The sequence below is a fragment of the Micromonospora pallida genome, assembly GCF_900090325.1.
Classification (GTDB): Bacteria; Actinomycetota; Actinomycetes; order Mycobacteriales; family Micromonosporaceae; genus Micromonospora; species Micromonospora pallida.
The window spans coordinates 689846-805188 of the sequence record NZ_FMHW01000002.1 but is presented as its reverse complement, the minus strand read 5'-3'; the positions used below and the strand labels follow the sequence as shown (position 1 = coordinate 805188).

The following is a 115343-nucleotide window of genomic DNA, read 5'->3' as shown; positions in this document are numbered from 1 at the left end:
GCAGAGCAGCAACATGCGACCGCAGATTCGCTACGGCGGAGGCCGGCGGACAGGCGGCCCAGACCATGTCGGCCATTCGCGGCAAGGAGACAGCCCGATTGGCCTCCAATGCCAGAGCGGCGAGGACGGCCCGGCGCTTCGCCGCACCCGGCGCGATGACCTTGTCGTCAACGCGCAGCTCCACGGTGCCCAGAAGCCGGATCTGTAGTTTCATCGTGCCGCTCCCCCGTTGGATCCCGAGCCAGGCTAAGTGGGCCGTTTCAGGCGCAACAAGGAAGAAAGCCGATATTTGATAGTGGCAAACGTCTATGAGAATGCGCGGCGTGTTGGTGTAACGAAAAGGGCCTGGGAAACGCTTCTAAAGACCATCACGTAGAGTCGCCGCCAGCGCCACGCCCCTGCCCGGCGCGACCGAACGGCGAAGTACCCCGATTTCGCCCACTGAAACGATGACTCAACGGGGGAAGTGATCCTGCGTCAGTCCACACCGCAGAGCCCAGTACGCCAAGCAGCCGGATGAGCAGGGAAAGACACCGTCCGGGCATGACGGTTCCGCCAGTCGGGTGACCATCCCCAGGCACCGCCCCTGGATGGCCGACTCGCACTGGGTCCATGGCCACCCCGGCTATCGCCGCCGCCACGGCGACACGAGCAGCCGCACCACATCCTCTCCCCGACCGAAGATCCGCGAAGACCATCTGCTCGACTGCATCCAGCACGACCGGTTGCTCGACCGCCACCATCCCGCGCTTCGCAGCCTTGACTCGGAGACCAAGGGCAGCACCTGGTCTGGAGCCATCGCTGGTGGTCATAGCGTCGATGGCCGCCATCTCCTCGCTTCCGAGGGCCAAGTCAAAGATGCAAGGTTCTCGTGAATGAGTGCCGAGAGCCCCTGACGACACGCCCCGCTTGATTCACATCGGGACACTGTCTGACCCTCCGCATAGCCTGCGGTCACCTCTAGTGATCCTTGACTCCGTGCTGGCTGAGAAGGACACCGGTGGCGCACACGGACCCGGAAGGCCCGGGTCTCCCCTCCGTCTCCGAGGAGTAGACGTGGGGCACATCCTGCTCAGGATCCTCGCTGGCGCGGCCCTCGTGTTGGCGCTCGTCGGCGTCGCTGGGGCTCCCGCCCATGCCGAAACCCCGGCCGTGACCGCGTCGTCGCCCTGCTACGAGCCCGCCTACGGCAACAGCTGGGTGTACTGGACGATCACCAACAACACGTCGACTGACATCGAAGCCGCCATCACCAACGACACCGCGTATCCATACCCCCCGGTGTTCACCGTTCCGGCGGGCGGCAGCGTCGTCCGGGAAACGCTCGGTGGCTACAGCGTCGACGTCACTGTCGGGGGCGTGGTTGTAGCCTCTGCCTCAGTCTCCCCCGAAGCGCTCAGGGCATGTGGCACCACGGCGACTACCTTCAACCTGATCGTGGACTGCCGTCCGAGCCCGTACCAGGTCACCCTTCGGATCAAGAACGCGACCGCCGAGGCCCGCCAGTACAAGCTGGTGAAACAGCGCGGCGAGGAGCTGACCGGAACCGCTCTCCCTGGGAACACCTTCATCACCGAGGACTGGGTGAAGCCGACCGACCGCTGGTCGCTGGAGATCGCAGGGTACAAATACGTCCGGCTGGTCAACGAGCCCCCGCTCTGCGACGCTCCCACGCCCACGCCGACGCCAACCCCCACGTCAACGCCCACGCCGACCAGCTCCAGCACGCCGAAGCCCACCTCCACGCCGACGCCGATGCCAACTTCGACGCTGCCGCCGACCGCCGTCCCAACCAGTCCCGCGCCGTCCCTCGCCCCCGCTTCCAACGTCTCCGGTCTCGACGCCGGGAACGGTGTGCTCAGTGGAGGACTCGCCGGCCTGCTGGTCGGCTCGGCGCTCGGGTTCGCCACCGCCATCCGGTTCCGTCGCCGGGCTGGCAGGGCAGAGTAGCGAAGCCAACCGCCGCCCCAGGCACACGACGACGCCCGGTTACATACCGGGCGTCGTTCCGCTACGGCCCTTGTCGGTCGACCTATCGAGCAGTTGCCCCGCTCGTTGCCCAGTTCATGCCAATCCGACGGGTCGCTGATCTGCTCCACCTCGCTCGCCTCGCTGCTCACCGGCCGATCTTCCGTGCGTCCACCGCCGCGACGGCTTTTCGTCCTTCTCCGGCACTTCGACCTTGTCCACCCGCAGGCCGGCATCGCGGCCCCGCATCCTCATCTTCGTGTCGTAGGTGACCAGGCGGATCGGCCGGCCGGCAAGAGTCTGGATTTCCACGGCGCGGGCCACAATCTCGGCGTCGTTGTGCGGTAGCCGCGTGTGCCCCGGCGGGTCGAGGACAACCTCCACGGTCACCTCACCGCGGGGTTGCCCGGTGTCGGAGAAGTCCACCGGTCGAATCACCCTGCCGGGCTGCGGCACGATCCGGTCGATGTACGAGACGGCGTATGCGGCCCGGTAGCCGCTCCCCGCCGCCGGCCGCCACTCCTGCTCGTCCGCATCACAGACGGCCAGTCGATCCCGCACGCTCACATGGGCCTCGTATACGGCGAGAGCACTGTGCCGCTGACTACCGACACCGCCGTGTCGGCCAGTCCACTGTGTAAAGCAGGCGGGAACGGGGCAGGGACTACCCGCGCGCGGAAGATGCGCCTTCACCAACACGCCTATGGTCACAAGCAGGCGATGTGAGCCGCGCGCTCTCGGCTGCCGGCGGCTACAGTCAGGCCGACGCCGTCGTGAACCCCTACGCAACGAGCGCGAACCACGTCGACGAGCCGGGAGAGCTTCGCGATGGCGAAGTACGAGCCCCTGACCGACTTCCTGAAGCGGCACGATCGAGGCGAGATCCGGATGTCGTTCCAGCGGCTTGAGGAAGTTCTCGGCGCGCGCCTGCCTGCGAGCGCCCGATACGACCGGACCTGGTGGGGCAACACTCCCCCGGACACGCGTCCTCGCCGGGCGGTCCGCAGGTCAGCGCCCGTCGCGGACAGCGGCGACGGCCTCGACCTCGACGAGCTGGTCGTCGTACCCGAGCACGGCCACCCCGAGCAGCGTGCTCGGCGGCTCGTGGTCACCGAACGCGTCCCGGACAACCTCCCAAACGGCCACCAGATCGGACCGGCAGGGCGACGCCACGTAGACGGTGGTCTTGACAACGTCAGTGAGCAGAGCGCCGGCCGCCGCGAGAGCGGTCTCCAGGTTCGCCATCACCTGCCGGGCCTGGCCAACCGGGTCACCCGGCGCAACGGTCCGCCCCTCCGCATCCAGCGGACAGGAACCGGCAGTGAAGACAAGCCGGACCGGCGGCTCAACCATGGCCGCATACGCGTACCCGGCGACGCCGCAAAGGGCAGGCTCCCGAATCAGTCGGGCAGGTGAGGTCACGGCGGCGACGCTACATCGTCGAGGTACAGGCCACCGCCGGACCGTCCGGGGTCGCCGGCCTGACCGTGGTCGCCGCGGTCGCCGGTACGGCCGCCCCGCAGCTCGACGCGGTGCCCGGCCGACACCCCTTGAAGATGTGGCGCACCGCATCGTTGATGCTACTTTCCGTGTTGTAGACTCATCGACAGTTGCCACGGGCCGCCGATCCGGACGGCCCGGCCGACCCGCCAGTCCAATGGGGGGATTCACGTGGATCGCAACCAGGCCCGATTGACGACCACCGCTCCGCTGGCCGATCTCCGACGCACTCCGCTCGGCAAGATCCCGCTCTCCCGTGCCCGTGCGGTGGCGCTGTCCGACACCCGCACCGTGGACCAGCCGGCCCGCGTCGATGTCGCAGCCTTCGGCTCTTCGATCTGACGCCGGTAAGCCCGCGCCGCCCGGCACCCTGAGCCAGTACGTTCTCAAGATCGTCAGTCGGTGTGACCTGTCCTGCGACCACTGCTACGTCTACGAGCACTCCGACCAGTCCTGGCGCCGTCAGCCGCACACCATGTCGCCGCAGACGGTGACGGCAGCCGCCCGGCGCATCGCGGAGCACGCCACCGCGCACCGGCTCGACGTCGTGCGGGTCGTGCTGCACGGCGGTGAGCCGCTGCTGGCCGGGGCGGTCGGGCTCGCCGCCGTGGCGAGCGAGCTGCGCCGCCGGCTCGATCCGGTGACCCGGCTGGACCTGCGGATGCAGTCCAACGGGGTGCTGCTCACCGAGGAGATCGCCGAGGTGCTGGTCACCCACGGCGTGGCGGTCGGCGTCTCGCTCGACGGTGACCGGGCCGCCAACGACCGGCACCGCCGCTACGCCAACGGCGCGAGCAGCCACGAGCGGGTGCTGCGGGCCCTCGCGTTGCTGCGCCGTCCGGAGTACCGGCCGAGCTTCGCCGGGCTGCTGTGCACCGTCGACCTCGCCAACGAACCGGTGCCGGTCTACCGGGCGCTGCTCGCCGAGGAACCGCCGCAGATCGACTTCCTGCTGCCGCATGCCAACTGGGATCGCCCACCGCCACGCCCGCCCGGCGCCGCGACCCCGTATGCCGACTGGCTGCTCGCGGTGCACCGGGCCTGGACGGCCGACGGGCGCCCGGTGCCGATCCGCCTGTTGGACTCGTTGCTCGCCACGGCGGCCGGCGGTACGACCCGTACCGAGGCGCTCGGGCTGGCCGCCGCCGACCTCGCGGTGATCGAGACCGACGGCAGCTACGAGCAGGTCGACTCGCTGAAGTCAGCGTACGATGGCGCGCCCGCCACCGGTCTGGACGTCTTCCGGCATCCGGTGGAGGCGGTCGCCGCGCACCCGATGATCGCGGTCCGGCAGGCCGGTCTGGGCGGCCTCTGCGCGGCCTGTCGGGCCTGCCCCGTGGTGCACCAGTGCGGCGGTGGGCTGTTCGCCCACCGCTTCCGCACCGGCAGCGGTTTCGCCAACCCGTCCGCCTACTGCGCCGACCTGCTGCACCTGATCCGCGGCGTGACGGGCGGCCTGGACGCGCCGGAGCTGGCGGGCCCAGACACCGCGATGCCGCCGGCATCGGCCCGTCCAGCCGGCCCGGTCACCGTCGTGCCGGCGGCATCGGCCGACCCCGAAAGCCCGGACCCCGCGCTGCCGGCATCCGGCCGGTCGGTCCGTGGCGCGCCGGTCGACGACGGTCCGGGACCGGACGCCCTGAACCCGGCGGTGCTCGACGACCTCGGCACCGGGTACGGCACCGAGACGTCCGTCCGTCAGCTCACCGAGGTGCACCTGGCCAAGACCCGTGCGCTGCTGGTCGCGCTCAGCCCGGCGACGAGCGGGCACCCGCTCGCCGGGCCTGCCTGGGACCGCCTGGTCGAGCTGGACGTCACCGTCCCGGCGGCGGTGATCGACGTGTTGGCCCACCCGTTCGTCCGCCGGTGGGCGCAACGCCGCATGCAGACGCCGGCGCTGGCTGACCTCGGCCGGCTCGCCGCGGTGGCCGCCGCAGCGGCGATCCGCGCCGGTGCCCCCGGCGACCTCGACGTACCGCTGCGCGACGGCGTGCTCAGCCTCCCCACCCTGGGCGCGCTCAGCTGGCCGGACGCGACCGGCCCGGTCACCGTCACGGCGGTGCCCGGCGGCTTCCGGGCCAGCGCTGGCGGCCGGACGGTCACCGTGCCGGTCGATGGCGTCCCGCTCCGACCGGAACCGGTCGGGGTCGCCGCCCCACCGGGTGGCCCGGTTCAGCTTCGGACAGAACCGGTCGGGTCCGGCGTGCCGCCGGGCGGGCGGATCGAGCCGGCCGGGTGGCGGCCGGCGCGTTGGGCCGAGGATCCGGCCGTGCTGATCGAGGACGTCGACCCTTACCGCGACAGCTACCAGGACCTGGTAGTGGCGCCCCGGCTCAGCTCGGCCGCCGCCGCCCGGTGGGCCGCTCAGCTCACCGCGGCGGTGCGGCGGATCGACACCACGGCCAATGGGTACGCCCCTGGCGTACGGGCGCTGCTGCGGGCCGTCGTGCCGTTGCGGCCGGACCGGCGGGGCCGGCAGCGCAGCGCCGCCGCCGCGTCCGCCTTCGGCGCGGTCGCCGTGACCCCGGTGCCCGACGATGCCGCCTTGGCCGTGCTGCTCGTGCACGAGGTGCAGCACCTCAAGCTCGACGGGGTGCTGGACGTGTGCGAGCTGGTCGACCAGGACGACGCTCGGCTGCTCACCGTGCCGTGGCGGGAAGACCCGCGCCCGGTCGAGGGGGTGCTGCACGGCACGTACGCCCACCTGGCGGTCGCCGATGTGTGGCGCCGACGCCCGGGCGCGGAGGCCGCAGCGCACCACCGCCGCTACCGCGACTGGACCGACGGCGCGCTCGACGCGCTGCTCGGCCTGGGGGTGTTGACCGCAGCCGGTGAGCGGTTCACCGCCCGGATGCGCGCCACGCTGGACAGCTGGTCATGACCGTCGGGCGTGAGACGCTGTGCGCGGGGTTGCTTGGCGTTGCGCACGGCCGACTCCATGATGGTGTGATGGACCGGTTCTGGCGTGGTGGCCTGGCAGCGGTATCGGCGATCGTCGCGATTTCAGGGGTCGCTCTCGTCCTGCTCGGGGAAGGACTGGATCGAGCAGAGAAGTGGGTGTCCATCGCCGGTGTCCTGCTCTCGGTCGTCTTCGGTGGGGCAGGTGCGGTGTTCGGCTTCCTGCACTGGCGACGCTCCGAGATCGCGAAGGAGGTGCCGACGTCTGCTGCTGGGGAGGGCGCGGACACCTCGGCCGTCGCCAGCTCGGCTGGCCCGGTGCCGAGCCCGGACCTGCGCCACGCGCAGGGCGTCCAAGTAGGGGACGGCAACATACAGGAGAACAGGTTCTTCTGACCGTGCAGCCGTCCATGATGCCCTCCGGCGCCGGCCGCTGCTGGTCAATGGTCGGATCTTCTCCTGGTCTCCGCTGGCAGTTCGTCGATCTCGCCGCGCCAGTAGGCCAGGTTGTTGCGCGCGTTGCGTGTGTCCGGGTGGTCGGGACCGAGTACACGTTCCCGATCGGTCACCAGTTGCCGGAACAGGTGCGCCGCTCCGGAACGATCACCTGCCTCACCGGTCCAGCGGGCAATCTGGTATCGGGTCGCCAGAGTGTACGGGTGGTCCGGTCCCAGCACGCGAGTACGGTCTTTGAGTAATTGCGCGAAGTCGGCGAGGGCACCTGCTATGTCTCCGGAGAAGCCGCGCCATCGGGCGAGGCTGTGCCGGAAGTGGAAGGTGTCCGGATGGTCGGGACCCAGCACCCGAATGCCGTCGACCACCAGCTCCCGGGTGGCCTCGGCGGCTCCCTGCGGGTCGCCGGCGATCGCCTGCCAGCGGGCCACCAGGTGCCGGGCCGCCAGAGTGTCGCGGTCGTCGGGGCCGATCAGACGCAAGCGGTCGGCGAGCAGCTCCCGGAACGCCGACACCGCCCCGGGCGCATCTCCACTCTCCCCGCGCACATATGCGAGCCGTGACCGTAGCCGCAGGGTGTCCACATGCTCGGGACCGATGACCCGATGGTAGTCGGGCAGCAGGCGCTCGAAGGCCTCAAGGGCGCCCTGCGCGTCGCCGGCCTCGCCGCGCCACAGCGCATGCTGGAAATGGGCCGCCAGGGTCTCGGGGTGGTCCGCGCCGAGGATGGCCTCCCGCTCTCGGGCGAGCTCTTCGAAGGCGCGGGCGGCCGCAGTGAACTCGCCAGATTCGCCACGCCAGTAAGCGATTTCGTGGCGGGTCTGCAACAAGGACGGGTGATCCTGTCCGAGCTGGGCGGTGGCCAACGCGCGGAGGCGTTCGAAGTAACGGACCGCCGCTTCGACGCGACCCGCACGTCCGAGGCTGGTGCCTGCGCGGAGCAGCAGGGGGTGCCCGCCAGTGCTGTCGTCGAGCAGGACTTGCCGGTGATGAGTCACACCGTGGGCCTCCACGCTCGCGGCGTTGGCCCGGAGGAGCTGAACAAGGTCATGGTCGCGTTCGTTGTAGGGCCATGCCTGGTACAGAGCATCCGCCGCGATACGGACCGTCTCATCGAGTTGCGCCCCGAGCTGTTCACGGGTAGCACGTTGGACCAGCGCGTGTACCCGGATGGGACGTGTCGTTCGGTAGGTGATCAGGCTGAGCCGATTCAGGGCGTGCAGCGCGTCCAGCACCATGTCGGCGTCTACGGCCTCCGAGCGAGCGGTGGAGAGGCTGTCGAGGACAGGTTCAGTGGTGAGCACAGCCACTGGTACACCGTTGGGATCCATCAGGCTGAGGATGTTGAGCACTAGGCCGGCCAGGCCCACAGGGCGCAGTTGATTCGCCAACTCCACGGATATGGACCAGGTCGTTGCGATGTTCATGGACTGGTCGTCGGGGAGCAGGTCGCTCTCGGGCGTCAGATCCATCAGCCGATGTTTGCGGTCGGCAAAACGCCGCCGGTAGGCGGCGCAATCGAGGCCGCGATCGATCATGAATGCGGCCGCCTGCGCGAGCGCCAGAGGAAGGTAGCCGACATCCTCTGCCAACCTACCTGCCGCCTCTTCGTCGGCGGCGAGTGAACCGAGCTTGCATTGCAGGTACTGCGTCGCCTCTGTGGGCGTAAAGAGCTCGACCATGATCATTTCTCGACTTCGTGAGGTCATCGCGGCGTCACGACGCCGGGTGGTAAACAGCACCCGCCCCACGGGCGACCTCGGCGGCCACCAGCCCCGCAGGTCACCTGGTGCGGCGATGTCGTCGAGCACGACCAACCATCGTCGGTCCGTACGCTGAAGCCAGGCGAGTAGCGCGATGGCCGCCCTCTCCCCTTCATCGCCCGCTGCTGCGCCAACCGCAGCGGCTGCCTGCACATAGGCAGCGACGACCGCGTCCCGAGTCGAGGCGGTCGCCCATAGCAGGAGATCAACCTCTTCCGCAGCCCACGCTTCGTTGGCCACCTTGGCCGCCAACTGCGTCTTGCCCACTCCGCCGAGTCCGGACAGGACGAGCGTTTGCGACGCCCCATTCAGGCCGTGGATCAGCCGGCGGGGCTGGTAGCAGTCGGCTTCAGGCGGCACCACTCCCACCTGCACCGGCCAGTTGACCGCGGGTGACCGGTGGTGGAAGTGGTTGTGCTGGACGTTGCCGGAGCCAACCTGCAGTCCCTGGCCACTGCCGAGCCGAACACCCGGGGCCGGCTGCTCAACCTCGGTCATGGCCACCGCCCAAGGGGGTCACCGCACCCGGCCCTACCGGTCCTGTCGTGTGGTGAGGTGGCGTCGAGCCGCGAGAGTGATGCGATGCGTCCTGGAGGGCGATCGTCACCGAACTAGATCGCCAAGCCGAACGGCGTACAGCCGATGCGCCGCCTTGGGTCAGCCGTTTCTGGCAGGCGAAACCAGGAACGTCCGGCCGATCTGCGGTGGCCGATCACGGCCCTCGTCAAGGGCGTGTCACGAGATCCGTCCAACTGCCCGTGCGCAACGCTCCGGGGGTCATTCATGCCACCGCGCACGACGACTCCTTCTCGTACACCGGACCGTTCAACTAATGGATATTTGGCAGGCGCCCAGGTCCCCGTGAACGCCGACAGCTTACCTTCGGTGATCTTAAGACTGCAAGAAGTCAGACCATTGTGGCAGGTGCAGCGCGCCGGTGCGCCTGAGGGTTGTGTGCCAAGGTGGTTGGGATGACAGAGCCGATCGACCGTGCTGGGCTGGCCGCCGAACTGCGGGCTGTTGGCCTGACCGAGGGCCGCTCCGTGTTGGTGCACGCGTCGCTGCGTCGGATGGGGCCGGTGGCGGGAGGTCCGGTGACGGTGCTCGCTGCGCTGCGTGACGTGCTGGGGGATGCCGGGACGGTCGTGGTGCCAGCGCAGACTGCGGGCAACTCGATCACCTCGCCGGCCTTCCGGGCCCACACCGCCGGCCTGAGCGCTCGCGAGGCGACCGAGGTCGAGGCGAGCATTCCGCCGTTCCGCCCCGAACACAGCCCGTCGGAGGGCATGGGCGCGCTGGCCGAGCACGTCCGCCGGCAACCGGGCGCGCTGCGCAGCCGGCATCCGCAGACGTCGTTCGCCGCACTCGGTCCGGACGCCGCGGAGTTGATTGGCGTACACGACCTGGAGTGCCACTTGGGCGAGCGGTCCCCGCTCGGCGCCCTGTACGCCGCTGACGCCCTCGTCCTGTTGCTCGGCGTCGGCTACGCCGCCTGCACGGCGTTTCACCTCGCTGAGTACCGGCTCGTCCGGCGGCCCGCGTGGCGCCCGTATCGCTGCTACACCCTCGACGATGCGGGCCGACGGGTCCGGCGCGACTTCCAAGGCCTGGACATGAACGACTCGGACTTTACGCGGATAGGCGTGGCGCTGGATGCCCTGCCATCAGTCCGACGCGGACCGGTCGGTGCCGGCACGGGGCGACTGTTCGAAATCCGGGTAGCGGTCGATTTCGCCGGCCGGTGGATGAGCGACCACCGGCACACAAGGTGATCATCTGTCGATCTGTGCCGCTGCCGCTACTGCCATGTAGCTAGGGCGTCCCGCACCGGACGGGTGCGATGTGTCGCGAGGACGTGTTTCGATGGACGCACATCGAGGAACTCGGCGAGCGGTTCGAGGGGGCCGGGAATGAGGTGGACTGACACTCCCCGCGCCGGCCGGGAGACGTACTTCTTCCTCAGCTACGCCCATTCGGTGCCGCTGTCGGCGGCGGCCCGACCGGACACCGACTTCTGGGTGGCCCGGTTCTTTCAGGACATCAACGCCGCCGTGCAGCGCGGCGCCCGCCAGGACGACCTGGACACCAGATTCATCGACGGGCTCGCGCCCGGGGCGACTCTGAAGCAGTCACTCACCGACGCACTGAGTGTGGTCCACGTGTTGGTCCCGCTCTACTCACCGAACTACTTCAGCAACGCCTGGGCGGTCGGCGAACGGGACGCGTTCGGATCCCGGCTCGAGCGGCTGTGCCCGGGCGACACCGACCGGCACGTCCTGCCGGTGCTGTGGATTCCCTTCCCGCCCTGGGACGACCGGCCGGAGATGGCGCAGGCGGTCGACGTGATCGGTGGCCCCGCCGAGTATGCGGAGCACGGGCTGCGGGCGCTGTGCAAGCTCACCGCCTACCGCCGGCAGTACGACCTGGTGCTCGGTGTCCTGGCCGAGCGGATCGTGGCGGTGGCCCAGACCGCACCGCTGCGCCCGTCGCGGGCCGCACCCGTCGGTGCCGGCCCGTCTCGACGACCCGGGCGACCCGGCGCTGGTGGTGACCGCCCTGGCCGGCTCCGCCGGGCGACGGTGGCGCCCGTTCGCCGGGCGGCACGCGCTGGCGATCGCCGACTGCCCGTTCTATCGCAGGACGGTCCGGGGACGCCCCGGCCGAGCCTGCGCCCGACGACCCACCGGACCAGCGGCGACGAGGGGACGATCGATGACGGACGAGCGCGACGGCCAGGTCGTCACCTTTTACTCGTACAAGGGCGGCACCGGGCGGACGATGGCGCTGGCCAACACGGCCTGGATCCTCGCCGCCAACGGCCAGCGGGTCCTCGTCGCCGACTGGGACCTGGAATCGCCGGGCCTGCACCGGTTCTACGCCCCCTTCCTCGACCCCGACCAGGTCGCCTCCACCGGTGGCGTGATGAACCTGATCCTCGAGTACGAGTCGGCGAACCTGAAGCGTCTTTGGGAAGCCGAGGACGCCGGGCGGCTCCGAGCGGTGGAGTTCCGGCCCGGCGACTGGCACCGGCATATGGCGAGCGCGCGGAAGTACGCCTTCTCGGTCGGCTGGGAGTTTCCCGGCGGCGGCAGCCTGGACCTGCTGCTCGCGGGCCGGCACAACCCGGACTACGCGACCAGCGTCACCGGCCTCGACTGGGACAACTTCTACAACCGGCTGGGCGGCGCGCTCTTCTTCGACTTCCTGCGGGAGGACATGAAGCGGCACTACGACTGGACGCTGATCGACAGTCGAACCGGGATCAGCGACATCGTCGATATCTGCACCATCCACCTGCCGGACGTGCTGGTCAACTGCTTCACTCTGAGCGACCAAGGCATCGACGGTGCCGCCACGGTCGCCGCCCGGGTCCGCTGCTACGAGGGCCGCCGGGCCCGGAGGGTGCTGCCGGTGCCGATGCGGGTGGAGGAGAGGGAGATGAGCAAGGCACAGGCCGGCCGGGCGGTGGCGATGCAGCGCTTCGCCGGCTTGCCGGGCGGGATGACCGACGCGGAGCGGCGAGAGTACTGGCACACCGTCGGGGTCCCCTACCGGGCCTACTACGCGTACGAGGAGACGCTGGCCACCTTCGGCGACCTACCGGGCGGCAGGACCACCCTGCTGTCCGCGTACGAGACGCTGACCAGTTACATCACCGGCGGGCGGATCAGGGCGCTGCCCCGGATGGACGAGGCGCTGCGCCGCCGCACGGTCGCCCGGTTCGAACGCAAGCCCGCCGTCGCCGACGAGCTCGTCGTGCTGCGGCACATCCCGAGGACACCGCCTGGGCTGAGTGGGTACAGCCCGTCCTGACCGGCGTCGAACTACGGGTGGTCGTCGCGGAGGTGGCCGAGCCGGCGCCGGTACGCCCGGGCACCGTGACCCGCGAGGTCACCCTGGTCTCCCGGGCCTACCGCATGGTCGACGGCGAGCTGACCGATCCGCGCCGGGCCGGCACCGGGTTGACCGTGTACGTGGACGACAGCCTGCCGTCGCCGGACGCACCGCCCGGCAGTTGGGTGTCGCTGCACGAGCTGGCCGCCGACGAGGCGGTCGAACGGCTGGTGCGGCTGCTCACCCACCATGAGGAACGCCCTCGAGGTGACCGGGCGGGACACAAAGGGGGGATGTTCCCGCCCGGTCACGAGGGCCACGCACTCCCGTAGTCCTCGTGACCGGGCGGGATCAGGGGGGTGGTGCCACCCAGCCAGAGGGCGTGGTCCTCACCCCACCGGCGGCGCCCTTCCCCCAGCGTTACATCACCAATCTGCCGTTCTGCCCTGTCGTCCATTGAGTGTCGGGCCCGAACGTCGGTGGCCTGCTGGTTGGGGCACCCCACCGCCCTCGGGTGTGGCCGGTGCCCGTCGGAGTGGCCTAGTTTCCGCTGAAGAACCCAAGCGGACGACTCGCCCGGTCGGGCTGCGTAGTCCGAGCGGAGGGTGTCCGCTTTGGAGACACCGTCGTGACCCCGCTCAGGAGCGGGTGCTGTTCGCCGGTCAGAGCACTCAGAGGACGTCTGATTCACGTACTTTGTGTGTTATGATGGTTTAACCATCTCGCCAGGTTGGGGTGGTTTCGGTGGTGAGGCGTTTGGCGAGGTTGTCGATCATGGCGATGGTGATCATGCTGGCCGAGTTGTCGGGTCGGGCTTCGTAGTCGCGGACGAGTCGGCGGTGATGCATGAGCCAGCCGAGGGTGCGTTCGACGACCCATCGCCGTTTGACCACGCTGAAGCCCTTGACCTGCGGGTCCTTGGTGACGATCTCGACGTCGACGCCGAGGTGGGCGCCGTGTTCGACGACGCGGTTCTTGAATCCGGCGTCGACCCAGGTCTTGGTCAGGGTGGGGTAGGTGGCGGTGGCCTGGTCGAGCAGGTTCATGCCGATGGTGTTGTCGCTGACGCTGGCGGCGGTGACGATGACGGCGAGGAGCAGGCCGAGGGTGTCGGTGATGATGCCGCGTTTGCGGCCGACGATCCTCTTGCCGGCGTCGGTGCCCTGGGTGGACAGTGGCACGTTGGTGGAGGTCTTCACGCTCTGGCTGTCCATGATGGCCGCTGTGGGTGCGATGGTGCGGCCGTGGTGGTCGCGGACGAGGCCGGTGAGCTGGTAGTTGAGCGTCCCAGGATCACGCCGACATCCCCTCGATCATCGACACCGGCCTGACGATTGCCCTCTACCTCGACAGCGACCGCGACCCGCCGATGCTGACGATCTCGCTCCCGCTCAGCGACGGAGATTTGGTTACATCGGCCGGCTGATCCGGCTGCACCGCGAAGGGTGACGAGCGCGACACCGCGGCTCAGGGCCGGGTGCGCGCCGGGCAGCATGGTCGCGACGAGGCAGAACTTCCCAACAACAGGAGCATGACGGCTGTCCTCGGCATTCAAGACCGGCACAACGGTTGGTGCCGGGGGGCAACTCAGGAGGGGCAGACGGCTGCACGTTGCTGGCCGGGCGGCAGGTACATCGCGTATTCGTGGTCGGTGAGGTCCCTGTTGGTGGCCTGGCAGATTTTGTTGATGGCAGCGGCAGGGTCTAGCAGTGTGACGCTCCACAAGCGCACCGCGCCGGTGAAGCCGCCGGTGGCGAGGGTCCGCCCGTCGGGGCTGAACGCCACCGACGTGGCGCGGTCTCCTGTGCCATCGGTGTCGACGGTCAGGGTGGCGCGGTTCAGGCTGGTGGCTACATCCCACAACCGCACCGTCCCGTCGAAGCTGCCGGTGGCGAGGGTCCGCCCGTCGGGGCTGAACGCCACTGCCACGACGCCGCCGGTGTGGCCGATCAGGGTGGTGCGGGTCCGGCCGGTGGCCACGTCCCACAACCGCACTGTGTCGTCTCCAATGGCGCTGTTGGTGACGAGGGTCCGCCCGTCGGGGCTAAACGCCACTGTTGGCACGTCGTCGGTGTGGACGGTCAGGGTGGCGCGTATCTGTCCGGTGGCCACGTCCCACAACAGCACCCTGCCGTCGAAGGTTCCGGTAGCGATGGTGCGTCCGTCGGGACCGAACGCTATCGACCTCAATTCGGTGTGGACGGTCAGGGTGGCGCGTATCTGTCCGGTGGCCACGTCCCACAACAGCACCCTGCCGTCGAAGGTTCCGGTAGCGATGGTGCGCCCGTCGGGACTGAACGCCACGAAGTCCGCGTCGGTCAGGGTGGTGCGGGTCTGGCCGGTGGCCACATCCAACAACGCCCCCCTCCCGTCTTCTTCGCTGATGACGGCGGTAGCGATGGTGCGCCCGTCGGAACTGAACACCACGAAGTGCGCGCCGGGCAGGGTGGTGCGGGTCTGGCCGGTGGCCACATCCCACAACCGCACCTCGACTTCGTACCCGGCGGTGCCGAGGGTATGTCCGTCGGGACTGAACGCCACAGACTCCACGTAGCCATGTCGGTCGGTCAGGGTGCGGGTCTGGCCGCTGGCCACATCCCACAACCCCACCGTGCCGTCGTGGCCGCCGGTGGCGAGGCTGCGCCCGTCGGGACTGAACACCACAGACGTAACACCCTGGGTGTGGCCGATCAGTGTGGCGCGGGTCTGGCCGCTGGCCACATCCCACAACCGCACGTTGGTGTCGCTCTTGCCGCCGTCGGTAGCCAGGGTGCGCCCGTCGGGACTGAACGCCATCGCGTAGAGGTTGTCGGTGGCGCCGGTCAGGGTGGTGCGGGTCTGCCCGGTGGCCACGTCCCACAACTCCACCCTGTCGTCCAGGCCGGCGGTGGCGAGGGTACGCACGTCGGGACTGAACGCCACCGAGAACACGGCGTCGATATGGCTGATTAAGGTGGTGTGGGTCTGTCCAGTGGCCACATCCAACAACCGGACCCCGCCGTTCTCGCTGACGGTGGCGAGAGTACGCCCGTCGGGACTGAACACCACCGATAAAACTTTGCTGGTGTGGCCAGTCATGGTGATAAGGGTCTGTCCGGTGGCCACGTCCCGCAATCGCACCTTGCCGTCGAAGCCGGCGGTGGCGAGGGTCCGCCCGTCGGGGCTGAACACCACCGATAGCACGTTGCTGGTGTCGGTCAGGGTGGTGCGGGTCTTTCCGGTGGCCACATCCAACAACCGGACCCCGCCGTTCTCGCTGACGGTGGCGAGAGTACGCCCGTCGGGACTGAACACCACCGATAGCACGTTGCTGGTGTCGGTCAGGGTGGTGCGGGTCTTTCCGGTGGCCACGTCCCACAACCGCACCCCGTCCTCGCCGCCGCTGGCCAGTGTCCTCCCGTCGGGACTGAACACCACCGATAACACTTTGCTGGGGTGGCCGGTCAGGCGGCGCTGAAGGGGGAGACCTGCGGCGTCGTAGAGGCTGGCAGTGGCTTCGGTGGTCGGGCTGGTCTGATAGGCCAGGACGGCCAGTAGGGAGGCCAGGTCGGGATCGACATCGATGAGGGTGGTGGACTGTGCGGCGAGCTGGCGGGACAGTGCCTCGCGTTGTGCGGCGACGGCGGTCTGCCGCTGCCACAGGGCCAGCCCAGCGGCAGTGAGGGCGACCACGAGCAGGGTGGCCAGGACCATGTTCAGGCGCCTGGCACGCCTGATTCCGGCCTGTTGGCGGTGATGGCTGGCGGCCAGAAAGGTGGTGGTGTCGTGGGGTAGTCGGCGCTGCTTTGCCCAGTCGAGTCCTTCGGCCAGGTCGGTGCCATGTAGTAGGTCGTCGGGATTCTGGTGGTTGGTCCAGCGGATGCCTTTGTCGTCGGCGCGGCGCAGCCAGTCGTGGAAGTTGTGGTCCTGGCTGACCCAGTCGCGGAGGGTGCCCCAGTCGCGGATCAGGGTGTCGTGGACCAGTTCAGCGACCGGAACGCCGGGGGCGTCTTGGGGTGGCCCGGGGGCGTGGACGGTGCGGGTTGTGACGATCCGTTGGCTGGTCAGTATGGCCAGGACCTCGTCGGCGCTTTGGCCGGTGGTCTGGTCCCCAGATGTCGGATCGCCCGTGTCGGCTAGGTCGCGTAGGACGTCAAGGGTTCGCTGTTGCCGGACGGCGGGAATGTGGTGGGCCTCGTCGGCAGGGCGGACCAGCGAAGTGAGGATCCGTTGCGCGGCAGACCGTTGGGTGGTGCTCAGCTGCTTGATCGCGGTATCGCATTTGGTGGCCAGACTGCCGCTGACCTCACCGACGCGCCGGTACTCCTCGTGCGTTAGGTAGCCATCGTGCCTGCGCTGCCACAACTGCTCCAGCGTCAGTTCCAGCAGGGGCAGAACGGTGATCGACGCGCGGGAGGTAGTCGCGTCGGGGTCGGCCCGCAGCACATCCTTGATGATCCGTTCGACGAGCCCGTCCTGGTAGCGAAGTCCTACAGCCGCAGCGGGTTTGGTGATGATGTCGTGTAGATCTTGCGTGCTCAGGGTGGAAGGCACGTCAACCTGGCCAGGTTTCAGCACCCGCAGAAGCTCGGGTGCCGTGGCTGCCAGCTGTGGGTAGAAGTCATTGCGCATTACCAGGACCACGCTCAGAGCGGCGGTCGAGTCGATCGCCTCATGCAGTTGATTAAGAACGTCGCGTACGGCATCGGCCCGCTGGGTGGCCGATAAGGTCAGCAGTTCCTCAAACTGGTCGATGACCAGCAGCAGCCGTGTAGCGGTGGGCTGGTCGGCCAGCCTGCGATCGACCGCCACGGCGATTGGCTCATCCGCGACGCCGGGCAAGCCGGCGCGGTCCAGCTCGGCTGCCAGGTCCTGCCCGGGGCGGGCAAGGACCGGGATCCACCGGTCACTGTGGGGCAGCCGACCAGCGGCCAGCGCCGGCAGCACGCCGGCTTGTACCAGGGACGACTTACCGGCGCCGGAGGGCCCCAACAGCAGTAACGCCCGTCGTGGCCCCTCCAGCACGTCCAGCACATGGCCCACCGCAGCCGTCCGGCCGTGGAACCACTCGGCGTGCTCGGCCGTGAACGCCTCCAGACCCCGGTACGGGCATACCTGCTGCTCGGTCAGTTCGGGCCATACCCGCCGTAGGGTCTGGGTTGGGGTGGCATAGGCGATGCCGATGCCGCGTTGATAGTCATCCGGCTTGCTGATCGAGGTGATCATGCCGATCACCAGACCGGTGACCTCATCGATTACCGGGCCGCCGCTGAACCCGGTCGTCACATCATTGACATCGGTCAACTGTAGTAGCTCACCAGCACCCCTATCCGACAGCAGGTCACCGGCCCTCCCATAGCCGTAATGGCCGCCGTGAGGGGCCTGGGTAGGGAACCCGAACGAGGACACTTGGTGCCCCCGACACCCCTGCGCGGTTCCCAATCCCAGCACTTGGGCGTCTGTCGGCACGGAGTCCAACCGCACAACCGCGACATCCTCAGCCTCTGGTGCCCGCCAAGACTGCGCCAACACCTGCCCGGCCACCTGCGGCGCACCATCCAGACAGGGGAAGGCCAGCCGCAGTCGCTTGCCTGGGCCGCCCCCGGCGTCTACCACCACGTGTGCGCAGGTGACCAGCAGCCCCGCCCCAACCAGGAACCCCGCCCCAGCCACCGTGCCCTCGGCGTCGAGGACTTGGGCGACCGCACCGGCGCGCCCCGAATCTGACCCGCTGGCGGGGGTTGCTTCTACCGTGTCCATAGCCGCCGCTCAGCGAGGGTTCTGGTCGGCCTCGTCGTTGTGCCAGGTCAGCCTCACCGTCAGATGACAGGCGGTCTCACTCATGGTGATCACTGCCCCGGTCTGCATAGCCAGGTTGACCCCGAACTCCACCTCAACCTCGGACGGGCCGGCCTTACGTAGCTGGTCCAATATGGTCCGGGCCGCGCCCGTCACCGGCGCCAACGCCGCCTGCAAACTAGTTGGCAACTCGCGGATCGCTTCGCCGATTCGTCCGGCCTTCACAGGCCCATCGGTTACCTCTGCTGCCTCCACCAGGATCCAGCCGCCATCTTCTAACCGAATCTGAGCCAGGCTCGCCACGAGACGCCCCCTTCTAATCTGTCCGCAATCAATGACTATATATCGATGCTAGTTGTAACTCATCCCTAGCCGCGTATGTCCATTAGGCGCGCCCTCGTCGAAGTTACGAAGTCGCCCCCCTCGGCCGCCCGTACGTGATCGCACTTGAGCTGGCCCAACAGGGCCCAAAGATGCGCTTCGGGGAGCGGCAAGCCCTCCAGAGCCGGCGTATCCCGCCCGGTAGTCAAGGCGTACTACTGACGGCTATCTGTCACTTGCATCAAGAAACGCAAACATGCGCGGCGCACTACCGGCAGCCGCCGGGCTCTCTCGCCAGCGGTGTTTCCGGCGACCCGGCCGCAGCTACCCGAAGGGCACCAACTCGTGAGGGGGTGGTTCGGAAGGGCATATCCGTTGTGGGTTTGGCCGCGGGGTAGAGGTCCTGCTCGTGGTGCTACGCGGATGGCGATGGCGATGCGAGGGTGAACAGGCCGGCCTCGGGTTCGGTCAGGATCTGGCGGGCGACGAGGCGTTTGAGCTTGGCGCGGAGATTCTCGGTGTCCTTGGCGGTGGTGCCGGTGCCGAGGGTGTGGCAGATGTCCTTGGCGCGCATCGGCGCGGTGCCGCCGTGGAACACGGCGAGGATCTGCTGGTATGCCGGGCTGGCGACGGTCGCGTCAGCGGGTGACGTCGGGTCGGCGTGGCCGATCAGGCTGAGCAGCGTCTTGCGGGTGATGGCGAGTTCGGTCAGCTCGGTCTCGGCTGCGGTGAGCTGGTCGGTGAGGGTGGCGATCTGCTCGCGGAGCCGATCGACGGTGATGCCGGCGGCGGTCTCGCGTTCGGTGAGCAGGTTCAGCAGCGTCGGCGGGGTCACCGCTGGTGGCCTGGGTCGCGCCAGGACGGCGTGGTGGTGCCGGTCAGCCGGCGGATGAGGTTCGCCGTCGAGGCCCACCAGGTGCGTGACACCGCCGAGGCGGGTCGGCTCGAGTACTCGCGCACCAGCCGGCGGTGCAGCATCAGCGTGCCGTTGGTCTGCTCCACCACCCACCGGCGGGCGATCGGCACGAACCCGGCCGTGGTGTCGAACCGTTTGACCTGCTCGACGTCGATACCGTTCACCGCGCCGTGAATCTGCACGTCGTCTTTGAACCCGGCGTCCACCCACGCCTTGGTCACCGTCGGGGTGTGCGCCACGACGTTGTCCAGCAGCTTCACGCCGATCGCGTTGTCGGTGACCGACGCGGCGGTGACCACGACCGCGATGATCAGCCCCAGGGCGTCCACCGCGAGGCCCCGTTTACGGCCCGGGACCTTCTTCGCGGCGTCCTTGCCGGTCGTCGCGGCCGGGACATGGTTGGCGGCCCGGATCGACTGGGTGTCCAACACCACCGCGGTCGGATCCTCCTGGCGGCCGGCCCTCTCCCGCGCCTGACAGCGCAGCAGATCATGAATCACCTGGTCGGTGCCATCATCACGCCACAGAGCGAAGTAGTAGTACGTGGCAGACTTCGGCGGCAGGTCGTGCGGCAGGTACGCCCACTGACAACCGGTCCGGTTCTGGTAGAAGATCGCGTTCACGATCTCCCGCAGCTCGTAACGGCCCTGATGCCCGGACACCGACGGGTGTCGGTCCTTCCACGCCTGCAGGAACGCTCCGACCACCGCCCACTGCTCATCGGTCAGGTCGCTCGGATACGCCGCCCGCTCACCCATGGACAGCCCAACGCCGCGATGGCCTCACCGGCTACGACCACGGCTCACATTCACATGCCATGCCAAACCCACAATGGACGAAAGCTACCGAACCGCCCTCTGACGGCTCCACCTCGTCCGGACGTCACTGCGGTACACCAACCGTAAGGACTGGCAGAAGATCACCCCCGCCCTGCGGGAGATCTACACCGCCCCCACGGTCGCGGCCCTTGCGGGGCCCACTCTGCGGCGTCGGCTCAGGGCAAAGAAGGGCTCGCCAGGTCAGTAAGATAGGTCTGGACCTTATCGCGAATCAGCTTGGCGTAGACGTAGCCCATGACCCGGCCCCCGCGATACGTGAAGACCTGACCGGTGTCCGCATCTACGGCGGCGGGCTGGGCCAGTGCGGCGAAGCCAGCGATGCCGAGGCGATAAGGCCGGTCCATCATGGCTGGTATCTCGCCTACGATTCCAGAAGCCACCAACACCGGCATCACCAGAACCCCCGACTGAAGTCCCCTCCGCAGGCCCATACCGTCGGCCGCCCTCAACACCTCGATGGTGAAATCACGGACATCCGCCTCGGTCACCGTCTGCCTGTTCGCGACAGCAACGAGCACATGGACCCGGGATAGCCATCTGAACTCAGACGTATAGCCAAACGTTACAGTCTCACCCTGAAACTGTTCCTTACTTACCTCGCAACCATCCTCGATCAGCCTGCCCTCGATTGCCTCACTGACACTGGCCTGCATTTACTCTCCCGACAGCCGACGATCCGGTTATCCAATAGGGTCCGAGTTCGAAACATCGCCCGAGTGGCCCGATTCAGCCAAGCCGCCATAACGACGGCGGCCTCGCAGTGCGGAAACCAACACGGCACCCGCTACTACCGCACCAATGACGGTCACCAGAGCCGAGACCGCGCGAAGTAGTCGCACACCGAGAGCGAGAGCAAAGTTTCCCGGCTGCGTGTACACGCACTTAGAAGGGCGGCTCTTCTGGCAGGACTCCACCATCGGCACATCGCGCTCGCCAGGACGGAGTGTCGACGCATCGGTCTCGATGTCGAGAACCCTTCCGTCGCTCATTCTCACCTGCGCAGCACAAGACCACCAATAGCCGAACCCATACGACGATATCGGACCCACATCCCAGCAGGATTTTGGAGTGGCGAGACCGCTCATCCGGTTCTCAGCGATCCCCAACCCGGTGCCGCTGTAGGAACTTCCGACCGTCCTAATCCCGAACGAAACTGTAGCAGCTGTGACTGCGATCAGCGCACTGATCGCGAGAATTTTGACAACACCGACGATGCGGGCGGAACGCCGGATAGCAGTCACAGCCGATCTCCACTTTAGACGAGGCCTGTTAGGAACGCGTTTATACCACCGTTGGCTCCCCCGAGCTCTGTGAAGCTGGACGGAAGAGCCGTACTGACTATTCCAGCACCTACCGCCCCCGGGAAGTTGTCGCGGGCGTTTTTAGCCCAGAACCCCTGCTTGGTCGGCGCCATAGTCCTCAGGGCTGAACGAGCTTGAGCAACTCCCCGGAATCCCTCCCTGGTAAACACGCCGATCTGAGCGCGCGGGGCCAGCTCCCCGAAAACGTCCTTAACACCCTTCCAGGATTCGTCGATCGCTTTACCAGCCCCACCACGTAGGTTCATTGCGCCGCGCGCGAGTCCGGTGCCGGCGGCCTTCCCAGCGACGCCACCAACCGCTCCGAACAATGCACCGGTCCCTGCCCCTAGGAGGACGTCACCGACGCCCCCTCCCTTCAGCCCTGCGGTCAAACCACCACCGACGGCGCCGCCGATCAATGCGCACCCCACGCTTCCTACGCCGAGCGTGAGGGCCGAGCACCCCACCGTCACGAGGATCGTTGCCCCCAATCCGACGATGTCGGCATTGTCCTTCGCCCAGTCCAGCGTGTCGGATGCTACTCCGGATGCGGCATCTTTGGTCCGGCACCAGAAGCTGGCCTGGCATTCCCGCTGCTTGCGCGCTGCTTCGGCACGCTGCTTGCGTGCTGCCTCCGCGCGTTCGTTGCTTGCCTGCCGGAACTCTTCGCGCTGCTGCTGACAGACGTATCCGCAAGCCGGGGGAACGTACTTCTTGACGATCTTAGTCTTCTTCTCTCCGGTGGAACTGGTGGTGACGTAGGCGCGGTCCCCGGTGTCCTCGCTGTTCTCGGTGAAGTACAGGCCGGTGGGGTCAGCGTTGTCGACGGGGTTGTTCCCGCCGTACTGGTAGGCGTTGTACTGGTCGGGGTCGTCCGCCTTGAGGACCGGGTCGACCGAGATGAACCGACCGAGGATCTGGTCGTACTGCCGGGCGCCGACGTTGGTCAGGCCGGTGGGGTCGATGTCGCCGCCGACGAACCCCTTGTTGTTGACCCAGGTGGGGTTCGATCCACGTGGTGCTCCGTACGGTGTCTGGCGCCGGATGGTGACGGCCTGGGTGCCGGCGTTGACGGCAATCTGTTGGGTGCCCTGGTGGTCGTCGTAGAGCCAGGTCAGGTCGGTGGTCGCGGAACTGCCCTTGCGGCTGGCGCAGACGTTGCCGGCGAAGCTGTAGTAGCGGGTGCCGGTGTTGACCGTGCCCTCCCGGCGGATCTCCTGTCCGGGCAGGTAGAGGGTCGTGCCGGTACTGTCACGGCGGATGATGCGGGTGCCGTCCGCGTCGTAGATGTTGGTCTCGACGGTCTGGCCGCCGGCCGAGACTGTGGCGAGCTTGCCCTCGGCGTCCCAGCCGAGGGTCTGGCTGTTGATGCCGGTGCCGCAGTTGTTCGCGGCGGCGCCGGTCGGCCGGCAGGTGGTGTTGCCTGCGGCGTCGTAGGCGTAGTTGGTGACGACGTTGCTCTGGCCGGGTGCCTGGGTGGTCATGGCCGTGACGGCGTGCGGTCGCACAACGCCTTGGCCGCCGGTGGGCACGGCGTACGTGCGGGTGGTGTCGCCGCCCGCGGTGTGGCTGGTCTCGGTGAGCCGCGAGGCGGTGCTGTTGAACGTCCAGTCGTGCCAGTACGGTGCCGGGCCGCCCAGGTTGGCGACCGTCGGGTCGGTCTGGCAGGTCACCCCGGCCTCGGGTGTCCAAGCGCTGGTGAGCCGGCCGAGGAGGTCCTGCCGGAAACACTGGATGTCGGCCTGGCCGACCTGAGGCTTCTCCTCGATCGAGGTGATGCCGCCGCTGTGGTCGTAGGTGTAGTTGCGGTCGGAGAGGGTGCCGGTGACGGTCTCCCGCTGCACGGTGGTGCGGGTGATACGGCGAGTCGCCTCGTCGCGGTAGACGGCGTCCTGGGTGTAGACCCCGCCGGGCATGCGGTAGATCGAGCCGCTGCGCTCGCCGTAGGCGGTGTAGGTGGCGGTGGCCATCGTGCCGGCGAAGCCGGTGAGGCTGGTGTCCAGCCGTACGGGCATGCCGGTGGTGGCGTCGTAGTCGGTGGTCAGTTCCTCGGTGACCAGGCCACCAGCCGCGGGGTACGAGATCGACGTGGGGGCGCCGGTCGCGGCCGAGTAGCCGTAGGTGTAGATGTAGGTGCCGTTCAGGCCGGTTTCGTTGGCGGGGATGACGTAGTTGACGCCCTTGGGCTGGTAGCGCTCGTCGAAGCTGCGCACCTGCCACCGGTACGCGTTGGTGGAGCCGGCCGGCTCGTAGCGGACAGCCTGGGTCAGGTGGCCCTGGAATCCGGTCTGGCCGGTGTAGAGGGTGTCGTACCTCCACTCCGTGCGCAGCGCACCGGTGGCCGAGTCGTCGCGCAGTTCCTTCTTCCGTCCGAGCACGTCGTAGCCGTGCCAAAGCACCTCGCCCCGCGCGTCGGCCGTGGTGACCAGCTCGTCGGCGTCGTTGAAGGTGCTGGTCGTCACGCCCTTGTCCGGGTCGGTGGCACGCCACAGCCGGCCCTTGGCGTCGTACTCCGCCCGCATATCGAGGACTGGTTCCTCGCCGCTGCCCTGGTTGACATCGCCGAGGGCGCGGGCCGGGACGAGGACGCCGCCGCGCTGCTGGCCGCCCGCATCGAGGCGGTACATCCCTACGGCACTCCGTCCTGCCGCCGCAACGTCGAACCGTCTAACTTGATCTTTAACCTCGTCGTCGGGGTCGAGGCTTGGCTGTTGTTGCGTTTTTCTTCGATGTGTTCGTGCTGGCTGCGGCCGTGACGATGTGGACGTCGTGGCGTGTGGCGGGTCGTTGGTTGCGTTGTCCGGCAGGGCGTCCGGGTCCTGGTCGGGTGGGTTTCGGTGCTGCTGCGGGGCAGACGGGAGCCTGTCGCACAGCTTTCGATCTTGAGTTGTCAAGCGGCCTTCGGTCTGGCGTCGTGACGAAAGATCTTGTTCAGGTTGTGCACGATGCCGAGCAGTTTGATCTCGGCGTCGACGTCGCTGGTGCCGCGGTGGTGCAGGCGGCGTCCGAACCGTTGGAAGAGTTGGGCGAAGCCGGGTTCGACGAGGGCGCCGCGGCGGGCGTAGAGCTGCTTGCCTTCGGTGGATGCCAGTCGGGCTGCCATGTCGCGGTGGCCGGCGGGGACGTCCTGGCTGCGTGGCGTGGTGGCCCTGGTCTGGTCGTACTCCTTGGTGAGCGACACGAGCAGCGGAAGGTCTGCCAGGGCGGTGAAGTTCGCGGTGCTGGCGTATCCGCTGTCGGCCAGCCACGCCTCGACATCGGCGGTGAGGCCTGCGGTCGCGCAGTTGTGCTGAGCGCGTCTGATGACCGGAACCAGGGCAGTGGTGTCGGACGGATTGTCGTGCAGCTCGATCGCGAGGAGGATCTGGTTGCGGGAGCAGGCGATCTGCACGTTGTAGCCCTGCACGTAGCCGCCGTGCTTGCCGAGCATGAGCCGCGACGCCGGATCGGTGAGTGATGCCCTGGCAGCCGCAGACGGGATTGGCCGAGGGTTGAGCGCATGGTGCAGCCCGGCCTGCGCCCTGGCCAGCCGGGCCTGCTGCCGGACGACCTTGGTCTTGGCCTCGATCGCAACTGGTGGGCGCCCGGTGGCGCGCCGCCGTCCCGCGGCCTGGTCCTGCAGGCTCCGGCGGGCGTAGTCGGCCAGCCGCTGCTGCTGGGCGGCGGTGACGTCGGCGAGGCGCTGGACGGCCCTGGCCACCATCCGCTCGGCGGCCTCGACCTTGATCCGGATCTCGCCGGCCGAGGGCAGCACGCGTTCATGCAGCTTGTCCCGGGCCATTCGGGCTCGCGCCAGGCGGTCGCCGAGTCGAGACAGCCGCCGCAGGCAGCTGCCGGCGGCGGTGTGCCAGGTGCTGTCTTCGGCGGCTGCTGGGGCGTCCATGTCACCCATCAACTGGTCAACCTCGGCTTCGCCATCGGCGATCATGGTCTCCAGCGCGTGGAGGCTGCGGTTGGTGGAGCGGGCGGCGGCGGCCTGCATCGGTGAACCGTCCACCGCCACCGCGGCCAGGTCCACCAGCCCACGCTGGGCGCAAAGCGCCAGGACCTGCACGAACAGCGCCTTCATACCGTCACGATGACGGCGCAGAAAACGCGCGACGGTGGCATGGTCGATGTGCTGGTTGCCGGTGATGATCCGGCAGCCCACATCGTCGAGGCACGCCGCCTCGATCCTGCGCGACGAGCGCACGCCCTTGCAGTAGCAGTACAACACCAAGGCCAGCAGCACCTGCGGTGGATACGCCGCCGCGCCCTGGCCATCGGCGCGGTAGCTCCGCAGGAACTCCGACAGGTCGAGCTCACCGACGACCTTCAGGACCTGCCAGCAAAGATGCTGCGGCGGCAGCCACCCGCGCAGGTCCTGCCGGGGCAAGAACGAGCCGTCCGAGCAGGAGATGAAGTTGTATGCCACGGCACGACATGATCGACCATCATGGACAAACCACAGCAACAACTCTTGACAACTCAAGATCGAAAGCTGTGCGACAGGCTCACGGTCTTCGTGCGTAGGTGCCGGAAGTCTCTGCGGATCCGGGCTGGGGTGAGTCGGTCAGGCGCGGCTGGTTTCTCCCAGGGGCGGCGCAGGTTGGCGGCGAGTGGGCGGGCGAGGCGGAGCTGGGTGTAGGCGGCGAGGATGAGCCAGGTCCACCGGTCGGCGGTGGCGGGGCTGCGGACTTTCGGGCAGGTCCAGCCGAGGGTCTGTTTGAGCATGCGGAAGGTGTGCTCGATGTCGAAGCGGCGCAGGAATGCCTGCCACAGCCGGTCGACGTCGGCCGGGCTGGTGGTGTCGGTGGCGTGGACGCCGGACCACCAGAGCCACACCGGTTTCGGGGTGGCGCCGGACCGGAGCTTGTCGACCTTCAGGTGGATGACGGTTCCAGCGATAATGGGCAGGTCACCGGATCCGGTCCAGGCGGCGCGGCGGGTCAACCGGGGATGGAGACGGTCCCAGGCTTTGACAGTGGCGGTGCCGTAGAGGCGGGTCTGGGTCGTGGTGGCCACGTCCGGGTCACCCCAACTGGTGGGGTCGGCGAAGAGGAACTCGCCGCCGTGACGCGGCGGCCGGCCGACGAAGTGGGAATCACGTGGTGGTGTCGCCCGTCGTAGGACCCGGTCCGAGCGCAGGCGGGTGAGCACCTGCACCGGCAGGTCGCGCAGGAGCCACGCCAGTCGGGGACCGTCGTAGCCGGCATCGGCAATCACCAGAATGTCCGGATGTCCTTGCTGCCACTGTCCGGCGGTGATGAGCCGGTCCAGAAGATGCCGGAGCTGGGTGGCGGTGACCGTGGCGGCGTCGTCGCCGGGGGCCAGGCGTTGGAAGTCCAACGGCGCGGTCCATGAACTGCGGCCGGGTTCCAGTGCGGCGATCATGGAGTAGGGCCAGCCAGGAATCATGATGGCCTGGCCTTTTTCCCGGCCGCGGGTGTGACACAGGATCCGCTCCGGCGACGTCTGTGCCTCCGGCCGCAGCCAGCATGTGATGTCGACGGCCAGGACCAACCGCCCGTCCGCCGCCCGCGGTAACGGGACCGTGGCCAGCGCGGTCCGGAGCCGTTTGACGTCGATCCGGCCGTCGACCACCGCCGCATACGACGAGCCGTGCCCACGGCGGTGCTCACCGACCAGTGAAAGCTCGGCCAGCGACCGGACGGGACCGTCGGCGCACAGGGCCGCGTCGGTCAGCTCGAACATGGCGTCGGCCCGCGAGATCAGGCAGGAGTAGAACTCTTGACGGAACTGCCGCAGGTCCCCGAACGCCCTGCCCCGAACCGGATCATGCACACTGACCACTAGACAGCCCTTGGTTGTTGATCTCTTCCCTAGACAAGAAGAATGATCAACCAAGGGCTGTCGTCATGACCGACCGGGACCACCAACCGAACCGCCGACGTTAAAGATCAAGTTACAGATCTTGAATGGCCAGGTTCGTCCGATGTGGTCTGGTGTGACGGGTGTGGGCTGGGGTAGATCGATGGGATGAGGTATCCCGATGGAGGTGGGTTGTCCGCGCGGGGGCGGGCGAAGCGTGAGGCGGTACGGCGGCAGGCGGCCGGGTGGTTTGCCCAGGATGTGTCGGTGCCGGAGATCGCGCGCAGGCTGCGGGTGTCGCAGACCGCGGTGTACGGATGGCGTAAACGTGGAAGGCCGGCGGTGAGCAGGCCCTGGCCTCGAAAGGGCCCGGCGGGTCTCGGTGCCGCCTGGATGAGGGCCGGCTGCGACGGCTGGCCGACGCCTCGGACGAGGGCCCGGCGGCACACGGGTTCGGTGCCGATCAGCGATGGACCCTGGCCCGAGTGTCGGACCTGATCGCCCGGAAGTTTCACACCCGGTACACGCTGCGCGGCACGGCGAACATCATGTACCGGCTGGGCTGGTCGGTGCAGGTCCCCAAGCATCGTGCGGTCGAGCGTGACGAAGCCGCGGTCACCACCTGGCGCAAGGAGACGTGGCCGGCGGGAAAACGGTAGCGGCGCAGCGGCAGGCGTGGCTGGTCTTCGAGGACGAGGCCGGTCAGACGCTGCGCCCACCGAAGGCACGCACCTGGGGACGACGCGGGCACACCCCCGTGGTCCCGATCTCGGGCAAGGGCTCCGGCCGCGTCTCGATCGCCGGGCTGACCTGTTACCGGCCCGGCGAACGATCCCGGCTGATCTACCGCACGATCACCCATCGCGGCCGCAAGAACGAACGACGCAGCTTCAGCGAACGCGACTACATCGCCCTGCTCGACGCCGCTCACCAGCAGCTCGGCGGACCGATCGTGTGCGTCTGGGACAACCTGAACACCCACGTCTCCGCCGCCATGCGGCAGATGATCGACGCCCGGGACTGGCTGACCGTCATCCGGCTACCGGCCTACGCCCCGGACCTGAACCCGACCGAGGCAGTGTGGTCCCACCTGAAACGCAGCATCGGCAACCTCGCCGTCACCGGCGTCGACCACCTTCTCGCGATCATCAAGAACCGACTCAAGAGCATCCAGTACCGCACCGACCTAATCGACAGCTTCCTCGCACATACCGGACTGACCCTCGAACCCGACACAACCTGACCATTCAAGATCTGTAGCTGTCCTCGTGGTCCCGTAGCTACCTGGCAACGTCGCTCATCACCTCTGAACAGATGGCAACAGCCCCTGCTGTCGTGCTGGCTGCGGTAACGATGAACCGCGAGAAGCACGCCGAGTGCGCCGGTGACGATGTGCGTTCTAGGGTGAGCGATCCGCCAAATGCGGATCTCGCTCCAATCGTTGAGGCGGACCCAGTCCCGCTTAGACCAGAGCCCGCCCCAATGCCCGTTATGTCAGTGGATGTGGCTCACCGGTGAGTGCCGCCAGCGCGGCGGCTACCTCGTGGACGGTTGCGCGGACGTAGGTGGCGGTGGTTCCGGCGTCGCCGCCGTTGCCTGAGTGACCGGCGTAGCCGCGGGCCACCGCGTAGCCGAAGTTCCGCTCCACCCACGTCAGCGTCGTGTGCCGTAGCCAGTGGGTGCTGATCTGCTGCGCGTACACCCACGGCAGGTGCTCACCGATACGAACCCACAGGTGGTCGTAGCGGCGGTACGTGATCGGCTGCCCGTTCCGGTACCGCAACAACTGGCCCGTTCCCGTGGCGTGCCGCTCCTCGGCATGCCGCTGCAGGTGTCTCATCAGTGTCGGTGACACCGGCTGCCACCGCACCGTGTCCCCCTTCTCCCGCAACAGAATCAGGCACTGGTCCGGATCGAGGTCGACCGGGCGCAACGCCAGCGCCCCGCCACGGCGGCACGCCGTCTCGGTGTGCAGCCGCAGCAACAGACTGTCCAACGCCGGGTCATCGCCCGTACTGGCAGCCACGGCGTTGATCTCCGCCAACCGGCTGTCCGCCACCGCCCGGCGGGTGCTCGGCAACCGCCCGCCTGTACAGGCACCGCAACGCCGCGATCAGATGCTCCGCCGCGCTACGCCCGCCACGGGCGTTGCGCCGGGCCACCACATGCGTCTTGACGTACTCCGCCAACTGCTCGATCTCTGACGGTGTCGGCTCGTCCAACCGTCGCTGTCCCCAGTGCTCCAGGACCCGATTCCAGTACGAGCCGTACGCCCGCCTCGTACCCGCGGTCACAGCCGCCGACACGACCGGCACGTACTCGGCGAACGTCGGCGCCGGTAGACACTCCGACGCCGCCTCCACAAGATCAGCCGGCGAGATCCCCATCCGCGCCAGCAACAACCGCGCGGCATCCAACTCCGCCCGCCCCGCCGGGGTGTCACTCATGTGCAATCACCGCCAAGGGCCGCAGCGTGGGCCCGGGCGATCATCGCGTCCAGCGCAGCCGGTGGATGCACCACGAGCCGGGAGGCGTCCGGCTCGGCCACCAGGAACACACGATCGCCGGCAGCGAGCCCACACCACTGCCGGACCACCGCCGGCAACCGCAGGTGCCCCTCCTTGGTCACGGCGAACACACCCTGCTGATCGGCGGCCACGATGATCAGCCCCGCGTGTTCCCGGATGTCGAGTCGACGGCCGGGAGCCCAACCGAGGGCCCCCATCGCGGTCCGATCGGCAACGCGTCCCCGGGAATCGAGGGTGGCCAGGCCGTAGACGGTGCTCGCCGCGCGACGGGCGGCAAGCCTCGCCAGCGGCAAGGGCGGTCGCTTCATCGCACCTACGGAGGACTGCCCGCGACCAGCGCTCAGCTGACCCGGCAGAACCACAGCCGGGATCACGGAGGAGACAGCACGGGTACTCATGATGCCCACCGCCCCGTGAGCGGGGCCGCCATGGGCTTACAGAGAGTAAAGGAGGGTGGTTGAAACCACTCAACCACCGGTCCGCAAAACGTCGCACGAATGCTACGCGGGAGTGTCCGAGGGGGGACTTGAACCCCCACGCCCTATACGGGCACTAGCACCTCAAGCTAGCGCGTCTGCCATTCCGCCACCCGGACTTGCTCATCCAGCCTACCCGACTGCCAGAGTGGCTTTTCACCACCCTCTGGCTGCCCCGGCGGGCCGCACGGGGCATTACTGTACACCGCCGAACTCGATCATGCACATCACCTTTCCCCCACCTTCCGGCAGACACGTTTCCCCAGCTCAGAGGCGTGAAGACCGGAATCGTCGATGGGAATCCCGCGTCGGCGGGAAATCCTCGGCATGCCGACGCACACCCGGGGTGGCGTTCCACGGTCGGCTACCGGCAGCATGACGGAGTGTCCCAGCCGTCTCCACTCTCCGCCGTCCGGAACCGGGCCCTTGCCCTGCGCGCCGGGGGCGACCTCGCCGGCGCCCGTCAGCTCCTCGCGGACACCGTCGAAGCGGCCCGCCCCCGTCTGGGTGAGGATCACCCGGACCTGCTGGGCACCGCCCACCTCCTCGCCGGGTTGCACCGGGAGGCCGACGACCCGACCGGCGCACGGCGGGTCCTCGAGGAGGCGTTCGCCGCGGGAGAGCGACGGTGGGGGCACGCCGACCCGCTGATGATGGCGATCGCGTTCGACCTCGCCGGCGTCGCAGAGGAACTCGGCAACCGCCACGAGGCTCGTCGCAACTACCAGCGCGTCGCCACGTCCGGCCCCGCTGTCCTCGGGGCCGACCATCCGGCGGTACGCGCGGCGCGTGCCTATCTCGGCCTGGCCCCGGCCGCTCCGGCTCCCGGAAACCCGGAGACGCCAACAGTCGCCATGCCTGCCGCTCCGGCTCCTGGGAATCCAGAAGCGCCAACAGTCGCCATGCCGGCCGTTCCGGCGCCCCGCCAGCCTGGCGCCGCCGCACCGGCTCCGGTGGGCGTCGGGCGCCCGCAACCTCCTCCCCCGGCACCTCGGCAGCCGCAACCGATGCCCCCGGCGAGTTGGGCGGAGCAGCCGCCCGCCTCGGTCACGCCCCCGCGCCAGGCGGCACCGCCGCTTCCGTCGCCGCCCGTACCGCCCGCTCCGGAACCCACCCGCCGGGCCGTACCGCAGCCCCGCAGCGCGCCGTCGGCTCCGGTCGCACCACCGGCCACGTCGGTGACGGCGCCTGCCGTCCCGCCCGGTCCACCGGTCCCGCCACAGACGGGTACGGAGGCCACGCCCGGTGGGGCATCGAACGCCACGTCGTCCGCCCGGACCGGGCCGTCCCGTACCTCATCGGGCCCAGTGCCGGGGCCGGGGAACGACACCACCCGCCCGGTGCCGGCGCAGGACTGGGACGAGCCGACCGTGCAGGTCCAGCAGATCAGCACCGCCGATCATGGGCCTCGGCCGGTGGGCGCACCGCACGGTGGGCCGCCGGCATCCGCACCCCCGGGGTACGCGGGCGGGGTCGCCCCGGTCAGCGCGCCCCCGGAACTCCCGGTCAGCGGTGCGCCGTTCGCGCCCTCGGTCAGCGGCCCGCCGTACCCGGGACCGGTCAGCGGTCCGCCGTACGCGGACCCGGTGAGCGCGCCGCCGCACCTGGCCGCTCCGGTCAGTGCGCCACCGTCCGATGTGCCCCCGCACGTCCCGGTCCCGCCGGGCGGGTCGTCGGCTGCCGCTGCCGCCGGACAGGTGAGCACCCCCGCGTGGGATCTCATCGCGCCGGCGGGAAGGCCCGCCCCGGCCCCGGCCCCGGCCCCGGCTCCGGCTCCGGCTCCGGCTCCGGCTCCACCCTCCCTGGCCCCACCCACTCCGGCTCCGCCCGCCCAGGCCCCACACGTCCCGACTCCACCCGCTCCGGCTCCACCTGCCCCGACAGGCCCGACCGGCCCACCGAGCTACCCGCCGGCCGAGGTGACCGCCCGGTTCGGGGCCGCCCCGTCGCCGGTCGTGAACCCACCGGCGGGTTATCCGTTCCACCCGCTGCGGCGCTCCGCAGCCGACGCGCTTGGGCAGTCCGGCCCCGGGTCGGCGGAGCCGGCCGGTGAGTTCTTCGCGCCGCTGCCGTCCCCACCGCCGCCGGACGAGCTCTCCCCCGCGTACCCGTCGGTGGAGCCGGACCGCCGCGGTGGTCGGCGGCTGCTGGTGGTCATGGTGGCGGTGGCCGTGGTGGTGGTCCTGGTGGTGCTGGCCGGCGCGGCGTTGCTGGTGGTCAACGTGTTGCAGGATCGGACGGCACCCAATCCGGCCGCGCCGTTGACGACCACCGCGCCCACCCCGGCGGAGACCTTCGAGCCGCCGGGTGACCTGCGGCTGCGGGACGACGGCACCAGCGTCACGTTGACCTGGACGGACCCGTCCGGCGGGGTGGTGCCGTTCGTGGTGGCGGGCGGCCAGGCCGGTCGGCAGTTGGGTGCGATGACCAGCCTCGACCCGGGACGGACGAGCTGGACGGTCAACGGGCTGAACCCGAGGCTGGACTACTGCTTCACCGTCCTGGCGGTCTACTCGACCGAGTCGTACGCCACGTCCGGCCAGGTCTGCACCACCCGCAAACCGGCCCCGACACCAAGCTGATTGGACATCCTCGCTGCGTACGGAGGGTGTCCGGAGGCGGACGGTGCGGGTTTCCCCCGTGTCGGCGGGGCCATATGATGGCACCCGGCTCACGGGCGGGCCGCCGGGAAACGGCGCGCCACCTGGCTCGATGCTCGGGCGAGTCCGATCACAGGGGGAGGCAGCCGGCTGTGGCCACCACCGACGACGCCAGCAGCGGATCCGGGACCACCAGACGTCGGTCGCGGATGCGCGGCGGTCTGGTCACCGTGGGCACGGTGACCGCGCTGCTGGCCGCCATGGGACTGACCGTGCTCAACCTGGGCTACGCCGACAACGCGGTGGCGAACTACGACGCCTCGTCGTGGCTGTGGAGCACGGCCCGTAGCGAGCTGGCCAGGGTCAACGGGATCACCGCCAAGGTGGACACCCGGGTGGAGGTGCCGCAGGCGAAGCGGCACCCGATGCAGGTCGCCCAGACCGACCGGCTGCTGGTCCTGCGGGACCTGAACACCGGCCAGGTCAGCTCGCTGGACCTGGCCACCCTACAGATCACCGCCACCACCCGGACCACCCCTGGCCTCGGCGTCAATGTGGCGCTGCACGAGGGCGCGGCGTTCGTGGTGGACGCCGTGCAGGGCATCGTGCGGCAGCTCGACCCGCGGTCGCTGGCGCCGGTCGGTGAGCCGGTGCGCTACCCGCCGGGCATCACCGGTGGGTCCTTCGACGGTAAGGGCCGGCTGTGGGTGGCGGTGCCGAGCGAGGGCACCGTCTCGGCGATCACCCCGGCGGAGCTGCCGGAGCAGCCGGCCACGACGGCCAGCGCCGGCGGCGGGTTGAGCCCGAAGCAGGTGAGCACCCACGCCGTCGCCGACGGCAGCCACGAGCTGGTGGTCTCCACGCTGGACGACGGGGTGGCGGTGCTCGACCGTACGGTCGGCGCGCTGGTGACGGTGCACGGTGACACGGTGCGCCGGGTGGCGCTGCCGGCGACCGGGCTGGGCACGTTGCCGACGCGGACCAGCGGCTCCCGGGTGCCGGTGACCGTGCCCGACGCGCGGACCGTCCACGTGGTCGGCGACGACGGACGGGTCCAGGATTTCACCGTGCCCGGCAGTGGGGACGGGCTACGCCCGGCGGTGGCGTGGGCGGGTCGGTTCTACTGTCCGGACTCCACCGGCGGGGTGATCTACACCTTCGACGCCGACGGGAAGCTGGTCGACACGATCTCCGGCCGGGGCACGCAGAGTCCGCTGGAGCTGGAAGTCCGCGAGAACCACCTGTTCATCAACGCGCCGGACTCCTCGACCGCCCGGGTGGTGAACGACAAGCACCAGGTCAGCATGGTCGACAAGTACGCCAACGACGTTCTCGGCGGGGATCCGCCGCCCGCTCCCCACCTCCTCCCCCAGCGAAGAAGCCGAAGGTCGGCAAACCGAGCGCGCCGCGCGGGGTGACCGCCGCCGCCGGTGACGCGTCGGCCCGGGTGAGCTGGCAGGCGGCCGCCGCCAACGGCGCCGCGATCGTCCGCTACGTGGTGGAGGGTGGCGGGCAGCGCGTCGAGGTCGGTGCCAACCAGCGCGCGGTGGAGGTCACCGGGCTGACCAACGGGGAGGCGTACCGGTTCCGGGTGCACGCGGTCAACGCCAAGGGCGCCGGACCGGCGCGGACGAGCAACCCGGTGGTGCCGACGGCGGAGGTGCCGGACGCCCCGGCGGGGGTGACCGCGAGGGAGCGTCCGGACGGCACGGTGCAGGTCCGGTGGACGGCTGCGAACGGCCAGGGCGCGAAGATCACCCGGTACGTGGTGACGGCCGCGTCGGCCGGGGCGAACGCGCCCGCCGGTGAGTCGAAGGGCACCGAGCTGGTGGTGCCGGCCGGTGAGCTGGAGTACGGCCGGCAGTATGCGTTCACCGTCGTCGCGGTCAACGACCGGGGCGCCGGGTCGAAGGCGTCCGGGGTGAGCAACACGGTGGTGCCGTTCACCGCGCCCGAGCGTCCGGGGCGGCTGCGGGCGGAGACGGTGCCGGACCGGCCGGGCACGATCGTGGCGGAGTGGGACCCGGCCGAGGCCAACGGCCGCCCGGTCACGGCGTACCAGGTCGAGGTCGGCGGGAAGCGCCGCGACGTGCCCGACACCCGGGTCACCGTCGACGGGCTCGGCGACGGGCAGCACGTGACGGTGACGGTGCGGGCGGTCAACGAGGCCGGACCGGGCGCGGAGGCGACCGCCACCGCGCAGACCGTGGCGCCGCCGAAGGTGACGGTCACCGGCGGGTCGGCCACGACCACCTCGGTGACGGTGAAGGTGACCGTGGACGCCGGGGGCGGGAAGGCCACCTGCACGGCCAGCGCGGGCGGGAAGACCTCTCCGGCGGGGGCGTGCGACACGTTGACGGTGAGCGGTCTGCTGGCGGGCACCTCGTACCCGGTGACGGTGACCGCGACCAACGCGGCCGGGAAGGTCACCGCCACCAGCACGCAGAAGACCGACCCGATGTACGGGATCGCGACCTGCAACAACGGCTCGGCCCCCGACCAGCAGACCTACTGCGACGCCGAGGTGGACGGCCGCAACGGCAACGAGGTGTTCGAGGTGCCCCGGCAGGACAACGGCCGGCAGGCCGGCTGGGCGAAGCCGGGCACCCGCTGGCAGGCCTACTGCAAGATCAAGGGTGAGCACGTCGACTCCTACGTCTACAACGACCAGAAGGCGAGCACCTGGTGGGTCCGGATCAACTACGGGGGCCGTAACTACATCCCCTGGGCCTGGCTGAACCTCGAAGGCGGCGACAAGATCGCTGCTCTCCCCGACTGCTGACCGCGCCCGCCGGCAAGGAGCACCCGGACCGTGAAGACCCACCAGCCGTTGACCCAGCAGGAGGTGCAGCGCTTCGCCGCGCTGGCCGCCCGGCTCGCCGAGAACGTCAACTCGGTGGTGCTGGGTAAGCCGCAGGTGGTGCGGTTGGCGTTGACCGCGCTGTTCGCCCAGGGGCACGTGCTGCTCGAGGACGTGCCCGGGGTGGGCAAGACCACCCTGGCCCGGGCGATCGCCGCGACCGTCACCGGCGAGTGGCGGCGCATCCAGTTCACCCCGGACCTGCTTCCCTCGGACGTCTCCGGGGTGACGATCTTCAACCAGGCGACTCGGGGTTTCGAGTTCCACCCCGGGCCGGTGTTCGCGAACATCGTCATCGCCGACGAGATCAACCGGGCGTCGCCGAAGACCCAGTCGGCGCTGCTGGAGGTGATGGAGGAACGCACCGTCACCGTGGACGGCGTCCGCCATCCGGTGCCGCAGCCGTTCCTGGTGGTGGCGACGCAGAACCCGGTGGAGATGGACGGCACGTACCGGCTGCCGGAGGCGCAACTGGACCGGTTCCTGGTGAAGCTGTCGGTCGGCTACCCGGACGAGGCGGTGGAGGTGGAGGTGCTGCGCGGGGCGACCCTCCGTTCGCCGGAGGCGCTTCCTGCGGTCACCGACACCGCCACGATCGCCGAGCTGATCGGCATGGCGCAGCGGGTGCACATCGCCGAACCGCTGTACGCGTACGCGGTCCGGCTCGCCGCAGCCACCCGGAACCACGCGCACGTACGGGTCGGGGTCAGTCCCCGTGGGGTGATCGCGCTGACCCGGGCGGCCTGCGCGTACGCGCTGATCGACGGGCGGGGCTGGATCATGCCGGAGGACCTGAAGACCCTGGCTGGCCCGGTCTTCGCCCACCGGCTGCTGCTCTCCTCCGACGCGCAGGTACGCGGCGTGAACGCCGCCGAGGTGCTGCGGCAGGCGATCGCCTCGGTGCCGGTGCCGCTGCCGTCCGGGCAGACCGTCCCGGCGCGGGCCTGACCTGTCGCGGATGGGGATCACCGCCCGGGGTGCCGGGTTGCTCGTCGCCGCCGTCGTGCTGCTGGCCGCCGGTTTCACCTTCGCGTACCCGGAGCTGACCGTGCTGGGCGCGGCGGCCGGCACCGCCGTCGGCTACGCCCTGGCCGTCGCCGCCCGGCGGCCGAGGTTGGCGGTGACCCGCCAGGCCGACCCGGACCGGGTGGGCCGGGGCGAGCCGGCCCGAATGACGTTGACCGTCCGCAACGCCGGGCGGCTGCGGGCGGCGAACCTGGTCGCCGAGGAACGCTGCGGGAACCGGACGGTCCCGGTGCCGTTGCTGCGGCTGCGCCCCGGCCGGGACGCGACGGTCAGCTACGACGTACCCACCACCCGGCGCGGCGTGGTGCCGGTCGGTCCACTGCGGATCACCCGCCGGGATCCGCTCGGCCTGGTCGCGCTGCCCCGCGCGTACGGCGACACCGTGCCGGTGTGGGTGCACCCGCGCGTCCATCCGGTGAGCGCGGTACCCACCGGGGCGGGACGCAGCCTGGACGGCCGGGTGGACGGGGTGCCGCACGGGTCGATCACCTTCGACTCCCTGCGCGAGTACGTGGTCGGTGACGAGTTGCGGCGGGTGCACTGGCGGACCAGCGCCCGGGTCGGGGAGCTGATGGTCCGGGAGAACGTGGACACCAGCCTGCCTCGGATCGTGGTGCTGTTGGACAACCGGGTCGACGCGCACCCGGACCGGGCCGACGGCACGGCGGAGAGCTTCGAGGTCGGCTGCGAGGCGGCGGCGTCCGTGGTGGCCGCCGCGCTCCGCGAGGACCTGCCGGTGACCCTGGTGACGGTGGTGCCCGACGACGACGCGGACGCGTACCCGATGGACCGGCTCACCACGGTCGGGCTCGGCGCGGGGTCGCTGTCGGAGGCGACCGCCCGGCTACGGCAGCAGCGGGCCGGGGACACCCTGGTCTTCCTCACCGGGCCGGGCGGGCGGGCCGGGTTGGGCCACGTGGGCGCGCTGCGCGGGGCGTACCCGTCGGTGGTGGTCGGGGTCCTCGGCGCGACGGACCCGACCCCGGCGGACGGGGCGGGCCTGGTGGTCATCGACGCGGCCGACGGGGCCGCGTTCGCCGCCGAGTGGGACGGGGTGCGCCGGTGGTGACCGCGCTGAGGGTGCTGCGGGCGCTGCCGGTGCCGCTGGTCCTGGTCGGGATGACCGGCCTGGCCGGGATCGCGCTGGGCCGGGTGTACGCCGGGGACCTGCTGACCCGGTTGCTGCTCGGCGCGGCGGTCGGGTCGGTGCTGGTCAGCGTCGCCGCCCGCCGGCTGCGGTCCTGGCTGGTCGCACCGCTGTCGGTGCTGGCCCTCGCCGGCTACACGGCGCTGGCGCTGCGGGTGGCGGCCCAGCGGGCCGACCTGCCGGGCGGTCTCGGACAGCTCGTGGTGGACGCCGCCGGCAACGGCGTCGCCCGGCTGCTGACCGCGATGATCCCGGTCGAACCGACCCCGGACACCGTGCTGGTGCCGCTGGTCGCCACCTGGCTGGCGGGGCTGGCCGGGGCGGAGGTGGCGCTGCGCGCCGGGCGGGTGCTGCTGGGCTTTCTGCCGCCGACGCTGCTCTACGCCGGTGCGGTCTACGTGGTGGGTCCGAACGCCGACCCGGTGCTCTGGCCGACGCTGGCGTTCGCCGGGCTGGCCGCGATCGGGCTGGCCGTCACGGGCGGGACCGCGCCGCCGGGAGCGGACGGTGACCTGACCACCGAGGCGCGAACGGCGCTGCGGACCACCCGGACGGTCACCACCGCCGCCGGGCTGGCCGTGGTGGTGGGACTGGTGGCTCTGCTGGCGCCGGTGGTAGCCGGGCAGGTCGACGGCCGCCCGGCGGATCCCCGCCGGTACGTGGAGCCGCCCCGGGTGGAGACGCTGGACGAGAACCCGCTGATCCGCATCTCCGGGTGGGCGCTGAACCCCGAGCGGAAGCTGCTCGACGTCGCGGTCGACGGCGCGTCCCCGACCGCCGCTCCCGCCGCGGATGCCGGGCCGCCGGAACCCGGGTCGGACGAGGTGCGGCTGCGGCTGGCGGTGCTCAGCGACTACGACGGGGTGACCTGGCGGGTCGGCGCGACCTACCGCAACGCCGGCCGGGTCCTGCCGGCCGTCGAGCCCGCTCCGGGCAGCCGGTTGGACACCGTCCGGCAGGAGATCACCGTGGCGGATCTCAGTGGACGGCTGCTGCCGGCCGTCGCCACTCCCCGGGAAGTCGACGGGGCGCGGGTGGCGTACGACCCGGCGACCGGGACGCTGATCCGCCCGGACGGGCTGACGCCGGGACTGCGGTACACGGTCACCTCGGTACGGGAACGCCCGGACCTGAACCTCATCGCCACCGCCGACGTACCCGCCGGCGATGCGGTCTCCCGGGAGCTGCGGGTCGCCGACGGGGTGCCGGACCCGATGCGCCGCCTCGCCGCCCAGCTCGCCGAGGAGAACGGCGCCCCGTACGCCCGGGCCGCCGCGATCGAGCAGTTCCTCGCCGAGCACTACCGGGTGGTGGCCGACGCGCCGAGCGGGCACGCGTACCCGAACCTGAACTTCTTCCTGTTCGGGCCGCGCAACGCCGGTGGGCAGCGGGGCACCTCCGAGCAGTTCGCGGCCGCGTTCGCGGTGCTCGGTCGGTTGACCGGGCTGCCCACCCGGGTGGTGGTCGGGTTCAGCACCTCCGGCAGCGGGCCGGTGCGGGCCGCCGACGCGTTCGCCTGGCCGGAGGTGCTTTTCGACGGGCTCGGTTGGGTCGCCTTCGACCCGCTGCCCCGGCCTGACGACGAGCCGCGCCCGGTGGAGGAGGACTTCCGGCCGACCCCGGAGGAGCCGCCCCCATCGGAGGTGCCGGAGCCGACCGTCGAGCCGACCGCCACTCCCCCGGCGGTGGCCGCCCCGCCGCGCCGGGAGTCGACGGGGACACCGGTGGCGGTGCTGGTGGGCGGCGGCTCCGCCGCGCTGCTGCTGCTCGTCGCGGCGGTACTGGCGGTGCTGGTCGCGGCCCGCCGGACGCTGACCCGACGGCGACTCGGTCGGGGTGACCCCGCGCAGCGCATCGCCGGCGCCTGGCGGGAGGTGACCGACGCGCTGCGGCTCGCCGGGCAGCCGGTCGGCGGAGACCTGGCCGCCACCGAGGTGGCCGCGCACGCCCGCCGGCTGGTGGTCGACGGCACCCCGGATCAAGACGAAACGACGACCCCGACGGCCGCGTCCCCGGTGGAGGAGTTGGCGGCGCTGGTCAACCGGGTCACGTTCGCCCCGGACGGGGCCGACGATGACGCGGCCACGCACGCCGGACGGATCGCCACCGACTACGGGCGTGAGCTGCGGTCGGCCCAGCCCCGCTGGCGGCGGGTGCTCTGGCCCGTCCACCCGGGCCCGCTGCGCTGGCGCCCCTGACCCGCCTGCGCAGGTCCGGCAGCGCCTGACCGAACTGGAGCGCCTCCTGAGCCAGGTCGGCTGAACCTCCTCCCCACCATCCGGGACAGGACGCCGAGCCGCCCGCCGTCGAGCCGTACGGCCGGCTGCTCATCCGACCAGCGGAGCCGGCGGCTCGTCAGAATGGCGGCGGCTCACGAGGTGTGGTGGGCGGTGAGCAGCCCCAGGCCGAAGAGGGTCCAGTCGCTGAGGACGTGCGCTCCCACAGAGGTCCACAGATTCTTGGTGATCAGATAGGGGATCAGCAGAACGACGCGGGCGGTGCCGATGATGAGCAGGCACTGGGCGATGTTCCAGTCGTAGGTCGGCAGGTGGATGGCCGCGAACAGCACCGCGCTGCCGATCACCGCCAGGACCACACCGGTGCGCCGCCCGGTGCCCAACGCCGTTGTGGCCAGGGTGAGGAACGCCAGGAACGGCAGGACGGTGAAGACCTCCTCGCCGATCAACTGGGGGATGGTGCTGGCGAAGTACGCCACCCGGCCGGCCGTGTCGAGCCCGGCCAACACCTCGTTGCTGGGGTTGCTGCTGACCTTCAGGAAGATGGAGACGACGAGCGCGATCACGTAGGACAGCACCAGATTGATCGCGGCGAAGGCGACCATGAGGCCCACGTGCTTCGGGCGCACCGGCTGGAACAGGTACGACAGCGTCCCCGGGGCCAGTCGGGAGAGCACGAGCAGCGGGATGCCGAAGAAGAGGACGCCGCGCACCGCGACGCTGAGCCAGGGCGGGCCGGGCAGGGCGACGATCAGGTCCGCGGCGGCGGCGACCACCACCGCGCCCATGAGCACGGCCCACCGCGCACCGTTCAGGCGCACCGGCCGCCCGTCGTAGAGGGGGAAGTCCGCACGGTCCGGCAGACGGTTCGGGCCACCACCGTGAAGAGGATCAGCGGGCGTGCTGGGCGGAACGGGCGTGGCACTCATGGCAACTCCTCGGCATGAGCCTACCGTCGTCGTTCCGTGACCCGCAGGTCATGGCCGAGATGTCGCCTGAGTGGTCAGACACCGCCCTGACCGCTGTCCGGTGGCGTCCCGCCCGGGCCCGTCAGGCGTCCGGGGCCGAGTCGGCTGACCAGGGCGGCCAGCGCCGGCGCGCCCCCGGCGGTCAGCTCCGGGGTGGGCAGCAGCGCCAGCACCGGCACGCCGACACCGGCCTCGACGTACCGGCGTACCCCGGCCCGGCACGCCTCGGGTGAGCCGTGCAGCACCAGTGCGTCGACCAGTTCGTCGGGCACCGCCGCGCCCGCGCCGCGTCGGTCCCCGGCCGCCCACGCCCGCCACATCCCGCCGAGCACCGGCTCCCGCCCCAGCCAGCGGTGGAACTCCGCGTACGCCGGCACGGTCAGGTAGCTGGTGATCAGCCGTCGGCCGACGGCACGGGCATGGTCGGCGTCCTCGGTCGGACACACGAAGATCCGGGCGGCCACCTCGAAGCCGGGCCGCCGGTCGCCGCAGGCCGCGACGACGGTGGGCACGTCCTCGGCGGCGAGCCAGTTGAGGACCACCCCGTCCGCCTCGGCGGCGGCCAGCCGGAGCATCCCCGGCCGCAGGGCGGCAAGCAGGATCGGCGGCGGCACGGCGGGCGGTCGCTCCAGCCGAAACCGGCGGACGGTGAAGGTGTCGTAGACCTCGTCGACCGTCTCGCCGCGCAGCGCCGCCCGCAGGAACCGCAGCACGTCCCGGGTACGCCGGAACGGCTCGACGAAGGGCACCGCGTTCCAGTCCCGTACCACGGTCGACGAGGACGCGCCGATACCGAGACTGAACCGTCCGGGCGCGGCCTCCGCCAACGCCGCCGCGCTCATCGCCAGCAGGCCGGGGCCCCGGGTGAACACCGGCGTCACCGCCGTGCCGAGGCGCAGTCGGGGTTGCCAGGCGGCGGCGAGCGCCAGCGGCGTGACCGCGTCGGTGCCGTTGACCTCGGCGGACCACACGTCGGTGAACCCCGCCCGGTCGAGGGCCGCGTACACGGCGGCGTGGTCGGCGAGCGGCACCCCGGCGAGCGGGACCGTCATTCCCCATCGATTCGTCACCACATGATCGTCCCGCCGCTCCCGGGTCCGGGCAAGATCCCGGGTGACCGCCGACCACGCCTCATGACGTACGGTCCCGGCTTCCGGCGATAACGACCCGGCGGCCGGAACGGAGATGTTACGACTGCCAGGTGACCACGACGCGCCCCCCGCCCGCCGACCGGCTCGAGCCGGCGGCGCACGGCCCCCGACGCGCCTCGTTCCTCGAACTCTTCTTCGACCTCGTCTTCGTCTTCGCCTTCACCCGGATCTCGGCCCGTGCCTTCGAGGACCTCGCGCTGGAGCCTGGGGGCAGCGCCGGTTGGCATCCGGTGACCGGCGGTGGAAAGACCCTGCTGCTCGTGCTCGCCCTCTGGTCCATCTGGCAGGGCACGACGTTGACCATCGGTCGGTACGACCCGTACCACCTCTGGTTGCAGACGATCGTGATCACCTCGCTGGTCGCCGCGATGGTAATGGGGGTAGCGATCCCCAAGGCGTACACCAGCTACGGGTTGATGTTCGCCGGCGCGTACGTCGTCGCCCAGCTCTCCCGTCCCCTGATCCTGTTCCTCGCGCTGCGCCGGTACCACTTACGCCAGCTCAAGGTGCGCGTGCTGGTGGTGTACGCGGTGGTGGCGGTGCCCTGGCTGGTCGGGGCGCTCCTGCCGGTCATGCCCCGGGTGATCCTGTGGACGCTGGCCCTGGCCATCGAGTGCGTCGCCGCCCGGACCGGCTGGCCGGTTCCCGGCCTGGGCCGCTCACGACTGGACCGGTGGCAGCCGGCCGGCGAGCACCTGGCCGAGCGCTACCAGCAGTTCTTCCTCATCGCGGTCGGGGAGACGATCCTGTTCAGCGGTCTGGCCTACAGCGCCCGGTCGTTCACCCCGGCCCGGACGACGGCGTTCGGCCTCGCGCTGCTGACCTCGATCCTGCTCTGGCGGATCTACTTCCACCGGGCCGGACGGATCCTGGCCGAGGCGGTGGCCATGGCCACCCAGCCCGCCGCCATCGCCCGCTCGGCCGCCGACACGCACCTGGTGATGGTGACCGGGGTGGTGGCCGCCGCCATCGGTTACGAACTCGCCATCGAGCACCCCCTGGACCACCCGGAGGCGTCCTGGATCGCGTTGATCCTCGGCGGGCCGCTGCTCTTCCTCGCCGGCCGGGCCCGGTTCGAGTACGAGGTGTTCGGCCGGGTGTCCCCGTCCCGGTGGATCGCCATGGCCGCCCTGGTCGCCCCGGTCTGGGTGCTGCTGCACCACCCGTTGCTGTACTCCGCCGGGACTGCGGCGGTGGTCCTGCTCGCGGTGGCGGTGGCCGATGCCCGACGGGCCCATCACCGCCCGCCCGAACCCGCCGCTCCCCCGTTCTGAACGGAACCCGACCGGCCAGCCGGCGAAGGGTCACCGGCGCACCCCCGCACACCGTTTCGGCGCGGACGTGACGGGTATCCGCTGGCCGGACGAGGGGAAAGGGGAGGCACGATGGCCGGGATCATGCTGCGCAGCACGGCGTTCAACGACCACGACCTGTTGCCGGGGCGGTTCTCCCGGGAAGGGGGCAACCTGTCCCCGCCGTTGCAGTGGGCCGAGGTCCCCGACTCGGCACGGGAGCTGGTGCTGATGGTGGAGGACCCGGACGCCGGAAAGACGCCGTTCCTGCACTGGCTGGTGACCGGGATCGACCCCGCCACCGGTGGCACGGACGAGGGCGCGGTCCCGCCGGGCGGCCGGGAGTGGCCGAACGACTTCGGTCAGACGGGCTGGTCCGGGCCGCACCCGCCGCAGGGCGAGGAGGCGCACCGGTACTTCTTCCGCCTGTACGCGCTGGACCAGCCGCTGGAACTGCCGGCGACCCCGCACGCGTCGGACGTGCACCGCGCGCTCGGCGGCCAGGAGATCGCCAGCGGGACGACGGTCGGCACGTTCTACCGCTGACCCACCGGCGCGCCGGCCTGCCACCGAGCCGGCGCGCCACCACGACGACGGCCCCGGACGGGCCGGTGGTGGTCAGCCCTTGACCCGGGGCACGAGTCGGTGCACCGAGGCGAGCACCAGCGCCATCACCACCGCCATGACCCCCACGATGCCGGCGGCGCTGCCGGCGTACCCGACGAGGAGGGGCCGCCGGCTCAGTTCGCTGACCGGTTCCGTGGGCTGGCCGTCCAGCCACGCCAGCGCGACCGCGGCGACGACGATCGCGAACAGGCCGACGACACCCAGGAGCAGGGCCGACCTACGGTGCGCGTCGGCCGGTTCGACCTGGGCCTGCTCCCGCTGGGTGAGCAACAGCAGCAGTCCCCCGGCGGCGGCCCAGCCGCCGACCACCAGAAACGCGGCGACCGCGTCACTGGGGCGGTGCCAGCCGGCCGAGAGGGTGGCGACCCCGTTCAGGGCGGCGTACCCGGCCCCGAGGAACGCCCCGAGCACCCGGACCTTGCGGGGCAGGACGAGAACCAACGCCACGGCCACCGAGGCGGCCACGCAGGCGTGCCCGCTGGGCAGGCTGTTGCCGACCGCGGCCCGCTCCGGGTCGATGCCGTAGTCCGGCCGGTCGAGGCCGTTTTTGAGTAGTTGCGTGGTGACGTTCGCGCCGACGATGAGCGCGGTGGCGGTGACCGCCAGGGCGATCCGGCGGCGCAGCAGCGCGATGAACCCGATCACCGCGGTCGCCGCCAGCAGGGACACCACGGACACCGCGTTGAGCACCCGGTCGACCGGCTCGTCGATGCGGTCCTGCCCGATCCGGTTGCCGGTCAACGCCACCGTGTCCAGCCACTGGCCGGTCCGGGTGTGCAGGGCAAGTCGCCAGACCGCGACCAGTGCCACCGCGTACACGACCGCCAGCAGTACCAGCCACACTGCGGTCCAGACCCTCGCCGACGCTCGCACCTGGACACGGTAACGCCACACACGGGCCGCCCGGACGGTGGCCCTACCGCAATTCGGCGTTAAGTTTGGGCGGGTGTCGAGCAGGAGGTGACGGTGGCCGGTACGTCGCAGACCGATCGTCCGTCCGTACCCGAGCCACGGGAGCCGGAGTCCCTGGCCGACCTGCTCGGCGGGCGGCGGGGGGCGGTGGACGCCACCCTGCCCCCACTCGCCTTCGGTCTGGGCTGGCTGCTGGGCGGCGAGTCGCTGTGGGGTGGGGTCCTCGCAGCGGTGCTGACCGGATCCGTGGTCGCCGGCTGGCGGCTACGCCGGGGCGACCGGCCCCGGTCGGTGCTGATCGGGCTGCTCGCGGTCTGCGTGGCCGCGCTGATCGCCCTGCGCACCGGACGGGCGACCGACTTCTTCCTGCTCCAGGTGCTCGCCAACCTAGCCAGCGCGCTGGCCTGGGCGGTCAGCATCGTGGTGCGCTGGCCGCTGCTCGGAGTGCTGGTCGGGGTGGCGTTGGGGCAGCGCACCCGCTGGCGGCGGGACCCGACGCTGCTGCGCGCGTACGGGCGGGGCAGTTGGGTGTGGGCGGCGACGTACGCGCTGCGGTTGGCGGTGTTCGTGCCGCTGTACCTCGGCGGCCAAGTGGTCGCGTTGGTGGTGGCCCGGGTGGCGCTGTCCTGGCCGCTGGTGGCCACGGCGCTGGCGGTGAGCTGGCTGGTGGTGCGTCGTTCGCTGCCGGTCGGGCATCCGGGGCTGCGGCATCCGCTCGTACCGTCGGAAGAGGACACGGCTGGTTCCGAAGAGGACACCGCACGTCCCTGACGCACCGGCCCACGTACGAGAGGCCGAGCCGCACGCACAAAAGGTGGGCCGCACGCAAAAAAAGGGGGCCGCACACACGAAAAGGGAGAGGCCGCCACGGGGGGAGCGGCCTCTCCGCAATCTACGGTACTCCGTCGTAGGGCTTTCTGTCCCGCCGCGCCACGGGTTTTCCCGATCGGGATCTGGGAATCGGCGGGCGGAACCCGTCCGGCGGCGGCACCGGCCGGCGTACGGCGCACGCCGGCCGGCCGTTCGTCAGCGCGGCAACGCCTGCTGCAACTCCGCCCGCAGCGCCGGTGTCAGCTTCTCCCCGGCCTGCTTGGCCAACCGGGCCATCTCGTACCCCACCACGCCGATGTCCGCGTCCCCCGCCGCCAGGGTGGCCAGGATCGACCCGTCGCGGATCTGCATGACGAGGAAGTAACCCCGTCCCATCTCCACCACCGTCTGCTTGACGATGTCGCCGTCGAACATCTGGGCCGCCCCGGCCGTGATGCTCATCAGCCCGGACGTCACCGCGGCGAGCTTGTCGGCATGGTCCCGGGGCAGGTGGTCGGAGATCGCCACCAACAACCCATCGGACGAGACCACGATCGCGTGCACGACGCCCGGCACCCGCTCGGTGAACGCACTGACCAACCAGCTCAGATCACGAGCCTCTTGACTCAGCGTCATCAATTTTGCTCCCCTTCGCTGCGCACGCCGGCCGCGGGAGTCTCCCGGGTGTCGTCCGGCATGGTGATCTCCCTGGTGTCGTCCTCGGCCTCGGCCCGGCGCACCCCGCTGTAGAGCCGCGACAGCATGCCACCGACCGCGTCCGGGTCCGGATCGTGCCGGGGCGCCGGCGCGGCCGGCGGCGCCGACTGGGTCACCGCGGCCAACTGCGCCATCGGCACCCGCACCGGCAGGCCACGCCGGTTCACCCCGCCGGTCACCGGGATGGCTGGCGGCGCTGACGTACCCACGCCCGAGGCGGCGGCCGGCGGCCCCTTCCGCGACCACCACGTGCTCGGCGCCGACGCCGTGCCATTCGCCGGGGCGAGGACGTCCTCGGCCCGCGTCGGCACCGGCCGTGGTCCCGCCGGCTGGTCCGGGCGTCGCCCTGCGACCGGCCATTCCCCCCGTCCGGCGATGGGTCCCGAGGTGGCCGACGCGGAGCCGGCGGGCAGCGCCCGCGCCCCGGTCCGCCGGCCCGTCGGGAGCGCGCCCACCGCCCCGGGCCGCCGGGCCACCGGGGCCGCGCCCACCGCGCCGGCCACCGCGGCGGTCAGCATCCGCCGCGACGCCGGGGTGTGCACGTCCCGGTCGGGTGCCGGCGCCAGTAGCGCCGCCGGCAGCGTCACCCGGACGGTCACCCCCTCCGGCCCACCGCAGAGCCGCACCTCGATGTCGTGCCGGGCCGCCAGGTGCCCCACCACGAACAGGCCCATCCGTTCGGACGCCGCCACGTCGGCCGGCGGCGGGCTGGCCAGCAGCCGGTTCGTCTGTTCCAGCGCCGACGGGCTCATGCCGAACCCCTCGTCGGTGATCTCGATGAGCGCGCCGCAGGTCACCACCCGGGCGTTGACCCGCACCACCGTCTCCGGCCGCGAGAACGCGGTGGCGTTCTCCAGCAGCTCGGCCAACAGGTGCACCAGCTCCCCGACCGCGTGCCCCACCACGTGCAGGTCGGCCACGGACTCGTGCCGCAGCCGCTGGTACTGCTCGATCTCGGCACCGGCGGCGAGCAGCACCGACGCCAACCCGATGGGCCGGTTCCACCGGCGACGCGAGTCCGCCCCGGAGAGCACCAGCAGGCTCTCGTCGTTACGGCGCAACCGGGCGGCCAGATGGTCCAGCTTGAACAGGTTCTCCAGCTGGTCCGGGTCGCTCTCCTCCCGTTCCAGCTCGTCCAGCAGCTCCAACTGCCGCTCGACCAGCACCTGACTACGCCGGGCCAGGTTGACGAACATGGCGTTGACGTTGCGGCGCATGGTCGCCTGCTCCATCGCGACGCTGACCGCGCTGCGGTGCACCGCGACGAACGCCTCGGCCAGCTCACCGATCTCGTCCAGCGAGCGGACCACCGCCGGGGCGACCTCGATCTCGGGGACCCCGCCGGTGACCGTACGCAGCTGTTCCAGGGCCTCGGGCAGTTCGAGCTGGGCGATCCGCAACGCCTGTCCCCGCACCAGTCGCATGGACCGGGCGATCGACCGGCCGATCAGCGTCGAGATCAGCAGCGCCACCAGCAACACCGCGACGATCCCGCCGAGCACCAGCAGGGTGTCGCGCAGTTGCGCGCCCCGCGCCTCGTCCGCCTGGACCACCGCGTCCTCGATCACCCCGGCCTCGACCTGTCGCAGCAGCTCATGGCGCTGCTCGCTGGCCGCCCACCACTGGGTCGCCGGCAGGACGGCCGGGTCGGCCCCGCCCACCGGCAGGCTCTGTTCCTCGAGGCGGGTCGCCGCCCCGAAGGCCGGGTCCCGGGAGGTCTGGTCGTAGCGGCTGACCTGGTCCTTCGTCGCCGCCACCCGGAAGGCGCCCAGCGCGGTGAGCTGCTGGGCCCGCAGGTCGGTCAGGAGGACCTGGTCGTCCACCCCGTACCGACCGGCACGGGCGGCCACGTAGAGCTGGGCCCGGATCCGGGAGGAGAGCTCCTTGACCCGGGCGAGCTGCACGTAGCGCAGCACCGCGTCGCTGAGCGCGGGCGCGTCCGGTCCCGGCGACGGCTCGGCCAGCAGGTTGAGCAGCTCGTCGATGAGCCGGTGGTAGTTGCTGAGGATCGTCTCGCTGCTGAGCACCCCCGGCGCGATCGCCGAACGGATGTAGACGACCTGCTCGTAGGCTTCCAGGACCTCCGAGTACGTCACCCGCCACGCCGCGTCGGAGTCCGCCAGGGGTTCCGCGGCTCGCCGCAGCCGCTGCATCGCCGCGTCCGTCGCGTCCTGCAACGGTTTCAACGTCGCCACCGGGTCGCTGCGCACCGTCTCCGCGCCGGTCAGCCGCAGTCCGGCCAACTCACCGGCGGAGCGGTCCCGTTCCTGCTGGAGCTGGTGCACCACGTCGGTGAGTTCCCGGCTGATCGACACCTGCTCGGCGAACTCGTTGAGCACGCCGGCCTGCCCGACCAGGCCCCGGGTCTGCACCCCCGCCAGCACCAGGAACGCCACCGACGGGATGATCAGCACAGCGGCCAGTTTGGTCCCCATCCGCCAGTCCCGCAGACGGAACGGGGATCGACGCCGGTGCGGCGGCACCACCCGGACGTCGAGTCGGCGTCGGCGCTGGTTCGACACCACGCTCTCCCCCGGTTCCGGGCCGGTCCCCACACACGCCTCCTAGGTGCCTCGCGTCCGCCGCGAGCCGGGGAGCGGAGTCCATCCAACCAGGCCAGAACATACTGTCAACGGTCAAGCCTGACGACCGACTCAGGGGCGTGATCCTCCTGCCGGCCAAGGTGACCGTCGATCATCCGTCCGGCTGATGCCCGTCAGGTCGGCCGCTTCGGCCAACCGGCCGAGGGCGACCAGGGCAGCGCCCGTGGCGCCGATCTCCGGGTTCGGCTGGTGCCCCACCGTACGGGGTGCGAGCGCGGCGGCGAACGCCCGCCGCCACCACGCCGACGCGGTCACCGCACCCCCGCCGAGCACCACTTCCACCGGATGCTCCACGGTGGACTCGATCTCGGCGAGGTCGCCGGCGACCCGGGCGCAGACCCCGGCCATCAGCCCGGCCAGCATCTCCACCGAGGTGGTGGAGAAGGTCAGCCCATGCAGTTTCCCCGACCCGGCCGGCGCGAGCCCGGGCGGCCGGTCGCCGCCGAACCGGGGATCAGCCGGCACCCCGGCGTCCACCGGGACCCGGTCCAGGGCGGCGTCCAGCTCCGCGCCCTCCGGCAGGCGCAGCTCCCGCTTGGCCCAGGCGAAGAGATTGCCCCCGGAGGAGTAGGCGGCACCGGTCACCACGTGGTCGTGGTCGACCCGGTAACGCCACAGCCGTTCGGGCAGGGGCGGCAGCGGTACGCCCGCCGGCGCCCGCTGGATCAGCCGCACCGCCGCGGACGTCCCGACCGTGACCGCCGCCCGGCGCGGGTCGACACATCCCGACCCGACGTTCGACGCCGCGCCGTCACCGACCGGTTCGCTCCACGCCGCCCCGGCCAGCCCCGGCCAGCGTCGGGCGAACTCCGGCGACAGCCGCCCCCGCCAGCCCGCCGGGGCCAGCGCCGGCAGCTCCCCGGCCCGGACGCCGGCCAGCTCGCACGCCTCGGCGTCCCAGTCGAGGGCACGCAGGTCGAGCAGGCCGGTCCCGGACGCCTGCGAAACGGACATCGGGACCGCACCGAGCAGCGCGCCGAGGGCGTACTCGGCCAGTCCGACGAACCGGGCCACCGGCGTGCGGGCCCGCAGCCACGGCAGACGGGCCGTCCAGTAGCAGCGGTGCCACCAGGCGCCGGTGCGCTGGTGGAAGGCGTCCGGGTCGGCCGGTCCCGACCGGCCGGCGGGCGGCTCGGGGCGGGTGTCCAGCCAGGTCAGCACCGGCCCGAGCGGCTCGCCGGCGGCATCCAGCGGCAGCACCGAGTGCCACTGCGCGGAGACCGCGACCAGGCCGACATCACGCAGGTGCCCGCCGGCCTGCAACTCGTCCAGGCACTCGACGAGGCAGGCCAGGTAGCCGGGCCCGTCCAGGGTGCCCGTGCCGTCATTGCCGACCGCGAGCCGCATCTTGCGCCGGGCCAGCGCGCCAGGCACCGGTTCGGTCCGCTCGTCCAGCACGAGCCCCCGCACCGACGAGGTGCCCAGGTCCAGAGCGAGAATGTCCATCGCGGGTCACCGTACCCGCCAGGCCGCCCGCTGACGCCTGCAAACGGACGCCCCGCCGCCGGCCGCCCCCCGAGGCTTTCCCGCCGGGCCGGGCACCGCGTAGGCTGGCGGACGTGACCGCGCACCTGACCTCCTGGTGGCCCGCCGACCCGGCGGTCCCCCAGCGCGTGTAGCTTCCCCACCCTGGCCGCCCCTGAGGCGGCCACCGGTGCTCCCGGCCCCAACCGCCCACGGGCGGCCACCGGCCCGAGGAGACCCTCTGATGACCGACCTCACCGCCCTGACCACCGCCGTGTCCGCCGGCGCCGACCCCGGGCCGTTCGCGCTGCTGCGTCGCGACGGCAGCGACCACCTCGAGGTGTTCACCGGGCCGGTACGCCCGGTCGGGCGGCTCGCCGACATCCCGCTGCCCGACGCCGGTGACCCCGGTCCCCGCACGCTCGCCCTGGTCCCGTACCGGCAGGTCACCGAACGGGGGTTCGCCTGCGTCGACGACGGCGTGCCGCTGGAGTGCCTGGAGATCACCGGACGGAGACGCAGCGGCCTACCCGAGGCGCTGCGCGCCCTGCCGGACACCCCGGTGGTCACCTCCGGGGCGGCGTTCGACCTCGACGACGACGAGTACGCCGCGATCGTCGACCGGGTGCTGCGCGAGGAGATCGGCCGCGGCGCGGGGGCGAACTTCGTCGTCCACCGCACCCTGCGGGCCCGGGTGCAGGGGCCACCCCTGCGGGCCGCGCTGGCCGCGCTGCGCCGGCTGCTGGTCGCCGAACGGGGCGCGTACTGGACCTTCCTGGTGCACACCGGCACCCGGACCCTGGTCGGCGCCACCCCGGAGCGGCACGTCAGCGTCGACGACGGGCTGGTGATGATGAACCCGATCAGCGGCACCTTCCGCTACCCCGGCGGGGTCGCCGACCGGGCCGCGCTGCTGCGGTTCCTCGCCGACGACAAGGAGGTCGAGGAGCTGTACATGGTCCTCGACGAGGAGCTGAAGATGATGGCCACCGTCGCCGAGCGGGGCGGCCAGGTGGTCGGGCCGTACCTCAGGGAGATGGCCCACCTCGCGCACACCGAGTACCTGTTGGCCGGCCGGAGCACCCGGGACGTGCGCGAGGTGCTGCGGGAGACGATGTTCGCGCCGACGGTCACCGGCAGCCCGATGGAGAACGCCTGCCGGGTCATCGCCCGGCACGAACGCACCGGCCGCCGCTACTACGCCGGGGTGCTCGCCCTGCTCGGCCGGGACGGGGTCGGACGGCAGACCCTGGACGCGCCGATCCTCATCCGTACCGCCGAGTTCACCCCGGACGGTGAGCTACGGGTGCCGGTCGGGGCCACGCTGGTGCGCCACTCCACCCCGGGCGGCGAGGTCGCCGAGACGCACGCCAAGGCCGCCGGGGTGCTCGCCGCGCTGGGCCTGCGCCCGGACGCCCCGACGCCCGGCCCCCGGCCACCGGTCCGCCTCGCCGACGATCCCGAGGTACGCGCCACCCTGGCCGCCCGCAACGACCGGCTGGCCCGATTCTGGCTGGACCAGCGGGCTCCGACGGCGGCGCCGCCCCGGCACCGGGCGCTGCTCGTCGACGGCGAGGACACCTTCACCGGCATGCTCGCCCACCAGCTCACCGCCCTCGGCCTCGCCGTCGAGGTACGCCCGTGGCACCGCCCCGGCCCGGTCGACGGCCACGACCTGGTGGTGGTGGGGCCGGGCCCCGGCGACCCACGCGGCGACGACACCAAGATGACGGCGCTGCGCGCCACCCTGCGCACACTGCTGGACGGCGGTCGGCCGACCCTGGCGGTCTGCCTCGGGCACCAACTCCTGTGCGGACTGCTCGGCCTCCGACTGCACCGACGCGAGGCTCCCTACCAGGGCCTCCAGCGGGAGGTGGAGTTGTTCGGCGACGTCGCGCGGGTCGGCTTCTACGCCACTTTCACCGCCCTGGCCGACACCGACCGGCTGGACACCGCGTACGGGCCGGTGCGGGTGGCCCGCGACCGCGCGGACGGGGCGGTGCACGCGCTGCTCGGGCCAGGTTTCGCCGGGGTGCAGTTCCACCCGGAGTCGGTGCTCAGCCCGGACGGGATGACGGTGCTGGCCGATCTGATCGGGCGGTTGCTGCCGGCACCGGCGCATACTCCGTCGCCGCAGGGGTAGGGCAGGACCCGACCGGTGGTCCCGGACGGGTCGAGAGCCCCCGTCCGGGCCACCGGTCACCGCCTCAGCCCGCCGCGCCCTGCCGCAGCCGGGTGGCGACCTGGACCGCGCGCTTCGCGGTCAGCGCCGTCGCGGCCAGCGCGATGTGGTCCGGGGCGACCTCGCCGTTGTTGCTGGTGTGCGAGGCGCCGTAGGGGTTCCCGGCGACGAACTGGCTGGGGTCGGTGTAGCCGGGGGTCACCACGATCCCGCCCCAGTGGTAGAACGTCGTGTACAGCGACAGCAGGGTGGCCTCCTGGCCGCCGTGCGAGGTCGCGGTGGAGCAGAACCCGGTGTAGACCTTGTCGGCCAGCGCGCCCTGCGCCCAGAGCGGCCCACTGGTGTCGATGAACTGCTTGAGCTGCGCGGCGATCATGCCGTACCGGGTGGGCGAGCCGAAGATCAGTACGTCGGCCCAGGAGAGGTCGTCGAGTTGGGCCTCGGGCACGTCCTGCGTCTCCAGGTGGTGGGCCTGCCAGCCGGAGTTCGACCGGATCGCCTCCTCGGGCGCCAGCTCGCGCACCTTGCGCAGCCGCACCTCGGCACCGGCCTCACCGGCGGCCTCGCAGGCCGCCTGCGCCATCTGATACGTGATGCCCGTCGCGCTGTAGTAGATCACCGCGACCTTGGTCTGACCGTCCATCGAGCGTTCCCTCCTTCTGCTGATCAGCCCGGACGACTACCCGCTGCCTGCCGCGGCAAACCGCGTACCGCTGCTAGGGCTGGTAAACCCCGCGCGGTCCGCCGGGTCGGGCTGGCATGCTCGACGCCATGTTGCTCAGGGACGCCACCACCGAGGACTGGCCGCGCATCTGGCCCTTCCTCCGGGGCATCGTCACGGCCGGGGAGACCTACACCTGGGACCGGGACGTCACCGAGGAGCAGGCCCGGCAACTGTGGCTGCCGCCACCACCCGCCCGTACGGTGGTCGCGGTCGACCCGGACGGCACGGTGCTCGGCTCGGCGAAGATGCTGCCCAACCAGGCCGGGCCGGGGGCGCACGTCGCCAACGCCAGCTTCATGGTCGCGCCGGCGGCCGCCGGTCGGGGTGTCGGGCGGGCCCTTGGCGCGCACGTGCTCGACCTGGCCCGCGCCGAGGGCTACCGGGGGATGCAGTTCAACGCGGTGGTGGAGACCAACACCCGGGCGGTCGGCCTGTGGCAGTCGCTCGGCTTCGAGGTCGTCGGCCGGGTGCCGGAGGGGTTCCGGCTCCCCGACGGCCGGTACGTCGACCTGCTGGTGATGTACCAGCGGCTGTGACTCGACTGTGGTGGCCGCCGGCGGCCGGTCCGGCTCCCCGGCGCCAGCCTGGTTCAACACTCCGGCAACAGCTTGACCGGCATCGATGGATTTGTGCTCAAGTTTTGCGCAAGTTCCGCTCTGGTCGGCCGCTGGCCGACCCGCCTGGCGGGATGCTGCTTACCTCGGCGCCGGTAACCGTTACCTACCAGGCAGCGACGAACCTGGACGGGGGATCGCGCTCCGCCGGCCCGCGTGCTGACGGAGCGCGATCAGGGGGTCGTCGCGCCGGCCGGGTCCGGATCGGCCCACCCGACCGCCGGCTCACCGGGTCGGCCACACCGACGGCCGGTTCACCGGGCCGTCGACGGCGGCCATCGCCAGGCCGATGGCGAAGAACATCACCGAGAGGTTGATGTCGGTGTAGCCGTAGAAGGGCGTCACCCCCAGCGCCACCACCGGCACCGCGCTGAGCCAGACGCCTCCGGGCGACACGGCGCGGGCCAGCCGCCGGGCCACCAGGACGAAGAACAGCAGCATCGCGAGCAGCGCGGGGACGCCGTGGCTGTACATGATCAGCCAGATCTGGCCCTGCGTGCCGAGCGGCTCCGCCACCTTGATGGTGTCCACGAACTGCGGGGCACCGTAGCCGAGCAGGGGTGAGTCGGCCACGGCCGCGAGCGTCCGGCGGTAGATGTCCAACCGGTCGGTGGTGGAGTCGGTGTTCTCCACCCGGTTGCTGATCAGGTCACCGACCGGCACGAGGAACGTCACCAGGACGGCCAGCACCCCCACCGCCCCGATGGAGGCGATGATCCGCACGTCGCCGCGGACCAACGCGCGCACGCCGACGTAGCACAGGCCGATGCCCACCCCCACGAACATGCCGCGGTTCAGAGTGAGGAAGGCCGGCACCAGCGCCAACGGCAGCGACACCAGCAGCGCCCGCCGCATCCACCCGGTCCGGAAGGACGTGACGTACGCCAGGACGCAGGGCACCATGACCGCGAAGCCGGTGCCCCAGTTGTTGGTGTACGGGTACGGCGCCGCCGTCCGGTAGTACGGGTTACGACTGAGCGGGTTGTGCTCGGTGGCCTTCAGGTGGGTCAGCGCCTGCACCATCCGCTCCCCGGAGATGCTGCCGGGCAGCACCATCTCGACCGGAGTGGTCAGGGAGAGCTTCGGGGCGATCACCGCCAACCAGCCCAGGGCCACCACCGTCAGCCAGAACAGGCAGAGCGGGTGGAACAGCGACTGCCAGGACACCCCGCTGCGGGCGGCGTTGTAGACGTAGAGGTAGACGAGGAACGCCGCCACGACGAACCCGAACCGCAGCACGAAGCCGACCAGGCCGTTACCGTCGAGCCGGAGGAAGCTGAGCGCCATGAGCGCCACCAGCACCGCCCAGAGTGCCCAGCCCGGGGGCAGGCGTACCTGACCCCGCACCATGAGCACCACCCCGAGCACCAGCGCCAACGGCGCCCAGAGCAGGTAGAGCCCGCCGAGCAGCCACCAGACCAGCACCAGGCCGAACATCAGGTACAGCGGCCAGATGGGCAGGCCGGGACGGCTGGCCGGGACGGCGGCGGAATCGACCGGGGGCCGGGCCCCGAGCGGCGGCGTCGGACGGGGAACGGTCACGGGAGGCAACCTATCCCGTGTCGGACGGTGGACCGACAGGGCCGGCCGCCGGGAGCCGATCGATCTGTCTCCGTGGCGTGGGTGTGGGTGGGGGTCGGTCGGGTACGCGGGCCGTGAACCCGAAAGGAGGACGACCATGAACCTCACCGAACAGCAGATCCGTTCGCTGTACGGACAGGACGTCCAGGACCGGTCGGGCGCCCGGGTCGGCAGCGTGGGCCAGGTGTGGGCCGACGCCGCCGGAGAGGCGACCTGGGTCAGCGTGAAGACGGGCGTGCTCGGTCACCACGAGTCGATGGCCCCGCTCACCACGGCCCGGATGCAGGAGGGCCGACTGTCGGTGCCGTACGACAAGGCGACCGTCAAGAGCGCGCCGACGGTCGACGCCGGCACCGACGAACCGCTGGGCACCGACCAGATCGCCCAGCTCTACGCGCACTACGGCATGGGCCAGCAGCCGGAACAGCAGCCACGGCCCGCGCAGCCGCAGGGCCGTCGGACGCCGCAGGACCGGCAGGAGTTGGTCCGCTCGGAGGAGCGGCTGCGGGTCGGCACCGAGAGCGAGCCGGCGGGCACCGCGCGACTGCGCAAGTACGTGGTCACCGAGGACGTGCACACCACCGTGCCGGTCGAGCACGACGAGGTACGGGTGGAGCGTTCCCCGGTCACCGCCACCGACCGGGACGTGCGCCCGGACATCGGCGAGGCGGACCGGGAGCTGACGCTGCGGCGGGAGCACCCGGTGGTGCGCAAGGACCAGGTCCCCGTCGAACGGGTCCGGCTGGCCCGGGACGAGGTGGTCGAGGACCAGCCGATCGACGAGCAGGTACACCGGGACCGGATTGACGCGCAGATCCCGGAGCCGGCTCGCCGACGCACTTGAGCGCTTGAGCGCCTGAGCGCCGGGAGAGTTGTGAGCAGGGGCCCCCTGTTACCGCTTTTTGCCGAACAGGGGGCCCCTGCAGGCACCTCAGTCGGCCAGCGCGCCGGCCGAGCGGCCCTCGTGCAGCGTGAGGTTGCGCCCGTTCGACGGGTCGAACAGGTGGATCTTCTCCAGGTTGAACCAGACCCGCCGGTCCTCCCCCTCGGTCACCGTCGACTCCGCCGACAACCGGGTGACCAGGCTGGAGCCGCCGCCCGCGAAGTCTGCGCCGGTGTCGGCGGCCAGTTCCTCCAGTTCGGCGGCGCTGGCCCGCTCCCCCTCGACGGTGAAGTAGACGTACTTGTCCGAGCCCATCGACTCGACGATGTCGACCGGCGCGGTGAACTCCATCCCCCGGCGTCGGGTGTCGTCGTCGACCAGCTCGGCGTCCTCGAAGTGCTCCGGCCGGATACCGAGGATCAGCTCCCGGGGGGCGTCGGCGCCCTCCAGCTCCCGCCGCATCCGGTCACCGAGCGGCACCTCGCCCACCGCGGTACGCAGTTTGCCGTCCTCGACCGCCGCGGGCAGGAAGTTCATCGACGGCGAGCCGATGAACCCGGCGACGAAAAGGTTGCGTGGGTGGTCGTACAGCTCCTGCGGCGGGCCGACCTGCTGCACCGCGCCACCCCGCATGATCACCACCCGGTCGCCGAGGGTCATCGCCTCGGTCTGGTCGTGGGTGACGTACACGGTGGTGGTGCCGAGCTTCTTCTGCAACCGGGAGACCACGGTACGCATCTGCACCCGTAGCTTGGCGTCCAGGTTGGACAGCGGCTCGTCCATCAGGAACGCCTTGGGCTGCCGGACGATCGCCCGGCCCATCGCCACCCGCTGCCGCTGGCCGCCGGAGAGGTTGGCCGGCTTGCGGTCCAGCAGCGCGGTCAGCTCCAGGACCTTCGCCGCCTCCTCCACCTTCTGGTCGATGGTCTGCTTGTCCAGCTTCGCCAGGCGCAGCGGGAAGGCCATGTTCTCCCGGACGGTCATGTTCGGGTACAGCGCGTACGACTGGAACACCATCGCGATGTCCCGGTCCCGGGGGGCCTTGTCGTTGACCCGGTTTCCGTCGATCCGCAGCTCACCGGAGCTGATGTCCTCCAGACCGGCGATCATGTTGAGGGTGGTGGACTTCCCGCAGCCGGAGGGACCGACCAGGATGACGAACTCGCCGTCGGCGATCTCCAGGTCGACGTCGGAGACGGCCACAGTGCCGTCCGGGAACTTCTTGCTCACCTTGTCGAGCACGATGTCAGCCACGAGGAGTTCACCTATCCCTTGACGGCGCCGTTGGTCAGGCCGGAGACGATGCGGCGCTGGAAGAAGAGGACGAAGAGGATGATCGGAATGGTGATCATCACGGCGGCGGCGCAGATCGCCCCGGTGGGGTCCTCGAACTGCGACTCGCCGGTGAAGAAGGAGAGCGCGACCGGCACCGTACGGGACCGTTCGGTGGAGGTCAGCGAGATGGCGAAGAGGAAGTCGTTCCAGCAGAAGATGAAGACCAGGATCGCCGTGGTGAACAGTCCCGGCGCGGCCAGCGGGGCGATGACCCGCCGGAACGCCTGCCCCTGCGTGGCGCCGTCCATCTTCGCCGCCTTCTCCAGGTCCCACGGGATCTGCTTGAAGAACGCCGACAGCGTGTAGATCGCCAGCGGCAGCGCGAACGTGATGTAAGGCAGGATCAGCCCCGGCCAGGTGTCGAAGATGCCGAGCTGCCGCTCGATCTCGAACAGTGGCGAGACCAGCGACACCTGCGGGAACATCGCGATCAGCAGGGACACCCCGACCAGCAGCCGCTTGCCCGGGAAGTCCAGCCGGGAGATCGCGTACGCGGCCATCGCGCCGAGAACCACCGCGATGAACGTGGCGATCAGGGCGATCCCGATCGAGTTGACCAGGGCCCGCACGAACTGGTCGGTCTGGAAGATCGTCCGGTAGTTCTCCAGGGTCCATTCCCGGGGGATGAACTTGCCGTCGGTGAGCGTCGCCGGTGTCTTCAGCGACAGCGACACGATCCACAGCACCGGGAACAGCGCGAAGAGGACGACGATGACGTCCAGCAGGCCCCAGCGCAGCTTCGCACGGGTGGTGGTGTCGGCCATCAGCGCCTCTCCCCCTCGTCGCTGCCGGGGGCAGCGGTACCGAACAGCTTCACGAAGACGAAGGCGATGATCGCCACGGCGAGGAAGATCAGCACCGACATCGTCGACCCGATGCCGAGGTTGAGCCCCCGCATTAGGTTGTTGTAGGCGAGCATCGACACCGACGAGGTTTCGTTGCCGCCGGCGGTCAGCACGTAGATGTTGTCGAAGACCCGGAACGCGTCCAACGTGCGGAACAGCAGCGCCACCAGGATCGCCGGCTTCATCACCGGCAGCATCACCTTGGTGAACCGCTGCCAGGCGGTCGCACCGTCGGTGGAGGCCGCCTTGAGCAGGTCCTCCGGCACCAGCGCCAGGCCCGCCATCAGCAGCAGCGCCATGAACGGCGTGGTCTTCCAGATCTCGGCGAGCATGATGATCGCCAGCGAGCTGGCCCGCTCGGTCAGCGGAGCGCCCTCACCGAACAGGTTCGCCAGGTAGCCGGTGCCCGGCGTCCAGGCGTACCGCCAGGAGAACGCCGCCACCACGGTCACGATCCCGTACGGGATCAGCGCAGAGGTGCGGACGATGCCCCGGCCCACCAGCGTCCGGTGCATGATGATCGCCAACCCCATGCCGAGTACCAGCTCGACGGCGACCGTGACCACCGTGATCAGCATGGTCACCCCGAACGCCGTCCACCAGAAGTCGTTGGTCAGCACGGTGGCGTAGTTCTCCAGTCCCACGAACTCCCGCTCGTCGGGGAAGCGCAGGTCGAAGCGCTGCAACGACAGCCAGACCGAGTAGAGGATCGGGTACGCGGTCACCGCGACCATGACCAGCGCCGCCGGGGCGCACAGCAGCCACCCCAGCCGCCGCTCGGCCCGCTTGTTCTCACTCAGCCGGGCCCGGTCGGTACGACGGGAGCCGGTGGCGGCGGTGTGCCGGCCCGACGACCGACCCGTCGTCTCGGCGGCCGGCGTGGTGTTGACGCTCATGCCCTCACCTCCCCAGCTTCGGCGGCGCCCCGGGGACGGCACCTTCCGGTCAGCTCGCTCACGGGAGCACCCCCTTCGACTCCAGGGCGTCGGCGACCGCCCCGCGCAGCTCGTCGGCGGTCCGCTCCGGGTCGATGCCGGACGGCGGGGAGAGGATCGCCGACGTCACCGTGGAGATGCTCTGGTACGCCGGAGTGAGCGGCCGGGTCGACGGCTCCTTCAACTCCTCGAGGATCGTCTCCTTCATCGGGTACGCCTCGGCCATCTCCGGGTCGTCGTAGAGCGCCTCGATGGTCGGTGGCACTCCGTCGTTCACCGCGGAGAACTTCTGGTTCTTCTCGTTGCGGATGCACGTGGCCGCCTCGAAGGACTCCTCGGGGTACTTCGAGTAGGCGCTGACCGCCATGTTGACCCCGCCGATGGTGGCCCGGCTCGGCGTCTCCGCGTCCACCCCCGGGTAGCGGGCCCACTTGACCTGCTTGGCCAGATCGGGGTCGGCCTCCTGCAACGCCGGGTAGACGAAGGGCCAGTTGACCTGGAAGGCGCCGTTGCCGGCCTGGAACTCCAGGCGGACCGGATCCTCGGTGGCGTTGCTGAACGACGGGGAGACCACCCCGGAGGTCGCCAGCCGCTTGAGCTGCTCCAGCGCCCGCACCGCGCCGTCGTCCATCACGGCCTTCTCGCCGTCGTCGCTGACGATCTTCCCGCCCGCACTGGCGACCATGGCGTTGTAGAGCACGACCAGGCCCTCGTACTGCGCGCCCATGGTGAGCACCTGGTGCGGCTTGCCCTGCTCCTTCAGCTTCTGGGCCTGCTCGATCATCTCGTCCCAGGTCTTGGGCGGCTGCGGCACCAGGTCGGCGCGGTACCACAGCAGTTGGACGTTGGTGTTCTTCGGCGCGGCGAAGAGCTTGTCCTCGTAGCGGGCCGTCGCCAGCGGGCCCTCCAGGGTGCCCTTCTCGACCTCGGCCCGGTTCTCGCCGGTCCACTCCCGGATCCAGTCCGCGCTGGCGAACTCCTGGGTCCAGGTCACGTCGAGACCGAGCACGTCCATGCCGCTGTCCTGCGCGGCCAGCCGCCGGACCATCTGCACCCGCTGCTCGTCGGCCTGCCGGGGCAGCACCTGGTACGCGATCCGGTACCGGCCCTGCGCCTGCGCGTTGCAGTCGTCGACCACCTTCTGCAGGTTCTGCTCAGGTGGGTAGTACAGGTTGATCGTCGGCGGTCCGCCGTCCCCGCCGGAACTGCATGCGGCGGTCGGTGCCAGCAGCGTCAACGCGGTGGCCACCGCCACCGCGCGGGCCCGTGACCGGCGCCGGGTCCCGGCACCGTCAGGCTCGCTCATCGCCCCTCCCCCTCTTCGTACGGCACACATCCGGGGATGGGAACCGCGCCCCGGCGCGCGGCGAGACGATGCGGGACGGCACCGGTTGCGGATCGGTCCGTCCCGCGGGCGTTTCGTGGCCCCCTCACTGCCCGTAACGTCCCGCGACGAAACCTGGTCGACCCTGGCGCCCCAGTAACCGGACATCCATGGACGAAACATCGGGACTGCGGGGTGATCAGGTGAGGTCTACGCTCGCCCGATGGACGTCACCTTCTTCTTCGACCCGGCCTGCCCACACACCTGGCGCACCTCCCGCTGGCTGGTGACCGTGGGTCAGGCCCGGGATCTGCGGATCGAGTGGCGGGCGTTCAGCCTCGCCATCCTCAACGAGGGGCGGGTCGCCCCACAGTTCGCCGAGGCGCTCGCCGCCGCCAGCCGGGCCCTACGGCTGGTCGAGGCGCTGCGCGCGCAGGGACGCGGCGACGACACCGCCCGCTTCTACGCCGAACTCGGTGCCCGCAGCCACGACGTCGGCAGCCCGCTCGCCGACCGGGCGATCACCGAGGCCGTCGAGGCGGCCGGCCTCCAGGAGGACGCGCCGGCTCTCGACGACGACCGCTGGGACGAGGCGGTACGCGAGTCGCACGCGCTGGCGTACGCCTCGGCGGGACCGGACATCGGCTCCCCGGTGCTGACCCTGCCCGACGCGGAGCGGGGCGTGCACGGACCGATCGTGACCGAGGTGCCCGGCACCGACGAGGCGCTGCTGCTGTGGGACTCCCTGCTGCCGCTGGTGCGGATGCCAGCCTTCCACGAGATCAAGCGAGGCCGGCGGTGACCGCCGCCCCCGGTCGGGCCCCGGCGCGGGCCGACGAGAGCGGGCCGGTGCTCGCCCGGTTCAAGGACCTCTGCCTGGACACCGTCGACCCGCACACGCTCGGTAACTTCTGGGCCCGGATCCTCGGCGGCGGCCTGGTCGACCTCCGCGACGGGGACACCCGGGTCGACGGCCGGCCCGGCCATCCCGGCCCAGAGTCGATCTGGGTGAACCGGGTGCCGGAACCGCGTACCGGCAAGACCCGCGTCCATCTGGACCTGCGGTTGGACCGACCCGACCCGGCCGACCTGCTGGCCGCCGGAGCCCGGCTGGTCCGCGAGCCGGACGCCGAGGTCGGCTGGTGGGTGCTCGCCGACCCTGACGGCAACGAGTTCTGCGCCTTCGCGCCCCGACCGGACCGTACGCCCGCACCCCGGCCGGACCGTACGGCCGCGCCGTTCGAGCCGGACCGTACGCCCGCGCCCCGGCCCGGCAGCACAGCCGGGCCGTTCGAGCTGGTCGTCGACGCCCGGGACGCCATCGCCCAGGCCACCTGGTGGGCCCAGGTGCTCGGCGGCCGGATCGAGCGCGACGCCGACGGGGCCGCCTCGGTGGTCGGCGGGGCCGGCTTCCCCTGGGACTACTGGGTCTTCGCCCCGGTACCCGAGCCGAAGACGGCCAAGAACCGGATGCACTGGGACGTGGAGCTCACCGGCGCCAACTGCACGGCGCTGCTCGACGCCGGCGCGACCCTGCTGCGCGAGCCGGACGACGACATCGACTGGTGGATCCTCACCGACCCGGAGGGGAACGAGTTCTGTGCGTTCCCCCCGCCCCGCTGACGGCCCGCCCTCGCTGACGGCCCGTTCCCGGCCGCCGTTCTCCTCCGTTCCTTCCCGGCCGCCCGTTCGGTGGACGATCGCGGTTCTCCCGTCCCGGGTGCCGTTGGTCGGGCAGGATCCCTCCCGAGGAGGTGCCGCCGTGCAGGAGACCCGGGCTCTCGCCCTGACGTTCGAGGTGAGCGGCCTGCCTCCGGTCCGGACCGAAGCCCTGTCCATCTTCGCCGCCGGCCACCGACAGGCCACCCGGGTACGCGCCCTGCTCGCGGCGGCCTGCGCCGCCGCACAGCGCACCGGCTGGACCGCGCTGACCGGGCCGGTGGAGATCGACCTGACCCTGCGCAGCCCGCCCGGGCACCGCACCTCCGACGCCAGCACCCTGCTCGGCGGGATCTGCGCCGTCCTCGCGGACAAGAAGCGGATCGCCACCATCGGGCTCGCCCACCTGGGCGTACTGGTGGACGTCGCCCTCTACACCGACGACCGGCAGATCCGCCGGCTGTCGTACACCGAGGAGCCGGCGGCGGAGTTCTCCTACCAGGTACGGGTCGCGGAGTTACCACCCGTGGTTTGACCGACGCCCGCGGTGGGGTACCGCGGACGCCGACGAAGGGAGCGTTGATGTCGGAGCCACACGTCACCCTCGACCCGAGGGGACTGGACCCGGTTCAGCAGAAGCTGCGGGGACCGCTGGAGGACCAGCTCACCTCGGCGTTGCGGGCGGCCACCGACCGGGTCCGCGCCGACTACGCGGGCGAGCCGGTCGAGCAGGTCTGCCAACGGCTGCTGGACGAGACCCGCGCCGGGCTGCACCCCGACATCGCCGCCGGGTTCACCCCCGACATGGACGAGTTCTGCCGGGTCGCCGTGGCGATCGTGCGCGGCTACGCCGGTTGACCTCAGGCCCCGAGCGACACGGGCCGAATCCGACACTGGCCAGACGACGGCGCACGCGGCGGCCAGCCGCTCCTGCACCCCTCCAGCGCCAGGCCGGCGAGCGTCGCCCGTTACTTGGCGCCGCCCACCGCGACCGGCCGGCCATCGACGCTCAGCTCCACGGTGACCAACAGTCGAATCTGAAGTTGCATGTCACCGCTCCCCCGTTGAACCTTGAGCGCGCCTTCACCCTAAGCAAGCAGCAAATAGCAAACAAGCCAATAGAAAATGCCTGTCAGTGGCGAATATCAATCAGCTGGCCGGCGTGTCGATGTAACACCACCACTTCGGGAGACGCTTCTGCTCAGGCTCGATCACGGAACTGGCTTCTCACCCTCTCCACCAGGACACCGACGAGCAGGCTGCCCCCGACGAGGTGCAACAACCGCACCCCGGTCGCGCCGAGCTGTCCCGCGGCCGGCAGAAAGGGCAGAACCGCCAGGCCCACGACGAACGACAGGAGCGCCACCAGCCAAAACGGGCCCGTTCGAACCGGCCTCCGTCCCGTGCCCGTCATGAACAGGTCGGGACGCCGCACGATCACCAGAGCGACGACGCCGGCGCCGAGTACGGTGCTGAGCAGATCGGACACCGTCCACCAGGCGATTCCCGTGGCCTCGTACCAGTCGATTCCGAACAAGGCTTGGAGCCAGCCGTCCGTATGGGTCAGCCAGTCCCACCCGAGGTGGCTGGCCGCGCCGACCAGCGCGGACGTGATCATGATCCACCAGGCGTGGCGAACCTGCCCCAAGCCGCCAACGGCCGACCACCTACCCGGCAGATGAGCGGCGACGGCCGGAACTGTCCGACGCACGATCCAGGTGTAGACCAACGCCACGGGAAGACACCACCAGATCAGAGCCGACAGCGAGTGGGTGTCGGGCAGTTCGGCCCGCGTTCCCAGCGCGAGGTACGCGACATCCGGCGCGACGGATCCAGCGGCCAGCGCCACCCCGTCGAACCACCGGGGGAACCAGAGCTTCAGGGGCAGCACCGGAGCGAGATGAGAGGGAAACGTCAACGGCACCGCGGCAGGCTACCCGGACCGAGGCAGCGTTTTCCTCGTCCCTGCCAGCCCACCCGTCGATTCCGCGAACCCTCGCCGTACAACCCGGCAGTGCGCACGCCCAGGCTTGTTGCACACGTGGCGAGTAGTTATCGTCCGCCGCGTGAGTGACACCCCACTGTCCGATGTCATGTCCGAGTACGCGGAAACCAAGGCCCCAGAGAGCTACGAACGCTTTCTCAGTCTCTTCCGGACCTCCACGGTCGGCATCGTGGCCACCGGGGCACCCGTCCACGCCACCGACGGGCATTTTATCGCTGACGGCAACCTTGGTGCGGGCAGGACCACTCACGGCGACGGACGGCCCCGCGTGCTGGCATACGCCGATCCCGAAGCAGCACTACGCAACTTCGGTCCCCGATTCAACGCAGGCGTGTCCGGCGAGGTCCTCCTCCAGATAGCCGCGACCGACCCGGAGTGTGAAGGCATCCTCGTCAACAGCGCCATCCGCGAGATCAGCCTGATTATCGGCAAGCCAACCGCCCAGTCCCCACTGGCCCCAGCCGCCACCGACGCGCCCGACCGCCGGTCCTGGTGGAAGCGCTGGGGCGCATGATGCCGCCCCCGGACGCCCCTGACATGGCTGTGGGCTGGGTTCGGCTGGGCAGATCGCGGGGAAAGGAGTTTCCTCTCGATTACCACCAGTTCATGGAACTGGGTGCACAGCAGCGCGGACATCCTGATGGGTCCGTCTATACCTTGCCTATCGAGGGCTTCCCTGGAGCTCGATCTCACCGGCCCCGGGGAACCCGAAGAACGTTCTCATTTCCGGGAGGGAACGGCCCTGCCACCGGAATGAGGAGAAGAACAAGGGGAGCGTGAAGAGAAAACGGGTGAGGATCGGTCAGGACCGGGTCCGCAACTCCCCGGTCCTGACCTCCAGTCGTCCAGCGTGGCAGCGGTTTCCGCCCGTCAGGCCCGCGGGCGTGGCACGACGCCCGACACCGGGCCCAGTGTGGCGAGCTGACCCCGCATGCACTCAGCTCCACGGTGCTCCATCACCGGACTCCTGGCGCGTCTACCGGCTCACCCCGACGAGCGGGCGACGCGGCCCCAAGACTAGGCAGACCGCGATTCACCGGACAAGACGATCCCGACGGCGGAAAAAGTGAGCAACATCTAGCTCGACAGACGGCATGTCGATGTAACGGTACGGGTCTCCGCGACGCTGCTAGTGATCAGAAAACGGCCTTCCCGAGCGTTTACAGAAATTGCGTGAGGCCGAAAAACGACCCGGATTCCGGGGAACGTCGGCGCGGGACGCCCGCAGGACTCCACGATCGCACGGCCCCGGCGACCGGCCATCGCCGCCCCGGCCGGTTCAGCTGCTCCGACTGGCCCGACGGTCTGCGCACCCCCGGCGCCCACTACGTCTTCAGAAGTGCCGGAGCAGGTCGGGGAAGGCGGTGAGGTGCAGCACCCCGTCGTCGGCCGGGTCCACCTCGTCGTACTCCAGCACCCAGGTGTTGTCATTCGGAATGAACACCGCGTTCATCCCCGCCGCGCGCGCCGGCAGGATGTCCGACTTCGGGGAGTTGCCGATCATCCAGGCCACCGCCGGGTCGAACGGGTGTTCCCGGGCCAGCCGGCGGTACGTGTCGGCGTCCTTCTCCTTCACGATGTGCGCGGCCCGGAAGTGGTGCAGCAGCCCGGAGGCGTCCAGCTTGCGCTGCTGCTCCTCCGGGTCGCCCTTGGTCAGCAGAAGCAGTTCGTGCCGCTCGGCCAGCTCGTCGAGGGTCTCCGCGACGCCGGGCATCAGCTCCACCTCCTGCTCGGCCAGGGCCGCCGCGAGGTCGGCGATCTCCCGGCGCTCCCGCTCGGTGGCCGGGCGCTCCCGCAGCCGCTCCAGGCACTCGGCGAGGCTGCGCAGGAACACCGTGCTGCCGTACCCGTGGGTCACCGTGTTGGCCCGCTCGATGTCGTCGAGGATGCCGCGGATCTCGACCCGGTCGAGGGTGGGATGGTCCACCCAGGCGAGGAAGTCGTCGATGACCCGCTCGAACAGGACGTTGTTCTCCCAGAGCGTGTCGTCGGCGTCGAAGACGAGCACCCTGCCGTGGTGACGCTGCCCCTGATCCACGTTCCACCCCTCCCGTGCGCGGCCCGGAACACCGTACTCGGCGGGACCGACGGGGCTCATCCCGGTTTCCGGGCCGCGCAACGGGTACCGGGTCGGGGAGGACGACGACCCAGGGAGGGGTGACAGAACGTGACAACGATGACAAACCCGATGCTCAGGACGTATCCGGCGGAGATCAACATGGACCGCACCCGGCTGGCTCGGGTGATCGACGAGCTGAACGCCTGCGCCCAGGCCTGCACCGCGTGCGCCGACGCCTGCCTGAGCGAGGCGGCCGTCACCGAGTTGACCAAGTGCATCCGGACTGACCTGGACTGCGCGGACATCTGTACCGCGACGGCCCGGGTGCTGTCCCGACACACCGGCTACGACGCGAACATCACCCGCAGCCTGTTGACGGCCTGCATCACCGCGTGCCGTGCCTGCGGGGACGAGTGCGCCAGCCACGCCGGGATGCACGAACACTGCGCGCTCTGCGCGGAGGCCTGCCGCTCCTGCGAGTCCGCCTGCCGCCAGTTGCTGTCCGAGATCAGCTGACCGCTCCCCGGGTGAGGTGGGTTGGGTTGGGGTGGTAGCAGGGGTCCCCTGTTACCGCATTCTGATGAGGAAGGGTCCCCTGCAACCACCCCAACCAGCCCGCACCACCCCAACCAGCCCGCACCACCCCAACCACCCCGCACCGCGCCGCCTCAGCGGCGCAGGGTGAGGATCAGGTCGGCTACCAGGGCTGTCCAGCCGGTCTGGTGCCACGCGCCGAGTCCCGCGCCGTTGTCGCCGTGGAAGTACTCCGGGAAGGCGATCAGGTCCCGCCAGTCCGGGTGGCTCTGGAAGAGCTGGCAGGCCCCGTAGATCGGTCGCCGGCCCCACCCGTCCCGGGTGAACAGGGCGATCAGCCGGGCGGAGAGGTCGTCGGCGATCTCGTCGAGGGTGTGCTTCACCCCGGAGCCGGTCGGGTACTCCACCTGGAGGTCGTCGCCGAAGAAGGCGGCGTAGTCGCGCAACGCGCTGATCAGCAGGAAGTTCGTCGGCATCCAGATCGGCCCGCGCCAGTTGGAGTTACCGCCGAACAGCCCGCTGGTCGACTCGGCCGGCTCGTAGCCGACGCTGAACTCCTGCCCGCCGAGGGTGACCGAGAACGGCTCGTCCAGATGCGCCCGGGAGAGCGTACGCAGCCCGTACTCGGAGAGGAACTCGTCGGGGTCGAGCATCCGCGCCAGCAACCGGACCACCTGCTCCGGGCCGACCATCGACAGCAGCCGCTGCTGCCCGCCGTCCGGGCCGATCCGGCGCGCGCCGAGCACGTCGGCGTACTCGGGGCGGTTGGTGAGGAACCAGCGCAGCCGGGCGTGCAGTTCCGGCAGGCGGCGCAGGGTACGCGCGGTGAGCCGGGTGGTCGCCGCCAGCGGCAGCAGCCCCACCACGGAGCGCACCTTCAGCGGCACCTTCGTACCGTCGGCCTGCAACAGCACGTCGTAGAAGAACGCGTCCTCGTCGTCCCAGAGCCCCTGGTCGTACGCGGCGGCGGCGATGTAGGCGAAGTGCTCGAAGAACTTCGTGGCGACGTCGACGTACGCCCGGTCCCGCTCGGCGAGCACGATCGCCATGTCCAGCAGGTTCAGCGCGTACATGGCCATCCAGCCGGTGCCGTCGGACTGCTCCAGCACCCCGGCCACCGGCAGCGCCGCCGACCGGTCGAACGGGCCGACGTTGTCCAGCCCGAGGAATCCGCCCTCGAAGACGTTGCTGCCCCGGGTGTCCTTGCGGTTGACCCACCAGGTGAAGTTGAGCAGCAGCTTGTGCAGCACCCGGGCGAGGAACTCGTGGTCGCGGCTCCCGTCGATCTCGAAGACCTTCAACGCCGCCCAGGCGTGCACCGGCGGGTTGACATCACCGAACGCCCACTCGTACGCCGGGATCTGCCCGTTGGGGTGCAGGTACCACTCCCGTAGCAGGAGCAGCAGTTGGTCCTTGGCGAAGCCGGGATCGACCCGGGCGATGCTGACGCAGTGGAACGCCAGGTCCCAGGCGGCGTACCAGGGGTACTCCCACGGGTCCGGCATGGAGATGACGTCGAAGCTGTTCATGTGCCACCAGGCGCTGTTGCGCCCGTGCCGCCGCCCGGCCGGTGGCGGGGTGCCGCCGGGGTCGCCGTCGAGCCACCGCTTCACATCGAAGTGGTAGAACTGCTTGCCCCACATCAGCCCGGCGATGGCCTGCCGGGCCACCAGGGCCTCGTCCTCGCTGGCGGCGGCCGGAATCACGTCGGCGAAGAACCGGTCCGCCTCGAACCGCCGCTGGCGCAGCACCGCGTCGAGGTCGGCCCCCAGGTCGAGGGCCGGGGTTGGGGCGCCAGCCGGCGGCGGCGCGGTCCGGGTCAGCCGCAGCCGGATCTGTCGCTGCCCGCCGGCCGGCACATCCAGTACGTAGTGCAGCGCGCCCTTGGTTCCGGTGCGGTCCGGGTTGACGCTGTCGGCACCGTCGACGACGTGGTCGTTGATGCCGTCCTTCGGGTAGCGGGACCGGCTGGTCAGTCCCCAGAGCCGCTCGGCGTTGCTTTCGTTGTCGCAGAGCAGCGGCGTCGGGTCGCCATCCCCGGCGAGCACGAGCTGGCCGAGCACCCGGTGCTCGCCGATCAGCCGGCTGTCCGTGCCGACCAGGGTGGGCACCCGGTCACTGCCGGGCAACCCCCACGCCCAGGTGTTACGGAACCAGAGGGTGGGCAGCACATGCAGCCGCTCGGCCCGGTCACCCCGGTTGGCGACGGTGATCAGGACGCACAGGTCCGTCGGGCCGGCCTTGGCGTAGTCGACGGTCACCGCCCAGTACCGGTCGTCGTCGAAGATGCCGGTGTCGACCAGCTCGTACTCGGTGTCGTCCCGGCCGCGTAGCGCGTTCTCCGCGACCAGTTCGTCGTACGGGAAGGCAGCCTGCGGGTAGTGGTAGCGCCAGCGCATCCAGGAGTGGGTGGGCGTGGAGTCCTCGTACCACCAGTAGTCCTTGGCGTCCTCGCCGTGGTTGCCGCCGTCCCCACCGAGGCCGAACATCCGCTCCTTGAGGATCGGGTCCCGGCCGTTCCAGAGCGCCAGCGCGAAGCAGAACGTCTGCCGGTCGTCGCAGACGCCCGCCATGCCGTCCTCGCTCCACCGGTACGCTCGGGACCGCGCATGATCGTGAGGAAAGTAGTCCCAGGCCGTACCGTGTTCGCTGTAGTCCTCCCGCACCGTCCCCCAGGCCCGTTCGGACAGATAGGGACCCCATGCGCGCCAGTCCTGCTCGCCGGAGTCGGCCTGCGCCAGGCGGGCCCGCTCGGCGTCGGGGGACGGCGGAAGAGGAGGGGTCACGTCAGTGATCACCCGCACATCTTCGACGCCGCGCGGTCGCTTGACCACCGGGGCCACCGTCGTCGTGGCGTGTAGCACGTCGCTACTGGAGGAAAGTTGATCGACATCGGTTTCGGTCCGCAGGTTTGTGCCGAGCTTACCGGCGGAGCCAGCCGCGAGTGGTTGGTTCCCGACGGTCGGGGCGGCTACGCCATGGGTACGGTCAGCGGTCTGCGTACCCGCCGCTACCACGGGTTGCTGGTGGTGGCCGGCGAAACCCCGGCGTCCCGGCGGGTCGGGCTGGCCAGCCTGGACGCGTCGGTGCTGCTCCCCTCCGGCGCGCAGGTGCGCCTCGGCGCCCACGAGTGGTCCTCCGGCGACGTCGACCCACGCGGATACGAGCTGCTGGAACACTTCGCCCTGGTCGACGGCCTGCCCCGGTGGCGGTGGCGGATCGGGGACACGGTCATCGAGCGGGAGCTGGCCATGCTGCCGGGACGCCCCTGCGTGGCGGTGGTACACCGGCTGGTCTGCGGCGGTCCGGTACGCCTGGAACTGGCGGCGGCATGCACCTGGCGGGACGCCCACGGCGAGCGCCGCGCGGACGGTCCCACGCCCCGGATGGAGCCGGTCGACGGCGGGGCCGTGATCGAGGGCGCGTTCCGCCTCGCCGGCCCGGACTGGACGCCGGAGGGCCAGTGGTGGCTGGGCGTGCACCACCGCGAGGAGGCCGCCCGCGGCCTGCCCGCCGAGGAGGATCTCTGGTACGCGGGCCGGTTCGCCGGGCAGTTGGCGCGTCCCGGTGACACGGTGTCCGTACTGGCCTGGGCCGACCAGCTCGACCAGCAGCCACCGCCGGCGACCGAGGTGGTGGCGACCGCCCGGCGACGCAACCGGCGGGTGGTGGCCGCCGCCCGGCCAGCCGACTCGGTGGAGGCGACGCTGACCCTGGCCGCCGACGCGTTCGTGGTGCGCACCGGCCAGGCTCCGGTCGACGTGGTCGCCGGCTACCCGTGGTTCGGGGCGTGGTCGCGGGACACGATGATCTCGTACGAGGGGCTGTTCCTCTGCACCAACCGGGCCACCGAGGGGCGGGAGCTGCTGCGGTCGTACGCGGCCACGCTGTCGGAGGGGATGCTGGCGAACACCGCCGACACCGGGCGGGTGGAGTACAACACCGTCGACGCGACGCTATGGTTCCTGCACGCGGTGAGCCGGCACGTCACCGTCACCGGGGACACCGACCTCGGGGACGAGTTGTTGCCGGCGCTGCGCGGCGTGGTCGACGCGCACCTGGCCGGCACCCGGTACGGCATCGCGGTCGACCCGGCCGACGGGCTGCTCACCCAGGGCGGCACCCCGGGAACGGCGCTGACCTGGATGGACGCCCGGGTGTACGGGGTGCCGGTGACCCCACGCGTCGGCAAGCCGGTCGAGATCAACGCGCTGTGGATCAACGGGCTGGCCGGGCTCGCCGAGTTGACCGAGCTGGCCGGGCAGGACGCCGGGGAGCTGGCCCGGCTGCACGACCGGGCGGTGACCGCGTTCCGGAAGCGGTTCCCCGCCCCGACGGGCTGGTTGTACGACGTGGTGGACGGGCCCGCCCCGGCGTACCCGCTTGGCGGCTCACCGCACCACGACGACGACCTGCTCCGCCCGAACCAGTTGCTCGCCTGGTCGCTGCCGTACGCGCCGCTGGAGCCGGACGAGGCGACGCTGCGCCGGGTGGCGGCCGGGCTGCTCTCCCCGCTCGGTCCGCGCAGCCTCTCCCCCGACTCCCCCGGCTTCACCGGCCGGCACCGGGGCTCGCCGGCCGAGCGGGACGGCGGATACCACCAGGGCACGGTCTGGCCGTGGCTGCTCGGCCCGTACGTGGACGCCTGCCGGCGGGGCAAGCTCCCCGTCGACGAGCTGTTCACCGGCATCGAGGCCCACCTGACCGAGTACGGCCTGGGGTCGGTGAGCGAGACGGCGGACGGCCTGCCGCCGCACGGGGCGACCGGCTGCCCGTTCCAGGCGTGGTCGGTCGCCGAACTGCTGCGCTGCCGTCGTACCCGATAGACCGCTGTACCGAGCCGCCCGGCCGTCTCCGGGCGGCGGTGATCGACTGCTTTACACAGCCGCAACGGTGACGTCGCCGCCGGTTATCGAGCCGGCGGCAGGATTGGCCCCGACCAGGACGCGGCGACGGGAATCCGGGCAGCGGAGGCCGTCGCCGCGCGGGGGACAACTCCAAGGGGGACGCATGTCACCGGACGCCGACGTGATCGACATCCACCCCGTCCGGCACCAGCGGGTGCTGATGCTCTCCTGGGAGTACCCGCCGGTGCTCGTCGGTGGACTCGGCCGGCACGTGCACGCCCTCTCCGTCGCCCTGGCCGCCGCCGGCCACGAGGTCACCGTGGTCACCCGGCACATCGAGGGCGCGCCCCTCGAGGAGTACGCCGACGGCGTACGGATCCTGCGCGCTCCCGAGGACCCGGTGACGTTCCCCCTGGCCACCCCGGCCCTGCTCGCCTGGACCATGGCGTTCAACCACACGCTCACCCGCACCGCGCTGCGCGCCGCCGAGTCCGGCGAGTACGACGTGGTGCACGCCCACGACTGGCTGGTCGCGCACGCCGCCGTCACCATCAGCGAGCACCTCGATCTGCCCCTGGTCACCACCATCCACGCCACCGAGGCCGGCCGGCACCAGGGCTGGCTGCCGGACGAAATGAACCGCACCATCCATGGCGTCGAGCACTGGGTCAGCAACTCCTCCACCCGCGTCATCGCCTGCTCGGGCTACATGCGCGACCAGGTCGCCACCCTGTTCGACGTGCCCGCCGCACGGGTCGACGTGGTACCCAACGGAGTGGACGACCGGGCCTGGCAGGCCCGCCCCCGGGAGGTCGCCGTCGCCCGCGCCCGGTTCGCCGCCGACGGTCCCCTGGTCGGGTACGCCGGCCGGCTGGTCTACGAGAAGGGCGTGCAGCACCTCGTGGAGGCCGTACCGCAGCTGCGCCGCCGGCACCCCGGGCTGCGCGTGGTGATCGCCGGGGACGGCCCGTACCGGCACGAGTTGCAGGCCCGGGTGCACGGCCTGGGGCTGGCGGAGACAATCCGGTTCACCGGTTTCCTCGACGAGTCCCGGCTCCCGGCGCTGCTCGGGGCCACCGACGCCACTGTGGTGCCCAGCCTCTACGAGCCGTTCGGCATGATCGCCCTCGAGGCGGCGGCGGCCGGCGCACCGCTGGCGGTCGCCGCGACCGGTGGCCTCGCCGAGATCGTCGAGCCCGGGGTGACCGGGGTGACCTTCCCGCACAGCGACCCGGATGCCCTGGCCGGCGCGGTCGACCAGATCGTCAGCGACGAGGTCTTCGCCCGCCGGGTCGCCCGCCACGCCCGCACCATGGTCAGCGAGCGGTACGCCTGGACCACCATCGCCACGTCCACCGCCGCCAGCTACGCCACCGCCCGCCGCGAACACCTGCCCCTGCGGACGCGCCAGGCGGCTGTTTCCCTGGCCGGCGGACGGCCGAAGATCGCCATCCCGGAAGGGCGGCTGCTGGCTGTATGACCATCGCTGCTCAGCACTCCGGCGCCTCCTGACCACGCCGGACGAACTCGTCGGCGGAGACGATCTCCCACGACTCGGCGCCGCCGTCGACCATGACGCCACCCGGAACGAGCGCGGCCAGGTCGCCGAGGCGGAAGTACAGCGGCTCCAGGTTGAAGCTGTTCCTGTCTTCGACTGCGAAGATCCGAAAAGCGGTGTCCGGGTGGTGGGCCAGTTCGGGTGGGAAGTCGACCAGCGGCAGCATGGCCGGCCGGGTCGCCCCCTGCGGCACGGCATACTTCGATCGGCGGGAAAGCACGAGGGACAGGTCCGGCGGCCCGCTCGGGCTGGCTGACGCCGTCTCCGGCGGTAGGTAGTCGAGGAGAACGGTGTCGGGTGGTTGCTTCGTGCACCAGGCCAGCACGGCGAGCAGTTGCCCGTTCTCGTCCACGGACAACCCGGTGACGCCCTTGGTCGACGGCGAGCAGGCGGTCAGCCCGACGAGGGCGAGCACGGCGACCGCCGCCAGTGACACGACCCGCCGCCCTACGGCCAGCATCTGTCCCGACATACGCCGATGGCGCCAACCCGGTACGCCGAAAGCCACGCTCTGGTCCGGCAGCCAACGGAACTACGGCGCGGGGATGCCGTCGACCGCGCCCCTGTTGCCACCACCGGCGGTCCCCGGCGGTGGCAACAGGGGCGATGTCAGCCTGCGCGCCGCAGGCGCCAGAGCATCCCGTCGAGGTCCTGGAGGAAGAGGTCGTGGCGGAAGAAGTGCCCGCCGGGAGCCTCCCGCCACTCGTGTGGGATGCCGGCCTGGGCCAGGGCGGCCCGGAACTCCCGCTGGCCGGCGAGCACCTGCGTCTCGTTGGCGTAGTCGAACCAGTTGATCGGGTCCGGCGACGTGCCAGCGACAAGGAAGATCCGCTTGTTGTGGTAGCTGGGGATCCGCTGGACGGGGTTGTCCGCGCTGACCCGGGCCTCGTCCCAGAAGGGCGCGCCGTAGACCGTGCCGCCCCGAGGTCCATCGCGGCCGAGGTGGTGTTGGCCCAGTGCACCACCATACCGAGGTCGCGGCGCAGGCTGGCCGGACCGGAGTGGGAGCTGACCGAGCAGAAGTGGCCGTAGTACTTCGCGGCATACTTCAGGGCACCGAATCCGCCCATCGAGAAGCCGGCCACCGCGCGACCGTTGTACTCGGCGAAGGTGCGGAAGTTCGAGTCGATCCAGGGCAGGAGCTGGGCGATGTGGAAGGTCTCCCAGTTGCGGGGGCCGGTGTTGCTGCGCACCGGGTTCGAGTACCAGCCGGTCGAGGCGTCCGGCATGACAACGATGATCTCCCGCCCGGCGGTGAGGTTGATGATGTTCTCGTGCAGGTGGAAGGTGCGGAAGTCGGCCGCTCCGCCGTGCAGCAGGTAGAGCACCGGGTAACGCTTGCCGCTGGTGTGGTAGCCGTCCGGCAGCAGGACGTTGACGGCAGGGTCCCAGGCGATCGCGTCGGTGGCGAACCGGTAGTACTGCAACCGGCCGCCGTTCTCGTTGCGGCCGACGATGTGCAGGCCGTGGCCGTCCACCGCCGCCGCGCTCGCCGCCGACGACCCGAGGAAGGGGCCGGCCAGCGCTCCGGCCGCGGTGACCCCCGCCGCGCCGGCCAGGAGTCGACGGCGGTTCACCCGTCGGTGGGCCACACTGTCGTCGGTCATGGATTCCTCCCTGGAACTGACGGGGCTTCTCGCCGCGCGGCCACGCTGCCGCCAGCGGTCAGGGCCCTCGGAGCCGCCTCACCGAACGCGCAGGCGGTCCTGCGAAACCATCGACCACCCGACCAAGGTAAGCGAAGTTGATCGATGTTTGGCTAAAACCTAAGGCCAGCCGGGGTGGGCCGTCAACCCGGGTCGGAGATCAGTCCGGGCCGGACGGCGCTACTGGCAACGAACGAGAACCCGACAGCCACAATGTCGGCCGGGTGCCGTAACTTGGCGATCACGATCTCCGGGGAGGACGACCGACATGATGGGACCGTCGCACGCGCTGTCCGGCGCGGCGGTGTGGCTGACCGGTTCGTTGGCGATGCAGCACTTCGCCGGCTACCACCAGTCCACGCTGGAGCTGGCCGTCGGCACGGCGGTCTGCGCGGGCGGTGCGCTCTTCCCCGACCTCGACCTCTCCGGCAAGGTGACCCGCAACCAGGGCGGTGCCACGGTCGCCCGGACGTTCGGCGTCTTCTCGCTCTTCCTGGCCGAGGTGATCGAGAAGGTGTCGCTCGGCGTCTACTACGCCACCAAGCTCAGCCGGGACCCGAAGCGCAACAACGGGCACCGGACGCTGACCCACACCCTCCCGTTCACCGCGCTGGTCGGCTGGGGCACCACGGCGCTCTGCACCGCGTACGGCAAGTGGGCCGTGGTCGGCATCCTGTTCTTCATGATCGGCCTGGCGCTGCGCGGCCTGTTCGACCGCTGGGCGGAGCGGGCCGGCTGGGTGATCGTCACGCTGACCTCGGCCGCCGCCGCCTGGTACACCTTCGCGAACCTGCCGGGTGACCGGGGCTATCCGATGATCGGGCTCGCCATGGGGGTGGGCTGCTTCGTGCACATCATCGGCGACATGATCACCAAGGCCGGGGTGCCGATCCTCTGGCCCATCCCAATCAAGCGCCGAATGTGGACGCCGATCGGCCTGCCGAACAGCATCGCGCTGCGCGCCGGCAGCAAGACCGAGGTCGTGGTGGTCCGTTCGGTGCTCACCGTGGTCTCCGTCCTCGCCGCCATCGGCCTGGTCGCACCCTCCGTGCTGGAGCGCTTCACCACGGAGGTCTGAGCCGCCCTGCCCGGCCGCCCGGACGCGCAACGGACGCGCACCGATTTTCGCTCAGGCAGGGCAGCCGCAGCTCTGTCGGATCACCAGCTCGGTGTCCAGCTGCACGGTACGCGGCGACACCCGGGCGCCACCGATCTGATCGAAGAGCAGCCGCCCGGCGGCGGCCCCGAGCTGGCGCATCGGCTGACGTACCGTGGTCAGGCGCGGCGACAGGTGCGCGGCGAGGGTCACGTCGTCCCAGCCGGTGACCGCGAGGTCCTCGCCCACGGTCCGCCCGAGCTCGGCGGCGGCCCGGTACACCCCGGAGGCGAGTTCGTCGTTGGCGCAGACCACCGCGTCCACCTCCGGATCACGGAGAACCTCCAGACCCGCCAGGTAACCGCTCTCCGGTTCGAGGCGGTCGCAGGCCAGCGGCCCGTCGACCAACGCCACGCCCGCGTCGGTGTGCGCCCGGACGAACCCGGTCCACCGCTCCCACACGTCCGGGGTGCCCTCCGGGTCCCCGACGAAGCGCAGCCGCCGCCGTCCGTGGTCGAACAGGTGCCGGGTCAGCGTCTCCGCCGCCTCGACGTTCTCGCACACCAGCGTGGTGACGGCAGGCAACGCCGGGCGGGCCACCAGCACCAGCGGCACCTGCGCGGCCAACTCGTGGAGGATCTCCTCCGGGAAGCTCTCCCCCATCACGACCAGCCCGTCGATCCGGGACGCGAGCTCCCGGACCAGGCGCTCGGACGCGGCCCGGCCGTGGGTGGCCAGCACCATGACCACGCTGTCCCGCCCGACCACCTCCGACTCGAACCCGGCGACGACCTGGGCGTAGTAGGGGCCGGCGAGGTCGGGCATGACGATCGCCACCGCGTCGTGCGCGTCCCCGGCGAGGGTCTGCGCGGCCCGACTCGGCCACCAGTTCAGGGTCCGGGCGGCGGCCAGAACCCGCTGTCGGGTCTCCGGCGCCACCGGCTCGTCGGGGCGCAGGGCCCGGGAGACCGTGGCGATCGATACACCCGCGAGATCCGCCACCTGGTAGACGGTCGGGCGACGACGGTTCGCGCCGTCTGGCCGTCCGCTCGCCCGGTTGTCCGGTTTCGTCACCCACCACTCCGCGTCCTCGACGTGCTCGACGATCCAGGCTACGGTCCGGTCGGATCCGCCCTGGTCAGCCACCCCGGTCCGCCGTGTCCTGGGCCACCGGTGCCGGACGCCCCGGCCGACGACAGCCCGGGAAGAGGCCGGCCGGGCCGACGGCGGCCCGGGAAGAGGCCGGCCCGGCCGACGGCGGCCCCCGGCCGACGGCAAGCCCGGGGAGAGGCCGGCAGCACGTCCCGTTCCTCTCCCCGTGGCGGTGCGCGTCAGTTCCCGGCGGGTACGGCGAACTCCTCGATCCCGAGCAACGGGCGGAGTCGTTCGGCCGTCCGGCCCGTGGCGAAGCGGCGTCGCAGCGTGTCCCCGGCGAGCAGGTTGCCCAGCGCGCCCAGCACCATCCCCTGGTCGAGGGCGAGGTGGCGGTGGGCCACCGTACCGCTGCGCACCGCCACCGCGTCGTGGAAGCCACCGGGGCCGTAGCAGTCGAAGTCGGCGCGGAGCCGGGCGAGCTGGTCGACCGCCTCGTCCGGGGCGTACGGCAGGGCGAGGAAGACCGCGTGCGGGGTCACCACACCGTCGCCGTAGCTGGTGGGGAGCGGGTCGGCGGGCCGGCACCCGTCGAAGCCGAGGTTGACCCGGGTACGTTCCTGGTCGCTGGTGTAGCCGTCGGTGTCCAGGCCCATCGGGTCGACGCCGTACTCGCGGTAGCCGCCGGCCGGGTTCGACGACGGCGAGAAGCCCCAGTGGCCGTACCCGGCCTCGTGTAGGCCGTGGTCGATCTGGCCGCGTACGAACACCGGGTGGTTGCGGCCCCAACTGTCCGGGGCCCACCGCGCCTCGGGGACGAGCAGGTCCGGCATCAGCGCCTCGAACATGGAGCCGCCCCAGGTCGGCACGTACTGCCGGCCCCGGTGCCGGTATGCGCCCTCGAAGACCCGGATGCCGAGGTGTTCGACGTACTCGCCGACCGGTTTCATCTCCTGCCAGGACCAGTCGCAGTTCGGCTCGAAGGTGCGCCACATGGCGAAGTAGTGCTCGCGGGGCACCTGGCCGAGGGCGATCGCGACGTAGCTGATGATCCGGGTCTCGCTGTGGAGCGTGCCGTAGTGGTGGCCGGTGTACCAGACGTTCGGGCCGCGTCCCCGGTAGTTGTCCTCCACCCCGCCGTTCGGCGGGCGTTCCGGCCAGAAACCGCCGCGCATCAGGCCGGCGCCGAAGTCGGCGCCCCGGGCGTTGGCGTCGTAGTAGAAACCGAAGTCCATTTCGGCCAGGATCCGCCCGGCCGACGCGGCCAGCGCCGGGTCGTCGTTGCCGACGACCATCAGCGCGGCGGCCAGCCAGGCGTTGTCGACGCTGGACAGGAACGGGTACACCGGCGAGCCGTCGATCGGCCAGCTCCGCAGCAGGCGGCCGTCGGCCGGGTCGTACCAGTTGTAGAACATGCCGGAGTACGGGTGCCGCTCCAGCCGGGACAGCGTGTCCAGGGCCGTCCGGATGTACCGGCGGGCCTCACCCCGGGAGATCACGCCCAGTTCCCGGGCGGAGATGGCCGACCAGATGAGGCAGCCGACGTTCGTCGGCGAGGTGTACCGGGACCGGGTCGCCGCAGCCAGGTCGGCTTCGATGTTGTCGGCGACCAGGCCGGTGCCCGGGTCCACCATGGCGGTCATCGAGCGCCAGGTGTCGGCCGCGTACCGCAGCAGCAGTCGCCGGTCGGCGTCGGCGAGCGGACCGACGGGACCGCCGTCCGGGGCCGCGCCTGCCCCGGACGGGACGAGCAGTGCCGCCGACGCGCCGGCGGCCAGCGTCAGCACGGACCTGCGTTTCATCGGGAACCTCCTGCGGATGTGGGGGTCACTTGAGACCGGTGGTGGCGATGCCCCGTACGAAGTGGCGTTGCAGGACCAGGAAGACGAGCAGGATCGGCAGCACCACGACGACCGAACCGGCCAGCAGCAGCCCGTACCGGGCCTCGTTCTGCCCGACGCTGTAGAGCGCGAGCGCCACCGGCAGGGTGTACTTGTCCTCGGTGGTGGCGACCGCGAGCGGCCAGAGGAAGTTGTTCCAGGAGCCGAGGAAGGTGAGGATCCCGACGGTGGCCATGGCCGGTCGGGACAGCGGCAGCACAATCCGCCAGAAGATCCGCCACTCGCCGGCCCCGTCGATCCGCGCCGACTCCAACAGTTCGTCGGGTACGGAGAGCATGAACTGCCGCATCAGGAAGACGTTGATCGCCTGGGCGATGTTCGGCAGCACCAGGCCCGCGTACGTGTTGACCAGGCCGAGGTTGCTGACCAGGACGAAGACCGGGATGAACCAGACCACCGGCGGCACCATGATCGTCCCGATCACGGCGGCGAAGAGGCCGCGCCGGCCCCGGAACGGCAACTTGGCCAGGGCGTACCCGGTGGCCGCGCAGATCAGGACGTTGCCGACGGTCACCAGGGTCGCGACGACCGCCGAGTTGGTGAAGTACTGCGGGAAGTCCATCCGGCCGAACAGTTCCCGGTAGTTCTCCAGCGTGGCCGCCTCGGGCCACCAGGTCGGCGGCACCCGGCGGACCTCGCCCTCGGGCTTGATCGACGAGACCAGCATCCACAGGAACGGGCCGACCATCAGCAGCAGGCCGGCGCCGAGCAGCAGGTGCAGGACGGTCGACGCGACCCGGTCGCGGGAACGGCGGGTACGGCGCGTCGCCGGGGCGGGCCGGTGCTCGGCTGGCCGTACGGTGGCGTCGTCGATCGCGGGGGTGGCCATGCGCCGCTCCTCAGGAGTCCGACTTGAGCAGGCGAAACCAGCCCACGCCGAGCGCCGCGACGGCCAGGAAGAGCACGTAGCTCATCGCGGAGGCGTAGCCGTAGTTGCCGAACCCGAACTGGCTGTAGACGTACTGCGAGACGGAGACGGTGGAGTGCAGCGGCCCGCCCTGGGTCATCACGAAGGGTTCCTCGAAGACCAGCATCAGGCCGACCGTGCCGATGACGGTGGAGAGCAGCAGGGTGGGTTTGAGCATCGGCAGCGTTATGTGCCGGAACTGCTGCCAGGCGCTGGCCCCGTCGATCCGGGCGGCCTCGTAGAGCTGCTCGGGGATGGCCTGGAGCCCGGCCAGGAAGATCACCATCTGGAAGCCGAGCCCCCGCCAGACGATCATCACGATCAGCGCGGGCAGGGCCAGGGTGGTGCTCTCCAGCCAGTTCGGGCCGGCGATCCCGAACAGCCCGAGGAAGCCGTTCACCAGCCCGGAGTCCTTCTGGTAGACGAACCGCCAGACCACCGAGACGGCGACGATGCTGGTCACCACCGGCAGGTAGTAGCCGACCCGGAACAGCGCCTTGAACCGGGTCAGCCCGGAGTTCAGCCCGAGGGCCACGGCCAGGCCGAGCCCCAGGGTGAGCGGGATGCCGAGGAGAACCACCAGCGCGGTGTTCCGGACCGACTTCAGGAACACCTCGTCGTCGGCCAGCCGCAGGTAGTTCTCGAATCCGACGAACTCCACGGCCAACGGGTTGCGCAGGTCGGCCAGGCGGATGTCGGTGAAGCTCATCAGCAACGAGACGAGCACCGGGCCGACCAGGAAGATCGCAAACGGTACGGCGAACGGCAGCGCGAACGCCCAGCCGGTGAGCCCCCGGTGGGTCGCGCCGCCCCGCCCGACGCGGGTCCGGCCCGGTGCCGTCACGTCAGGCTCCCGTCCCGATCGAGGTGGCCTTCTGCTGGATCGCGCGGGCCGTGTCCTCGGGGCTGGCGCCGGTCTTGGTGAGCTTCTCCACCTCGGCGTCCATGCCGACCGCGACCTGCTCCCAGGTGGCGATCGCCGGCGGCGACTTCGCGTCCTCCAGTTGCGTGCCGAACGCGGCCAGGTGCGGGTCGTCGGCCAGCACCGGGTCGTCCCACGCCTTCTTCACCGACGGCAGGTCCGACGCCGTCCGGTACCAGGTGATCTGCACGTCCGGGCGGGACAGGTACTCGACGAACTTCCAGGCCGCGTCGCGGTTCTTGGCGTCCTTGAAGACCGCGAGGTTGCCGCCGCCGACGAACGAGGTGGCCGCCTGCCGCTTCGGCATGTGCCAGAGCTGGAAGTTGTCGGCCGCGCCCTGCTCCTTGAGGATGCCGATGTGCCAGGGGCCGGAGACGAACGCCCCGATGTTTCCCTTGACGAACTCCGGTTCGAGCGTCCCCTGGGGAAGGTCCTTCGGGCTCAGGCCCTCGGCGAAGTAGGACTGGTAGTAGCCGAGCGCCTCGGCGGTGGCGGGGCTGTCGAGGGCGAACGTGTCGCCGGAGAGGATGTCACCGCCGTTCTGCCAGACGAACGGGAGCACCGTCTGCCAGGAGCCGGTGCCGCCGGGCGGGAAGGAGACGCCCCACTTGGCGCCGCCCTTGGTCTTCAGGGCGGTGATCGCGGTCTTCAGGTCCTCCCAGGTCTGCGGGGCGGTGGTGATCCCGGCCTTCGTCGCGACCGCCTTGTTGACGTAGAGCAGGCGGGTCTCGACGTACCAGGGGACGCCGTAGGAGGTGCCGTCGACCACGGTGGTGTCCCAGGCGCCGGGGAAGAAGTCGTCCTTGGTGACCAGGTCGGTCGGGGCCGGGTCGAGGCCACCGGTCTTGGCGAACTCCCCCATCCAGGTGGTGCCGATCAGGCTGATGTCGGGGGTCTGCCGGCCGGCGATCGCGGTGGCGATCTTGTCGTGCGCCCCGTCCCACGGGATCGGGGTCACCTTGACCTTGGCGTCCGGGTTCTCCTTCATGAAAGCGTCGGCGAGGACGCCCAGCTTCTCGCCCTCGGTGCCCATCGCCCAGACGGTGACCTCGCCGGTCGCCTTGCCCTCGCCGATGCTCTTACCGGGGCCCTCCGCGCCGCCGTCCTCGTCCCGGCCGCAGCCGGCGACCAGCAGGACAGCGGCGAGTCCGAGCGCGGCCAACGGCCGCGTCCACGTCGCCATGGGGACAACCTCCAATGCAACCGGCCCGGGTTCGGCCATTCGGACGGCGGGCCGAAGCGGGCGCAGACTGAAAGCGCTTACAACATTTTCGGATCCTGGCGAAGTCATTCATGGATGTCAAGGGTGTTGCCGGCTGGTTTCAATACGTTACGGCCGGTGACCAGGGCAGATCGTGTGCTACGGCGTCAGCGGCCGGTGGTGAAATGCTGGTAGTCCGGGTTGGCCCAGACCCCACCCCAGGACCAGCCGACCGCGGCGAAGGCCCGGACCAGCACGCCGTCCGGCACGGCCATCCCCGGCCGGTACGCGCCCCGGTCGACGTACGCGGCGCCGGCCGGCGGGAGCACCTGGCCGCCGAACAGGTACGGGTTCTCCACCGGGTTGACGTCGATCGCCCGCCCGTACGCGTGGGTCGACCAGCTCGCCGCTCCCTCGGTCACCGCGCGACGGCAGTTGAACCCGGAGGTGTTGTCGGCGGCCATCGACGCGGCATCGTCACCGGCGTAGTCGTCCACCGGGCGGATCTGCCGGATCGGGAACCGCTGCCGGAAGAGGGTGTCGAAGGCGGTCACCACCTCGGCGGCGACCGCCTCGTGCACGACCAGGGCGCCGACGCGCGGCTGTCCCGCGAAGTCCCAGTGGTTCAGCCGGACCAGCCGCAGCCGGTCCGGTCCGACCGGGCAGCCCGGCCGCCAGCTACGTGCCACGTCCGCCTCGGTGACCGGCCGGATCTCGCTGACGAAGGCGGGCGCGGTGGGCGACGGCGGAGATGGCGGGGGTGGTGGGGCTGGTCGGTGGCAGGCGGCCAGCACCAGGACGACGACCAGCGGCACCGCCCGGCGGGCGGGCGGCCGGGTCGCGGCCAGCGACATCGCGGCGGGCGGGCTCAGGCACCCACCCGTTGCGGGGGCACAGTGAGCCCGTAGAGCGACATCAGCTCCGGGGAGTCGACCCGGCTGCCGTCGGCCACCGAGTCGCAGGCGATGTCGACGATCAGCTCCTTGTGCGCGAGCAGGTACGGCCGCGCGCCGACGTCCGCCCGGGCCAGGGTGGCGATGCCGGGCCAGTGCCGCCGTCCGAAGAGCATGGGGTAGCCGCGCAGTCCGCCGTAGGTGGCGCAGACCAGCACGTCCGGGTACGGCAGGGCAACGACCCGACGGACCGCCTCGACGGTGAGGCCGGGCATGTCCACCGGGACCACCACGACGGCCTCGACTGCCTCGTCGGTGATCGCGGCGAGCCCGGCCCGGATGGACGAGCCGACGCCGGTGCCCCAGGCCTGGTTCACCACCACCGTCGCCCCGTCCAGGTCGGCGGTGCGGCGCACCTCGTCGGCGGCCGCGCCGAGCACGACCACGGTCGGGGCGCAGTCCGCCTTGGTCATCGTCTCGACCATCCGGTCCACCAGGGGCCGCTCCCGGAGACACAGCAGCGCCTCGGGTCCGCCGATCCGCCGCCCCCCGCCTGCGGCGATGATCATTCCTGCGATTCGCACACCGGGTGCAACGACCATCGCGCCCGTTCGGTGGCGGGGGCGAATCGGATATTTAGTACAACGCAGACATGGCAACTGACACTGACCGGCCCGGTCATGAAGACCCACGAACATCTCACCCGGCAGCACCCGATCGGATCTGCCATCCTGTCTTGCGCCAGCCTTCGCCCCCGAGTGGACGCTCCCGGCACCAACGGTTGGCGGACGCGCACCACTGGGGAGGGACGGTCGCGATGCCAGGTCGACCGATGTGCATTCGCCGCGCTACCCACGATGAGATGAGGGTGTCTCCATGCGACTGAGGAACGTTCTCGCCGCCACGTCGATGGCGGCGGCGCTGGTAGGCGTCACGGCCATGCCAGCCCACGCGGCGACGGGGTACGACCGTTGCCCGCAGAACAGGATGTGTGTGTTCACCGGCCCCAACGGGTCCGGCACCATGGCGGTCTTCGCGGTCGGTGACGCCGACCTGGGTGACAGCAACGGCCCCACCGGGATGAACAACAACATCGAGAGCTTCTTCAACAACAGCGGCCACCACTGGGACTTCTGGGACCTGCCCGGGTACGCCGGGGATATCCGGCACTCGGATCCGTACGTCGGCGGCAAGAACTTCGGCGACGCGTGGGACAACCGGGTCTCGTCCCTCCACGACTACTGACAGCCGCTCCGGTCTGCACTCCACAACGCACCCTGAGTTCATTCGTCAGTCGGCGTCGGCGTAGCAGTCGACCACCGACAGGTCCAGCGGGAACCGGACCGGGGTGTCGCCGAACAGCAGCGCCGACGCTCGGGCGCCCGCGTCGCCCACCGCCCGGGCCACCGCGTCCGCCTGCCCGGCCGGGCAGTGCACGACCACCTCGTCGTGCTGGAAGAAGACCAGCTCCGCGTCGGTGCCGGCCAGCGCGGTCCGCAGCGTGGCGAGCAGGGTGGACGCCCACTCGGCGGCGGTCCCCTGGATGACGAAGTTGCGGGTGAACCGCCCCCGGGAGCGGGCCGCCCGGGCCCGGGAGCTTTGCGGGTCGAAGCCGCTGTCGGCGTCCTCGGCGTCCGGGTCGACGAACCCGCCCGGCGGGCAGGTCCGTCCCAGCCAGGAACGGACCAGCCCGCCCGCCTCGCCGGTACGGGCCGCCGCCTCCACGTACCCGAACGCGGTGGGATAGTGCCGGCGCAGCACAGCCAGCGCCGGCACCGCCGCCCCGCCGGTCTGGCCGTACATCGCCCCGAGCAGGGCCAGCTTCGCGCGGCCCCGGTCACCGCCGAAGGCATCCCGGGCCAGGGCGGCGTAGAGGTCACCGGCCCCACCGGCCGCCGCCAGCCGGGCGTCGCCGGAGACCGCGGCGAGCACCCGGGGCTCCAACTGGCCTGCGTCGGCGACCACGAACCGCCAGCCCGGATCCGCCACCACCGCCCGACGGATCACCTTCGGGATCTGCAACGCCCCGCCGCCCCGGGTGGCCCACCGGCCGGAGACCACGCCGCTGGGCACGTACTCGGGGCGGAACCGGCCGTCACGGACCCAGGCGTCGCGCCAGGCCCAGCCGTGCGCCGTCCAGATCCGGTACAGCTCCTTGTACTCCAGGACCAGCGGCACCGCCGGGTGCTCCACCCCGCGCAGCACCCAGGCCCGGGTGTTCGGCAGGTCGATGCCCGCCCGGGCGAAGGCGCGCAGCAGCTCCGCCGGGGAGTCGGCGTGCAGCTGGCGCAGCCCGAACGCCTCGGCGATCCGGGCGCCCAGCTCGGCCAGCCGGCGTGGCGGCCCGCCCACCGGCGACGGCTCGCCGAGCAGCTCAGTGAGGATGGCGTCGTGCACGTCGGGCCGCCAGGGCAGGCCGACCGTGCCCATCTCCACCGCGATCAGCGCACCGGCGGACTCGGCGGCCACCAGCAGCCGGAACCGGCCGGGCTGGGCGGTGACGGCGATCCGGGCGAGCTGGTCGGCGTACACCTGGATCAACGCCTCGATGCCCGGACCGGGCGGCCCGGACGGCGCGTCGAAGAGCGCGCCCTGTCCGTCACCGGGCGGCGCGGCCGGGCGCGGCGGCGGGTCGGGCGGCACCGGCGTGCCGGTCAGCCGTGCCCAGGCCGCCGCGAGCGACCGTGGCTCGCCCCAACGCCCGGCGTGGCCGAGCAGCAGGGCCTCGGTCAGCTCGACGTCGTGGCAGCGCTCGACGCGGACGCCCGCCCGCAACAGCGCGGGGTAGACCGTCGCGCCCGACGCCCACACCCAGCGGGGCCGGTCGGCGCGCTCCCGAACGGCGACGCCGGCGGCGAGGTCGTCGACCGGCTCGGCGGGACCGGCCGGGCTCCCGTCGGCGCGCAGCGGACACAGCACGCCCCCGCCGCCCTCCCCCGCCACCACCGCGACCAGCACGTCCCCCATCCTGCCCCCGCCCTACGACACGCACCGGTCGGTGCGCGTCGTAGGGTTTCCGACGTGGGACTGGTGATCACCTCGCGATCCTCGGAGTCTCCGTGGATCTCCTCGGTGTGGGCCAGCCGCAGCGCGGGCGTGTCGCAGATGACCTCGGTCGCGAGCGAGACCTGGGGGCTCGTGTTCTGGGAGAGCGACGGGATGTCGTACGCGGCTGTCACGGGTCCGGAGGAGCGCACCCGGACGGCGCCGGTTCCGGCGGATGCCCGTTTCCTCGGCATCCAGTTCGCCGTCGGCACCGCGTTGCGGATGGCTCCCACGTCGTCGTTCGTCAATTCGGGGTTGGAGCTGCCCGACACGACGGCGGGGCGGTTCTGGCTCGACGGCGAGCGCTGGCAGACGCCGCGCGTCGACGACGATGCCGAAGCGCTGGTGGCGCGGCTCGTCCGCACCGGCGTCCTCGTGCGGGACCCGCTGGTGACGGCGGCGCTGGACGGCCGTCTCCCCGCGGGAGGGTCCCGGACCCTGGAGCGGAGGTTCCGTACCATCACCGGGCTCACCCGCGGTGCCGTCGGGCAGATCGAACGCGCCCGGACCGCCGCGGACCTGCTGTCCTCCGGCGAGGAGGTGAGCGTTGTGGTGGATCTGCTCGGCTACTACGACGAACCGCACCTCGCGCGGGCACTACGACGGTACGTGGGACGCACCGCCGGCCAGCTCCGGGGCCGCCTCGGCGGTGCGATCGGGTTGTCGCACCTATCGGACGACGTCGTACACGACCTTGAGGACACCGTTGGGGTAGGCAGCGGAATCGCGCAACGCTAGCCGCTGCTCCTCCTGCTCACGCCGGGGGAACACGCTCTTCCCCTCGCCGAGCAGCACCGGAAAGACCAGGAGGTTGTACCGGTCAACGAGACCGGCGTCGGCCAGGTTGCGGGCCAACTCGGCGCTGCCGTGGACGAAGATCGCCCCACCGTCGGTCTTCTTGAGGGCGACGACGTCCTCCACCGAGCGCAGGATGTGCTGCTCGCCCCACCCGTCGACGAGCGCGCCGTCGTCCAGCGTCGTGGACACCACGTACTTCGGAAGGTCCCGGTAGGCCACATGGTCGTCGGACTGCGGCCACACCGAGGCGAACGCCTCATAGCTGCGGCGTCCGAACATCAGCGCGGTGGTCTCCTGAAGCTCCTCACTCTTGAGGGAGAAGGACTCCGGATCGAACGGCGTCCGGAACACCCATCCCCCGGCCGGGTGTCCCTCGGCCGTCCCCCCGGGCGAGTCCGCGATCCCGTCGAGCGAAATGAACCCGGTCCACACCAGTTCGCGCGTCACCACAATCTCCGCATCCGTCGTCGAGCACCACACCTCGGCCAGATCGTCCCGGCCGCGTCCCGAGGCTATCGGCCGGGCCCGGCCGGGTCTTGGACGGAAACGACAGGCGGGCGGGGCGGGACGACGCGCGTCGGCGCGGGCCGGGTCGAGGTCCGGACGTCGGCTGACCCGGTGCGGCCGGTGGTGGAGTCGCCGGAAGGGCACATGGATCTGCGACGCTGTCGAGCTGCCCCGTCTATGCGCCCTTGGCGGAGCTGCGGCTAGAAACCCCGGAAGACGCCGTCCGGGTCCGTCGCCCGCGCGAACTCGAAGAAGTCCATGTTCGCAATCGACAGATTGTTCTCGATCGACTGGACCTGCCGCGGCAACGCCCGGAAGGGTCCTGTCCCGACCCCTTCGTTGAGATTGACGACGAGCAGCGGGTGCTCCGGCATCGCGACCGTGACCGCGTCCACGACGAACACCACCGGGTGCCGATACCGGCCCGGATACGCGCGGGGATAACCGGCCGCGATGGCCACCGCACCGAGACCGATCAGCGCGCGGTCCTCGACGAACTCGACCCCGGCCACGAAGCCCTCGTCCGTGGGACTGGCGATCTCCTGTTTGAGCCGCTCCCACACACCGTCGTCGCGGAAGTCCCCCCGCACGACGGGAACACACCACGTCTCCGGCAGAGCGATCATGAGGGCAGCGTAGGGCAGGACCCTTAACCTGCTTCCTCCCTCACCGTGGGGCGTCCCACGCCGCCGACTGGAACGCTGATCGCCGGGGGCATCATTCGCGGTTCAGTCTTCTGGCGGCGGGGGCTCGTCCGCCCCTCTGGCCTTCCACGGCTGGTGCTCGCTGATCCAGGCTTCCACGTCCTCGACCAGCCACACCGAACCGCCGGCCAGTCGATCGAAGGGCTCCGGGAAGTCCGGACGGCTGGTGAGCTGAACCACCCGGACGCGCGAGACGCCCAGGCGCTCCTGTAGCTCTGCCGAGCCGTACAACCTCCTTCGGACCATACTTGAAGCATCATCAGTACACCCTCTTTCGAATGTGCAACCCCCGCATCGGTCACCCAAAAGCACTGGCCATCAGGCTATTCAATCGCCATCATCGCCCTTTACAACTTGACAGGGGGTAGCGGATGAGGTTTCGTGAACGAGGACCAGAGTCGTAGCGGTCCGGCTCGGCGACCCGGGGCACTCCGGGGCCGGCACCGCCCGTCGAAAGGTGACCGCGATGAACGACGCATTCCTTGGCGATCCCTTCCGACCAGTCGACGAACCAGCAGATCGGCGGTGACGGCGTGGCGGGGAGCGGCTTGCCGATCGGACGCCGGGTGGCGCAGTGGCGGACGCGGCGGGGCATGACGCAGCAGGTGTTCGCCGACCGGTTGGGCAAGTCTGCGAGCTGGGTCGACAAGGTGGAGCGAGGCGTCCGTACGCTGGACCGGTTCTCGGTGATCCAGGATGTCGCCGCCGTCCTCCGCGTCGATCCGCTGGTGCTGCTCGGCCGGGAAGCCACCCCGCCGGTCGGGGCGAACGACGCGAGCGCCGGGGTGGACGGGGTACGCGCGGCCCTCGCTCGTTACGACGCCGCCCTGACCGGGCCGGATGCCCGTCCGACGCCGCCGCCTACGGAACTGGCGCGGAGCGTGGAGCACGCCTGGTTGACCTACCGGCACGCCCGATACCCGCAACTGCTGCGGACACTGCCCGCCCTGATCGTTGACGCCCAACGCGCCCACCACGGCGGGGACGCGACCGCGCTGCTGGTGCAGGTGTACCGGATCACCGCGTCGGTGCTGGTGAAATGCGGTGAGGGTGGCCTGGCCTGGCTCGCCGCCGACCGCGCCGTGTCCGCCGCCGACCAGTCGCTGCTCATCGCCACCGGCACGATCCAGCTCGGCGAGGCACTACGCGCCATCGGCAGGGGCCGGCTCGCGATGGCCGCGACGATCGCCGCCGCCCACCGCATCGCTCCCGCCGTGCCCCAGGACGGTCCGCACGACGAACTCGCCGTCTGCGGAGCACTGCTGCTCCAAGCCGCACTCGCCGCCGCATCCTGCGGCGACGCGCCAAGCGCCCGGGAGTTGGTCGACCAAGCCGCCGAGATCGCCGAGCAGGTCGGCGACGGGGTTGGTCAACACTGGGTCGTCTTCGATCCGACCACGGTGGAACTGGCCCGGGTCGTGGCCGCCGTCGAGCTGGGGCGAAGCGCCGAGGCGGTCGTCCGCCACGAACAGGTGATCACCCGCGAGTCCTGGCGACGGCTGTCCGCCGAACACCGCGCGGCGCACCTGCTCGACGCCGCGCGGGCGTACCTGCTGACCGGGGACCTGGACGGGGCCTGCCGGGCACTGGTCGAGGCGGATCGGACCGCACCGGCCGAGGTCCGCACACGCCCCGCCGGGCGTACCGTGCTCGGGGAACTGGCGCGTGGCGGACCGGTGCCGGCCGACGTCGCGCGACTGGCCACGGCGGTCGGGTTCACCGGGCGATGACCGGCGCGTCGCTCTCCCCCGCCCAGATCCAGAACCGGCTCACGTTGTCGGCGCGGTGGATCCTGCGCGACCACCGGCCCGGCGACGACGGGCGCTGCCCGATCTGTCGGGTGGCCGACTGCACGGCGGCCCGGACCGCGCGGGGCTACCTGACGGGGATCGGGCAGCCGCCGCCGCGACCACGGTGAACTACTTGACCGCCCCGGCGGTGAGGCCGGACTGGATCTGCCGCTGGAAGAACGCGTACACGATGATCATGGGCAGGATGGAGAGGGTGAGCGCCGCGAAGAGCGCCGCCCAGTCGGCCTGGTAGCCGGCGGAGGTGGAGATGCTGGCGATGCCCTGGGTGAGCACCCACTTTCGGTCCGCCCCCTCGCCCTGCATCAGCGCCACCGGCAGCAGGTACTGGTTCCACTGCCCGATCACGTTGAAGATCGCGATGCTGACCAGGGCCGGCCGGGCCATCGGCATCATGACCTGGAAGAACAGCCGGGTGTGCGAGGCCCCGTCGATCATCGCCGCCTCGGCCACCGAGGTCGGCAGCGTCTTGAAGAACGCGGCCAGGAAGAAGACGGTGAACGGCAGCGAGTACGCGATGTAGACCAGGATCAGTCCGGTGTAGGTGTTGAGCAGCCCGAGGTTGTTGACCACCAGGAAGAGCGGCACCAGGGCGAGGAAGACCGGGAAGGCCAGCCCGGAGACGAACAGGTAGTAGATCACCCGGTTGCCCGGGAACGGGTAGCGGGACAGCACGTACGCCGCCATCGCCCCGAGCAGCATCGTGCCGGTGGTGCTCAGCGTCACCACGAAGACGCTGTTGAGGAAGTACCGTCCGACGTTCGCTTCGCTCCACGCCCGGGCGTAGCTGTCGAAACCGAACTTCCCGGGCAGCGCGAACGGGTTGCCGAGGAAGATCTCGGTGTTGCTCTTGAACGAGGCGAGGATCGTCCAGAGCAGCGGGGCGATCACCAGGATCGCCCAGACCAGCAGGGCGAGGTGGCCCAGCCCGGTGAGCAGCCCCACCTCGGAGCGCTGCCGTCGGGCGGCACTGTGCTTACGGCCCGCCGGGGCGGACCCGGCCGGGGCGGCCGGCGCGCTGGGTGCGATCTCCGTGGTCATCGGTGCCGCCTCTACAGCTCGATCGTGTCACGCTTGCTGACGCGCAGGGTGAGCGCGGCGAACGTGATCGTCAGGAAGAACAGCGCCACGCCCATCGCCGAGGCGTAGCCGAACTGGGAGTAGCTGAACGCGTTGCGGTAGATCTCCATGCCGAGCACGGTGGTCGCCCCGTCCGGACCGCCCTGGTCGACGGAGAGCACCTGCACGATGGCGAACGCGTCGAAGGCGGCGATGCCCAGGTAGACCCAGGCCACCTGGAGGGTGTCCCAGAGCAGCGGCAGGGTCACCCGGAAGAACATCGCCGCCCGGCCGGCGCCGTCGATGATGGCCGCCTCGTAGATGTCCTTCGGCACCGAGGACATGCCGGCGGAGAAGAGCACCACGTAGAAGCCGACCGCCTGCCAGACCAGCACCGCGATGATCGACCAGAGGGCGATGTCCGGGTCGGCCATGAAGAGCACCGGATCGATGCCCACCGCGCCCAGCGCCCCGTTGAGCAGGCCGCTGTCGTCGGGGGCGTAGACCCGGCTGAAGATGACCCCGACGATGACCACGGCCAGGACCTGGGGGAAGAAGAACACCACCCGGTAGAACCTCGACCCCCAGACCCCGGTCATCACGCCGCCCCGGCTTCCCCCGCCCACGTTGAGCAGGAAGGCGAAGAAGAGCGCGAGGGCGATCGTGAGCAGCGGCAGGGCGAGCAGCAGGAGCCCGTGGTGTCGGATGGCCTTCCAGAAGACGTCGTCGTCCAACAGCCGGGTGAAGTTCTCCAGGCCGATGAACTCCGGGTTCGCGCTGACCCCCCGCCAGTTGGTGGTGGCGAGGTAGAAGGCCTGGGCGTACGGCCCGAGGACGAAGGTCACGTAGATCGCGACCGGCGCCGCCAGGAAGCCGACGATGAACGGGTACCTGCCATGCCGCATGGTCGTCTCGTCTCCGTTCAGCCCCGACTCAGCGCCGGAACTTCTCGATGGAGGAGTCCTTCTTCACCGCGTCGGCGACCTTCTGCATCCGGTCGCAGAACTTCTGCGCGGTGCCGCCGGAGAACATCAGCTCGTTGGTCGCGGCGCGGGCCTCGTCGTCGAGCTTCTTGTACCAGGCGTCGAAGCGGTAGCTGAAGTAGTCCTTGCCGGCCGCGGCCAGCATGGCGTTGCCGCTGGTCAGGCCGGGCGAGATCTCCACGCCGTCGACCGCGCCCTGGACCACGGTGAGCACCTTGGTCAGCTCGGTGAAGCCCTTCGCGCCGGCCTTGGAGAGCATGTGCCGCAGGTACTCCATGCCGCCGCGCGGGTTCTTGCCCTTGGCCGCGACGAAGTACATCTCGCCGGCCGCCGCGTAGATGGCGGTCGACGGCAGGGCGTCGCCGGCGGTCACGCTCGGCACCGGCGCGACCGCGTACTTGAAGCCGGGCGGGGTGTCCTTGGCCTGCTCGTTCTCCAGCCAGGAGCCACTGGGGTAGAAGGCGACCTTGCCCTGGTTCTGCTGGAGCTGGACCTCGGTGTGCTTCAGGCCCAGGTGCGCCTTGTTCCCGTACTTGGCGCCGATCTCGGCCCACGCGGCGGCGGCCTGCTTGACCGGCTCGGCCTGCCAGGCGCCGTCCTCCAGGTTGTCGATGTTCTTCAGCACGTCCGGGCCGCCGATCTTGGCGGCGCTGGTGAGCAGGACGAGGTACTGGTAGTAGGCGGCGTTCGCCCCGGCGTACGAGTACGGGGTGATGCCGGCGGCCTTGATCTTGTCGCAGAGCGCGGTGAACTCGGCCCAGTTCTTCGGGGCGGTCCAGCCGTTCTTGGCGAACAGCGCGCTGTCGTACCAGAGGCCGAAGACGGTGAACGCGTAGTTCAGCACGTACGGCTTGCCGTTGAAGGTGCCCTGCTCGACGGTGCCCGGGATGAGCGTGTCGCGCACCTTCTTCGACGGGTCGTCCAGCGAGGGGGCGTCGAACAGCTCGGTGAGGTCCTGCACCTGACCGGCCTGCACCAGCGCGCCCTGGTCCATCAGCTTCGAGCCGGCGTTGTTGACCATGTCCGGCGGGGTGTTGCTGGTGAACCGGGGCTGGAGGACGGTGGCGACCTCCTCGGTGGACGAGTGCTTCACCTCGGCCTTCGGGAACGCCTTCTGGTACGACGGGATGTGGATGTCGGTGGCGTACTTGGTGCCCAGACCGCCGTTGAAGATGACCACCTCCAGGGCGGCGTCCTCCTTGACACCCAGCGGGTTGGTGGCGGACTTCTCGCCGGCGGCCTGGTCGACCGGCTCGTCGTCGCCGCCGCCGACGCAGCCGCTGAGCAGGCCGGCGGCCGGGATGGTCAGCATGCCCACGGCGGCGGCGCGGCGCAGCACGGTACGGCGGCTCAGCTCGGCCGGGAGTTCGGGGCTAACGGACATCGTCGTCTCTCCTTGACCTGGAAGTCGGATCGGGAAGGTCGGTCGGCCCGGCGGTGCGGTCACCGGGCGCTGCGGGCGGGGGTCGGGTCAGGTGCTGCGGTGGGGGCGCCCGGTGGGCCACCGGACGCGGGTCATGGCAGGGCCGCCCGGGCGGCCTTGTGCCCGTCGACGGCCTGGGCGGTACGCCGGAAGGCCGCGTGGGCACGGTCGTGGGTGCGTTGTGCGACCGCGACGTAGAGCAGGTCGAGGACCACGAGCTGGGGGTGCCGAGCGGAGAGCGCGTCGGGCCGGTAGGTGGTGGCCTGGCTGGCGGTGAGCAGCACCACGTCGGCCAGTTCGGCCAGCGGCGAGCGGGGGAAGCCGGTCAGCGCCACGGTGGTCGCGCCCCGGCTGCCGGCCTCGGCGAGCGTCTCGATGGTCTCCCGGGTCTGCCCGGTGTGCGAGATGCCCAGCGCCACGTCACCGGGGCGCAGCAGCGCGGCACTGGCCAGTCCCTCGTGCACGTCGTTCCAGGCCCACGCGGCCACCCCGATGCGGTGCAGGCTGAACTGCATCTCCTGGCCGACCAGCGCGCTGCCGCTGGCCCCGAAGATGGTCACCCGACTGGCTCCGGCGATGGCCACCGCGGCCCGTTCCACCTCGGCGAGGTCGAGCAGCGCGGCCGTGTCGTGCATGGCCCGGGTGTCGGCGGCCATCATCTGCTCAAGCACCCGCGCCAGGGGGTCGGTGGGCTGGATCTCCCGGCCGATGTCGACGGTCCAGCCCGCCGAGCGGGCCCGGCCGGTCTCAGCGGCGATGCCGAGCCGCAGGTCGGCGTAGCCCTCGAAGCCCATCGCCCGGCAGAACCGGGTGACCGTGGCCGGCGAGGTGCCGCTGCGTTCGGCCAGTTCCACGATGGTGGCCCGGGCCGCCCCCTCGGGGTCGCTGAGCACGTGCTCGGCGACCCGGCGCAGCGCCCCGGTCAGCTCCTCCGTCCCGGCCCGGACCCGGGCCAGCACGCCGTCGGAGGCGACCCCGAGCGGACCCCGTCGGTCGGCCCCGTCGGCGTCGACCACCGCGGCGGTGGTGGCGTCCGCCCCGTGATCGACCATCGAGGCCCACCTTTCAGAAAAGAGTATTAACTGTTAGTGGTAAAAGTTCTTACTAAAGGCCCCTCCGTGTCAAGGGCGTGGGCGAAGTTTTCAAACTGTTACCTGGACCACACCCTCCGTGGTCTCCGGGGGCCTTGCCAGCCGCACCCCCGTCGACCAGCATGAATCGCCCCAACGGCGAGCAGCGGGAGGTTCATCGGCATGTCCGGCAACGTCGTGGTCGGCCTGGACGTCGGCGGCACCTCCACCCGCGTCGCCGTGGTCACCACCACCGGTGAACGCCTCGGCACCGGACGTGCCGGAGGCGGCAACCCCACCAGCCACGGCGCCGACCGGGCCGCCTCCGAACTCCTCACCGCCCTGCGCGCGGCACTGGCCGGCACCGACCCCGCCCGCGTCGTCGCCGGGGTGATCGGGCTCGCCGGGGTGGGCCGCCTCCTCGCCGACCCCGCCGGACGGGACGCCTTCGACCGGGCCTGGCGCGACGCCGGACTGCGCTGCCCGTACGCCCTGCACAGTGACGCCCTGGTCGCCTACGCCTCCGGCACCCCCGCCCCGGGCGGCACGGTGCTCATCGCCGGGACCGGGGCGATCGCCGCCCAGGTCCGCGACCTGCGACTGGACCGGGTCGCGGACGGACACGGCTGGCTGCTGGGCGACGCCGGCTCCGGCTTCTGGCTGGGCCGTGAGGCAGTCCGCCGGGTGCTGGCCGACCTGGACCGCGCCCACCGGCCGGGGCCGCTCGGCACCGGCGTCCTCACCGAACTGCTCGGCCATGCCGAGATCGCGCCCCGCCCCCGGGACACCGTCGACGCGCTGGTCCAGGCGGTCACCCGCCGTCCCCCGATCGAGCTGGCCCGGCTGGCCCCGCTGGTCGTCGACGCCGCCCGTCGGGACGAGCCGACCGCCGTCGCGCTCATCGCCGAGGCCGCCGGGCACCTGGCGCAGAGCGTGTCCCGGATCCGCCCACCGGAGGCCACCGACCCGCTCGTCCTCGGCGGCGGGCTGCTCACCGGGGACACTCCGCTGGCCACCGCGCTCCGGGCCGAGCTACGCCGCCGCTGGCCGGCGGCACCCCTGCGGTACGCCGGGGACGGCGCGGCGGCCGCCGCCTGGCTCGCCGCCCGTGACCTGCCCGAGGTGGCCGATCCCGGGGCCCTGCACACACTGCTTCAGGCCGATCCCCTACCAGGCTCGCCGACGGTGGCATAACCTGACGCCATGCGCCGCCTGCGGCAGCTCGCGGAGCGGACGCCCGCCGACCGGGAACGGTACGTGGACCTCCTCCGGGCGACGGCGATCACCATGGTCGTGCTCGGGCACTGGACGATCATCGTGATCGGCCACGACGCGGCCGGCCGCCCGACCGCGCACTCCGCCCTGCCGGAGCTGACCTGGGCGTACCCGCTGACCTGGCTGGTCCAGGTGATGCCGATCTTCTTCATCGTCGGCGGGTACGCCAACGCCGCCTCGCTGGCCGCCCGCCGACGCCGGGGCGGCAACGCCACCGACTGGCTGCTCGACCGCAGTGGCCGGCTGGTCCGGCCGACCACCCTGCTGGTCCTGGTGCTCACCGGCGGGGCCCTGGTCGCCCGGCTGGCCGGTGCGGATCCCTCGTGGGTGCGCACCGTGGTCTGGTTCGCCACCGTGCCGCTGTGGTTCCTCGCCGCGTACCTGCTCGTCGTCCCGCTCACCTCGCTCACGTACGCCCTGCACGAGCGCTTCGGGCTCGCCGTACCGGTGGCGCTGGCTGCCCTGGTGGCCCTCGGCGACCTGGGTCGGGCCACCGGCCCGGCCGACCTCGCCCTCGGTAACTACCTGTTCGGCTGGCTCGCCGTGCATCAGCTCGGCTACGCCTGGTACGACGCCCGGCAGGGCGTCGACCGGCCGCTGCGCCGGCTGACGCCGAGTCCACGGACCGGGTGGCCGCTGTTGGCCGGCGGGCTGGTCGTGCTGGTGCTGCTGACCACCGTCGGCCCCTATCCGGTGAGCATGATCAACATCCCCGGTGAGCGCATGGACAACGCCGCGCCGCCGAGCCTGGCGCTACTCGTCCTGTCCATCGCCCAACTCGGGCTGGTCATGCTGCTCCGCGACCCGGCCGAGCGGTGGCTGCGCCGCTCCCGCCCGTGGCAGGCGGTGATCGCGGTGAACGCCGTGGTGCTGACCGTCTTCCTCTGGCACGTGAGCGCGGCGATCCTGCTGGTCGGCGGGCTCGACGCGGTAGGCCTGCTGCCCACCTCGCCGGTCGGCTCGGCGGCCTGGCTGGCCTGGCGGGTGCCGTGGCTGCTGATGCTCCTCGTGGTGTTGGCGGCGCTGGTCGCGGTCTTCGGCCGGGTGGAGGTCCGCGCCGGCCGACGCCGGGGCCCGGCGGCACCCGGCCGGGAGGCCGAGGCGCTCCGCGCCGACCGCCGTGGCCCGCCCGCACCCGCAGGGCGTCGGCCCGACGGCGGGTCGCGGTGGCCGACCCGGCTACGCGGGGCGCAATGGCGGGACCGACTGCCCGGGGCGCGGTGGCCGACCCGGCTGCGCGGGGCACTCGCGGTCGCTGGCTTCGCGGCCCTGGCGTTCGCGTTGCTGATCAACGCGGTCACCCCGAAGAACGCCCCGGAGTGGCTGGGGCTACCCGTCCCGGCGCTGGTCGCGTACCTGGCCGGGGCCGCCCTGCTGCGCCTGCTCCGGTCCCGATGAGCCCCGATCCGGCCAGGGAAACCTCCTCGCGGTCGGCGGGCCGCCCGGCCTACCATCGTCCGATGATCGATTACGGACTCCGCGACACGACCGGACGGCACGTCACCCTCCGCCCGGTGGACGACCGCACCTGGCGGGCCGTCGCGGATGTCGCGCCCCGGGACGACCAGCGCCGGTTCGTGGCCGCCCTGGCTGCCCGCTATCTCCTCCTGTCCAGCCGGGAGGAGGTCTGGACGTCGCTGGGCGTGCACGCCGACGAGACGGTCGTCGGGCATGTCATGTGGGGCGTGGACGACGACGGTTCGTACTGGATCGGGGGCATGGTCGTCGACGCGGGCGAGCAGGGCCGGGGAGTCGGACGGGCCGTCGTACGGACCCTGGCCGCCTGGTTGGCCGCCCAGCCGGCGTGCCGGGCGATCCGGCTGTCGTACCACCCGGAGAACAGCGCGGCCCGACACCTCTACGAGTCGATACGGTTCGTCCCGACCGGCGTGGTTGACGGCGACGAGATCGTCGCCGAACTGACCCCGGCGGCCGCCGCGCTCGGCTGAGCCGCGCAGCGGTCGAACCGGGCTGCGCTGACCTGCGCACGGCTGAGCGGCGCGCTGCTCGGGTTGCCGTGGTAGGAGGGGTCCCCTGTTACCGCATTTTGAGGAGCAGGGGACCCCTCCTACCACCCCCGCCGGGCGGGCGGGTGGCACGGCGGTCGGCTCGAGGTGCGCCCAGCACGGCTGCCGAGCGGCGCGCTGCGGTGAGCAGTGCTCAGGTGAGCAGGCGCAGCAGGGCGGCGGTGCCCGCGCCGAGCGCGACCACCACCAGGAACGGCGCGCGCAGCAGCACCGCCGTTGCGGCCACCGCCACGCCAGCCGCACGGGCGTCCAGCACCAGGCCGGATCCACTGCCGAAGGTCTGCACCGCGACCAGCGCGGCGAGCAGCGCCACCGGCAACAGCGCGGACACCTCCTCGACCTGCGGCCGTTCCAGCACCGACCGGGGCACGGCCATCCCGACGAGCTTGAGCAGGTAGACCCCGAGCGCGCCGAGCAGGATCGCGGTCCACATCACCGGTCACCGCCCCGGCCTGCGCGCTCGGCCCGGCCCGCACCGTCGACCGGGGCCACACCATCGACCGGAGCCGCGTCGGCGGCGCGACGACCGGCGAACAGCGCCGCGACCACCGCGACCAGGCCGGCGGCAAGGATAGGCAGTCCGCTGGGCAGAACCGGCACGGTGGCCAGCGCGGTCGCCGCCGCAGCCAGCGCCACCAGCCAGAGTCGCCGATTACGCAGTCGGGGGGCAAGCAGGGCGAGGAAGGCGGCCGGCGCGGCCACGTCGAGCCCGAGCACCTCCGGGTCGGGCAGCACCTGCGCGCCGAGCGCCCCGGCCAGGGTGGCCACGTTCCAGAAGCCGAAGACCGAGACACCGGTGGCCCAGAACGCCAGCCGCGCCTGCCGGGGCTCCTCGCGGACCAGCGCCATGGCCGCGCTCTCGTCGATGACGAGCTGCGCGCCGAACAGCCGACGCAGGCCGCGTACCCGCAGCAGCGTCGAGAGGTTCAGCCCGTAGAGCGCGTTACGGACGCCGAGCAGGGCGGCGGTCGTCGCGGCGGTCACCGCCCCGCCGCCGGCCGCCAGCACCCCAATCACCGCGAACTGTGACGCTCCGGAGAACATCAGCAGCGACAGCGCGCAGGTCTGGAGTACGGAGAACCCGGCCACTACGGCGAGGGCCCCGAACGACAACCCCAACGCACCGACCGCCACGCCGACCCCGAGCGCGTCGGTCAGTACCGCGCGCCGGGCCTTCGGCCAGTCCGTGTCGACCACCGCGACGCCCACGCCGCATCCCCGCCTTCCGTCCGCCACCAGCGGACCATCATGCCTGGTGGCGGCCGGGTCGGATCAGGCGGTTTCCCGTACCGCCTGGGCGAAGACCTCGGAGCGGTGCTCGAAGTTACGGAACCGGCCGTAGCTGGGCGCGGCCGGTGAGAGCAGCACCACCCCCTCGGCCGGGGTGAGCTTGCGGGCCAGCCGCACCGCGGCGACCAGGTCGTCGGCAAGTTCGGTACGCACCCGGGGCAACCCGGCGAGGGTCTCGACGATCCGGGGGCCACTGTCCGGGATGCCGATCACGGTGATCTCCCGTTCGGTCAGGTGCTCCCGCAACGGGGTGTAGTCCAGCCCTCGGTCGTTGCCGCCGACGATCACCGTCAACGGGCGGCCCTCGTACGCGTCGATGGCGTGCATCGCCGCGTGCGGGTTGGTGGCGAGGGAGTCGTCCACGAAGGTCAGGCCGGAGGAGTTGGCGATCTCCCTGAGCCGGTGGGCGAGCCCCTGGAACGCGGCGACCGCCGTCGCGACCTCGTCCGAGCGGGCCGGCACGTCCACGCCGAGCGCGTCCAGCACCGCCAGGGCCACGCAGAGGTTGCCCGCGTTGTGCGCGCCGACCAGCGGCAGCGTCGTACGCGGGAAAAGCGGCCGGTCGGCGGCGTGGAACCACGGGGTGCCGTCCGGGCCGGGAGCGACGTGGAAGCTGTCCGGGCGGCCGACAAGGACCGCCGGACGGTCGCCCAGCTCGGCGGCGAGCCGCTCGTCGGTGCCGTTGACCACTACCGTCTCCGGCCCGTGCGCGAGCAGGTTCAGCTTGTCCCGGTAGTACTCCTGCTCGCCGCCGTGCGCGTCGAGGTGCTCGGGGAAGAGCGCGGTGACCACCGCGACCCGGGGCGAGTCGGTCAGGTCGCTGCACTGGTAGCTGGACAGCTCCAGCACGTACAGCTCGGCGTCGGGCAGGTCGAGCAGCGGCACCCCGATGTTGCCGCCGAACACGTTCGGCTGGCCGACGGCGGTGAGCAGGTGGCTGATCAGGCTGGACGTGGTGCTCTTGCCCTTGCTGCCGGTGACCCCGACGGTGCGCGCGGCGTGGTCGGCCATCCAGAGCGCGCTGCCGCCCGTGACGGTGACGCCCCGACGGCGCAGCTCGACCAGCCACGGGTGGGTCTGCGGCACCCCCGGCGAGCGGACCACCACGTCGGCGGCGGCCAGCCGGGCGAAGCCCTCCTCCCCCACGACCAGCGGCGCGACCTCGGCCAATGCCCCGGACCAGTCCAGCGACAGGAAGTTCGCGCTGTCGTCGACAGCGACCAGCTCCGCCGGGCCGTGCGCGGCGACGGCGGTCACCGCCGCCCGGCCCTCCCGGCCGGTGCCCCAGACGGCCACGGAACGTCCGCGCAGGTCAGACAGGCGCACAGGGGATCTCCTCCAGCCGGGTACGGGCTCATTTGTCACGGCCTAGTATGGCGTGTGCCCAACGAACAGCTCCGGCGGATGGACGCCTTCACCTTCCCGTCCCGCTCGATCGACCCGGCCACCGGCGAGGTACGGCTGGACTACGCGCTGACCGGCCCGGACGGCGAGCTGCGTTTCACCGAGGTGATCACCCTTCCGCCGCCGCCCGGGCCGCCCTCCGAGGCCACCCTCGCCACCCTCGACCGGGTGCTCGACCTGCTGCACCTGGCCGCCGGGGTGAGCTACTACAAGGCCGCCGCCCCGCCCCGCCTGGTCGCGCCCGCGCCGCTGGGCCCGGCCGCCGCCGCCTGGCTCACCGCCGTCTACACCCAGGGCCTCGCCGAGTACGCCTACCGCAACCAGCTCCCGTACGTGCTGGAGCTGACCCCGGAGATCCCGACCGGTTCGGTGCCTCCGGCGCCCCCGGTGGACACCAGCGACCGGCGTCCCCTCTCGGCGGTCGGTGGTGGGAAGGACTCCATCGTCAGCCTGGAGGCGCTGCGTCGGGCCGGTATGGACCCCGTGCCGTTCTCGGTCAACCCCAACCACGTCATCGACGCGGTCAACGCGGCGTCCGGGCTGACCGCGCTCGCGGCCCGGCGGCGGCTCGACCCGACGCTGTTCGAGCTGAACAAGGCGGGTGCGCTCAACGGGCACATCCCGGTCACCGCGATCAACTCGTTGATCGCCGTCGCCACCGCCGTGCTGCACGGGCTCGGCCCGGTGGTGATGTCCAACGAGCGTTCCGCCTCCGACCCGAACCTGATCTGGAACGGTCACGAGATCAACCACCAGTGGTCCAAGGGCGTCGCGGCGGAGGGGCTGCTGCGGGCCGCGCTCGCCGAGCGGGCCGGGCTCACCGAGCCCTACTTCTCGCTGCTGCGTTCCCTGTCGGAGCTGCACATTGCCCGGCTCTTCGCCGCCTTCACCCGGTACGACGACGTGGTGACGAGCTGCAACGCGGCGTTCAAGCTGCACGACCCGAGCGCCCGCTGGTGCCGGGACTGTCCGAAGTGCCGGTTCGTCTTCCTCGCCCTCGCCCCGTTCATGCCCCGCGAACGGATCACCCACATCTTCGGCGGTGACCTGCTCGCCGACGACACGCAGCTCCCCGGCTACCGGGAACTGCTCGGGGTGGACGGACACAAGCCGTTCGAGTGCGTCGGCGAGGTCGAGGAGTCGGTGGTGGCGTTGAGCCTCCTGGCCGGGCAGGAGCAGTGGCGGGACGCGCCGGTGGTCCGTGCCCTGGTCGAGGCGGTTCCGGACACCGCCTGGTCGACGGCGGCCGACTCCGACGTGTTCACCCCGGGCGGACCGAACTTCGTTCCCCCGGCGTACGCCAAGGCCCTCGACGCGCTCACCTGACCGGAGTCCCCGGCCAGGCCATCTACCGGCAGTGGCGGCACCGGCCGCCAGGCTCAGCCGGACCGGTCTGGCCGGGACCGTCCCCCGCAGGCTCGACGGTGTTGCCGCGTCTGGCCCGTCGAGCTGCCCACACCTCACCGGGCGGGGTTCCACGCCCCCCGGTTACGTCACGTCGACGACCTTCCCCACCGCACCCTGCACCGACGGCGCCCTCCCGCCGGCCGGCCCTGCCATCCTGCCCACCGGTTGCCGGCCGACCCCGCCGGCCTGCGGGTATCGACGGAGTTGATGACCCACATGGCATTGACATGATCCGAAACATGGATGAAGCTTCTGCGAAACAGTTCACTGATTCGTCGATAGCCGGGTGACGCGGCACTACGTGGATTACACCTTCACATTGATGCCGCGCATCCGGGGACACGACTGCGCCCGCCAGCAGCCGTCGCGGTCCGTACCGCCACTGCCAGCCGCGCGCAGCCCGCGTCGTCCCGGTTCCGTCCCGGCGCAACGTGAAGGAGAAGTCGTGGAGAGAGTGAACCGGCGGGCCATGTTGAAGATCGCCGCAGCGGGAACGTTCGGGATGGCGACGGCCCCGTGGATCGGCACCGCCGCGCAGGCGGGTTCCCGGACCTCACCGCTGCGCGCCGCGCCGCCCACAGGCATCACCTACGGCACACCGATCACCATCGAGAACGCCACATACCGCCTGACCTTCCGTACCGCGACCTGGACCGGCGGCAAGACGGTGGTCCGAGATCTCTGGTGCGTGGCAGGCGGCCAGTGGCAGCCGCTGATCACCACCGAGTCGGAACGCTTCGGCGAGCAGTGGGTGATGTGCACCCACGGCACCCCCAACCGCACCGACTACTACACCTCCACGGTGCCGAAGTGGGTCACCTGGGACACCCTGGCCGCCGTCGACGCCAAGACCGTACGACTCACCGCCGGCCTGCCCGACGGCAGCCAACTGGTGGTCGACTGGTCGGTGGCCGGCTCCCACCCCGAGGCGACGGTGACGCTGACCCCGGCGGCGAGCATCAACTACATGGTCGGCCACCAGGCGTTCACCGGCCTCGCGGCCAGCGCCGTGACCGAGGTGCTGTGCGGCCCCCGGCAGCACGCACGGGTCGTGGAGACGGTCGAGTCCCTCGGCGCGCTCGACCTGCCGGTGCCCGCCTCCCTCGTCGAGCACCAGATCGGCAGCACCACCTGGACCTGGGGTGTCGCACTCCCGGCCGACGAGATCGTCTTCGAGAGCGAACACAACGACGGGATCGACAGCCAGCGGTACGGGATGTCGCTGCGCAACGAGTCCGCCGAGGTGCAGCCGATCATCTTCGCGCCGCAGTTCGGGACGCGTTCGCGGATGACGGCCGGTACGCCGTACTCCTTCACGTTCCAGCTACGCGCCCAGCCGGTCGGGCTGTACGAGGCGTACAAGCAGCTCGTGCAGAACGAGTACGGGCTCACCAACTACCGCGCCAACGTCTACGGCACGTCGTTGACCGCGACCCTGCACAACCTCATCGACCTGGTGAAGGACGGCCCGGCGACGACCGACCCGGTGACGTTCACCCCCAGCTACAGCGGCTGGTGGGACCGGGCCAAGTCGTTCGCCGACATCGAGAACGACAAGGCGACCCGGCAGGCCACCGCCGGCGCCCTGCTCTCCGCGTACTACCTGACCGCCGACGACACCCTCTACGGTTCGCACGCCCTGCCGGTCGTGGAGTTCCACGTGTCGCGCGACCGCTACTCCTGGATGCCCGACGCGCACCGCATCTGCGGCATTCCGTTCGACACGTCGACCCTCGTCCCGCTGCACCGGATGATGCGCGGCATGTCCGGTGGCATCGAGTGGGCCGCCACCCAGCACCTCAACGGCGCCCGGGACTCGGCGTTCCGGCGACCGCCGATGGCGACGCCGGTGAACGCGTACCGCCTCACCGGTGACCCGACCCACCTGGCGACCGCGAAGACCCGGGCCGACGACTACATCAGCACCCAGGGAATCCTGACCGGGTACGACACCACCGTCGACTCCGGCGACTTCCAGTACTACTTCTCCAAGGCGTGGATCGAACTCCTCGACCTGTACGAGGAGTCCGGCGAACAACGCTTCCTGGACGCCGCGTACAAAGAGGCGCAGCGGTTCGTCACCCAGCACTACGTACGGCCGGTCGTGCACGGCACGACCACGGTGCCCACCGGCACCTGGGTCACCGAGACCGGCGTGCGCTGGGCGGAAGACTCCGACGTCCTGCCGGACTACCCGGGGCCGAACCCGCCGCCGCCGGAGTCCGCCGACAACTGGAAGCTGAACGTCACCGGCCTGACCTTCGAGGCGGTACCGACCTACCGGCCGATCACCGGTGGGCACACGCTGCTGCCGATGTGGGCGCCGTTCCTGCTCCGGCTGTCCCGCTACGTGAACGACCCGCTGCTCGCCAACATCGCCGCGAACGCCGTCATCGGCCGCTACACGAACTACCCCGGCTACTACCTGCACCAGTTCTCGGTGACGCACATGAAGCCGGACTTCCCGACCCAGGGTCCGACGGGCGCGACCCGGATCTTCTTCCACCACATCCCGGCCGTGCTCGGGTTGACCATCGACTACCTGCTGACCGAGCAGTGGCTCGCGTCCGGCGGACGCATCGAGTTCCCCGCCGAGTTCGAGGCGACGTACGCGTTCTTCCGCTACCACACGTACGGGCACCGGCCCGGCCGGTTCTTCGACGTCACCAATGCCTGGCTGTGGATGCCGCGTGGCCTGGTCACGGTGAACAACTACGTGGTCAACTGGATCGGGGCCCGGGCGGGGAACACCCAGTACGCGGTCGGTCTGACCAACACCTCGAGCAACGCCGCGACCGTCACGGTCACCCTCGACGCGGCGAAACTGAACATGACCGCGTCGACGTACCCGGCGAAGGTGTACGCCGCCGACGGCACGTCGACGACCGCCACGGTCACCAACAACTCGATCACGGTGACCGTCCCGGGCAAGGGCCTGGTCGGGATCGTCGTCTCCGGACTCAACCTCGCCGGACTGGACGTCAACGCCCTGCACACCGAAGCACCCGCGACACCGTCGCATCCGACGGCCAAGGACTACGACATCCGTACCGTCACGGGTGTCGGCAAGGTGCGCGGGATGCTGCTGGTCAAGCCCGACCGGCGGCGCTACCACGCGTACGTGCAGGTCGACTCGGACGTGCCGGCCACGCTGCACTACCGGGTTGGCACCGGTGCCTGGCAGTCCTCGCCGCAGTCCGTGTCTCCGTACGAGTGGACGATCTCGGTCGCCGGCCTGGACAACGGCTTCAGCTACTACGTCGAGATCCCCAGCACCGGCACCACCAGTCCACAGGTCGACCTCGCCTGCCGCTACCGACTCTGAGTGGTTGGTGCGCGGTTGACGCCGGCTGTGAGATCGGCCATCAAGGTGCATGGGTAGCGAATCATCGATAGCCATGCTTCAATATCCATGTCGCCTGATGGGTGTTGCCAACCTCGCAAGAGGAATGCATTAGTTTTTGCACTCACCGGCGGGAACTTCCGGCCCTGGCTTGTCTCGTCGTCTGAATCGGGGGAAAAGAATGAAGCGAGTTACTCGGAGGCTGCTGGCTGGACTCATGGGCGTGGTCGCCGCAACTGCGGTCGCCGCGCCCGCCCACGCCGATGTCATCGTCCCGCCAGGCGGCTCTGGCAGCATTTGCACCGGCTACCAGTACGCTACGACGAGCCCCAACCGCTACTGGCAGACGTGCGCTTGGGCGGACAACAACGAAGTCTATTTCACCGTGCATTTCGGCAATGCGAGCTCCACCAACTGGCAGGTCGACACAGTCACTCTCTCGTACTTTGTCAATGGCTCCACAGGCACGTGCCCTCAGTATCCTTATGGTGGTTGGACCAACTTGGTCATCCCGGCGGGGCAGGTCTGGCATACCGCAACCAACCTCTGCGCGATCCCGCGCTCCAGGGGAGCATATGCCGCTTCGGTGGGGGTTTACGATGCTCAATACAATCACTACGGCAACGCCACGACCGACAGTCTTCAGGTGCAGTGAATCGACCTCGATTTGATTGATGAATCCGATGTGGCAATATGTCGAGTCCCGCCGAGCCAATCGGCGGGACTCGACGAGCTTTTGCGAGCTATCAGTGCCCGGATGATTCTTTGGATGAACGGGCCTTCGGCAGCCTTCAGCTGAGCTGCTCGGCCAGTGCGACGATGATGCCCTCGGGGCCACGGACGTAACAGAGCCGATAGCTCTCCTCGTACTGCGCCACCTCACCGACGAGTTCGGCACCATGGGCGCGCAGACGGGCAAGGACGTCCTCGATGTCGTCGACGGCGAACATAATGCGGCGGATGCCCAGTGTGTTCGCCGGTGCGTTTTCCGGCTGGCCGCTGACCGCCGTCGGCGCATCAAACTTCGTCAACTCAAGCCGGCCGTGGCCATCCGGTGTCCGCATCATCGCGATGTCGACCCGGACGCCGTCGAGGCCGACGACCCGGTCCACCCAACGGCCCTCGACCGGCGTCTCGCCCTCCAACTCCATGCCAAGTTCGACGAAGAACGCGATAGCAGCCTCGAGATCGTCGACAACGACCGACGTGGTCCATTCGTTGAATCGCCATATCTCGAGCGTATGGGGCGCGAGCGGGTCGAATTCCCTCTTCGGTGTACGATAAGGCACTCGTCGCGCTCACCTGAGCCCCGCCCCGTCGCGCTCTCGTCGGTCCGCTGGCGGTCAGTCGTACCAGGGTGCGGCGGGCTGGCACGGGTCGGTCGAAGTCGGGCGTACGTACCTCTCCTCGGACAGGCCGAACGGGGTCAGGTGAGCACGGAACGAGTCCGACCACCTGTACTTCAGGAAGTCGTCAATGACCTTACTGACCTCGGCGCAGAGGCGGGGCATGTTGTCCGGCATGCCCACGCCGTACTTCTCCGCGCCATAATTCAGCGGGCTTGGCGGCGGCAGCCCGATCGCCTTCGCGAAGCCAGCGATCAGCGATCGGTCGTCGGAGACCGCGTCGACCCGGTCCGCGTGGTACTCGGCCACACAGGCGGCCAGCGAGTCCTCCCGGAGCGGGTTCCAGCCGATCTGGGTGAGCTTCTCGTCGCTACGCGACCCCTTCAGCACGCACACCCGGCCTCGGGGGATCTTCGAGATGGTGGTGATGCTCGGGTCCCGGCTGAGGAACGCCTGGGCGTCGACGAAGTACGGCCCAGCAAAGTCGATCCGCTCCGCCCGCTCCGGTGTCATGCTGAAGTTCGACACGACCAGCTTCACCGGATCCTGCCTCACGCGCGAGCCGGCCTTGCTCCACTCGCCCCGCAACGCCAGGATCCGGTTTTCCACAGTGGTCAGGTCCACCCAGCTGATTCGGGCGTCCGGGAAATGCGCCTCGATATCCCGAGCCAGGTCCACGTCGAAGCCCTCCGGGACACCGCTGCTGTCATCGGTGTGCCAGCCCTGGTACTCGTAGGCGACATAGCCGATACGGACCTCGCCGGACAGGTAGTCGAACGGGTCGGGCTCGCGCCGGATCCACCAGACCGTGACCGTGCCCAGCATCACGACCACAGTGAACGCCGCCGCCCACTTCCAGGTACGCCGCCGGTCGCGCGGCACCTTGAGGAAGGGCGCTTTGAAGGCGCCCCGGTCGATGAGGATGGCGACGATGATCGCCACCACGCTGAGCGGAAAGCCGATGATCGCCGCCGCGTCCGCGCCCCAGGCCCGGTTGGAGAGCAGGAACACCGTGCCGCCGACGGCGGCGAGCACCGTCGGCACCACCCAGAACAGTTCTCGGACCAGGGAGGTCGCCTGCCCGGTACGCGGCACCGGCGCACGATCCGGCTCTGCCATCCGTCCACCCCTCACCATCGGCTCGGCACATCCGGTGAGCCCTGCATTGTGCGCGGCGACCGCCACCGTTGTCGATGCAGTGTCACTTCTCCGTCAGCGCTGGTAGGCACTGCGGTACATGCCGGGTGTATCGGTGTCGTGGGACCGGGGACAAGATCACCGCTGGCGTAGCGTGGCTCCAATGACGGGGAGCCCGAGGGAGTACGGCCGCGAACACATCCAGGTATTGGAGCCCGCCGAGTCCGTACGCAGAAGGCCCAGTATGTACTTCGGGGTGGCGCGGGAGAATCCGAAGCTCGCGACGCGGGTGTTCACCGCTGTGCTGGGTCACGCCCTGCACCCGGCCACGGTGGTTGCTCCGATGCACACGCCATGGGTCAACGCTCAGGTCTACGCCGATCTCTCGTTCTCGGTGGCGGACGATCAGTGCGCCCCCTGGAACGGGGAGGGAATGCCTCGGCTGGGCTACTACGGCTCCCTGCTCGGCCCGGACTGCCGCGTTGACACCCTGGCAACAGGGCAGGTCGTCATCCAGGACCTTCGGGAGTCGCACCGTTCCCGTTCCGATCGACCAGGCGGCGGGCCTGACTGAGCGGGTCAGCGGGTGCGGACGGCGTCCAGGGCGAGCAGGGCGACGTGCAGGGAGAGACAGACGTCGACCGAGTCCAGGTCGGCGTCGAGGATCCGGGCGATCCGGGCCAGCCGCTCGTAGAACGCCGGTCGGGACAGGTGCGCGACAGCCGCCCCCGCGGACTTGTTCCGGCCCTGCTCCAGGTAGGCGCGCAGCGTCCCGAGCAACTGGTCCCGGGGATGTCGGGCGTCGTACGCCAGCAGCGGCCCCAGTTCCCGCTCCACGAACGTCTGCACCCGGGGGTCCTCCCGCAGTAGGTGCAACAGTCCGGCCAGGCCGACGTGCGGCAACCGGAACACCGGCAGGTCCCGCCGATCCCGACGGGCCGCGTCGGCGACCTGCCGCGCCTCCACCATCGACCGGTACGCCTCCCGCAGAGTGCCTACCCCGGACCCGGCCGCCACGATCACCGCCCCCGGCCCGCCCGGTGCCGGACGGGCGTCGACCCGGATCCGGCGCAACGCGGCGGCAAACGCGGCGAGGGCCTTCGGCTCGACGGCCGACTCGGGGAGGGCGAGCAGCGCGCCGACCGCCTGGTCGTCCAGGGCACTGGTCAACGCGGTCAGCTTCGCCTCGCGCAACGCCTGGCCGACCGCCTCAGCCAGGTCCCGCAGCCGCGCCGAGCCCGTCTCGTCCGGCACCTGGTCGGCGCGGTGCCGGACCACCACGCCGACCAGGTGCCGCCGGTCCAGGGTCACCCCGATCGCGCGGGCCCGCAGGGCCACCTCGTCGACCGGGCGGGAGTGGTCCAGCAGGGCGGTGAGCAGGGTCCGGTGCAACTGCCGTTCCAGCCCCTCGGCGTCCCGGCGGATCAGGCGGCCGAGCGCCAGGGTGGAGGCGGCCCGCTCGACCAGGATGGTCAGCCGGGTCGGCGGGGTGACCCCGTCGGGCGGGGCGGTGGCAATCTCCCGGCCGGGCCAGCGCAGCAGCAGTCGTCCCCAGTCCTGTTCCCGGGCACCCACGGTGGTGACCAGCCAGCCGCTGTCCGCGTCGTACGCGGTCCGCCCGGCCGGCTGGATCCGCCGGGAGTGCTGCTCCCAGCCGTCGAGCAGCAGTTCGGCACTCTCCCCCGCCGGGTCGTACGCGAGCACCTGGCGGGCTAGGTTCTCCAGCACCACCGGGCAGCCGGCCAGTTCGGCGGCCTGCCGGACCACCTCCTGCGGGCCGGCCCCGGAGACGGAGAGTTCGGTGAACCGCTGGTGGATCTCCTCGGTGGCCCGCAGCTCGTGGAGCTGCGCGTCGACGATCAGGGCGTGCACCGCCTCGGTGATCCGGACGAACGGGGTGGCCCGGCGCAGCTCCACCAGGGGTAGTCCGCGCCGCGCGGCGGCGGCGGCCATCACCCGGGGCACCGCGCCGACGTACCGGCGGCCCAACTCGACGACGAGGCCGGAGACCTCGACCTCGGCGAGCGTGTCGATGAAGGCGCGCAGTCCCGCGTCGTCGGCGGGCAGTCCGATGCCGGTGGTGAGGACGAGTTCGCCGCCGCGCAGCAGGGTGGCGATGTCCGGCACCTCGGCGACGTGCACCCACCGTACCGGCCGGTCCACCGCCGCCTCCCCGGCCACCAGGCGTGGTGCACCGTGCCGGACCGGGTCCAGCGCCAGCACCTCACGCACGGTAGGGAACACGGGCGACACGCTACCGCGCGGGTAGTATCGGCTGACCAGGCCCGACGTCATCAGAGCGGGTCGTCGCGGCCCAGTTCCCAGCAGGCCACGGCGGTGGCCGCGGCCACGTTGAGCGAGTCGACGTTGCGACGCATCGGGATGACCACCCGGACGTCGCTGGCGGCCTGCGCGGCCCGGCTCAGTCCGGCGCCCTCCGCGCCGAGCAGCAGGGCGGCGCGGGCGCGCTGGTCGGCGGTGAGCCGCTGGATCGGCACCGCGTCCGGGGCCGGGGTCATCGCCAGCACCGTGAAGCCGGCCGCGCGGACCTGCGCCAGGCCGTCCGGCCAGGGCTCCAGTTTCGCGTACGGCACGGCGAACACCTCACCCATGCTGACCCGTACGCTGCGCCGGTAGAGCGGGTCGGCGCAGGACGGCGAGAGCAGCACCCCGTCCACCCCGAGCGCGGCCACCGCCCGGAAGATCGCGCCCAAATTGGTGTGGTTGTTGACGTCCTCGAGGATCACCACCCGTCGGGCGGTGGCGAGCAGGTCCGCCGGGCTGGGCAGCGGCAGGCGGCGGAACGAGGCGAGCACCCCCCGGTGCACGTGGAAGCCGGTGGCCCGTTCCAGCACGTCCGGGGTGGCCGCGTAGACCGGGGCGTCGCCGGTGTCGAGGTCGGCGAGCTGGTCGACCCGTTTGGCATCGACCAGGAACGAGCGGGGCGGGTAGCCGGCGCGCAGCGCCCGCCGCAGCACCAGCTCTCCCTCGGCGATGAAGAGTCCGTGCGGCGGCTCCCACCGGGTGCGCAGCTCGACGTCGGTCAACGCCCGGTAGTCGGCGATCCGGTCGTCGTCAGGGTCGGTGATCTGGTGGACGGACACCGGAGGATTCTGCCCAATTGCCACGCCGGCCCGGTCACCGGGCGGACGTCCGGCATCCGGGAATTGAAATGCATTGACGGCGCCGGCATGATTGCCAGTCACGCATCGGGGGGAGCGAGTCGGTGGTGGGCGGAGCAGCAGCGATGGACCGGTCGTGGCACGAGGTGCGGCTCGTGGCAACGGCGCACGCCGTGTCGACCTTCGGCAGCTTCCTGAACCTGGTGGCGCTCGGCCTGTTCGTCCTGCACCTGACCGGCTCCACGTTGCAGACCGGCGCCTTCATGGCCGTCCGTCTGGCGGCCGGGTTCCTCGCCGGTCCGGTCGCGGGCCGGCTCGCCGGCCGGCAGCGTCGCCCGTACCTGATGATCGGCGCCGACCTGGTCGCGGCCGGCACGCTCGTCCTGCTCGTCGCGGCTCCCGCCGGGGTGCGGAACACCGTGCTGTACGGGCTCGCGGTGGCGCTCGGCGCGGGCCAGACGATCTGGGGCGTGGCGATGCGCGCGCACCTGCCCACGATGGTCGGTCCGGACCGGCTGACCCGGGCCAACGGCCTGGTGGTGACGCTGCGCTCGGTGGGGATGCTGCTCGGCTTCGCCTCGGCGGGGGTGCTCGTCGGCTGGCTCGGCTACCACGTGGCGTTCCTGGTCGACGCCGGCACCTACCTCCTCTCCGCCCTGCTCCTGCTCCCGGTGGCCCGGCGCACCACCGCCGTCGCCCGACCGGCCGCCGCCGGGCCGGCCGCCGCCGGGCCGCCTACCGCCGGGCTCCGCGCGCCCGGTCGGTTCGGTCTGCTCCAGGCCGTCGCCCCGGTGGTCCCGGCGATGATCGCGGTACGCGCCGCCGACGCCCTCGGCTCCGCGTCGCACAACGTCGGGCTGCCGGTGTACGCGACCCTGGTCCGCCCCGACTCCCCCGCCACGTTCGCCGCGATCTTCACCACCGCCTGGGCGGCGGGCAGTCTGCTCGCCGGCCGCTGGGCCGCCTGGCGGGCGAAGCGCGTCGGGCGGGGACCGTCGGAGCTGCCCTTCGGGGTGGCCACCTGCCTGATGTCGGTCTGTTTCGTGCTCGCCTTCACCGGCCTGCCGGTCTGGTTGCTGGTCCCGGTGACCCTGGCGGCCGGCGCGGCCGACGGGTACGCCGAGATCAGCTACACCACCCGACTCCAGGCGGTCGACGCCGACCTACGCGCCCGCCTGTTCGGCTTCGCCAGCGCGGCGCAGAACGCCGGCTTCGGACTCGGCATGATCGTCTGCGCCGTGCTGCTGGACCGGTTCCCGCCGCTGCCGGTCGTCGGGGCCGCCCACGGGCTGGCGCTGGCCGCCGCGCTCACCTTCCTCGTCGTCCACGTCCGCCTCCGGGCCGCAGCACGTCGTCAACCAGCCGAGGTAGCCTCGTGACCCCTCCCCAGCCCGCCGACCGCCGTCCCGCCGTCAGCCACGGCAGTGACCTGCCTGACGACCCGACGCACCCCCGGACGGTGGGCGAGGCGCTGGCCCGCGCGGCGGACCGGTTCCCCGACGCGGGCCTGCACCTGGTCGCCGCCGACGGCGGCACCGAGTTCCTGGCCCACCCCGACCTGCTCGGCCGGGCCCGCGCGGTCCGCGACGGCCTGCGGGCGCGGGGCGTGCCCGCCGGCGGGTACGCGATCCTGCGGGTCGGCGCGGCCGTCGAGTACTGGCCGGCGTTCTTCGGCTGCGTGCTGGCCGGGGTGGCTCCGCTGACCACCGCCGCCGGGCCCGAGCACGCCGGGAACTCCCCGGCGCTCGACGCGCTCCGGCACGTCTGGCGGACGCTGGGCGAACCACTCGTCGTCGCCGGGACCGTCGACGCGGCCGGGTTGCGTCACCTGCCGCTCGGCGGACGGGTCGTCACCGTGACCGAGCTGGTCGACGGCCACCGGCCCCGGCCGGACGGGGACCACCGGGCCACGCCGGAGGAGGTGGCGGTGCTGCAACTCTCCTCCGGCAGCACCGGCACCCCGAAGATCATCCCACTGACCCACCTCGGCCTGTCGCAGTACGCCGTCGGCGCGCGGGAGATGCTCGACATCCGCCCCGGCGACGTGCTGCTCAACTGGCTCCCGGTGGACCACGTCGCCGGGCTGCTCCTCTACCACCTCGGCGGGGTGTTCCTCGGCGCGACCAGCGTGCACGTCGACACCGAGCGGGTGCTGGCCGATCCGCTGCGCTGGCTCGAGCTGATGCGCCGACACCGGGTCACCCACAGTTGGGCGCCGAACTTCGGACTCCGGCTGGTGGCCGACGCGGTGGTCCGTGACCCGGACCACCGCCGGTGGGAGCTGGGGCACGTCCGGCGGATGGTCAGCGGCGGCGAGCAGTGCCTGCCGGAGACCTTCGACGCGTTCGTGGCGGCGACCGGCGTGCCGGTAGCCGCGATGACCCCCGCCTGGGGCATGTCCGAGACCAGCACCGCGATCACCTTCGCGTCCCTGGCCGAGCCGGGCTGCCGACAGCGGGTCCGCATTGCCAGCCTCGACGGTGACCTGGCCTGGGCCACCGCCGACGACGACCCCGCCGACTGCGTCGAGTTCCTCGCCGTCGGCGCGCCCGCCCCCGGTGCCACTGTGCGCATCGTCGACCCGGACGACGAGGTGCTGCCCGAGGGGCGAATCGGTCGGCTCCAGGTCCGCTCGCCCCGGCTCACCCCCGGCTACCTCGCCGACCCCGAGGCGACCCGGGCCGCCCTGCGTCCCGGGGGCTGGTGGGACACCGGCGACCTCGCGTACCTGGTGGACGGACGGATCACCGTCACCGGCCGGGAGAAGGACCTGATCATCCTCAACGGACACAACCTGCTTTGCCACGAGGTCGAGCAGGTCGCCGGGACGGTGCCCGGGGTGGCCGCCGGGCTGGTCGCCGCCTGCGGCGTACCGGACTCCCGCACCGGGAGCGAGTCCCTGGTCGTGTTCCACGTGCCCGACCCCGCCGCAGGACGGTCACCGCAGGAGGTGGCCCGGGACGTCACCGCCGCCGTCGCCCGCCGTTGGGGCACCGCCCCGGCCCGGGTCGTGGCGGTGCGTGCGGAGGAGTTTCCCCGTACCACCGGGGGGAAGATCCAGCGGGCGGCGCTGCGCCGCCGGTTCACCGCCGGGGAGTTCGACACCGGCCGACCCGGCCCGGCCCCGACCGCCACCACCCCACCGGTCCCGCCCCCAGTCGCGTCGCTTTCCCCACCCCTGGCTGCCCCGACTGCTCCCCCGCTGCCTTCCCCCACGCCCGTTCCGCACCCGGCTGCCCCATCCGCTCCCGCGCCGCCCTCCCCGTCCCCCGTTGTCTCGAGCGTCCCCGCGCCGGCTTCGCTCCCGATCGGGCCACCCGGCCGGACGACGGTGCGCAGGACGGTCCTGGACGCGCTCGGCGACCTGCTCGACGGCCCGGTCGACAGCGAGCTGCCGTTCTGGGAACTCGGCATCGGCTCGGTGGAGATCGTCCGGTTCCGGTCCCGGCTCGAGCAGGTCCTCGGCCGGCCGGTCCCGGCGCCGACGCTCTTCGCGCACCCGACCGTCGACGCGCTCGTCCGGCACCTCACCGACACCGCCCCCGCCGACTCCGCCGGCCCGGCCCCGGTCGACCGGGACCACCGGATCGCAATCATCGGAATGGCGGCCCGCTTCCCCGGCGCCGCCAGCGTGGACGAGTTCTGGTCGAACCTGCTCGCCGGGGTGGAGAGCGTCCGCTTCTTCACCCCCGACGAACTGGCCGCCGCCGGGGTGACGGACGCCGACGCCCCCGGGTTCGTCGCGGCCAGCGGGGTGCTCGACGACGTCGCCGGCTTCGACGCGGGTTTCTTCGGCATCAGCGCCCGGGAGGCCGAACTGCTCGACCCACAGCACCGGCTATTTCTGGAGACCTGCCAGCACGCCCTGGAGGACGCCGGGTACGCCGGGGACCGCGACCGGGCCCGGGTGGGGCTGTTCGCCGGTGGTGGGATGAACCTCTACACCCACCACACCTACCTGCGGAACAACCTCGACGCGGCCACCCGCGCCGCCGACCCGGCCACCGTGGTCGGCGCGGCGTTGGGGAACCAGCCGGACTTCCTCGCCACCC

The 115343-nt window shown here is 71.1% G+C and carries 94 protein-coding genes, 1 tRNA gene and 9 pseudogenes (2 of these 104 running past the window's edge); 47 read left to right on the top strand and 57 right to left on the bottom strand.

Going from position 1 to position 115343, the window contains the following annotated elements; translation table 11 throughout:
* Positions 1-214, bottom strand: the 5' portion of a protein-coding gene (locus GA0074692_RS03715) for an AfsR/SARP family transcriptional regulator (protein ID WP_091639337.1). 1751 nt of this gene lie to the left of the window's left edge; only the first 214 of its 1965 coding nucleotides appear in the window; its start codon is at positions 212-214; the stop codon falls past the left edge of the window.
* Positions 215-590: 376 nt separating this feature from the next.
* On the opposite strand from GA0074692_RS03715, the gene GA0074692_RS33770 reads away from it, so the two are divergent.
* Together GA0074692_RS33770 and GA0074692_RS34515 are read left to right on the top strand one after the other, a co-directional pair.
* The gene (locus tag GA0074692_RS33770; protein ID WP_141725130.1) at positions 591-875 is read left to right on the top strand and encodes a hypothetical protein; all 285 of its coding nucleotides are present in this window, start codon (positions 591-593) and stop codon (positions 873-875) included.
* A gap of 103 nt (positions 876-978) precedes the next feature.
* Complete coding sequence (locus tag GA0074692_RS34515) at positions 979-1950, top strand: hypothetical protein (RefSeq protein ID WP_176738272.1); 972 nt, start codon at positions 979-981, stop codon at positions 1948-1950.
* Positions 1951-2064: 114 nt separating this feature from the next.
* Here GA0074692_RS34515 and GA0074692_RS03705 read toward each other — a convergent pair whose 3' ends face one another.
* Positions 2065-2535 carry a hypothetical protein gene (locus GA0074692_RS03705; protein WP_091639332.1) on the bottom strand — a complete coding sequence of 157 codons (471 nt, stop codon included), beginning with the start codon at positions 2533-2535 and terminating at the stop codon, positions 2065-2067.
* Positions 2536-2796: 261 nt separating this feature from the next.
* Here GA0074692_RS03705 and GA0074692_RS36835 point away from each other — a divergent pair.
* Positions 2797-2940 (top strand): annotated as a pseudogene (locus tag GA0074692_RS36835) (DUF7662 domain-containing protein); the annotation flags it as partial.
* Positions 2941-2976: 36 nt separating this feature from the next.
* Here the strand turns inward: GA0074692_RS36835 and GA0074692_RS03700 are convergent.
* Positions 2977-3321: a RidA family protein gene (locus GA0074692_RS03700; RefSeq protein WP_091652521.1), complete on the bottom strand. Its 345-nt coding sequence runs from the start codon at positions 3319-3321 to the stop codon at positions 2977-2979.
* A 59-nt stretch (positions 3322-3380) separates the two neighbouring features.
* Between GA0074692_RS03700 and GA0074692_RS33760 the strand changes: the two genes are divergently transcribed.
* The 4 genes from GA0074692_RS33760 (at position 3381) to GA0074692_RS03685 (ending at position 6762) form a co-directional block, all read left to right on the top strand.
* Positions 3381-3566, top strand: coding sequence for a hypothetical protein (locus GA0074692_RS33760; protein WP_141725128.1), 186 nt, complete (start codon positions 3381-3383; stop codon positions 3564-3566).
* A 28-nt stretch (positions 3567-3594) separates the two neighbouring features.
* On the top strand, positions 3595-3810 hold the full coding sequence (fxsA, locus tag GA0074692_RS03695) for an FxSxx-COOH cyclophane-containing RiPP peptide (RefSeq protein WP_091639329.1): 216 nt from the start codon (positions 3595-3597) through the stop codon (positions 3808-3810).
* The gene (locus GA0074692_RS03690; RefSeq protein ID WP_091639327.1) at positions 3782-6349 is read left to right on the top strand and encodes an FxsB family cyclophane-forming radical SAM/SPASM peptide maturase; all 2568 of its coding nucleotides are present in this window, start codon (positions 3782-3784) and stop codon (positions 6347-6349) included. The genes fxsA and GA0074692_RS03690 overlap by 29 nt, the downstream gene beginning before the upstream one ends.
* Before the next feature lie 68 nt (positions 6350-6417).
* Positions 6418-6762 (top strand): RIP homotypic interaction motif-containing protein, encoded by a 345-nt coding sequence (locus tag GA0074692_RS03685; RefSeq protein ID WP_141725127.1) that lies wholly within the window; start codon positions 6418-6420, stop codon positions 6760-6762.
* Between the two features lie 44 nt (positions 6763-6806).
* Here GA0074692_RS03685 and GA0074692_RS03680 read toward each other — a convergent pair whose 3' ends face one another.
* Positions 6807-9080: a tetratricopeptide repeat protein gene (locus GA0074692_RS03680; protein WP_141725126.1), complete on the bottom strand. Its 2274-nt coding sequence runs from the start codon at positions 9078-9080 to the stop codon at positions 6807-6809.
* A 473-nt stretch (positions 9081-9553) separates the two neighbouring features.
* Between GA0074692_RS03680 and GA0074692_RS03675 the strand changes: the two genes are divergently transcribed.
* From GA0074692_RS03675 to GA0074692_RS03665, 3 genes and pseudogenes are all read left to right on the top strand, one after another.
* Positions 9554-10354, top strand: coding sequence for an AAC(3) family N-acetyltransferase (locus GA0074692_RS03675; RefSeq protein WP_091639319.1), 801 nt, complete (start codon positions 9554-9556; stop codon positions 10352-10354).
* Between the two features lie 138 nt (positions 10355-10492).
* Positions 10493-10990, top strand: a pseudogene (locus GA0074692_RS03670) (TIR-like protein FxsC); the annotation flags it as partial.
* A 304-nt stretch (positions 10991-11294) separates the two neighbouring features.
* Positions 11295-12727: pseudogene (locus GA0074692_RS03665) on the top strand (KGGVGR-motif variant AAA ATPase); the annotation flags it as partial.
* 402 nt (positions 12728-13129) lie between these two features.
* Here the strand turns inward: GA0074692_RS03665 and GA0074692_RS03660 are convergent.
* The 10 genes and pseudogenes from GA0074692_RS03660 to GA0074692_RS03615 all read right to left on the bottom strand — a co-directional run.
* Positions 13130-13714: pseudogene (locus tag GA0074692_RS03660) on the bottom strand (transposase); the annotation flags it as partial.
* A gap of 289 nt (positions 13715-14003) precedes the next feature.
* Positions 14004-17699, bottom strand: a complete 3696-nt coding sequence (locus GA0074692_RS03655; protein ID WP_342672822.1) for an nSTAND1 domain-containing NTPase — start codon at positions 17697-17699, stop codon at positions 14004-14006.
* 465 nt (positions 17700-18164) lie between these two features.
* A complete protein-coding gene (locus GA0074692_RS03650) occupies positions 18165-18497 on the bottom strand; it encodes a CU044_2847 family protein (RefSeq protein ID WP_091639314.1) in 333 nt (110 codons plus the stop codon).
* Between the two features lie 433 nt (positions 18498-18930).
* The gene (locus GA0074692_RS03645; RefSeq protein ID WP_091639312.1) at positions 18931-19350 is read right to left on the bottom strand and encodes a hypothetical protein; all 420 of its coding nucleotides are present in this window, start codon (positions 19348-19350) and stop codon (positions 18931-18933) included.
* On the bottom strand, positions 19347-20189 hold the full coding sequence (locus GA0074692_RS03640) for an IS5 family transposase (RefSeq protein WP_091639310.1): 843 nt from the start codon (positions 20187-20189) through the stop codon (positions 19347-19349). The genes GA0074692_RS03645 and GA0074692_RS03640 overlap by 4 nt, the downstream gene beginning before the upstream one ends.
* Before the next feature lie 236 nt (positions 20190-20425).
* Positions 20426-20923 carry a hypothetical protein gene (locus tag GA0074692_RS03635; RefSeq protein ID WP_091639307.1) on the bottom strand — a complete coding sequence of 166 codons (498 nt, stop codon included), beginning with the start codon at positions 20921-20923 and terminating at the stop codon, positions 20426-20428.
* Between the two features lie 27 nt (positions 20924-20950).
* Positions 20951-21511: a DUF6346 domain-containing protein gene (locus tag GA0074692_RS36830; RefSeq protein WP_425413324.1), complete on the bottom strand. Its 561-nt coding sequence runs from the start codon at positions 21509-21511 to the stop codon at positions 20951-20953.
* Between the two features lie 584 nt (positions 21512-22095).
* Positions 22096-24084, bottom strand: a pseudogene (locus GA0074692_RS03630) (RHS repeat-associated core domain-containing protein); the annotation flags it as partial.
* 377 nt (positions 24085-24461) lie between these two features.
* Entirely contained in the window at positions 24462-25985 is a 1524-nt protein-coding gene (locus tag GA0074692_RS03620) for a transposase (protein WP_141725125.1), read from the bottom strand.
* 83 nt (positions 25986-26068) lie between these two features.
* A pseudogene (locus tag GA0074692_RS03615) lies at positions 26069-27364 on the bottom strand (NF041680 family putative transposase); the annotation flags it as partial.
* 186 nt (positions 27365-27550) lie between these two features.
* Here GA0074692_RS03615 and GA0074692_RS36825 point away from each other — a divergent pair.
* The 3 genes from GA0074692_RS36825 to GA0074692_RS03605 are packed head-to-tail and all read left to right on the top strand — an operon-like array spanning position 27551 to position 28625.
* Positions 27551-27880, top strand: a complete 330-nt coding sequence (locus GA0074692_RS36825) for a helix-turn-helix domain-containing protein (protein ID WP_245730111.1) — start codon at positions 27551-27553, stop codon at positions 27878-27880.
* Complete coding sequence (locus tag GA0074692_RS35605) at positions 27868-28041, top strand: helix-turn-helix domain-containing protein (RefSeq protein WP_245730110.1); 174 nt, start codon at positions 27868-27870, stop codon at positions 28039-28041. Before GA0074692_RS36825 ends, GA0074692_RS35605 begins: the two co-directional genes overlap by 13 nt.
* On the top strand, positions 28020-28625 hold the full coding sequence (locus GA0074692_RS03605) for a transposase (protein WP_245730108.1): 606 nt from the start codon (positions 28020-28022) through the stop codon (positions 28623-28625). The genes GA0074692_RS35605 and GA0074692_RS03605 overlap by 22 nt, the downstream gene beginning before the upstream one ends.
* Positions 28626-28871: 246 nt before the next feature.
* Here GA0074692_RS03605 and GA0074692_RS35600 read toward each other — a convergent pair whose 3' ends face one another.
* From GA0074692_RS35600 to GA0074692_RS03585, 4 genes are all read right to left on the bottom strand, one after another.
* A complete protein-coding gene (locus GA0074692_RS35600) occupies positions 28872-29408 on the bottom strand; it encodes a tyrosine-type recombinase/integrase (RefSeq protein ID WP_245730107.1) in 537 nt (178 codons plus the stop codon).
* Positions 29386-29829 (bottom strand): integrase, encoded by a 444-nt coding sequence (locus GA0074692_RS35595; protein WP_245730105.1) that lies wholly within the window; start codon positions 29827-29829, stop codon positions 29386-29388. The genes GA0074692_RS35600 and GA0074692_RS35595 overlap by 23 nt, the downstream gene beginning before the upstream one ends.
* Positions 29826-30218, bottom strand: a complete 393-nt coding sequence (locus tag GA0074692_RS03590) for an AbrB/MazE/SpoVT family DNA-binding domain-containing protein (RefSeq protein ID WP_245730104.1) — start codon at positions 30216-30218, stop codon at positions 29826-29828. The genes GA0074692_RS35595 and GA0074692_RS03590 overlap by 4 nt, the downstream gene beginning before the upstream one ends.
* A gap of 203 nt (positions 30219-30421) precedes the next feature.
* A tRNA-Leu gene (locus GA0074692_RS03585) sits at positions 30422-30505 on the bottom strand.
* 156 nt (positions 30506-30661) lie between these two features.
* Between GA0074692_RS03585 and GA0074692_RS36820 the strand changes: the two are divergent.
* The 6 genes and pseudogenes from GA0074692_RS36820 to GA0074692_RS03555 form a co-directional block, all read left to right on the top strand.
* Positions 30662-30943: pseudogene (locus GA0074692_RS36820) on the top strand (hypothetical protein); the annotation flags it as partial.
* 1362 nt (positions 30944-32305) lie between these two features.
* The gene (locus GA0074692_RS35590) at positions 32306-32968 is read left to right on the top strand and encodes a fibronectin type III domain-containing protein (RefSeq protein WP_245730593.1); all 663 of its coding nucleotides are present in this window, start codon (positions 32306-32308) and stop codon (positions 32966-32968) included.
* Positions 32969-33138: 170 nt separating this feature from the next.
* Positions 33139-35768 (top strand): annotated as a pseudogene (locus GA0074692_RS03570) (fibronectin type III domain-containing protein).
* Between the two features lie 30 nt (positions 35769-35798).
* Entirely contained in the window at positions 35799-36794 is a 996-nt protein-coding gene (locus tag GA0074692_RS03565; protein ID WP_091639291.1) for an AAA family ATPase, read from the top strand.
* Positions 36795-36804: 10 nt separating this feature from the next.
* Positions 36805-37941 carry a DUF58 domain-containing protein gene (locus GA0074692_RS03560; RefSeq protein ID WP_091639289.1) on the top strand — a complete coding sequence of 379 codons (1137 nt, stop codon included), beginning with the start codon at positions 36805-36807 and terminating at the stop codon, positions 37939-37941.
* 50 nt (positions 37942-37991) lie between these two features.
* A complete protein-coding gene (locus GA0074692_RS03555) occupies positions 37992-40217 on the top strand; it encodes a transglutaminase TgpA family protein (RefSeq protein ID WP_091652509.1) in 2226 nt (741 codons plus the stop codon).
* 173 nt (positions 40218-40390) lie between these two features.
* Here GA0074692_RS03555 and GA0074692_RS03550 read toward each other — a convergent pair whose 3' ends face one another.
* Both GA0074692_RS03550 and GA0074692_RS03545 read right to left on the bottom strand, forming a co-directional pair.
* Positions 40391-41185 carry a CPBP family intramembrane glutamic endopeptidase gene (locus GA0074692_RS03550; RefSeq protein WP_141725124.1) on the bottom strand — a complete coding sequence of 265 codons (795 nt, stop codon included), beginning with the start codon at positions 41183-41185 and terminating at the stop codon, positions 40391-40393.
* A gap of 74 nt (positions 41186-41259) precedes the next feature.
* Positions 41260-42276 (bottom strand): LLM class F420-dependent oxidoreductase, encoded by a 1017-nt coding sequence (locus tag GA0074692_RS03545; protein ID WP_091639284.1) that lies wholly within the window; start codon positions 42274-42276, stop codon positions 41260-41262.
* Positions 42277-42425: 149 nt separating this feature from the next.
* On the opposite strand from GA0074692_RS03545, the gene GA0074692_RS03540 reads away from it, so the two are divergent.
* Positions 42426-43649 (top strand): low temperature requirement protein A, encoded by a 1224-nt coding sequence (locus tag GA0074692_RS03540; RefSeq protein ID WP_091639283.1) that lies wholly within the window; start codon positions 42426-42428, stop codon positions 43647-43649.
* Between the two features lie 111 nt (positions 43650-43760).
* Positions 43761-44213, top strand: a complete 453-nt coding sequence (locus GA0074692_RS03535; RefSeq protein WP_091639281.1) for a YbhB/YbcL family Raf kinase inhibitor-like protein — start codon at positions 43761-43763, stop codon at positions 44211-44213.
* Positions 44214-44285: 72 nt separating this feature from the next.
* On the opposite strand, the gene GA0074692_RS03530 is transcribed toward GA0074692_RS03535, so the two are convergent.
* Positions 44286-45167 (bottom strand): phosphatase PAP2 family protein, encoded by an 882-nt coding sequence (locus GA0074692_RS03530; protein WP_091652506.1) that lies wholly within the window; start codon positions 45165-45167, stop codon positions 44286-44288.
* A 93-nt stretch (positions 45168-45260) separates the two neighbouring features.
* Here GA0074692_RS03530 and GA0074692_RS03525 point away from each other — a divergent pair, with 93 nt between their 5' ends.
* Positions 45261-45977, top strand: a complete 717-nt coding sequence (locus tag GA0074692_RS03525; protein WP_091652503.1) for a DUF3159 domain-containing protein — start codon at positions 45261-45263, stop codon at positions 45975-45977.
* A gap of 255 nt (positions 45978-46232) precedes the next feature.
* Here GA0074692_RS03525 and GA0074692_RS03520 read toward each other — a convergent pair whose 3' ends face one another.
* The 3 genes from GA0074692_RS03520 to GA0074692_RS03510 form a co-directional block, all read right to left on the bottom strand.
* The gene (locus GA0074692_RS03520; RefSeq protein WP_091639279.1) at positions 46233-46655 is read right to left on the bottom strand and encodes a roadblock/LC7 domain-containing protein; all 423 of its coding nucleotides are present in this window, start codon (positions 46653-46655) and stop codon (positions 46233-46235) included.
* Positions 46652-49288 (bottom strand): sensor histidine kinase, encoded by a 2637-nt coding sequence (locus GA0074692_RS03515; protein WP_091639278.1) that lies wholly within the window; start codon positions 49286-49288, stop codon positions 46652-46654. Before GA0074692_RS03515 ends, GA0074692_RS03520 begins: the two co-directional genes overlap by 4 nt.
* A 99-nt stretch (positions 49289-49387) precedes the next feature.
* On the bottom strand, positions 49388-50782 hold the full coding sequence (locus tag GA0074692_RS03510) for an FGGY family carbohydrate kinase (protein WP_091639276.1): 1395 nt from the start codon (positions 50780-50782) through the stop codon (positions 49388-49390).
* Between the two features lie 262 nt (positions 50783-51044).
* On the opposite strand from GA0074692_RS03510, the gene GA0074692_RS03505 reads away from it, so the two are divergent.
* A complete protein-coding gene (locus GA0074692_RS03505) occupies positions 51045-52943 on the top strand; it encodes a chorismate-binding protein (RefSeq protein ID WP_091639275.1) in 1899 nt (632 codons plus the stop codon).
* A gap of 64 nt (positions 52944-53007) precedes the next feature.
* Here the strand turns inward: GA0074692_RS03505 and wrbA are convergent, their stop codons facing one another.
* The gene (gene wrbA, locus GA0074692_RS03500) at positions 53008-53625 is read right to left on the bottom strand and encodes an NAD(P)H:quinone oxidoreductase (RefSeq protein ID WP_091639273.1); all 618 of its coding nucleotides are present in this window, start codon (positions 53623-53625) and stop codon (positions 53008-53010) included.
* A gap of 128 nt (positions 53626-53753) precedes the next feature.
* On the opposite strand from wrbA, the gene GA0074692_RS03495 reads away from it, so the two are divergent.
* A complete protein-coding gene (locus GA0074692_RS03495; protein ID WP_176738271.1) occupies positions 53754-54242 on the top strand; it encodes a GNAT family N-acetyltransferase in 489 nt (162 codons plus the stop codon).
* Between the two features lie 303 nt (positions 54243-54545).
* Here GA0074692_RS03495 and GA0074692_RS03490 read toward each other — a convergent pair whose 3' ends face one another.
* A complete protein-coding gene (locus GA0074692_RS03490) occupies positions 54546-55862 on the bottom strand; it encodes an O-antigen ligase family protein (protein ID WP_245730101.1) in 1317 nt (438 codons plus the stop codon).
* A 136-nt stretch (positions 55863-55998) separates the two neighbouring features.
* Here GA0074692_RS03490 and GA0074692_RS03485 point away from each other — a divergent pair, with 136 nt between their 5' ends.
* Positions 55999-56745, top strand: a complete 747-nt coding sequence (locus tag GA0074692_RS03485) for a YsnF/AvaK domain-containing protein (protein ID WP_176738270.1) — start codon at positions 55999-56001, stop codon at positions 56743-56745.
* An 87-nt stretch (positions 56746-56832) separates the two neighbouring features.
* On the opposite strand, the gene GA0074692_RS03480 is transcribed toward GA0074692_RS03485, so the two are convergent.
* From GA0074692_RS03480 to GA0074692_RS03465, 4 genes are read right to left on the bottom strand one after another with little or no spacing between them, the layout of a single operon-like run.
* Positions 56833-58038 (bottom strand): ABC transporter ATP-binding protein, encoded by a 1206-nt coding sequence (locus tag GA0074692_RS03480; RefSeq protein ID WP_091639268.1) that lies wholly within the window; start codon positions 58036-58038, stop codon positions 56833-56835.
* Positions 58039-58049: 11 nt separating this feature from the next.
* Positions 58050-58883 carry a carbohydrate ABC transporter permease gene (locus tag GA0074692_RS03475; protein ID WP_091639267.1) on the bottom strand — a complete coding sequence of 278 codons (834 nt, stop codon included), beginning with the start codon at positions 58881-58883 and terminating at the stop codon, positions 58050-58052.
* Positions 58883-59860 (bottom strand): carbohydrate ABC transporter permease, encoded by a 978-nt coding sequence (locus GA0074692_RS03470; RefSeq protein WP_091639266.1) that lies wholly within the window; start codon positions 59858-59860, stop codon positions 58883-58885. The genes GA0074692_RS03475 and GA0074692_RS03470 overlap by 1 nt, the downstream gene beginning before the upstream one ends.
* Before the next feature lie 58 nt (positions 59861-59918).
* Positions 59919-61205: an ABC transporter substrate-binding protein gene (locus GA0074692_RS03465; RefSeq protein WP_091639265.1), complete on the bottom strand. Its 1287-nt coding sequence runs from the start codon at positions 61203-61205 to the stop codon at positions 59919-59921.
* Between the two features lie 241 nt (positions 61206-61446).
* Between GA0074692_RS03465 and GA0074692_RS03460 the strand changes: the two genes are divergently transcribed.
* The 4 genes from GA0074692_RS03460 (at position 61447) to GA0074692_RS03445 (ending at position 63740) form a co-directional block, all read left to right on the top strand.
* Positions 61447-62025: a DsbA family protein gene (locus GA0074692_RS03460; protein WP_091639263.1), complete on the top strand. Its 579-nt coding sequence runs from the start codon at positions 61447-61449 to the stop codon at positions 62023-62025.
* Entirely contained in the window at positions 62022-62846 is an 825-nt protein-coding gene (locus GA0074692_RS03455) for a VOC family protein (RefSeq protein ID WP_218106538.1), read from the top strand. Before GA0074692_RS03460 ends, GA0074692_RS03455 begins: the two co-directional genes overlap by 4 nt.
* A 139-nt stretch (positions 62847-62985) precedes the next feature.
* Positions 62986-63417, top strand: a complete 432-nt coding sequence (locus tag GA0074692_RS03450) for a RusA family crossover junction endodeoxyribonuclease (protein ID WP_091639261.1) — start codon at positions 62986-62988, stop codon at positions 63415-63417.
* Between the two features lie 47 nt (positions 63418-63464).
* The gene (locus tag GA0074692_RS03445; RefSeq protein WP_091639259.1) at positions 63465-63740 is read left to right on the top strand and encodes a hypothetical protein; all 276 of its coding nucleotides are present in this window, start codon (positions 63465-63467) and stop codon (positions 63738-63740) included.
* Positions 63741-64083: 343 nt separating this feature from the next.
* Here the strand turns inward: GA0074692_RS03445 and GA0074692_RS03440 are convergent, their stop codons facing one another.
* Positions 64084-64806 (bottom strand): DUF4184 family protein, encoded by a 723-nt coding sequence (locus tag GA0074692_RS03440; protein WP_091639258.1) that lies wholly within the window; start codon positions 64804-64806, stop codon positions 64084-64086.
* Between the two features lie 142 nt (positions 64807-64948).
* On the opposite strand from GA0074692_RS03440, the gene GA0074692_RS03435 reads away from it, so the two are divergent.
* A complete protein-coding gene (locus GA0074692_RS03435; RefSeq protein WP_218106535.1) occupies positions 64949-65401 on the top strand; it encodes a hypothetical protein in 453 nt (150 codons plus the stop codon).
* 819 nt (positions 65402-66220) lie between these two features.
* Here the strand turns inward: GA0074692_RS03435 and GA0074692_RS03430 are convergent.
* Positions 66221-66895, bottom strand: a complete 675-nt coding sequence (locus GA0074692_RS03430; RefSeq protein ID WP_245730592.1) for an HAD family hydrolase — start codon at positions 66893-66895, stop codon at positions 66221-66223.
* 168 nt (positions 66896-67063) lie between these two features.
* Here GA0074692_RS03430 and GA0074692_RS03425 point away from each other — a divergent pair, with 168 nt between their 5' ends.
* Positions 67064-67462, top strand: a complete 399-nt coding sequence (locus GA0074692_RS03425; protein WP_091639255.1) for a four-helix bundle copper-binding protein — start codon at positions 67064-67066, stop codon at positions 67460-67462.
* A gap of 152 nt (positions 67463-67614) precedes the next feature.
* On the opposite strand, the gene GA0074692_RS03420 is transcribed toward GA0074692_RS03425, so the two are convergent.
* Positions 67615-70278, bottom strand: a complete 2664-nt coding sequence (locus GA0074692_RS03420) for an MGH1-like glycoside hydrolase domain-containing protein (RefSeq protein ID WP_245730100.1) — start codon at positions 70276-70278, stop codon at positions 67615-67617.
* Between the two features lie 84 nt (positions 70279-70362).
* On the opposite strand from GA0074692_RS03420, the gene GA0074692_RS03415 reads away from it, so the two are divergent.
* Together GA0074692_RS03415 and GA0074692_RS03410 are read left to right on the top strand one after the other, a co-directional pair.
* Positions 70363-72306, top strand: coding sequence for an amylo-alpha-1,6-glucosidase (locus tag GA0074692_RS03415; protein WP_091639254.1), 1944 nt, complete (start codon positions 70363-70365; stop codon positions 72304-72306).
* Positions 72307-72490: 184 nt separating this feature from the next.
* Positions 72491-73807 (top strand): glycosyltransferase family 4 protein, encoded by a 1317-nt coding sequence (locus GA0074692_RS03410; protein ID WP_091639252.1) that lies wholly within the window; start codon positions 72491-72493, stop codon positions 73805-73807.
* A 10-nt stretch (positions 73808-73817) separates the two neighbouring features.
* Here GA0074692_RS03410 and GA0074692_RS03405 read toward each other — a convergent pair whose 3' ends face one another.
* Entirely contained in the window at positions 73818-74357 is a 540-nt protein-coding gene (locus GA0074692_RS03405; protein ID WP_176738269.1) for a hypothetical protein, read from the bottom strand.
* A 137-nt stretch (positions 74358-74494) separates the two neighbouring features.
* Positions 74495-75492, bottom strand: a pseudogene (locus GA0074692_RS03400) (alpha/beta hydrolase).
* A 307-nt stretch (positions 75493-75799) separates the two neighbouring features.
* Here GA0074692_RS03400 and GA0074692_RS03395 point away from each other — a divergent pair.
* Positions 75800-76609 carry a metal-dependent hydrolase gene (locus GA0074692_RS03395; RefSeq protein WP_091639247.1) on the top strand — a complete coding sequence of 270 codons (810 nt, stop codon included), beginning with the start codon at positions 75800-75802 and terminating at the stop codon, positions 76607-76609.
* Between the two features lie 51 nt (positions 76610-76660).
* On the opposite strand, the gene GA0074692_RS03390 is transcribed toward GA0074692_RS03395, so the two are convergent.
* The 7 genes from GA0074692_RS03390 to GA0074692_RS03360 form a co-directional block, all read right to left on the bottom strand.
* Positions 76661-77773 (bottom strand): LacI family DNA-binding transcriptional regulator, encoded by a 1113-nt coding sequence (locus GA0074692_RS03390; RefSeq protein ID WP_176738268.1) that lies wholly within the window; start codon positions 77771-77773, stop codon positions 76661-76663.
* A gap of 185 nt (positions 77774-77958) precedes the next feature.
* The gene (locus tag GA0074692_RS03385) at positions 77959-79521 is read right to left on the bottom strand and encodes a glucoamylase family protein (protein WP_091639242.1); all 1563 of its coding nucleotides are present in this window, start codon (positions 79519-79521) and stop codon (positions 77959-77961) included.
* A gap of 25 nt (positions 79522-79546) precedes the next feature.
* Positions 79547-80449: a carbohydrate ABC transporter permease gene (locus GA0074692_RS03380; RefSeq protein WP_091639239.1), complete on the bottom strand. Its 903-nt coding sequence runs from the start codon at positions 80447-80449 to the stop codon at positions 79547-79549.
* Between the two features lie 10 nt (positions 80450-80459).
* Positions 80460-81371, bottom strand: a complete 912-nt coding sequence (locus GA0074692_RS03375; protein ID WP_218106529.1) for a carbohydrate ABC transporter permease — start codon at positions 81369-81371, stop codon at positions 80460-80462.
* Position 81372: 1 nt separating this feature from the next.
* A complete protein-coding gene (locus GA0074692_RS03370) occupies positions 81373-82632 on the bottom strand; it encodes a sugar ABC transporter substrate-binding protein (RefSeq protein ID WP_091639237.1) in 1260 nt (419 codons plus the stop codon).
* A gap of 185 nt (positions 82633-82817) precedes the next feature.
* Positions 82818-83504 (bottom strand): M15 family metallopeptidase, encoded by a 687-nt coding sequence (locus GA0074692_RS03365; RefSeq protein WP_091639235.1) that lies wholly within the window; start codon positions 83502-83504, stop codon positions 82818-82820.
* Between the two features lie 14 nt (positions 83505-83518).
* Complete coding sequence (locus GA0074692_RS03360) at positions 83519-84112, bottom strand: nucleotidyltransferase family protein (RefSeq protein WP_091639233.1); 594 nt, start codon at positions 84110-84112, stop codon at positions 83519-83521.
* A gap of 307 nt (positions 84113-84419) precedes the next feature.
* Here GA0074692_RS03360 and GA0074692_RS03355 point away from each other — a divergent pair, with 307 nt between their 5' ends.
* Positions 84420-84788, top strand: coding sequence for a peptidase inhibitor family I36 protein (locus GA0074692_RS03355; RefSeq protein WP_091639231.1), 369 nt, complete (start codon positions 84420-84422; stop codon positions 84786-84788).
* A 45-nt stretch (positions 84789-84833) separates the two neighbouring features.
* On the opposite strand, the gene GA0074692_RS03350 is transcribed toward GA0074692_RS03355, so the two are convergent.
* Positions 84834-86510, bottom strand: coding sequence for a bifunctional 3'-5' exonuclease/DNA polymerase (locus GA0074692_RS03350; RefSeq protein ID WP_091639229.1), 1677 nt, complete (start codon positions 86508-86510; stop codon positions 84834-84836).
* Positions 86511-86564: 54 nt separating this feature from the next.
* Here GA0074692_RS03350 and GA0074692_RS03345 point away from each other — a divergent pair, with 54 nt between their 5' ends.
* Entirely contained in the window at positions 86565-87326 is a 762-nt protein-coding gene (locus tag GA0074692_RS03345; protein ID WP_091639227.1) for a helix-turn-helix domain-containing protein, read from the top strand.
* On the opposite strand, the gene GA0074692_RS03340 is transcribed toward GA0074692_RS03345, so the two are convergent.
* The 3 genes from GA0074692_RS03340 to GA0074692_RS03330 form a co-directional block, all read right to left on the bottom strand.
* Positions 87258-87833, bottom strand: coding sequence for a dihydrofolate reductase family protein (locus GA0074692_RS03340; RefSeq protein WP_091639226.1), 576 nt, complete (start codon positions 87831-87833; stop codon positions 87258-87260). The two genes, GA0074692_RS03345 and GA0074692_RS03340, sit on opposite strands and share 69 nt — an antisense overlap.
* 260 nt (positions 87834-88093) lie before the next feature.
* Positions 88094-88519: a DUF6924 domain-containing protein gene (locus GA0074692_RS03335; protein WP_091639224.1), complete on the bottom strand. Its 426-nt coding sequence runs from the start codon at positions 88517-88519 to the stop codon at positions 88094-88096.
* A gap of 102 nt (positions 88520-88621) precedes the next feature.
* Complete coding sequence (locus tag GA0074692_RS03330; RefSeq protein WP_091639222.1) at positions 88622-88843, bottom strand: helix-turn-helix transcriptional regulator; 222 nt, start codon at positions 88841-88843, stop codon at positions 88622-88624.
* A gap of 242 nt (positions 88844-89085) precedes the next feature.
* Between GA0074692_RS03330 and GA0074692_RS03325 the strand changes: the two genes are divergently transcribed.
* Positions 89086-90327, top strand: a complete 1242-nt coding sequence (locus GA0074692_RS03325) for a helix-turn-helix domain-containing protein (RefSeq protein ID WP_425413375.1) — start codon at positions 89086-89088, stop codon at positions 90325-90327.
* On the top strand, positions 90324-90515 hold the full coding sequence (locus GA0074692_RS03320) for a hypothetical protein (protein ID WP_091639220.1): 192 nt from the start codon (positions 90324-90326) through the stop codon (positions 90513-90515). The genes GA0074692_RS03325 and GA0074692_RS03320 overlap by 4 nt, the downstream gene beginning before the upstream one ends.
* A 1-nt stretch (position 90516) precedes the next feature.
* Here the strand turns inward: GA0074692_RS03320 and GA0074692_RS03315 are convergent, their stop codons facing one another.
* The 4 genes from GA0074692_RS03315 to GA0074692_RS03300 form a co-directional block, all read right to left on the bottom strand.
* Complete coding sequence (locus GA0074692_RS03315) at positions 90517-91446, bottom strand: carbohydrate ABC transporter permease (protein ID WP_091639218.1); 930 nt, start codon at positions 91444-91446, stop codon at positions 90517-90519.
* A gap of 11 nt (positions 91447-91457) precedes the next feature.
* Entirely contained in the window at positions 91458-92369 is a 912-nt protein-coding gene (locus tag GA0074692_RS03310; RefSeq protein ID WP_091639216.1) for a carbohydrate ABC transporter permease, read from the bottom strand.
* Between the two features lie 28 nt (positions 92370-92397).
* Entirely contained in the window at positions 92398-93831 is a 1434-nt protein-coding gene (gene ngcE, locus GA0074692_RS03305; protein ID WP_091639214.1) for an N-acetylglucosamine/diacetylchitobiose ABC transporter substrate-binding protein, read from the bottom strand.
* 131 nt (positions 93832-93962) lie between these two features.
* Positions 93963-94922: a MurR/RpiR family transcriptional regulator gene (locus GA0074692_RS03300; RefSeq protein WP_091639212.1), complete on the bottom strand. Its 960-nt coding sequence runs from the start codon at positions 94920-94922 to the stop codon at positions 93963-93965.
* Positions 94923-95123: 201 nt separating this feature from the next.
* Between GA0074692_RS03300 and GA0074692_RS03295 the strand changes: the two genes are divergently transcribed.
* The 3 genes from GA0074692_RS03295 (at position 95124) to GA0074692_RS03285 (ending at position 98164) form a co-directional block, all read left to right on the top strand.
* On the top strand, positions 95124-96134 hold the full coding sequence (locus tag GA0074692_RS03295; protein ID WP_091639210.1) for an N-acetylglucosamine kinase: 1011 nt from the start codon (positions 95124-95126) through the stop codon (positions 96132-96134).
* A gap of 9 nt (positions 96135-96143) precedes the next feature.
* Positions 96144-97613, top strand: a complete 1470-nt coding sequence (locus GA0074692_RS03290; protein ID WP_091639208.1) for an acyltransferase family protein — start codon at positions 96144-96146, stop codon at positions 97611-97613.
* A 62-nt stretch (positions 97614-97675) separates the two neighbouring features.
* Entirely contained in the window at positions 97676-98164 is a 489-nt protein-coding gene (locus tag GA0074692_RS03285; protein ID WP_091639206.1) for a GNAT family N-acetyltransferase, read from the top strand.
* Positions 98165-98375: 211 nt separating this feature from the next.
* Here the strand turns inward: GA0074692_RS03285 and GA0074692_RS03280 are convergent, their stop codons facing one another.
* From GA0074692_RS03280 to murD, 3 genes are read right to left on the bottom strand one after another with little or no spacing between them, the layout of a single operon-like run.
* Positions 98376-98675, bottom strand: coding sequence for an AzlD domain-containing protein (locus GA0074692_RS03280; protein WP_091639204.1), 300 nt, complete (start codon positions 98673-98675; stop codon positions 98376-98378).
* Entirely contained in the window at positions 98675-99478 is an 804-nt protein-coding gene (locus GA0074692_RS03275; RefSeq protein WP_245730098.1) for an AzlC family ABC transporter permease, read from the bottom strand. The genes GA0074692_RS03280 and GA0074692_RS03275 overlap by 1 nt, the downstream gene beginning before the upstream one ends.
* 36 nt (positions 99479-99514) lie before the next feature.
* On the bottom strand, positions 99515-100858 hold the full coding sequence (gene murD, locus GA0074692_RS03270) for a UDP-N-acetylmuramoyl-L-alanine--D-glutamate ligase (RefSeq protein ID WP_091639200.1): 1344 nt from the start codon (positions 100856-100858) through the stop codon (positions 99515-99517).
* Positions 100859-100912: 54 nt separating this feature from the next.
* Between murD and GA0074692_RS03265 the strand changes: the two genes are divergently transcribed.
* The 3 genes from GA0074692_RS03265 to GA0074692_RS33745 all read left to right on the top strand — a co-directional run bounded on the left by GA0074692_RS03265 (position 100913) and on the right by GA0074692_RS33745 (position 106341).
* Entirely contained in the window at positions 100913-102262 is a 1350-nt protein-coding gene (locus GA0074692_RS03265; RefSeq protein ID WP_091639198.1) for a MurL-like N-terminal domain-containing, read from the top strand.
* Positions 102263-102788: 526 nt separating this feature from the next.
* Positions 102789-105668, top strand: a complete 2880-nt coding sequence (locus tag GA0074692_RS34510; protein WP_176738267.1) for a hypothetical protein — start codon at positions 102789-102791, stop codon at positions 105666-105668.
* Between the two features lie 235 nt (positions 105669-105903).
* A complete protein-coding gene (locus GA0074692_RS33745; protein WP_141725121.1) occupies positions 105904-106341 on the top strand; it encodes a hypothetical protein in 438 nt (145 codons plus the stop codon).
* Positions 106342-106477: 136 nt separating this feature from the next.
* On the opposite strand, the gene GA0074692_RS03255 is transcribed toward GA0074692_RS33745, so the two are convergent.
* On the bottom strand, positions 106478-106975 hold the full coding sequence (locus GA0074692_RS03255) for a VOC family protein (protein WP_245730097.1): 498 nt from the start codon (positions 106973-106975) through the stop codon (positions 106478-106480).
* Between the two features lie 54 nt (positions 106976-107029).
* The gene (locus GA0074692_RS03250; protein WP_176738266.1) at positions 107030-108151 is read right to left on the bottom strand and encodes a transporter substrate-binding domain-containing protein; all 1122 of its coding nucleotides are present in this window, start codon (positions 108149-108151) and stop codon (positions 107030-107032) included.
* 262 nt (positions 108152-108413) lie between these two features.
* Here GA0074692_RS03250 and GA0074692_RS03245 point away from each other — a divergent pair, with 262 nt between their 5' ends.
* A complete protein-coding gene (locus GA0074692_RS03245) occupies positions 108414-108743 on the top strand; it encodes a hypothetical protein (protein ID WP_141725120.1) in 330 nt (109 codons plus the stop codon).
* A 5-nt stretch (positions 108744-108748) separates the two neighbouring features.
* Here GA0074692_RS03245 and GA0074692_RS03240 read toward each other — a convergent pair whose 3' ends face one another.
* Positions 108749-110413, bottom strand: a complete 1665-nt coding sequence (locus GA0074692_RS03240) for a PucR family transcriptional regulator (protein WP_483819082.1) — start codon at positions 110411-110413, stop codon at positions 108749-108751.
* A 50-nt stretch (positions 110414-110463) separates the two neighbouring features.
* On the bottom strand, positions 110464-111297 hold the full coding sequence (locus tag GA0074692_RS03235; RefSeq protein ID WP_091639184.1) for a TrmH family RNA methyltransferase: 834 nt from the start codon (positions 111295-111297) through the stop codon (positions 110464-110466).
* Positions 111298-111446: 149 nt separating this feature from the next.
* Between GA0074692_RS03235 and GA0074692_RS34505 the strand changes: the two genes are divergently transcribed.
* Together GA0074692_RS34505 and GA0074692_RS03230 are read left to right on the top strand one after the other, a co-directional pair.
* On the top strand, positions 111447-112670 hold the full coding sequence (locus GA0074692_RS34505; RefSeq protein ID WP_176738265.1) for an MFS transporter: 1224 nt from the start codon (positions 111447-111449) through the stop codon (positions 112668-112670).
* On the top strand, positions 112667-115343 hold the 5' portion of the coding sequence (locus GA0074692_RS03230) for a non-ribosomal peptide synthetase/type I polyketide synthase (protein WP_176738264.1). 9041 nt of this gene lie beyond the right edge of the window; only the first 2677 of its 11718 coding nucleotides appear in the window; the start codon lies at positions 112667-112669; the stop codon falls past the right edge of the window. Before GA0074692_RS34505 ends, GA0074692_RS03230 begins: the two co-directional genes overlap by 4 nt.

What these genes read in the sequence shown, in the direction of transcription:
- GA0074692_RS03405 (WP_176738269.1), bottom strand. Translation starts at nt 74,357, where the DNA reads ATGTCGGGACAGATGCTGGCCGTAGGGCGGCGGGTCGTGTCACTGGCG.
- ngcE (WP_091639214.1), bottom strand. Translation starts at nt 93,831, where the DNA reads ATGTCCGTTAGCCCCGAACTCCCGGCCGAGCTGAGCCGCCGTACCGTG.
- GA0074692_RS03385 (WP_091639242.1), bottom strand. Translation starts at nt 79,521, where the DNA reads ATGAAACGCAGGTCCGTGCTGACGCTGGCCGCCGGCGCGTCGGCGGCA.
- GA0074692_RS33745 (WP_141725121.1), top strand. Translation starts at nt 105,904, where the DNA reads ATGGGCGTGGTCGCCGCAACTGCGGTCGCCGCGCCCGCCCACGCCGAT.
- GA0074692_RS03335 (WP_091639224.1), bottom strand. Translation starts at nt 88,519, where the DNA reads ATGATCGCTCTGCCGGAGACGTGGTGTGTTCCCGTCGTGCGGGGGGAC.
- GA0074692_RS03445 (WP_091639259.1), top strand. Translation starts at nt 63,465, where the DNA reads ATGTCGGAGCCACACGTCACCCTCGACCCGAGGGGACTGGACCCGGTT.
- GA0074692_RS03495 (WP_176738271.1), top strand. Translation starts at nt 53,754, where the DNA reads ATGTTGCTCAGGGACGCCACCACCGAGGACTGGCCGCGCATCTGGCCC.
- GA0074692_RS03320 (WP_091639220.1), top strand. Translation starts at nt 90,324, where the DNA reads ATGACCGGCGCGTCGCTCTCCCCCGCCCAGATCCAGAACCGGCTCACG.
- GA0074692_RS03555 (WP_091652509.1), top strand. Translation starts at nt 37,992, where the DNA reads ATGACCGGCCTGGCCGGGATCGCGCTGGGCCGGGTGTACGCCGGGGAC.
- GA0074692_RS03470 (WP_091639266.1), bottom strand. Translation starts at nt 59,860, where the DNA reads ATGAGCGTCAACACCACGCCGGCCGCCGAGACGACGGGTCGGTCGTCG.
- GA0074692_RS03380 (WP_091639239.1), bottom strand. Translation starts at nt 80,449, where the DNA reads ATGGCCACCCCCGCGATCGACGACGCCACCGTACGGCCAGCCGAGCAC.
- GA0074692_RS03550 (WP_141725124.1), bottom strand. Translation starts at nt 41,185, where the DNA reads ATGAGTGCCACGCCCGTTCCGCCCAGCACGCCCGCTGATCCTCTTCAC.
- GA0074692_RS03250 (WP_176738266.1), bottom strand. Translation starts at nt 108,151, where the DNA reads ATGGCAGAGCCGGATCGTGCGCCGGTGCCGCGTACCGGGCAGGCGACC.
- GA0074692_RS03700 (WP_091652521.1), bottom strand. Translation starts at nt 3,321, where the DNA reads ATGGTTGAGCCGCCGGTCCGGCTTGTCTTCACTGCCGGTTCCTGTCCG.
- GA0074692_RS33770 (WP_141725130.1), top strand. Translation starts at nt 591, where the DNA reads ATGGCCGACTCGCACTGGGTCCATGGCCACCCCGGCTATCGCCGCCGC.
- GA0074692_RS03410 (WP_091639252.1), top strand. Translation starts at nt 72,491, where the DNA reads ATGTCACCGGACGCCGACGTGATCGACATCCACCCCGTCCGGCACCAG.
- GA0074692_RS03510 (WP_091639276.1), bottom strand. Translation starts at nt 50,782, where the DNA reads ATGGACATTCTCGCTCTGGACCTGGGCACCTCGTCGGTGCGGGGGCTC.
- GA0074692_RS03285 (WP_091639206.1), top strand. Translation starts at nt 97,676, where the DNA reads ATGATCGATTACGGACTCCGCGACACGACCGGACGGCACGTCACCCTC.
- GA0074692_RS36825 (WP_245730111.1), top strand. Translation starts at nt 27,551, where the DNA reads ATGAGGTATCCCGATGGAGGTGGGTTGTCCGCGCGGGGGCGGGCGAAG.
- GA0074692_RS03505 (WP_091639275.1), top strand. Translation starts at nt 51,045, where the DNA reads ATGACCGACCTCACCGCCCTGACCACCGCCGTGTCCGCCGGCGCCGAC.
- GA0074692_RS03560 (WP_091639289.1), top strand. Translation starts at nt 36,805, where the DNA reads ATGGGGATCACCGCCCGGGGTGCCGGGTTGCTCGTCGCCGCCGTCGTG.
- GA0074692_RS03315 (WP_091639218.1), bottom strand. Translation starts at nt 91,446, where the DNA reads ATGACCACGGAGATCGCACCCAGCGCGCCGGCCGCCCCGGCCGGGTCC.
- GA0074692_RS03360 (WP_091639233.1), bottom strand. Translation starts at nt 84,112, where the DNA reads ATGATCATCGCCGCAGGCGGGGGGCGGCGGATCGGCGGACCCGAGGCG.
- GA0074692_RS03545 (WP_091639284.1), bottom strand. Translation starts at nt 42,276, where the DNA reads ATGACGGTCCCGCTCGCCGGGGTGCCGCTCGCCGACCACGCCGCCGTG.
- GA0074692_RS03425 (WP_091639255.1), top strand. Translation starts at nt 67,064, where the DNA reads ATGACAAACCCGATGCTCAGGACGTATCCGGCGGAGATCAACATGGAC.
- GA0074692_RS03290 (WP_091639208.1), top strand. Translation starts at nt 96,144, where the DNA reads ATGCGCCGCCTGCGGCAGCTCGCGGAGCGGACGCCCGCCGACCGGGAA.
- GA0074692_RS03590 (WP_245730104.1), bottom strand. Translation starts at nt 30,218, where the DNA reads ATGAAGCGACCGCCCTTGCCGCTGGCGAGGCTTGCCGCCCGTCGCGCG.
- GA0074692_RS03640 (WP_091639310.1), bottom strand. Translation starts at nt 20,189, where the DNA reads ATGGGTGAGCGGGCGGCGTATCCGAGCGACCTGACCGATGAGCAGTGG.
- GA0074692_RS03680 (WP_141725126.1), bottom strand. Translation starts at nt 9,080, where the DNA reads ATGACCGAGGTTGAGCAGCCGGCCCCGGGTGTTCGGCTCGGCAGTGGC.
- GA0074692_RS03535 (WP_091639281.1), top strand. Translation starts at nt 43,761, where the DNA reads ATGGCCGGGATCATGCTGCGCAGCACGGCGTTCAACGACCACGACCTG.
- GA0074692_RS03635 (WP_091639307.1), bottom strand. Translation starts at nt 20,923, where the DNA reads ATGCAGGCCAGTGTCAGTGAGGCAATCGAGGGCAGGCTGATCGAGGAT.
- GA0074692_RS03370 (WP_091639237.1), bottom strand. Translation starts at nt 82,632, where the DNA reads ATGGCGACGTGGACGCGGCCGTTGGCCGCGCTCGGACTCGCCGCTGTC.
- GA0074692_RS03280 (WP_091639204.1), bottom strand. Translation starts at nt 98,675, where the DNA reads ATGTGGACCGCGATCCTGCTCGGCGCGCTCGGGGTCTACCTGCTCAAG.
- GA0074692_RS03475 (WP_091639267.1), bottom strand. Translation starts at nt 58,883, where the DNA reads ATGGCCGACACCACCACCCGTGCGAAGCTGCGCTGGGGCCTGCTGGAC.
- GA0074692_RS03685 (WP_141725127.1), top strand. Translation starts at nt 6,418, where the DNA reads ATGGACCGGTTCTGGCGTGGTGGCCTGGCAGCGGTATCGGCGATCGTC.
- GA0074692_RS03330 (WP_091639222.1), bottom strand. Translation starts at nt 88,843, where the DNA reads ATGGTCCGAAGGAGGTTGTACGGCTCGGCAGAGCTACAGGAGCGCCTG.
- GA0074692_RS03485 (WP_176738270.1), top strand. Translation starts at nt 55,999, where the DNA reads ATGAACCTCACCGAACAGCAGATCCGTTCGCTGTACGGACAGGACGTC.
- GA0074692_RS03355 (WP_091639231.1), top strand. Translation starts at nt 84,420, where the DNA reads ATGCGACTGAGGAACGTTCTCGCCGCCACGTCGATGGCGGCGGCGCTG.
- GA0074692_RS03310 (WP_091639216.1), bottom strand. Translation starts at nt 92,369, where the DNA reads ATGCGGCATGGCAGGTACCCGTTCATCGTCGGCTTCCTGGCGGCGCCG.
- GA0074692_RS03690 (WP_091639327.1), top strand. Translation starts at nt 3,782, where the DNA reads ATGTCGCAGCCTTCGGCTCTTCGATCTGACGCCGGTAAGCCCGCGCCG.
- GA0074692_RS03295 (WP_091639210.1), top strand. Translation starts at nt 95,124, where the DNA reads ATGTCCGGCAACGTCGTGGTCGGCCTGGACGTCGGCGGCACCTCCACC.
- GA0074692_RS03365 (WP_091639235.1), bottom strand. Translation starts at nt 83,504, where the DNA reads ATGTCGCTGGCCGCGACCCGGCCGCCCGCCCGCCGGGCGGTGCCGCTG.
- GA0074692_RS03395 (WP_091639247.1), top strand. Translation starts at nt 75,800, where the DNA reads ATGATGGGACCGTCGCACGCGCTGTCCGGCGCGGCGGTGTGGCTGACC.
- GA0074692_RS03350 (WP_091639229.1), bottom strand. Translation starts at nt 86,510, where the DNA reads ATGGGGGACGTGCTGGTCGCGGTGGTGGCGGGGGAGGGCGGCGGGGGC.
- wrbA (WP_091639273.1), bottom strand. Translation starts at nt 53,625, where the DNA reads ATGGACGGTCAGACCAAGGTCGCGGTGATCTACTACAGCGCGACGGGC.
- GA0074692_RS03460 (WP_091639263.1), top strand. Translation starts at nt 61,447, where the DNA reads ATGGACGTCACCTTCTTCTTCGACCCGGCCTGCCCACACACCTGGCGC.
- GA0074692_RS03245 (WP_141725120.1), top strand. Translation starts at nt 108,414, where the DNA reads ATGTACTTCGGGGTGGCGCGGGAGAATCCGAAGCTCGCGACGCGGGTG.
- GA0074692_RS35595 (WP_245730105.1), bottom strand. Translation starts at nt 29,829, where the DNA reads ATGAGTGACACCCCGGCGGGGCGGGCGGAGTTGGATGCCGCGCGGTTG.
- GA0074692_RS03465 (WP_091639265.1), bottom strand. Translation starts at nt 61,205, where the DNA reads ATGAGCGAGCCTGACGGTGCCGGGACCCGGCGCCGGTCACGGGCCCGC.
- GA0074692_RS03675 (WP_091639319.1), top strand. Translation starts at nt 9,554, where the DNA reads ATGACAGAGCCGATCGACCGTGCTGGGCTGGCCGCCGAACTGCGGGCT.
- GA0074692_RS03300 (WP_091639212.1), bottom strand. Translation starts at nt 94,922, where the DNA reads ATGGTCGATCACGGGGCGGACGCCACCACCGCCGCGGTGGTCGACGCC.